Origin of the sequence: Undibacterium sp. Ji83W, assembly GCF_049340385.1 — a bacterium.
Lineage (GTDB): Bacteria > Pseudomonadota > Gammaproteobacteria > Burkholderiales > Burkholderiaceae_D > Undibacterium.
On record NZ_JBMPOZ010000010.1, the window covers coordinates 115,344 to 230,686 of the forward strand.

The 115,343-nt window shown below is 51.0% G+C and carries 102 protein-coding genes (2 of these 102 cut by a window edge); 41 read left to right on the forward strand and 61 right to left on the reverse strand.

Features of this window, described 5'->3' with window-relative positions; genetic code table 11:
- From ccmD to ccmA, 4 genes are all read right to left on the reverse strand, one after another.
- Positions 1-120: the 5' portion of a heme exporter protein CcmD gene (gene ccmD, locus ACO0LD_RS17430; protein ID WP_423009031.1), read on the reverse strand. The gene continues 72 nt to the left of window position 1, outside the view; only the first 120 of its 192 coding nucleotides appear in the window; the start codon lies at positions 118-120; its stop codon lies beyond the left edge, outside the window.
- Positions 117-896, reverse strand: a complete 780-nt coding sequence (ccmC, locus tag ACO0LD_RS17435) for a heme ABC transporter permease CcmC (RefSeq protein ID WP_423009033.1) — start codon at positions 894-896, stop codon at positions 117-119. The genes ccmD and ccmC overlap by 4 nt, the downstream gene beginning before the upstream one ends.
- A gap of 278 nt (positions 897-1,174) precedes the next feature.
- Complete coding sequence (gene ccmB / locus ACO0LD_RS17440; RefSeq protein ID WP_423009035.1) at positions 1,175-1,843, reverse strand: heme exporter protein CcmB; 669 nt, start codon at positions 1,841-1,843, stop codon at positions 1,175-1,177.
- Positions 1,837-2,532, reverse strand: a complete 696-nt coding sequence (ccmA, locus tag ACO0LD_RS17445; protein WP_423009037.1) for a cytochrome c biogenesis heme-transporting ATPase CcmA — start codon at positions 2,530-2,532, stop codon at positions 1,837-1,839. Before ccmA ends, ccmB begins: the two co-directional genes overlap by 7 nt.
- Before the next feature lie 316 nt (positions 2,533-2,848).
- Between ccmA and ACO0LD_RS17450 the strand changes: the two genes are divergently transcribed.
- Positions 2,849-3,661: a phosphate/phosphite/phosphonate ABC transporter substrate-binding protein gene (locus ACO0LD_RS17450; RefSeq protein WP_423009039.1), complete on the forward strand. Its 813-nt coding sequence runs from the start codon at positions 2,849-2,851 to the stop codon at positions 3,659-3,661.
- Between the two features lie 77 nt (positions 3,662-3,738).
- On the opposite strand, the gene ACO0LD_RS17455 is transcribed toward ACO0LD_RS17450, so the two are convergent.
- From ACO0LD_RS17455 to ACO0LD_RS17465, 3 genes are all read right to left on the reverse strand, one after another.
- A complete protein-coding gene (locus ACO0LD_RS17455; protein ID WP_423009041.1) occupies positions 3,739-5,265 on the reverse strand; it encodes an acyl--CoA ligase in 1,527 nt (508 codons plus the stop codon).
- An 82-nt stretch (positions 5,266-5,347) separates the two neighbouring features.
- Positions 5,348-6,349, reverse strand: a complete 1,002-nt coding sequence (locus ACO0LD_RS17460) for a 2-dehydropantoate 2-reductase (RefSeq protein ID WP_423009043.1) — start codon at positions 6,347-6,349, stop codon at positions 5,348-5,350.
- Positions 6,346-7,134: a fumarylacetoacetate hydrolase family protein gene (locus ACO0LD_RS17465; protein ID WP_423009045.1), complete on the reverse strand. Its 789-nt coding sequence runs from the start codon at positions 7,132-7,134 to the stop codon at positions 6,346-6,348. The genes ACO0LD_RS17460 and ACO0LD_RS17465 overlap by 4 nt, the downstream gene beginning before the upstream one ends.
- Before the next feature lie 228 nt (positions 7,135-7,362).
- Between ACO0LD_RS17465 and oxlT the strand changes: the two genes are divergently transcribed.
- Positions 7,363-8,643, forward strand: coding sequence for an oxalate/formate MFS antiporter (gene oxlT, locus ACO0LD_RS17470; protein ID WP_423009047.1), 1,281 nt, complete (start codon positions 7,363-7,365; stop codon positions 8,641-8,643).
- A 130-nt stretch (positions 8,644-8,773) separates the two neighbouring features.
- Here the strand turns inward: oxlT and ACO0LD_RS17475 are convergent, their stop codons facing one another.
- Positions 8,774-9,718, reverse strand: coding sequence for a sulfonate ABC transporter substrate-binding protein (locus tag ACO0LD_RS17475; protein WP_423009280.1), 945 nt, complete (start codon positions 9,716-9,718; stop codon positions 8,774-8,776).
- 59 nt (positions 9,719-9,777) lie between these two features.
- A complete protein-coding gene (locus ACO0LD_RS17480; protein ID WP_423009049.1) occupies positions 9,778-10,821 on the reverse strand; it encodes a LacI family DNA-binding transcriptional regulator in 1,044 nt (347 codons plus the stop codon).
- Positions 10,822-11,021: 200 nt separating this feature from the next.
- On the opposite strand from ACO0LD_RS17480, the gene ACO0LD_RS17485 reads away from it, so the two are divergent.
- The 3 genes from ACO0LD_RS17485 (at position 11,022) to ACO0LD_RS17495 (ending at position 15,992) form a co-directional block, all read left to right on the forward strand.
- Positions 11,022-13,277: a TonB-dependent receptor gene (locus ACO0LD_RS17485; RefSeq protein WP_423009051.1), complete on the forward strand. Its 2,256-nt coding sequence runs from the start codon at positions 11,022-11,024 to the stop codon at positions 13,275-13,277.
- Positions 13,278-13,281: 4 nt separating this feature from the next.
- Positions 13,282-14,571: an LLM class flavin-dependent oxidoreductase gene (locus tag ACO0LD_RS17490; protein ID WP_423009053.1), complete on the forward strand. Its 1,290-nt coding sequence runs from the start codon at positions 13,282-13,284 to the stop codon at positions 14,569-14,571.
- An 86-nt stretch (positions 14,572-14,657) separates the two neighbouring features.
- Positions 14,658-15,992 (forward strand): alpha/beta hydrolase family protein, encoded by a 1,335-nt coding sequence (locus tag ACO0LD_RS17495; protein ID WP_423009055.1) that lies wholly within the window; start codon positions 14,658-14,660, stop codon positions 15,990-15,992.
- Positions 15,993-16,257: 265 nt separating this feature from the next.
- Here the strand turns inward: ACO0LD_RS17495 and ACO0LD_RS17500 are convergent, their stop codons facing one another.
- Positions 16,258-17,334 (reverse strand): diguanylate cyclase domain-containing protein, encoded by a 1,077-nt coding sequence (locus ACO0LD_RS17500; protein ID WP_423009057.1) that lies wholly within the window; start codon positions 17,332-17,334, stop codon positions 16,258-16,260.
- 530 nt (positions 17,335-17,864) lie between these two features.
- Positions 17,865-18,797: a LysR family transcriptional regulator gene (locus tag ACO0LD_RS17505; protein ID WP_423009059.1), complete on the reverse strand. Its 933-nt coding sequence runs from the start codon at positions 18,795-18,797 to the stop codon at positions 17,865-17,867.
- A gap of 79 nt (positions 18,798-18,876) precedes the next feature.
- On the opposite strand from ACO0LD_RS17505, the gene ACO0LD_RS17510 reads away from it, so the two are divergent.
- Positions 18,877-19,650, forward strand: a complete 774-nt coding sequence (locus ACO0LD_RS17510; protein WP_423009061.1) for an SDR family oxidoreductase — start codon at positions 18,877-18,879, stop codon at positions 19,648-19,650.
- 174 nt (positions 19,651-19,824) lie between these two features.
- Here ACO0LD_RS17510 and ACO0LD_RS17515 read toward each other — a convergent pair whose 3' ends face one another.
- From ACO0LD_RS17515 to ACO0LD_RS17545, 7 genes are all read right to left on the reverse strand, one after another.
- Complete coding sequence (locus tag ACO0LD_RS17515) at positions 19,825-20,601, reverse strand: enoyl-CoA hydratase (protein WP_423009063.1); 777 nt, start codon at positions 20,599-20,601, stop codon at positions 19,825-19,827.
- Positions 20,602-20,642: 41 nt separating this feature from the next.
- The gene (locus ACO0LD_RS17520; RefSeq protein WP_423009065.1) at positions 20,643-21,518 is read right to left on the reverse strand and encodes an alpha/beta fold hydrolase; all 876 of its coding nucleotides are present in this window, start codon (positions 21,516-21,518) and stop codon (positions 20,643-20,645) included.
- Positions 21,519-21,598: 80 nt separating this feature from the next.
- Positions 21,599-22,795 carry an acetyl-CoA C-acyltransferase gene (locus ACO0LD_RS17525; protein WP_423009067.1) on the reverse strand — a complete coding sequence of 399 codons (1,197 nt, stop codon included), beginning with the start codon at positions 22,793-22,795 and terminating at the stop codon, positions 21,599-21,601.
- A 15-nt stretch (positions 22,796-22,810) separates the two neighbouring features.
- Entirely contained in the window at positions 22,811-25,210 is a 2,400-nt protein-coding gene (locus tag ACO0LD_RS17530; RefSeq protein ID WP_423009069.1) for a 3-hydroxyacyl-CoA dehydrogenase/enoyl-CoA hydratase family protein, read from the reverse strand.
- A 57-nt stretch (positions 25,211-25,267) separates the two neighbouring features.
- The gene (locus ACO0LD_RS17535) at positions 25,268-27,058 is read right to left on the reverse strand and encodes an acyl-CoA dehydrogenase C-terminal domain-containing protein (protein ID WP_423009070.1); all 1,791 of its coding nucleotides are present in this window, start codon (positions 27,056-27,058) and stop codon (positions 25,268-25,270) included.
- Between the two features lie 92 nt (positions 27,059-27,150).
- Positions 27,151-27,753, reverse strand: a complete 603-nt coding sequence (locus ACO0LD_RS17540) for a TetR/AcrR family transcriptional regulator (protein WP_422941168.1) — start codon at positions 27,751-27,753, stop codon at positions 27,151-27,153.
- Positions 27,754-28,053: 300 nt separating this feature from the next.
- A complete protein-coding gene (locus ACO0LD_RS17545) occupies positions 28,054-28,437 on the reverse strand; it encodes an RNA-binding S4 domain-containing protein (protein WP_423009072.1) in 384 nt (127 codons plus the stop codon).
- 275 nt (positions 28,438-28,712) lie between these two features.
- On the opposite strand from ACO0LD_RS17545, the gene ACO0LD_RS17550 reads away from it, so the two are divergent.
- Complete coding sequence (locus ACO0LD_RS17550; protein ID WP_423009074.1) at positions 28,713-29,351, forward strand: TetR/AcrR family transcriptional regulator; 639 nt, start codon at positions 28,713-28,715, stop codon at positions 29,349-29,351.
- 41 nt (positions 29,352-29,392) lie between these two features.
- Here the strand turns inward: ACO0LD_RS17550 and ACO0LD_RS17555 are convergent, their stop codons facing one another.
- Positions 29,393-29,773, reverse strand: coding sequence for a hypothetical protein (locus tag ACO0LD_RS17555; RefSeq protein WP_423009075.1), 381 nt, complete (start codon positions 29,771-29,773; stop codon positions 29,393-29,395).
- A gap of 43 nt (positions 29,774-29,816) precedes the next feature.
- A complete protein-coding gene (locus tag ACO0LD_RS17560; protein ID WP_423009077.1) occupies positions 29,817-30,833 on the reverse strand; it encodes a zinc-dependent alcohol dehydrogenase family protein in 1,017 nt (338 codons plus the stop codon).
- A 162-nt stretch (positions 30,834-30,995) separates the two neighbouring features.
- Between ACO0LD_RS17560 and ACO0LD_RS17565 the strand changes: the two genes are divergently transcribed.
- The 5 genes from ACO0LD_RS17565 to ACO0LD_RS17585 all read left to right on the forward strand — a co-directional run bounded on the left by ACO0LD_RS17565 (position 30,996) and on the right by ACO0LD_RS17585 (position 35,095).
- Entirely contained in the window at positions 30,996-31,913 is a 918-nt protein-coding gene (locus ACO0LD_RS17565; protein WP_423009079.1) for a cupin domain-containing protein, read from the forward strand.
- A 75-nt stretch (positions 31,914-31,988) separates the two neighbouring features.
- A complete protein-coding gene (locus ACO0LD_RS17570) occupies positions 31,989-32,423 on the forward strand; it encodes an AAA family ATPase (protein WP_423009081.1) in 435 nt (144 codons plus the stop codon).
- Positions 32,420-33,187 carry a tRNA(His) guanylyltransferase Thg1 family protein gene (locus tag ACO0LD_RS17575; protein ID WP_423009083.1) on the forward strand — a complete coding sequence of 256 codons (768 nt, stop codon included), beginning with the start codon at positions 32,420-32,422 and terminating at the stop codon, positions 33,185-33,187. The genes ACO0LD_RS17570 and ACO0LD_RS17575 overlap by 4 nt, the downstream gene beginning before the upstream one ends.
- 30 nt (positions 33,188-33,217) lie before the next feature.
- Positions 33,218-33,994 (forward strand): hypothetical protein, encoded by a 777-nt coding sequence (locus ACO0LD_RS17580; protein ID WP_423009085.1) that lies wholly within the window; start codon positions 33,218-33,220, stop codon positions 33,992-33,994.
- Positions 33,995-34,216: 222 nt separating this feature from the next.
- Positions 34,217-35,095 carry a hypothetical protein gene (locus ACO0LD_RS17585; RefSeq protein ID WP_423009087.1) on the forward strand — a complete coding sequence of 293 codons (879 nt, stop codon included), beginning with the start codon at positions 34,217-34,219 and terminating at the stop codon, positions 35,093-35,095.
- Between the two features lie 54 nt (positions 35,096-35,149).
- Here ACO0LD_RS17585 and ACO0LD_RS17590 read toward each other — a convergent pair whose 3' ends face one another.
- The 13 genes from ACO0LD_RS17590 to ACO0LD_RS17650 all read right to left on the reverse strand — a co-directional run bounded on the left by ACO0LD_RS17590 (position 35,150) and on the right by ACO0LD_RS17650 (position 49,718).
- Entirely contained in the window at positions 35,150-36,520 is a 1,371-nt protein-coding gene (locus ACO0LD_RS17590; RefSeq protein WP_423009089.1) for a hypothetical protein, read from the reverse strand.
- Positions 36,517-38,226 (reverse strand): Hsp70 family protein, encoded by a 1,710-nt coding sequence (locus ACO0LD_RS17595; protein ID WP_423009091.1) that lies wholly within the window; start codon positions 38,224-38,226, stop codon positions 36,517-36,519. The genes ACO0LD_RS17590 and ACO0LD_RS17595 overlap by 4 nt, the downstream gene beginning before the upstream one ends.
- Before the next feature lie 46 nt (positions 38,227-38,272).
- Positions 38,273-39,958 carry a hypothetical protein gene (locus ACO0LD_RS17600; RefSeq protein ID WP_423009093.1) on the reverse strand — a complete coding sequence of 562 codons (1,686 nt, stop codon included), beginning with the start codon at positions 39,956-39,958 and terminating at the stop codon, positions 38,273-38,275.
- Between the two features lie 297 nt (positions 39,959-40,255).
- A complete protein-coding gene (locus ACO0LD_RS17605; RefSeq protein ID WP_423009095.1) occupies positions 40,256-41,056 on the reverse strand; it encodes a DUF429 domain-containing protein in 801 nt (266 codons plus the stop codon).
- The gene (locus ACO0LD_RS17610) at positions 41,053-42,216 is read right to left on the reverse strand and encodes a phospholipase D-like domain-containing protein (protein ID WP_423009097.1); all 1,164 of its coding nucleotides are present in this window, start codon (positions 42,214-42,216) and stop codon (positions 41,053-41,055) included. The genes ACO0LD_RS17605 and ACO0LD_RS17610 overlap by 4 nt, the downstream gene beginning before the upstream one ends.
- A complete protein-coding gene (locus ACO0LD_RS17615; RefSeq protein WP_423009100.1) occupies positions 42,213-43,028 on the reverse strand; it encodes an endonuclease/exonuclease/phosphatase family protein in 816 nt (271 codons plus the stop codon). Before ACO0LD_RS17615 ends, ACO0LD_RS17610 begins: the two co-directional genes overlap by 4 nt.
- 19 nt (positions 43,029-43,047) lie before the next feature.
- Positions 43,048-43,497, reverse strand: a complete 450-nt coding sequence (gene nudB / locus ACO0LD_RS17620; RefSeq protein ID WP_423009102.1) for a dihydroneopterin triphosphate diphosphatase — start codon at positions 43,495-43,497, stop codon at positions 43,048-43,050.
- A 218-nt stretch (positions 43,498-43,715) separates the two neighbouring features.
- Positions 43,716-44,201, reverse strand: coding sequence for a cache domain-containing protein (locus ACO0LD_RS17625; protein WP_423009104.1), 486 nt, complete (start codon positions 44,199-44,201; stop codon positions 43,716-43,718).
- Positions 44,202-44,483: 282 nt separating this feature from the next.
- Entirely contained in the window at positions 44,484-45,278 is a 795-nt protein-coding gene (locus ACO0LD_RS17630; RefSeq protein ID WP_423009106.1) for a CsgG/HfaB family protein, read from the reverse strand.
- Positions 45,279-45,328: 50 nt separating this feature from the next.
- A complete protein-coding gene (aspS, locus tag ACO0LD_RS17635) occupies positions 45,329-47,131 on the reverse strand; it encodes an aspartate--tRNA ligase (RefSeq protein WP_423009108.1) in 1,803 nt (600 codons plus the stop codon).
- A 61-nt stretch (positions 47,132-47,192) separates the two neighbouring features.
- Entirely contained in the window at positions 47,193-47,795 is a 603-nt protein-coding gene (locus tag ACO0LD_RS17640; RefSeq protein WP_423009111.1) for a DUF502 domain-containing protein, read from the reverse strand.
- A gap of 73 nt (positions 47,796-47,868) precedes the next feature.
- Positions 47,869-48,201: an FmdB family zinc ribbon protein gene (locus ACO0LD_RS17645; protein WP_423009113.1), complete on the reverse strand. Its 333-nt coding sequence runs from the start codon at positions 48,199-48,201 to the stop codon at positions 47,869-47,871.
- 92 nt (positions 48,202-48,293) lie between these two features.
- The gene (locus tag ACO0LD_RS17650) at positions 48,294-49,718 is read right to left on the reverse strand and encodes a sodium:solute symporter family protein (RefSeq protein WP_423009115.1); all 1,425 of its coding nucleotides are present in this window, start codon (positions 49,716-49,718) and stop codon (positions 48,294-48,296) included.
- A 434-nt stretch (positions 49,719-50,152) separates the two neighbouring features.
- Here ACO0LD_RS17650 and ACO0LD_RS17655 point away from each other — a divergent pair, with 434 nt between their 5' ends.
- Entirely contained in the window at positions 50,153-50,833 is a 681-nt protein-coding gene (locus tag ACO0LD_RS17655; protein ID WP_423009117.1) for a Bax inhibitor-1/YccA family protein, read from the forward strand.
- 106 nt (positions 50,834-50,939) lie between these two features.
- Here the strand turns inward: ACO0LD_RS17655 and ACO0LD_RS17660 are convergent, their stop codons facing one another.
- Entirely contained in the window at positions 50,940-51,965 is a 1,026-nt protein-coding gene (locus tag ACO0LD_RS17660; protein ID WP_423009119.1) for a M20/M25/M40 family metallo-hydrolase, read from the reverse strand.
- Positions 51,966-52,244: 279 nt separating this feature from the next.
- Between ACO0LD_RS17660 and ACO0LD_RS17665 the strand changes: the two genes are divergently transcribed.
- The 5 genes from ACO0LD_RS17665 to ACO0LD_RS17685 all read left to right on the forward strand — a co-directional run bounded on the left by ACO0LD_RS17665 (position 52,245) and on the right by ACO0LD_RS17685 (position 60,426).
- A complete protein-coding gene (locus tag ACO0LD_RS17665; protein WP_423009121.1) occupies positions 52,245-53,375 on the forward strand; it encodes a GNAT family N-acetyltransferase in 1,131 nt (376 codons plus the stop codon).
- Positions 53,376-53,486: 111 nt separating this feature from the next.
- Positions 53,487-54,734: an exonuclease SbcCD subunit D C-terminal domain-containing protein gene (locus ACO0LD_RS17670; RefSeq protein WP_423009123.1), complete on the forward strand. Its 1,248-nt coding sequence runs from the start codon at positions 53,487-53,489 to the stop codon at positions 54,732-54,734.
- A complete protein-coding gene (locus ACO0LD_RS17675; protein WP_423009125.1) occupies positions 54,731-58,555 on the forward strand; it encodes an SbcC/MukB-like Walker B domain-containing protein in 3,825 nt (1,274 codons plus the stop codon). Before ACO0LD_RS17670 ends, ACO0LD_RS17675 begins: the two co-directional genes overlap by 4 nt.
- A 134-nt stretch (positions 58,556-58,689) precedes the next feature.
- Positions 58,690-59,979: a hypothetical protein gene (locus ACO0LD_RS17680; RefSeq protein ID WP_423009127.1), complete on the forward strand. Its 1,290-nt coding sequence runs from the start codon at positions 58,690-58,692 to the stop codon at positions 59,977-59,979.
- A 138-nt stretch (positions 59,980-60,117) separates the two neighbouring features.
- A complete protein-coding gene (locus ACO0LD_RS17685; RefSeq protein ID WP_422949661.1) occupies positions 60,118-60,426 on the forward strand; it encodes a single-stranded DNA-binding protein in 309 nt (102 codons plus the stop codon).
- Positions 60,427-60,546: 120 nt separating this feature from the next.
- Here the strand turns inward: ACO0LD_RS17685 and ACO0LD_RS17690 are convergent, their stop codons facing one another.
- On the reverse strand, positions 60,547-61,137 hold the full coding sequence (locus ACO0LD_RS17690) for a DUF938 domain-containing protein (RefSeq protein ID WP_423009129.1): 591 nt from the start codon (positions 61,135-61,137) through the stop codon (positions 60,547-60,549).
- A 161-nt stretch (positions 61,138-61,298) separates the two neighbouring features.
- Between ACO0LD_RS17690 and ACO0LD_RS17695 the strand changes: the two genes are divergently transcribed.
- On the forward strand, positions 61,299-62,879 hold the full coding sequence (locus ACO0LD_RS17695; RefSeq protein ID WP_423009131.1) for a DUF4139 domain-containing protein: 1,581 nt from the start codon (positions 61,299-61,301) through the stop codon (positions 62,877-62,879).
- A 60-nt stretch (positions 62,880-62,939) separates the two neighbouring features.
- Positions 62,940-64,430: a hypothetical protein gene (locus ACO0LD_RS17700; RefSeq protein WP_423009133.1), complete on the forward strand. Its 1,491-nt coding sequence runs from the start codon at positions 62,940-62,942 to the stop codon at positions 64,428-64,430.
- A gap of 101 nt (positions 64,431-64,531) precedes the next feature.
- On the opposite strand, the gene ACO0LD_RS17705 is transcribed toward ACO0LD_RS17700, so the two are convergent.
- The gene (locus tag ACO0LD_RS17705) at positions 64,532-65,155 is read right to left on the reverse strand and encodes a LysE family translocator (protein WP_423009135.1); all 624 of its coding nucleotides are present in this window, start codon (positions 65,153-65,155) and stop codon (positions 64,532-64,534) included.
- 132 nt (positions 65,156-65,287) lie between these two features.
- Between ACO0LD_RS17705 and ACO0LD_RS17710 the strand changes: the two genes are divergently transcribed.
- Entirely contained in the window at positions 65,288-65,737 is a 450-nt protein-coding gene (locus ACO0LD_RS17710) for an Lrp/AsnC family transcriptional regulator (RefSeq protein ID WP_423009137.1), read from the forward strand.
- 589 nt (positions 65,738-66,326) lie between these two features.
- Complete coding sequence (locus ACO0LD_RS17715; protein WP_423009139.1) at positions 66,327-67,022, forward strand: flavin reductase family protein; 696 nt, start codon at positions 66,327-66,329, stop codon at positions 67,020-67,022.
- On the opposite strand, the gene ACO0LD_RS17720 is transcribed toward ACO0LD_RS17715, so the two are convergent.
- The gene (locus ACO0LD_RS17720) at positions 67,019-68,230 is read right to left on the reverse strand and encodes a hypothetical protein (protein ID WP_423009141.1); all 1,212 of its coding nucleotides are present in this window, start codon (positions 68,228-68,230) and stop codon (positions 67,019-67,021) included. The genes ACO0LD_RS17715 and ACO0LD_RS17720 overlap by 4 nt on opposite strands.
- Before the next feature lie 318 nt (positions 68,231-68,548).
- On the opposite strand from ACO0LD_RS17720, the gene ACO0LD_RS17725 reads away from it, so the two are divergent.
- Positions 68,549-70,537, forward strand: a complete 1,989-nt coding sequence (locus tag ACO0LD_RS17725; RefSeq protein ID WP_423009143.1) for an OPT family oligopeptide transporter — start codon at positions 68,549-68,551, stop codon at positions 70,535-70,537.
- Positions 70,538-70,675: 138 nt separating this feature from the next.
- On the opposite strand, the gene ACO0LD_RS17730 is transcribed toward ACO0LD_RS17725, so the two are convergent.
- Positions 70,676-71,323: a TetR/AcrR family transcriptional regulator gene (locus ACO0LD_RS17730; protein WP_423009145.1), complete on the reverse strand. Its 648-nt coding sequence runs from the start codon at positions 71,321-71,323 to the stop codon at positions 70,676-70,678.
- 98 nt (positions 71,324-71,421) lie between these two features.
- On the opposite strand from ACO0LD_RS17730, the gene ACO0LD_RS17735 reads away from it, so the two are divergent.
- The 4 genes from ACO0LD_RS17735 (at position 71,422) to ACO0LD_RS17750 (ending at position 77,679) form a co-directional block, all read left to right on the forward strand.
- The gene (locus ACO0LD_RS17735; protein ID WP_423009147.1) at positions 71,422-72,402 is read left to right on the forward strand and encodes an alpha/beta fold hydrolase; all 981 of its coding nucleotides are present in this window, start codon (positions 71,422-71,424) and stop codon (positions 72,400-72,402) included.
- A 144-nt stretch (positions 72,403-72,546) separates the two neighbouring features.
- Positions 72,547-74,904: a DUF6600 domain-containing protein gene (locus ACO0LD_RS17740; protein WP_423009149.1), complete on the forward strand. Its 2,358-nt coding sequence runs from the start codon at positions 72,547-72,549 to the stop codon at positions 74,902-74,904.
- Positions 74,905-75,218: 314 nt separating this feature from the next.
- Complete coding sequence (locus ACO0LD_RS17745) at positions 75,219-76,628, forward strand: MBL fold metallo-hydrolase (RefSeq protein ID WP_423009151.1); 1,410 nt, start codon at positions 75,219-75,221, stop codon at positions 76,626-76,628.
- A 304-nt stretch (positions 76,629-76,932) separates the two neighbouring features.
- The gene (locus ACO0LD_RS17750; RefSeq protein ID WP_423009153.1) at positions 76,933-77,679 is read left to right on the forward strand and encodes a substrate-binding periplasmic protein; all 747 of its coding nucleotides are present in this window, start codon (positions 76,933-76,935) and stop codon (positions 77,677-77,679) included.
- 8 nt (positions 77,680-77,687) lie between these two features.
- Here the strand turns inward: ACO0LD_RS17750 and ACO0LD_RS17755 are convergent, their stop codons facing one another.
- The 5 genes from ACO0LD_RS17755 to ACO0LD_RS17775 all read right to left on the reverse strand — a co-directional run bounded on the left by ACO0LD_RS17755 (position 77,688) and on the right by ACO0LD_RS17775 (position 81,160).
- Positions 77,688-78,305, reverse strand: coding sequence for a hypothetical protein (locus tag ACO0LD_RS17755; RefSeq protein ID WP_423009155.1), 618 nt, complete (start codon positions 78,303-78,305; stop codon positions 77,688-77,690).
- A gap of 72 nt (positions 78,306-78,377) precedes the next feature.
- Positions 78,378-78,995: a hypothetical protein gene (locus ACO0LD_RS17760; protein ID WP_423009156.1), complete on the reverse strand. Its 618-nt coding sequence runs from the start codon at positions 78,993-78,995 to the stop codon at positions 78,378-78,380.
- 181 nt (positions 78,996-79,176) lie between these two features.
- The gene (locus ACO0LD_RS17765; RefSeq protein WP_423009158.1) at positions 79,177-79,791 is read right to left on the reverse strand and encodes a DUF4337 domain-containing protein; all 615 of its coding nucleotides are present in this window, start codon (positions 79,789-79,791) and stop codon (positions 79,177-79,179) included.
- A gap of 62 nt (positions 79,792-79,853) precedes the next feature.
- Positions 79,854-80,828: a hypothetical protein gene (locus tag ACO0LD_RS17770; RefSeq protein ID WP_423009160.1), complete on the reverse strand. Its 975-nt coding sequence runs from the start codon at positions 80,826-80,828 to the stop codon at positions 79,854-79,856.
- Entirely contained in the window at positions 80,825-81,160 is a 336-nt protein-coding gene (locus tag ACO0LD_RS17775; RefSeq protein WP_423009162.1) for a PadR family transcriptional regulator, read from the reverse strand. The genes ACO0LD_RS17770 and ACO0LD_RS17775 overlap by 4 nt, the downstream gene beginning before the upstream one ends.
- A 241-nt stretch (positions 81,161-81,401) precedes the next feature.
- Here ACO0LD_RS17775 and ACO0LD_RS17780 point away from each other — a divergent pair, with 241 nt between their 5' ends.
- The 7 genes from ACO0LD_RS17780 (at position 81,402) to ACO0LD_RS17810 (ending at position 87,594) form a co-directional block, all read left to right on the forward strand.
- On the forward strand, positions 81,402-82,655 hold the full coding sequence (locus tag ACO0LD_RS17780) for a sensor histidine kinase (RefSeq protein ID WP_423009164.1): 1,254 nt from the start codon (positions 81,402-81,404) through the stop codon (positions 82,653-82,655).
- Complete coding sequence (locus ACO0LD_RS17785) at positions 82,648-83,418, forward strand: LytR/AlgR family response regulator transcription factor (RefSeq protein WP_423009166.1); 771 nt, start codon at positions 82,648-82,650, stop codon at positions 83,416-83,418. Before ACO0LD_RS17780 ends, ACO0LD_RS17785 begins: the two co-directional genes overlap by 8 nt.
- Positions 83,419-83,421: 3 nt before the next feature.
- Positions 83,422-84,840, forward strand: a complete 1,419-nt coding sequence (locus tag ACO0LD_RS17790) for a DUF4407 domain-containing protein (protein ID WP_423009168.1) — start codon at positions 83,422-83,424, stop codon at positions 84,838-84,840.
- Between the two features lie 50 nt (positions 84,841-84,890).
- Complete coding sequence (locus tag ACO0LD_RS17795) at positions 84,891-85,934, forward strand: hypothetical protein (RefSeq protein WP_423009170.1); 1,044 nt, start codon at positions 84,891-84,893, stop codon at positions 85,932-85,934.
- A gap of 206 nt (positions 85,935-86,140) precedes the next feature.
- Positions 86,141-86,464: a hypothetical protein gene (locus tag ACO0LD_RS17800; protein ID WP_423009172.1), complete on the forward strand. Its 324-nt coding sequence runs from the start codon at positions 86,141-86,143 to the stop codon at positions 86,462-86,464.
- A 189-nt stretch (positions 86,465-86,653) separates the two neighbouring features.
- Entirely contained in the window at positions 86,654-87,085 is a 432-nt protein-coding gene (locus ACO0LD_RS17805; protein ID WP_423009174.1) for a hypothetical protein, read from the forward strand.
- Between the two features lie 17 nt (positions 87,086-87,102).
- Positions 87,103-87,594 (forward strand): DUF2947 family protein, encoded by a 492-nt coding sequence (locus ACO0LD_RS17810; protein WP_423009176.1) that lies wholly within the window; start codon positions 87,103-87,105, stop codon positions 87,592-87,594.
- A gap of 16 nt (positions 87,595-87,610) precedes the next feature.
- On the opposite strand, the gene pcp is transcribed toward ACO0LD_RS17810, so the two are convergent.
- The 11 genes from pcp to ACO0LD_RS17865 all read right to left on the reverse strand — a co-directional run bounded on the left by pcp (position 87,611) and on the right by ACO0LD_RS17865 (position 98,827).
- Entirely contained in the window at positions 87,611-88,264 is a 654-nt protein-coding gene (gene pcp, locus ACO0LD_RS17815) for a pyroglutamyl-peptidase I (protein ID WP_423009178.1), read from the reverse strand.
- Between the two features lie 17 nt (positions 88,265-88,281).
- Positions 88,282-89,268 carry a DUF979 domain-containing protein gene (locus ACO0LD_RS17820; protein WP_423009180.1) on the reverse strand — a complete coding sequence of 329 codons (987 nt, stop codon included), beginning with the start codon at positions 89,266-89,268 and terminating at the stop codon, positions 88,282-88,284.
- Positions 89,265-90,008, reverse strand: coding sequence for a DUF969 domain-containing protein (locus ACO0LD_RS17825; protein ID WP_423009182.1), 744 nt, complete (start codon positions 90,006-90,008; stop codon positions 89,265-89,267). Before ACO0LD_RS17825 ends, ACO0LD_RS17820 begins: the two co-directional genes overlap by 4 nt.
- A gap of 160 nt (positions 90,009-90,168) precedes the next feature.
- On the reverse strand, positions 90,169-91,518 hold the full coding sequence (pssA, locus tag ACO0LD_RS17830) for a CDP-diacylglycerol--serine O-phosphatidyltransferase (protein WP_423009184.1): 1,350 nt from the start codon (positions 91,516-91,518) through the stop codon (positions 90,169-90,171).
- Positions 91,519-91,597: 79 nt separating this feature from the next.
- Positions 91,598-92,620 (reverse strand): patatin-like phospholipase family protein, encoded by a 1,023-nt coding sequence (locus tag ACO0LD_RS17835; protein ID WP_423009186.1) that lies wholly within the window; start codon positions 92,618-92,620, stop codon positions 91,598-91,600.
- A 324-nt stretch (positions 92,621-92,944) separates the two neighbouring features.
- The gene (locus tag ACO0LD_RS17840) at positions 92,945-93,577 is read right to left on the reverse strand and encodes a methyltransferase domain-containing protein (protein WP_423009188.1); all 633 of its coding nucleotides are present in this window, start codon (positions 93,575-93,577) and stop codon (positions 92,945-92,947) included.
- Between the two features lie 13 nt (positions 93,578-93,590).
- Positions 93,591-95,156, reverse strand: a complete 1,566-nt coding sequence (gene ubiB / locus ACO0LD_RS17845; RefSeq protein ID WP_423009190.1) for a ubiquinone biosynthesis regulatory protein kinase UbiB — start codon at positions 95,154-95,156, stop codon at positions 93,591-93,593.
- Positions 95,153-95,734: a ubiquinone biosynthesis accessory factor UbiJ gene (locus tag ACO0LD_RS17850; RefSeq protein ID WP_423009192.1), complete on the reverse strand. Its 582-nt coding sequence runs from the start codon at positions 95,732-95,734 to the stop codon at positions 95,153-95,155. The genes ubiB and ACO0LD_RS17850 overlap by 4 nt, the downstream gene beginning before the upstream one ends.
- 253 nt (positions 95,735-95,987) lie before the next feature.
- The gene (locus ACO0LD_RS17855) at positions 95,988-96,911 is read right to left on the reverse strand and encodes a Tim44 domain-containing protein (protein WP_423009194.1); all 924 of its coding nucleotides are present in this window, start codon (positions 96,909-96,911) and stop codon (positions 95,988-95,990) included.
- Between the two features lie 58 nt (positions 96,912-96,969).
- The gene (gene ubiE, locus ACO0LD_RS17860) at positions 96,970-97,704 is read right to left on the reverse strand and encodes a bifunctional demethylmenaquinone methyltransferase/2-methoxy-6-polyprenyl-1,4-benzoquinol methylase UbiE (RefSeq protein ID WP_423009196.1); all 735 of its coding nucleotides are present in this window, start codon (positions 97,702-97,704) and stop codon (positions 96,970-96,972) included.
- A 190-nt stretch (positions 97,705-97,894) separates the two neighbouring features.
- On the reverse strand, positions 97,895-98,827 hold the full coding sequence (locus tag ACO0LD_RS17865; protein ID WP_423009199.1) for a LysR family transcriptional regulator: 933 nt from the start codon (positions 98,825-98,827) through the stop codon (positions 97,895-97,897).
- 142 nt (positions 98,828-98,969) lie between these two features.
- Between ACO0LD_RS17865 and ACO0LD_RS17870 the strand changes: the two genes are divergently transcribed.
- A complete protein-coding gene (locus tag ACO0LD_RS17870; RefSeq protein ID WP_423009201.1) occupies positions 98,970-100,004 on the forward strand; it encodes an NADP-dependent oxidoreductase in 1,035 nt (344 codons plus the stop codon).
- A gap of 4 nt (positions 100,005-100,008) precedes the next feature.
- A complete protein-coding gene (locus ACO0LD_RS17875; RefSeq protein ID WP_423009203.1) occupies positions 100,009-100,704 on the forward strand; it encodes a hypothetical protein in 696 nt (231 codons plus the stop codon).
- Between the two features lie 715 nt (positions 100,705-101,419).
- On the opposite strand, the gene ACO0LD_RS17880 is transcribed toward ACO0LD_RS17875, so the two are convergent.
- From ACO0LD_RS17880 to ACO0LD_RS17895, 4 genes are all read right to left on the reverse strand, one after another.
- On the reverse strand, positions 101,420-101,839 hold the full coding sequence (locus ACO0LD_RS17880; protein ID WP_423009205.1) for a gamma-butyrobetaine hydroxylase-like domain-containing protein: 420 nt from the start codon (positions 101,837-101,839) through the stop codon (positions 101,420-101,422).
- Positions 101,836-102,264 (reverse strand): HIT family protein, encoded by a 429-nt coding sequence (locus tag ACO0LD_RS17885; protein WP_423009207.1) that lies wholly within the window; start codon positions 102,262-102,264, stop codon positions 101,836-101,838. The genes ACO0LD_RS17880 and ACO0LD_RS17885 overlap by 4 nt, the downstream gene beginning before the upstream one ends.
- Positions 102,264-106,238, reverse strand: coding sequence for a DUF3683 domain-containing protein (locus ACO0LD_RS17890; RefSeq protein ID WP_423009209.1), 3,975 nt, complete (start codon positions 106,236-106,238; stop codon positions 102,264-102,266). Before ACO0LD_RS17890 ends, ACO0LD_RS17885 begins: the two co-directional genes overlap by 1 nt.
- Before the next feature lie 291 nt (positions 106,239-106,529).
- A complete protein-coding gene (locus ACO0LD_RS17895) occupies positions 106,530-106,841 on the reverse strand; it encodes a helix-turn-helix domain-containing protein (protein ID WP_423009211.1) in 312 nt (103 codons plus the stop codon).
- A gap of 318 nt (positions 106,842-107,159) precedes the next feature.
- On the opposite strand from ACO0LD_RS17895, the gene ACO0LD_RS17900 reads away from it, so the two are divergent.
- On the forward strand, positions 107,160-108,332 hold the full coding sequence (locus ACO0LD_RS17900; protein WP_423009214.1) for a hypothetical protein: 1,173 nt from the start codon (positions 107,160-107,162) through the stop codon (positions 108,330-108,332).
- Positions 108,333-108,469: 137 nt separating this feature from the next.
- Here the strand turns inward: ACO0LD_RS17900 and ACO0LD_RS17905 are convergent, their stop codons facing one another.
- The 3 genes from ACO0LD_RS17905 to ACO0LD_RS17915 form a co-directional block, all read right to left on the reverse strand.
- Positions 108,470-109,771: an HAD family hydrolase gene (locus ACO0LD_RS17905; protein WP_423009216.1), complete on the reverse strand. Its 1,302-nt coding sequence runs from the start codon at positions 109,769-109,771 to the stop codon at positions 108,470-108,472.
- A gap of 237 nt (positions 109,772-110,008) precedes the next feature.
- Positions 110,009-110,872 (reverse strand): metallophosphoesterase, encoded by an 864-nt coding sequence (locus ACO0LD_RS17910; RefSeq protein WP_423009218.1) that lies wholly within the window; start codon positions 110,870-110,872, stop codon positions 110,009-110,011.
- A gap of 6 nt (positions 110,873-110,878) precedes the next feature.
- Complete coding sequence (locus tag ACO0LD_RS17915) at positions 110,879-111,370, reverse strand: YqaA family protein (protein ID WP_423009220.1); 492 nt, start codon at positions 111,368-111,370, stop codon at positions 110,879-110,881.
- Between the two features lie 129 nt (positions 111,371-111,499).
- On the opposite strand from ACO0LD_RS17915, the gene ilvA reads away from it, so the two are divergent.
- The 4 genes from ilvA to ACO0LD_RS17935 all read left to right on the forward strand — a co-directional run.
- Positions 111,500-113,050 (forward strand): threonine ammonia-lyase, biosynthetic, encoded by a 1,551-nt coding sequence (gene ilvA, locus ACO0LD_RS17920; protein WP_423009282.1) that lies wholly within the window; start codon positions 111,500-111,502, stop codon positions 113,048-113,050.
- A 29-nt stretch (positions 113,051-113,079) separates the two neighbouring features.
- Positions 113,080-113,925, forward strand: a complete 846-nt coding sequence (gene queF / locus ACO0LD_RS17925) for an NADPH-dependent 7-cyano-7-deazaguanine reductase QueF (protein ID WP_423009222.1) — start codon at positions 113,080-113,082, stop codon at positions 113,923-113,925.
- 53 nt (positions 113,926-113,978) lie between these two features.
- Positions 113,979-114,572 (forward strand): hypothetical protein, encoded by a 594-nt coding sequence (locus ACO0LD_RS17930; protein WP_423009224.1) that lies wholly within the window; start codon positions 113,979-113,981, stop codon positions 114,570-114,572.
- A gap of 175 nt (positions 114,573-114,747) precedes the next feature.
- Positions 114,748-115,343 carry the 5' end (the start) of a sensor domain-containing phosphodiesterase gene (locus ACO0LD_RS17935; RefSeq protein WP_423009226.1) on the forward strand. 2,083 nt of this gene lie beyond the right edge of the window, so 596 of the gene's 2,679 nt are visible here — the first part of the coding sequence; the start codon lies at positions 114,748-114,750; its stop codon lies beyond the right edge, outside the window.

Genomic DNA, 115,343 nt, shown 5'->3' on the forward strand with positions numbered 1-115,343 from the left:
CGCTTGATTTACACTGAACAATTCAAGCGTCAGGGCAGCAAAAAATACCAGCACTGCTCCCCATACATACAAGGCATAACCACCCATGGCAATGAAGACTGACCAGTTTTGCCAGATCATGATGTTGCTCCCACTGCAGCCTGCACCCAGGCGCTATGCCTTTCCCTGTCCAGTATCAGCAGGCGCACGCGCCACAACACGATGGCGATGACATAAGCCCACAATGCCAGGGTCATGACCAGCATGCCACTGAGCATGATGCTGGCCATCTTGGGTGCGGCTGTCAGGCTGACCGATGCGCCCTGATGCAGGGTATTCCACCATTTAACAGAGAAGTAGATGATGGGAATATTCACTACGCCTACCAATGCCAGCACAGCGCCCGCACGGTCAGCACGGCGGCTATCGTCAATCGCGGCTTGCAAGGCGATCAGGCCAAGATACAGGAAAAGTAAAATCAATTCAGAAGTCAGACGGGCATCCCAGACCCACCAGGCACCCCAGGTAGGTCTGCCCCAGAATGCCCCGGTCCATAAGGCCAGGAAGGTAAATAAAGCGCCCGTAGGTGCCAGCGCACGCGCCAGCAATGCAGCGAGGCGGGTATTGAAGACCAGGCTGATCGCAGACCAAAAACTCAAAGCCAGATAAATCAGCATGGACAACCAGGCGGCAGGTACATGGATAAAGATGATGCGGTAAGCATCGCCCTGTTGCTGATCAGTCGGCGCTATCAGGAAGCCCAGCACCAGGCCAACGACAGTCAACACGCCGGCAAGCGCAAACAGCCAGGGTATGCATTTTCCTGCCGCCCGGTAAAAAACCGGCGGCGAAGCCAGCGCAAACCAGTTGCTGCTTTTGGCCGTACTCGAAAATTCATCCAGACTCAGAGTGTTCATGCGCTTGTTTGATGCCTTGAAAGGATAATCAAATTAAAAATGGAGACAGAAAAAATCTGAAAAAAATGCTCGCCGTAAAGCGAGCATAAGTGAACCCCTAGAGATGTACGACGTGATCAATATACCGCGCAGCTTTTGAAAAGTATGCGAATTAATTCAGATATGAATATGTAGCTGCATGCTGCGAATACAGCAATCAGAAAGCAGAGATGTTGAGAATTGAACTACCTGTTTCAATCCGGCATTAATCAATGAATTAATCCGGCATCAATCAAGCATTAATCAAGCATAATGCGCAAGCTATAACTGCTTGCAACTGGAGAAAGAACAGCCAAAGCAGTCAACATGCCAGCCAGCACATACCAGTAAGCAGCGGTATCCAGACCTGCGTTGTATGCAACAAATACTCCGCTACCAAAGATCAGTACGGGTATGGTTAAAGGCAAGACCAGTAAAGATAACAAGACTGCACTGCCGCGCACGCCCAGCGTCAATGCGGCACCCATGGCACCAATCAGGCTAAGCACCGGAGTACCAAGCACCAGGCTGAGTACAAGTACACCTATCGCATCAGGTGGCAAATCAAATTGCAATGCCAGCAAAGGCAGCATGAAGAGCAGAGGTAAGCCAGAGACCAGAAAATGTGCAAGAATTTTTCCGCTGACGATAACAACCAGTGGTTCTGAAGACAAAAGCATTTGCTCCAGCGTGCCATCGGCATAATCACTGGCAAACAAACGCGGTGCAGCCAGCATGGATGACAGCAATGCCGCCACCCAGATGATGCCTGGCGCTATCGTTTGCAACAAAACCTTATCAGCCCCTATACCCAAAGGAAACAGGCTCACAATCAGCATAAAGAAAACCATGGTGTTCAATACATCTGAACGGCGACGCCAGGCCAGTTTTAAATCGCGCCCCACCACTGCCAGGAACAGTGTCAACATGGGCGCTCACCCAGCCATAATTCGTGGTGACCAGGTACCCGTAATTCGATATCCTGATGCGTTGTGTAAATCAGCATGCCACCTTGCTGCAAGTGTGTATTCAATATCAATGTCAACGCTGCGGTAGCTTTCTGATCCAGTGCACTGAAAGCTTCATCGAGTATCAATAGCCGGGGCAAATCTGGCAAATATAATCTTGCCAGTGCCAGGCGTTTGCGCTGCCCCTGCGATAACTGCCCTGCTGGTAATAGCGCGGTTTGCAGCAAACCCATGGTTTTCAATGCTGTGCATGCTTCTGCATAAGAACAATGCTGGCCAGCCAGCCTGGTGTTGAATGCGATATTTTCCCAGGCCAGCAAATCATCCTTGATGCCATTTGCATGACCAAGAAAGAGCATGTGTTGATGAAATTCCTCTTTTAGTTTTTGTATGGACTTTCCTCGCCACAAGACAGAACCGGCTGCCGGACTGGCCAAGCCGCAGAGTATGCGCAACAAACTGGATTTACCGCTGCCATTACTGCCTCTGACATGCAACGCATGACCTGCGTGCAATTGAATATGAATATTCGAGAACAGATAACTACGTCCTTTGAGACAGGCCAGTTGGCTGGCTTCAAACTCAACCGGCATGTCTTGAGCCATAGCTAACTGAGGCTGTGGGCTGTCAATCCCGGTTTGCTGATACATGCGTTTTTACCTGCTTAGATGAATTGAGCCGAAGGGTGAGTTGAGACTGGACGCCTCCACCTGGATCATGCATTCTAACTGTCCAGCAAGAGCCAGCGAAGTTGCATTTCCTTCGATGCTTATTACAAGTCCTTCTAAACGCCAGGTCTTTCATGAATTAAAATAATACCAACAAAAGTCCGACCATTTTTATCCACATGACGACGCTACTGTTATCTTCATTTTTTGGGAAATCCTGAAAAAGTTGCGAGTTTAGTAAATTCCATTACAATACTTGCAATTACTTACTGCTAATCATCATTTTTGGATGCCATCCATGTCTCCCCTACGTACTTTTATCTTTGTTTCTCTTACACTCGCGGCACAGGCAAGCAGCGCACAGGAGTGGATATTTGCGGTCAATGAAGGTGTAACCTATCAAGACGGCAGTCCTATCACTGAGCGTTATAAGCCATTGGTGGATTTGCTGGAGAAAGAACTCAAGCATCCTGTCAAAGTGCAGGCTGTGGACAGGTACAGCAATTTCGAAGCTGGTCTGGATGCTGAACGTTATGACCTGGTATTCATCCATCCAGCGCACATAGGTTTGCGCGCAGCCAAGAGTGGCAAATATGTCGGCCTGGCCAGTGCCAAGGACTTTACTGACTACCGTGCCCGCGTGTTCGTCAAGAAGGATTCTGCAGTAAAGACCATCGCTGACCTGCGCGACAAAAAAGTGGGGGTGCCGTCGCTGGAATCCATCACTACCGTCATGTTCACGGCCAACCTGACTGAGCTGGGCTTTCGCGATCCGGCTTCGCGCTTTAGCGCTACCCGCTACCAGGATGCGGTACCCTTCATGGTAGAAAATGGCTTCGTTGAAGCCGGTGTTACAGGTTCGGGTGCTGTCGCCAAGGACTGGGTGGCCAAAGGTGGGCGTGTGATAGGGGAAACCAAGCCTGTCCCTATCAAGCAATTCCTGGCTTCACGAAGACTGAGTGCAGACCAACGTGACAAGCTGCAAAATATCTTGCTTAAACTTAGCGAAAACGATGCCGGAAAAGTGGCATTAAAAGGTATCAATATGAAGGGCTTTGTACCGTGGGATAATGGAGTCATGGCAGACGCTACCAAGCGACTTGGCTTGTAAAATAATCCGCCATGGCAAAAGGGGCACAGATTGCATCTGTGCCCCTTTTGCTTTCGCAGCCTGATTTATATTTGCACTTACAAACCCAGCTTGGCAGCCAGACCTATGCGCTGCAATTTTCCGGTAGCGCCTTTTGGTATTTCTTCCAGAAACAAGATCTTGCGCGGTATCTTGAAATCGGCCAGGCGTATGGCGGCAAATTCGCGTAACTCTTTTTCTGTTGCTGTTTTTCCTTCGCGCAACACTACGGCTGCACCGACCTCTTCCCCCAGCTTGTCATGGGGTATACCAAAGGTGACGACCTGCTCCACTGCAGGATGGTCCATCAGAATTTCATCGACTTCACGTGGGGAAATTTTCTCGCCACCACGGCTGATAATTTCCTTGAGACGGCCAGTGATACTCAGATAACCATCTGCATCCATGATGCCCTGGTCACCGGTACGGAACCAGCCATTGGTATAAGCCTCTGCATTGGCTTTGGGATTATTTTCATAGCCGGCAGTCACATTCGGGCCACGGATGACGATTTCACCTGTCAGGCCACGCTCCAACAAATTGCCTTCGGTATCCATGATCGCGACTTCTGGGCCAGCGGCAATGCCGACTGAACCGGGTATGCGTCTGGCGGGTGGCAAAGGGTTACAGGCCATCTGGTGCGCTGCCTCTGTCATGCCATAGGCTTCTATCAAAGGAGTCTTGAAAGCGGCTTCAAGCTCACCGATGACTTGCGGCGGCATCGAAGATGAAGATGAGCGTATGAAGCGCAAGGGATTGGCCGCAATCACGTCATGATTTTGCGCAGCCCGCGCAACGATGGTCTGGTGCATGGTCGGCACGGCGGTGTACCAGGTAGGCTTGGCCTCAGTCATCCAGCCAAAGAATTTCAGGGCATTAAAACCTGGTGTGCAAAAGATGCTGCTGCCAGCCGACAGCGGTGCCAGCAAACCCGCGATCAGGCCATGGATATGAAACAGCGGCATGATATTGAGACCACGGTCAGCCGCAGTCAATTGCAGGTTGTCGCGCACATTGCAGCCAGAGGCACAGATGTTGATATTCGACAGTGGCACGATCTTGGGACGTGATGTGGTGCCTGAGGTATGCAGGATCAAGCCTATGTCTTCAGGCGCAGCAGGGCCAGGGGTAAAAGATGCACCGGTGGCAGCTTGCGGATTGACCTGCGTCAGCGTAAATGCACCTATACCCTCTTCACCGGGCGTGAGTTCCAGTACCTGTATCTTGAGCTTGTCGGCGATGGCCAGCGCAGGTGAGGTACTGCCTTTCTCCACCACCAGCGCTTTGGCATGCAGGTCAGACAGATAGAATTCAAATTCATCAGCACGGTAAACAGGGTTCAGCGGAGCGGCAGTAGCAGCAGCAGCGATGCTGACAAAGGCGCTGGCCATTTCCGGGCCATTTGGCAGGACAATGGCAACCCTGTCCTGGCGACCTATGCCAAAGCCGTTCAGGGCAGCCAGGGTCTTTTGCTGGTTGGCGCGCAGGTCGCGATAAGTCAGGGGCTTGGCACCGGGTGCCTGCAATGCGATAGCATCGTCAGCACCGACGGCAAGTAATTCGACGAGTGTGGAAAATCTTTGCATGATTACTTTCTATGATAAAAATAAAGCACGAAACCTGGCAGACACTTAGTTCAGACAGCCATGTTAAATCAGTCGATTTTATTTATTGCTGTATGCGCAGTTTGCCATTTTGTTCTTGCACCGTGCGCGCCAGCAGCGCAGTCAATGCATACACCGCTTCTATATTCGGGGTAGGCGTGTCAGTGATCCTGCCCATTTCTATGACGGTGCCCACCAGCGCCTCAAGTTCTATGGGGCGGCCAGCTTCAATATCCTGCAACATGGAAGTCTTGTGCTTGCCAACAGCGGCAGCACCAGCAATCCGTTTGTCTATGCTGACCTTGAAATTCACGCCCAGCTTTTCTCCTATCACCTGCCCTTCACGCATCATGCGCGCGACCAGTTCGCGTACGGGGGGAAATTCACAGATATCTACCAGCGTCGCATGCGTCAGTGCACTGATGGGATTGAAGCTCAGGTTACCCCAGAGCTTGAGCCAGATTTCTGAACGGATGTCAGACGAGATCGGAACCTTGAAACCAGCCTGGCGCAAGGCATCAGCCAGCTCACGTATGCGTGGCGTATCGCTGCCATCAATCTCGCCCAGTGAAAAGCGGTTGCCTTCTATATGCTTGATGACGCCAGGCGCAATGATTTCACAGGCAGGGTAGATGATGCAGCCTATGACTTTGTTGACGTCTATGTGGGCAGTAACCACACCACCAGGATCAACCGCTTCTACCCTGCGCCCTTCATAATCACCACCATGTTTTTGGAAATACCACCAGGGCACACCGTTCTGCGCTGTCACCACGATAGATTCCGGCCCCAGCAAGGCAGGTATGTCGGCAGCCACTGCAGCAACCTGATGCGCCTTCATGCCAAGGATGACGACATCTTGCACAGGCAAATCGGCAATACGATCAGTAGCGAAGATGTTTGCCACATGTTCGCTGCCATCATCCATGATCAGTTTCATGCCATTTTCACGCACGGCCTGCAAATTGGCTCCGCGTATCACGACGCTGACTTCATGCCCAGCCTGAGCAAGTTTTACTGCCAGGTAGCCGCCAATTGCACCTGCACCCACTACCGCTATCTTCATATATTTTTATCCTCAAGACTGTCAAAACCATTCCGCAAACTGCCTATGCCATCTATCACAATTTCTACTACCTGGCCGCTACGCATGGGGCCAGCGCCGGTTGATGTACCGCAGGCAATGACATCGCCCGCAAACAATGTCATCTCGCGTGAAATCATGCTGACGATCTGTGCCGGGTTAAAGATCATATCGCGGCAGGGATAATTTTGCCGCTCCTTGCCATTTAAAAATGTTTTGACCGTCAGCGTTTGCGGGTCCAGCCCGGTAGCGATCACAGGCCCGAACACACCAAAACTGTCGCAGCTCTTGGCCCGGCACCATTGAGCGAAGCTGGTATCACGTTGCAATAATTCCAGTGCTGTCACATCGTTGACACAGGTGTAGCCGAAAATACTGGCAGAGGCCACCTCCTCATCCACATTGCTGCAGGTCTTGCCTATGACGATGCCCAGCTCACCTTCGTACAGTATTTTTCCATCATAAGCATGTGGGCGTTTGATGATGCCATCGTGCGGCAGGTAGGAATTGGAAGTCTTGATGAAGTACAAAGGTTCGACAGGAATCGCTTGCCCCAGTTTCTCGGCCAGCTCGTGGTAATTATTCCACAAACCTATCATTTTTGAAGCCTGGCTGGGCGTGAGCAAGCGCACTTCACTCAGTGCCAGCGTCTTGCCTGTGGGTATGGGATTTGTGAATAAATCACCATCAAAGACGGTGATGATGCCAGCGTCAAGACTACCAAAGCCGGGTTGATTTGCATGTTCAAAGCGTAACCAATGTGTCATATCGATAAAAATAGCGCGGATACAAAGGGGTTGTGGAGCAGGTTTAAATTATTAACAAATAAGCATATGCTAAAGGTATTTTTGTTAAATAGCTTTAAATGACTTATGATAGTCTAGTCGAATCGGCTAGCAAATTCGACAAAATTTTTTGCATATGATTGTGTATCTCCAGTATGGCCCAGCATTGCTTCTATTCACCTCTCAGATTTTGATTAAAAGGACAGGCGCATGACTCCGGAAATATCCCTCAAGCCAGAACTTCCTCTGGTAGCAACCGCCTCGCAGTACCGCTGGCTGCAATTATTGCTAGGCATCATCTGCATGGCGATGATCGCCAATCTGCAATACGGCTGGACCCTGTTTGTTGATCCCCTTGATCAAAAATACCACTGGGGCCGGAAAGCGATACAAGTTGCATTTTTCATCTTTGTGCTGACCGAAACCTGGCTCGTGCCAGTCGAGGGTTACCTGGTTGATAAATTCGGCCCTCGCCCTGTCGTAATGGTAGGCGGTTTGCTGATAGGCCTGGCCTGGTTCATGAATGCCCATGCTGACTCATTGACGATGCTGTATATCGCCGCAGCAATCGGCGGCATTGGCGCTGGCGCAGTGTATGGCACCTGTGTGGGTAATGCACTCAAATGGTTCCCCGACCGCCGCGGGCTGGCAGCAGGCCTGACCGCCGCCGGATTTGGCATGGGATCTGCACTGACCATCATCCCTATTTCAGCCATGATCAAGAACAGCGGCTATGAATCAGCTTTCCTGTATTTTGGTCTGGGTCAGGGCCTGGTGGTATTCTTGCTGTCCTTCTTGCTAAGCACACCAAAGACTGCCCCGACTACAGCAGCACCAGCGGCACGCGTCAGCCAGACCAAGGTAGATTTCACCTGGAAGCAAATGATCAAGACACCGGTGTTCTGGGTCATGTACCTGATGTTCGTCATGATGGCTGCTGGTGGCCTGGTCGCCACGGCACAACTGGCCCCTATCGCCAAGGATTTCAAAATTGCTGAAATTCCGGTATCGCTGATAGGCTTCACCTTGCCTGCACTGACATTTGCCCTGTCCCTGGACCGTATTTTCAACGGCATCACCCGCCCTTTCTTTGGCTGGGTATCTGACAATATTGGTCGTGAAAACACCATGTTTATCGCTTTTGCGATGGAAGCAGTAGGTATCTTCGCACTGAGCATCTTTGGTAAAGACCCTGTCCTTTTCGTCTTGCTGACTGGCCTGGTATTTTTTGGTTGGGGAGAAATCTACAGCCTCTTCCCGTCCACTTGCGGCGATACCTTTGGCAGTAAATTTGCCGCAACAAATGCCGGCCTGCTGTACACCGCCAAGGGTACTGCATCCTTGCTGGTGCCACTGTCGGTGTATGTAGTGGAAGCCTATAAAGGCTGGCACGAAGTGTTCTACATAGCCGCTGGCTTGAATGCCGTGGCCGCCATCATGGCGCTGGCCGTACTCAAACCTATGCGTGCACGCATGCGCAATTTGCAATAAAGCATTGCTGGATTAAGCAGCACCTGAAAAAACCGCAGTAAATAGTGGGGAAATCAAATCCACTTTTACTGCGTTTTTTTATATGGCAAACCTGCTCATCTATGCTTCCATAAAAACCTGGCACCCCTCCCTATTTCTCATTCTTTACAGTCCAGAGCCAGGTCTTTTCACTGATCTTGATCGCCTTGGGTATCAGTTTATTTTGATAAAACAGATCGGCAATTTCCTGTTGCCGGCTGACCACAGTAGCACTCACCGGCATCACGCCATAGCGGCTACGCTGCTGCCAGGTAGTGATCACTTCCAGCGGCATGCCTAGCTGGCCAGCGATCGTGCTGGCCAATTGTTGTGGATGCTGGTTGGCCCACACGGCAGTAGCGGCGAGTTCTGCCAGGATGGCATTCAAGGCCAGTGGATTTTTCTCCACCAGGCGACGTGATGCCTCATAAAAACTATTGGCAGGCAGCAGCCCCTGATGATCTGCCAGCACCCTGACTGGCAGACTATGCTGTACCGACGCCAGATAAGGGTCCCAGACTATCCATGCATCAATATTGCCACTGACAAAAGCAGCGCGTGCATCTGCTGGTGATAAATAGATTGGCTGTATGTCTTGCATGCCCAGGCCAGCCTTGCGCAAGGCTGCCAGTATCAATAAATTGGAACTGGAACCTTTTTGAAAAGCCACCTTCTTGCCCTTGAGTTCAGCAACCGTCTTGATCGGTGATTCTTTAGGCACCAGTATCGCCTCACACGCTGGCGAAGACGGTTCTGCACCTACATACAACAAATCCACCCCGGCAGCCTGGGCAAATATCGGTGGTGGCGCACCGGTCAAACCAAAATCGACATTCCCTGCATTCAAGGCTTCCAGCAATTGCGGGCCTGCCGGAAACTCTATCCACTTTACCTGCAACTTCTGCGCAGCAAATGTCTTTTCCAGCGTACCCTGGGCTTTCAAGATGGATAGCAAGCCGCTGCCTTTTTGAAAGCCGATGGAGATCAGCTTGTCGTCTGCTGCCAGTGCGGGCAGGCTGATCAGTAAAATAATTTTGAACAGAATAAAAAGGGAGATTTTTTTTCATGCGTCACTTTCGTGGTCGTGGATGGACGTAGTTGATCAGGAATCAGGGACTAAGCGCTTTCGCGTTCCAGCATTTCACATTGCAATAGATTCAGTCTTTGTACCTTGTCACCGGCCTCTACTTCACCCAGGCTTTGCAAGATGCGCAGGGCAGCAATTTCACCTATCTCTTTTGCAGGAGGGCGTATGGTAGTCAGACTGGGCAAGAGCATGGACGACATCGCATAGTCACCAAAACCCACAATGGCGCATTGTTCAGGCATACGTATGCCCGCTCTTTGTCCTGCCAGTATGGCCGAGGCTGCCAGGTTGTCATTGGCAAAAATGATGGCTTCGGCAGCATTGTGTTTGCGCGTGGCCAATGCTTCCATCGCTTGCTTGCCTGCGTCAAAAGGTGTGGCAGCCGTCGGTAAAAAGAACCATGGCTCCAGCCCTGCTTCGCGCATGATGCTGGCATAGCCATCGCGTCTGTCTATCGCGCTCTCATCACCGGCAACGCTGTTTTGTACAAAAGCGATGCGCTTGTAGCCCTTCTTGAGCAGATAACGTGCGGCCTGCTTGCCTACTTCTTCATGTGAAAAACCCACCTGCATGTATTTGCGGCGCGGCTGGTAATCCCAGGTTTCTACTACAGGGATATTTGCGGCATTGAGTAACTGCATAGTGCCCTTGGTATGGTATTGCCCAGTCACTACCAGTGCAGCGGGTGACCAGCCCAGGAAAGTCCGCACAGCAGCCTCTTCCTGCTCGATAGAAAAATAACTGGATGCCAGCAACAACTGATAGCCATGCGCAGTCAGCACATCGCTAAAGCTTTGTATGGTGTGCGCAAAAATTGGTCCCGAGATATTAGGAATGACCATGCCTACGATACGCGCATGCGCAGACTTGAGCCCGCCTGCGGCCAGGTTAGGCAGGTAGTTCAGGCTTTTCACTGCGACGGCTATGCGCTGGCTGAGCGCAGCCGACACTAGCGCAGGCTGTTTGAAATAGCGCGACACCGTAATGGAACCCACCCCGGCAGCCCGCGCCACATCATGAATAGTCGCCCGGCCAGAGCCGCGACCCTGGCGTACTTTATTTTCTTTATTCATCTCTGCATATTTCCAAAAGACATATCGATGATTGTTTTAATTCTTTGACGAGATGCACAGGCATCACAGAAACTAAATAAGTGGTATCGATACCATCGAATTCTAACAGCGACTGTTACATGAACAAAGTTGCATTTAATTCGATGCTTATTACCAATTCAACTAAGCACCTAAAAATAGTTTTGTTCAAAAGGAAGCGTATGAAAGTCAATGCAAAAAACAAATTGTCGCAACAGCGACGCTATCAACAATTGGGCATAGTGCTGGCGGGTGCTACTCTGAGCATGAGCACGGTTGCTGCGGAAGAAAGCAGCCTGCGTCCTTCGGCCGATGAACAGGCGACGCTGCCATCAGTCACCGTCACGGCAACCAGGCGCGAAGCTTCTTTACGTTCAGTGCCAGTAGCTATTTCTGTCTTGAATGGTGACTTGCTGGAACAGGCAAACCGCAACAGCATAGACAGCATCGTCGCTGAATTGCCGAGTGTGAATTTTCGCCAGCAAGGTGGCAATAAAGACTCGACGATTTTTGTGCGCGGCATAGGCACCATCTCCACTTCTCCGGGTGTTGAACCTACGGTTTCTACCGTGGTGGATGGCGTGGTATATGCCCGCCCTGGCCAGGCGACGCTGGACCTCCTTGATATTGACCGCATAGAAGTATTGCGCGGCCCACAAGGCACGCTGTTTGGTAAAAATGCGTCTTCAGGTGTGTTCAATATACTCAGCCGCAAACCTTCTAAAGAAACCTCAGGTTTCATTGACGCCTCTTATTTTGAAGGCAATGAAAAACGCCTGCGTGCAGGCATCTCCGGCACACTGGCCCCCAATTTATTGAGTGCATCATTCACTGCGCTGGACAGCTCCTATGAAGGCAATGTCGATAACCTGAGTACGCAAAAGAAGGTGAATGGCTATGACCGCAAGGGTGCGCGCGCCAAGTTTCTGCTGACGCCAAACAATGACCTGGACATCAGCGTGATTGCCGACTATTTACGTTCGACCAGTTCACCCACCTATGTCGTGCTGCAATCCACCAATGCCCCGCTGCTACAGGCAATTTCACCGGTCAGGCCGGGACTGGATAATCGCCAGGTTGTCTATGATTTGCCGAATGCGATCACTGATTTCAATAAAGGTTTATCAGCACAGGTGGATTGGCGCAATCAGGGCTATACCTGGACATCGATTACAGCGGCAAGACAGTGGGACAATGAACAACGCACCACGACCTCTGCGATAGGCAATAGTGCAGATGTCACACGTATCAATGCGGCCTTCCCGGCTACGCGCGATATAGGTACTTTGCACTACAGCCAGTTCTCACAGGAATTGCGGCTGGCCTCACCTAAAGATGCCGCCTTTGAATATGTGGCTGGTGCCTACTACCTGCATGGCAAGGATGAAGAAACTTATCAGCGCATCGTGACTACCCCACCAAGCGCCATCAATTACGGCTATGCGCCCTACAGCGTAAAGACGGATAGTTATTCCCTGTTTGGCGAAAGTAATTATAAATTCAGCCCGGATTGGAAACTCCTGGCTGGCCTGCGCTGGACGCGGGATGAAGTGGCCTATGAACATGCGCGCATATCTACCCAGACTGTTGCCTTCCCGGGTGTGCAACCCGCAACCGCAAATGCTGGTTCCACCACAGAAAGCGCGTTCTCAGGCCGCATAGGCGTGCAATTTGATATCAGCAAAAGCATCAGCAGTTATGCGACCTTGTCACGCGGCTACAAAGGGCCGGCGTATAACGTATTTTTCAATATGCTCAGCCGCGACACACTGGCCTTGAAGCCAGAGCTGTCAGATTCATTTGAAGTAGGCATCAAGGCCTTGCTGCTGGACCGCAAACTCAGCTTTAATGTTGCGGCTTTCCAGACTAACTATTCCAATTACCAGGCCAATTTCTATGACACCGTCGCAGGTGCCGTTGTCACGCGTCTTATTAATGCTGGTGACGTATCTACCCGTGGTGTGGAACTGGAAGTGGAAGCCAGGCCAATACCGCGCCTGAACCTGAGCGCATCACTGGCCTATATTGATGCACGCATAGACCAGTTCAATTGCCCTGCCGCTGCCGCAGCTTCCTGCAACCTGAATGGCCAGACCTTGCCGTTTTCGCCTAAGTGGAAATCTTTTGCCCGCGCCAGTTACGCCATACCGCTTAACAATGGTTTGCAGGTGGATGTAGCAAGCGACTTTAGCTGGCAAAGCAAGGTGCAGTATGATTTGTTCCAATCCACGACCACCATACAGGACAGCGTAGGTTTATGGAATGCCAGCGTGGCATTGTCGGCACCAGACAATGGATGGCGGCTGGCCCTGATCGCCAAAAACCTGGGTGACAAATCTTATGCGACCAATCTGGTGAATGGCACCAACACAGTGACGCGCTCAGTACCGCGTGATGACCAGCGCTATTTTGGCGTCAATCTCAGGAAGGACTTCTGAGCTCATGGCGACACGTCAATTAAAACTGGGCGCATTCCTGCTGCATAACGGCCATCATGTGGCGGCCTGGCGGCATCCACAAGCTGACAATGGCAGCAATCCATTTGCGCTGTACAAAAAACTGGCGCAGACTGCCGAGCGTGCCTGCTTCGACGCAGTATTTTTTGCCGACAGTGTTGCCCTGAGTAGTGGAGTCGGTGGCCTGGAACCATTGACGCTGCTGTCAGCACTTGCCGCTGCGACTGAACATATCGGCCTCATAGGCACGGCCACCACTACCTATAACGAGCCATATCACGTTGCCCGCAAATTTGCCTCGCTGGACCGCATCTCTGGAGGTCGTGCAGGCTGGAATCTGGTGACCTCGGACAATGCCAGCGAAGCCGCCAATTTTGGTCGCAGTGAGCATGTTGCACATGGTGAGCGCTATGCCAGGGCCAGAGAATTTCATCAGGTAGTGCAAGGCTTGTGGAATAGCTGGGAAGACGACGCCATTCTGAGTGATAAAGAAAATGGCATACAGTTCAACAAGGAAAAACTGCATGCACTGAATCACCGGGGCGATTATTTCTCGGTGGCTGGCCCCTTGAATGTCAGCCGCAGCCCGCAAGGCCACCCCATCGTCGTGCAGGCAGGTGGCTCGGAAGCGGGTAAAAACCTGGCGGCAGAAACTGCGGATGTGGTGTTTACCGCCCACCCCAATCTGGCATCTGCCCAGGCCTTTTACCGTGACTTGAAAAGCCGGGTAGTCCAGGCAGGCCGCCAGGCCTATAGTCTGAAAATCATGCCTGGCCTGTTCCCCGTCGTTGGAAAAACCCTGGAAGAGGCACAGGAAAAATTCCAGGCATTGCAAGACCTGGTAGTACCCAAGGATGGCCTGGCGTTATTGGGCCGCATGATAGGCAATTTTGATTTGTCGCCCTATCCGCTGGATGAACCATTGCCAGAATTACCCTTGACGGACAATGGCCAGCAAAGCAGGCAAAAATTACTGACCCAGTTGGCACAAGGCGAAAACCTCAGCATACGTGAACTGTATCTGCGCATCGCAGGTGGTCGTGGTCACTTTACGCTGATAGGCACACCCGAGACGATTGCCGACCAGATCCAGCTATGGTTTGAAAATGAAGCTGCTGACGGCTTCAATATCATGCCGCCGTATTTGCCAGGTGGCTTCGATGATTTTGCTGAACTGGTGGTACCTGAATTGCAAAAGCGCGGTTTATTCAGAAGCAGCTATGAGGGCAATACCTTGCGAGAAAACCTGGGCCTGGCTTTCCCAAAGAACAGATAATGACATCATCCCTCATTATCATCTGGAGTATGCTGACCACTTCGTCAGCATCTTTCTTTATCAAAAAATCCTTGTGAAAGCCGGTGATGCCATCAAAAAAACTGTACATACTCTTCGCTGCCTGTACGCTGCTCTCACCATTATGGGTAAGCGCGCAAGACAATCGTATTGACCAGATACGGCCAGATGCGCCTGAGCTGGCTGCCTATGGTCAGTACAAAGTCGGTATCACCAGCCTGAACCTGAGCAACCCCAGGCAGCTGGATATCATCAATAGCAAGGCTGGCGCTGAGCCTGTGTATTACGACAGGCCATTGACGGTAGAGGTCTGGTATCCGGCCACATTAAAGGCGCAACAAGCGGCAGGCGGCAAATACCAGACTTACCTGCGCGATGGCAAGACCGAGATCAACCTCAGTGGCCAGGCAGTGCGCGATGCAGTACCGGATGCGCAGCACGGCCCCTACCCTCTGCTGATCGTCTCGCATGGTTACCCCGGCAACCGCTTCCTGCTCAGTCATCTGACAGAAAACCTGGCCAGCAAAGGCTATGTTGTGGTGGCGATTGATCATACTGACAGCACTTACAGTGACCTCAAGGCTTTTTCCAGCACCTTGCTGAACCGCTCACTAGATCAGTTGTTTGTACTGAACCAGATGGCAGCCCTGAATAAGTATGATGCCACAGGCAGGTTTACTGGTCTCGTCAATGCTGACAATACCGGCCTGATCGGTTATTCCATGGGTGGCTATGGCGTCGTCAATACCATAGGCGGCGGGCTCACTGAAGCCAGTGTCAACGCCGCCTTCGTGCCAGACAAGGCGCTGGCGATACGCCAGGCAGGCAATGCCAGCTATCTTGCGTCACAGGACAAACGCATCAAGGCAGCAGTTGCATTTGCCCCCTGGGGCTGGAATGCGGGCTTGTGGGATGCCGCAGGTTTATCCTCCATACGCACGCCCATCTTCTTTATCGCGGGCAGTGCTGACGATGTATCAGGCTATGCTCCAGGCGTGCGTAATATCTATGAAAACAGCATCAATACCCAACGCTATTTACTAACCTATGAAAACGCCAACCACAACGCAGGTGCCCCCATACCAGCACCAAAAGAATCATGGTCAGCCATCGCTGGGCTAAAGAAAATACCTGCAGAAAGCTATATAGATGCTGTCTGGGACAACACCAGGATGAACAATATCTCACAACACTTTGTGACTGCCTTCCTCGCCAGATATCTTAAAAACGACAGCAGCATGGATGCCTACCTGAACCTGACAGAAAATGCCCGCGACGGTAAATGGAGTGCGCAAGAAAGTGGTGAGCCAAAACTAGATCACACTTACTGGAAGGGCTTTCCTGCGCGCAGTGCGGTAGGCTTGAGGCTGGAAAATAAGCCTGCAGCGCCAGCAGTTAAATGAAACTTATTTCATGCACGGACTTAATACATGGTAATGGGTACAGACAAGCAAGAATTTATCTCCCTAAATGCCATCGACAAATATGCATTGCAGCTGTCGGGCAGTCTAAAAACCACAACTGTCAAAAAAACGATGATGCAGCTTAAAACAATCACCAGGATCTCAAGAACTGGACTTTGAAAGACCTGTGACCAGATGACGATCTTCATCATGAAATGGGAGATGGATCAATTCACAGAGTCAATTCGATGAACAATCGCATAGTTCAGAATACATGAATGTGAGAACTGAACTCATGCCTGGCAGGCCTCGCGGTATTTGTCTTAATGCGTTTGGCTTCATACATGGCTTCGTCTGCCAATTTAAGCAGGGTATTTGCGTCACTGGTATTTTCTTCTGCCAAGGCGATACCAATACTGACGTCAACAATCACGTCTGCGTCGCCAATACTGATAGGGCGGATGATTTCCTTACGCATACGTTCTGCGATCATGCCAGCTTCGGTGATATCGGCGTCTGGTGCAAGCAGGGCAAATTCATCGCCACCAAGACGGCACAAAACATCCGTTTCTCTTTTAATGGCATTCAGGCGCTCCCCAATCGCACGCAAGACAATGTCACCAGCCTGATGACCATAAGTATCATTGATAGGTTTGAACTGATCCAGATCAAGCACCAGCACGGCGAATTGTCTATTCGGATGACGTTTTAACCTGGCGAAACTGGCTTTCAGTTCTTCGTTAAAACGCCATCGATTTGCCAGCCCGGTTAAATCATCGTGCGAAGCCAGATACAGGGTACGTTCATCACGTTGACGCTGTTCGGTAACATCACGCGCAACGGCATACAGAAAATTTGAACCAGGTATGGGCGCTGGCGTAGTCCAGTTCAACCAGCGATAACCACCATCTTTGTGCTGGTAACGATTATCAAAACTGATGGTGTCTATGCCCATGCGCAGTTTTTCTACTTCTTGCTGGGTCTTTTCAAGATCTTCCGGATGCACCAGTTCAAGAAAGCTACGCGATAATAATTCTTCTTGCGTATACCCCAGGGTACGTTCAAACGCCCGGTTAACTTTATGAAAGTATCCGCTGGTGGTAGCAATGCACAGCATATCAAGTGACAGACTGAAGAAGGCTTCGCGCTCTTCAACTATTTGCTGTACCAGCTCCAAACCATGCTTCAAAGAGTCTGTCAGGCGGTGATGGTGCTCGGCTTCCTTTTTAAGTGAAGACACCAGCTTATCCATTGATTCCAGACTTTCAGCGCGTGTTCGCAAGGTTTCCACCAGTTCGCGCAGAGAGGTTTCGTCTATTTGATGACGTTCAACTTGAACCATGGGCACGCTCTCTTTTTAAAGTCTCAACAGTTTATATTTAGCCATTTTTTGCTCGTGCTGATACTTTCACATAAGCTTTTTTAAGGTCTTTCCAGATTTATAGCGTAGTGTGCTTATGACCGCAATAGCAAGTTCGCCATAGCGGATGCAGTTACAGACAAGGAAAGAGCCGATTGGCCTGGCCAACCGCCTATGTTATAAAAATTCTGTTGCTCATTTTTATAAGATTACTGCGGCCTGACAGACAGCGCGCTATTTATGAACGTGAATTTTGATGGCTTATTGATCATCAAAGCGGCTTCTCAATAAAATCCCAGTTTGAGCTGCAGATCAACATATCAAGTGTTAGCCATTGTTAATTTAATGGATGTACATGTGGAATTTACCTCGAAGAGAGATTCCTGATGCCACCATTTGCAGCTTACTTCCCGTATTTACCCCAGCCATCGGCATTCTTCACCAGTATTTTCTTAGGTGCTGGGTGCACTGCGCGTGGCTGGCGCGGACGTATCAAGGCGATGTTGAGTGGATCACACCCGGTCGAGCATGTGTGGCCGGGTGACTTGAGTAACCCAGTTAAGTACTGCCTCCACGCGCGGGGCTATGTGCCTGCGATGAGGCAGGAGTAAGGAAACCTGTAGTGGCGGTGGTCTGAATTCGGGCAGCACCTCAATCAACTCACCACTGTCGATCAGGCGCTGGCATGTCGGGGCGGACATCTGCATGATTCCCAGTCCCTTAAGGCAGGCCATCTGCAAGATAGTGCCACCGTTGACAACGAGTGCACTCTGCATTGGCACCATGCGGACCGCATTGTCGTGCGCGTATCGAAAAACAGCATCTTCATTGCGTAAGTTGTTTGCATAATGAATGATGCGGTGGTGGGCAAGATCCCCTGGCAAAAGCGGCACACCGTACTGCCGAAGATATGCCGGGCTGGCCAGATTGCACATCTTCATCATTCCAATTGTCCGTGCCACCAAATCTGAATCCGGCAGTGGGCCTATCCTGACCAGGCAGTCCACACCCTCCCGCACTATGTCGACCCAGCGATCGTTAATACTGATCCCAAGCTCAAGCTGTGGATGTGTGACGAGTAGTTCTGGCAACTTTGGCAGCACCAGTTCCTGAGCGAACAAGCCGGGCATGTCGATGCGTACATTGCCGCGCAAATCTCCGGCAATGGGGCGGAACATGCCGTGCAACTGGTCGGCGTCCACCAGCAGTTCCTTACAACGCTCAAGAAAGATTTCGCCGTCGGGTGTGAGCCGGACAGTACGCGTGGTGCGTTGGAGTAACCGGCTACCAACTTCTGATTCCAGTAGCTGAATGATAGTTGATACCCGGCCTTTCGCCATGTTGAGATGTTCCGCTGCCTTGGTAAAGCTGGCTAATTCGGCGACGCGGCAAAAAATCCTCAAATCATTCAAATCCATGGGCAATTGTTCTTCCAGGAGAAACATTAAGTTAATTTCAGACTACTTTATCTGCTGTTCGTGGAACTGTAAAGTCTTCATACCCAATCAACGTTAGGAGAACTTTATGAATATGGCTACAAAACCAAACCGTATCGCCCTTATCACCGGTGGCAGCCGCGGACTTGGACGCAGCAGTGCCTTGAGTCTGGCTGCACGTGGCGTCGATGTCATCATCACCTACCTCAGCAGCCCGGACGAAGCGGCGGCCGTGGTCAAGCAGATTGAAAGCATGGGGCGTCGCGCCGCGGCCTTACGCCTTGATGTTGGCACTGCCAGCACATTTGCCGATTTTGCCAGTGATGTGAAGAAAACTCTACAAAACACATGGCAGCGCGAACGTCTTGACTACCTCGTCAACAATGCGGGTTCTGGTGTGTATGCGCCCATTGCCGACACGACCGAACAAGAGTTCGACCTGATGATCAACATTCACCTGAAGGGAACATTCTTTCTGACACAAAAGATGCTCCCACTGATTGAGGATGGCGGACGTATCCTCAATACTTCATCTGGCTTGACTCGTTTTACGTTCAGCGGCTACGCTGCCTATGCTGCAGCAAAAGGTGGTATAGAAGTGTTGACACGCTTTATGGCCAAGGAATTGGGTGCACGCAACATCAGCGTTAATGCGATCGCGCCTGGGGGAACAGAAACAGACTTTGGTGGTGGTGCGCTACGCGACAACGCTGAGCTCAATAAGCAATTCGCTGGCATGACAGCTTTGGGCCGCAATGGGCTTCCTGATGACATTGGTGGTGTAGTCGCCGCACTACTTTCCGAAGGCACTGGCTGGATCAATGGGCAGCGCATAGAAGCTTCCGGCGGCGCGTTGCTCTGACAAACCGACCCGAATACTTTCGATTCGTTGACCTACTCCCTGAACCAGAACAAGGTGTTGCAGCTCGCAACACCTCACCTCAATCTCAGGAAGACCTCCGTAAAGACCCAGGCGGCTGGCGACTACCGAATGATGTTGGGCGCTTTTGAGCTTTACAAAAAGTCCCGACGAAGCTTAATTGAACTGACTGAAGTCTGGCTTCCTCTTCTGGAAGAAAGCCATGAACGCCTCCTTAGCTTCTGGCGCGTTCAGCATCGCTGAGAAGTACTTGTTTTCTTCTGTCATCTTGGCACTGATGGCGGCGGGTTGGTTGCCTTTCATCAGGCGCTTGGTGGCACGTATGGAGGCGGCTGGCAGTGCTGCCAGTTTGGCTGCCTGTTGCTGCGCGTAGGGCAGTAAAGCTTCCAGTGGCAAGACTTTATTGACGAAGCCTATTTCAAATGCTTCAGCGGCAGTGAAAGCTTCGCCCAGCATGAGTTTTTCTGCGGCGCGTTGATAGCCAACGATTTGCTGGAATATCATGCTGGAGGCAAACTCTGGGCACAGGCCAAGCTGGGTGAAAGGCATCGACAATTTGGCATTCTCGGCCAGATAAATCATGTCGCAATGCATGAGCAGCGTGGTGCCTATGCCGACTGCTGCACCTGAGACGGCGGCAATCACAGGTTTGCCAGACTCGTTCAGAGCCTGCATGAATTGATAGACGGGTGGTACAGCGTCTGGCTCGGCCAGACTGCGGGCGTTTTTCATGAAGTCTTCAAGATCATTACCGGCGGTAAAAATTTCTGGCTTGCCGGTGATGAGGATGGCGCGTACTGTCACATCTGTTTCTGCATCGCGCAGTGCATCTGCCATGGCCTGATACATGGCCTGGGTGATGGCGTTTTTCTTTTCTGGACGATTGAAGTTGATCGTCAAAATTCCGTCTTCTTTGTGGGTCAGGATATCCATTGTTGTCGTCTCTTAATTGTCAGGTATTAATCAGGTATTGATCAGGTAGATTGTGGTGCAGTGTTCAGCCATTGTAAGGCTTGCTGCCAAAGTGTGTTGCGGAACTGTGGGCGGAAAAAGCCGAAATGGCCTATACGCCTGGCATCGACGTCTTTGGGATTGATGTAACGGCGTTCAACCCTGGCATTGCTGTAGTAATCGTGCATGCTGTCTATGCTGCGGCGGCTCATCATTTCATCGTCGGTAAAGCTCATGCAGAGTATGGGCTTGTGGATTTTATGGTGGCCGGTTTGCATGGGGCTGCCGTCCTTCTCCACAAAATATTCAGGGCTGCGGCACCAGCGTGACCATTGATAAATCACACCCTTGGGCAGGTCACCGACCTTGCGCATTTTTTTACCGGGGAAGTAACCCCAGATGCGGGTGTACAAAGGCACGAGGAAATACCACATGAGCCAGACAAAGCGTTTCAGTTGAGGTGAATTATCGCGCCAGTAGCCGCTACCGCAGCCTACGGTCAGCATGCCATCAATGAGATGGTTGTCAGGTACCAGGCCAGGCAATTGCCCGCCTAGCGAGTGGCCGACGATGAGCAGGGGTACAGCGGGTTGCCATTCTTTTGCTGTCTTGAGAGCGGCATTGTAGTCACGCTCTGCCCAGACCAGGATGTCGGCATCGAAGCCGCGTAATGAATTGCGGTATTGCTCGGGTATCGATTCACCCATGCCGCGGTAATCAAAACTCAGTACGGCAATACCATTCTCTGCCAAAAATTCGGCAAAGGGTTCGTAGAAATTCTGCTTCACGCCCATGGCCGCTGGCATGACGACGACTGATTTTATTGTGCTTGCGGGTGTGAATTTTTTTGCTGTCAGCGCCGTGCCGTCAGCAGTGATAATTTGTACCGTCTCCATCATGACTCCTTCAAACTCAGCTCATTAAAAAAAACCGCGCAGAAAATACAGTCTGCGCGGTTGTTTTTGTTCAGGCAAGCAGCTTACATGCGTTCAAAAATACCTGCTGCGCCCATACCTGTACCTACGCACATAGTGACCATGCCGTATTTGAGGTTGTTGCGATGCAGGGCATGGATAGTCGTTGCAGAACGGATCGCGCCAGTTGCACCCAGTGGGTGGCCCAGGGCAATCGCGCCGCCCATAGGGTTGACCTTGGATGGGTCCAGGCCCAGGTCTTGTACTACGGCCAGGGATTGTGCTGCAAAGGCTTCATTCAATTCAAACCAGTCGATCTGGTCTTGCGTGATGCCAGCGGCACGGCATGCTGCCGGGATAGCTTCTTTAGGACCGATACCCATGATTTCTGGTGGTACGCCACGTACTGCGAAGGAAGCGAAACGTGCCAGTGGTGTCAGGTTGAATTCTCTCAGGATTTTTTCGCTGACGAGGATCAGCGCGCCAGCACCGTCAGAAGTTTGCGAACTGTTACCTGCAGTAACGCTGCCTTTGGCGGCGAATACAGGTTTCAGTTTTGCCAGGCCTTCGATGGAGGTATCTGGACGTGCGCCTTCGTCACGGCTGACGGTGCGGGTTTTCAGTTCGATTTCGCCGGTTGCCAGGTTAGGCACGCGGTCGATGATATCGACAGAAGTTGTCTCAGCATCAAAGTAGCCAGCGTTTTGCGCAGCAATGGCACGTTGGTGCGATTGCAGGGCAAATGCATCTTGCGCTTCACGTGATACTTTCCATTGCTGGGCCACTTTTTCTGCTGTCAGACCCATGCCGTAGGCCATGCCGACATTTTCGTCTTTCAGGATATCCATGTTCATCGATGGATTATTACCCATCATAGGCACCATGGACATGGATTCGACACCACCAGCGATCATCACGTCAGCCTGACCAACGCGGATGCGGTCTGCCGCCATCGCAACGGCAGTAATACCGGATGCGCAATAACGGTTGATGGTGACGCCACCGATGCTGTTAGGCAAACCTGCCAGCAAGATGCCCATGCGCGCCAGGTTCAGGCCTTGCGGGCCTTCAGGGAAAGAGCAACCAATGATCGCATCTTCAGCCAGCTTAGGGTCAAGATTAGGTACTTGCGCAAAAGCAGATTGCAGTACACGCACCAGCAAGTCATCAGGGCGGGTGTTACGGAACATGCCACGACCAGATTTGCCGATCGGGGTACGGGTAGCAGAGACGATGTAGGCGTCTTGGAGTTGTTTAGTCATGTTAATGTACCTCGATTAGTTACGGACTGGCTTGCCAGTTTGCATCATGCCCATAATGCGCTCTTGTGTTTTTGGATGATTCAGCAATTCCATAAACGCTTTGCGCTCCATGTCGAGCAACCATTGTTCGCTGACCAGGCTGCCATTATCGATGTCACCACCGCTGACCACTTCAGCAATCATTTTGCCCAGTTTGAAATCATGTGCAGAAATGAAACCGCCATCACGCATATTGATCAGTTGTGCAGCGATCGTGGCGATGCCATGACGGCCAGTAACTGGTACCAGTTTGCGCATAGGTGCGCGGTAACCGGCATCAAACATGGCGCGTGCTTCAACTTTCGCAACGTGCAGCAATTCGTAAGGGTTGAAAACGATGACGTCATCCGCAGACAAATAGCCCATCTTCTGTGCTTCCAGCGCAGATTTGGAGACGGCGGCTGTCGCTGCATTGGTGAAGTAGTTTTTCAGGAATTGCAGCAAATCAGTGCCTTTCGCATCTGCCGCTGCACGTACTGCTGCTTCTTTCAAACCACCACCGCCAGGTACCAGGCCTACACCCACTTCAACCAGGCCGATGTAAGACTCGATGGATGCCACGCGCTTGGCTGTGTGCATCATCAATTCGCAACCACCACCCAGTGCCAGGCCAGAAACGGCAGCCACTACAGGGATGTTTGCATACTTCAAGGCCTGATGCGCATTTTGCAAGCGGGAGATTGCTGGCTCAATGGCTTTCACACCACCGGACATGAACAAAGGCAGCATGGCTTGCAAGTCAGCGCCAGCAGAGAAGGCACCGCCGTCAGCTGCATCTGCACTCCAGATCACCAGACCCTTGAAGTTTTTCTCGGCTTCAGCAATGGCTTTTTCCATGCCTTCGATGACGCCTGGGCCAATCACGTGCATCTTGGTTTTCAATGACAGAACCAGAACGTCGTCATTCTGATGCCAGATACGGACGGAATCATCTTCAAAGAAAGTCGTACCAGCAGTTGCGCCAGTTGCCGCGCCTGTGCCCAGTACCGGCGCACGGAATGCCTGACGGTCATATACAGCCAATGTGGAACGTGGCACGAATTTGCCACTTGCTGGTGACCAGGAGCCTTCGACTGTGTGGACGCCCGCATTTTCTGCAACCTGGCCATCAAATACCCAGGCTGGCAGCGGTGCATTGCACAATGCCTTACCTGCATCGATATCTTCTTTGACCCAGCCAGCGACTTCTTGCCAGCCAGATGCCTGCCATGTTTCGAACGGACCCACATTCCAGCCAAAGCCCCAGCGCATCGCGAAGTCGATGTCGCGTGCATTGTCAGCAATCGTTGCGCCATGCACAGCGATGTAATGGAAGGCATCACGGAAAATCGCCCACAGGAACTGTGCCTGTACATTGGTCGATTCACGCAGGGTCTTCATTTTCTTGACCGGGTCTTTTTCTTTGAGCATGCGGGCGACAACGTCGTCAGCCTTGGCACCGCCAGTCACATATTGTGCGGTAGCGAAGTCCAGACGCTGGATGTCCTTGCCGACTTTTTTGTAGAAACCGGCACCGGATTTTTGACCCAGGGCACCTGCAGCGACCAGTTTGGCCAGCACTTCAGGTGTTTTGTAGGCAGCGAAGAAAGGATCATCAGACAGATTGTCTTGCATGGTCTTGATGACATGGCCCATGGTATCGAGACCAACCACGTCAGCTGTACGGAAAGTGCCGGAAGAAGCACGGCCCAGTTTTTTGCCTGTCAGGTCATCGACGACATCGACAGTCAGGCCAAATTTTTCTGCTTCATAAATCGTTGCCAGCATGCCGAAGATACCGACGCGGTTGGCGATGAAGTTAGGCGTATCTTTAGCGCGGACTACGCCTTTACCCAGTGTCGTTGTCAGGAAGCCTTCGAGCTGGTCGATGATTTCTGGACGAGTCGCAACGGTAGGTATCAATTCCACCAGGTGCATATAGCGTGGTGGGTTGAAAAAGTGCACGCCACAAAAACGGGCTTTCAGTTCTGCATCAAAACCGTCGGACAAGGCAGTGATGGACAGGCCGGAAGTGTTGGAGGCGAAAATCGCATTTGGTGCAATATGCGGGGATACTTTTTTGTACAGATCATGTTTCCAGTCCATGCGTTCTGCAATGGCTTCAATGATCAGGTCGCAACCGGCCAGCACATCGAGGTTGTCTTCGTAGTTAGCGACTTCGATCAGGGCTGCGTCATCCTTGTTGCCCAGTGGCGCAGGATTGAGCTTTTTCAGGTTCTCGATAGCGCGCAGGACGATGCCGTTTTTCGGGCCTTCCTTGGCTGGCAGATCAAACAGGACGACAGGCACTTTTGCATTGATGCAGTGGGCAGCAATTTGCGCACCCATTACGCCAGCGCCCAGAACGGCGACTTTTTTAACGATGAAATTGGTCATTTTTAACCTCAAGAGTTTCGCGCCAGCCCATCCACATGGGATGGCGCGAATGTTTGATTAGAACAAGTCAGCTTCGAGTGACAACAGGTTGGCAGATCCAGAACGTGCCTGGCGAATCAGCATCGCTGTTTCCGGGTACAGGCGGGCAAAGTAGAAACGTGCTGTTGCCAGTTTGGAGACATAGAATTTGTCACCGGAATCTTGTTTTTCAAGAGCGATCTTTGCCATTTGTGCAAAGAAATAGCTGTAGACCAGATGACCAACTACGCGCAGGTAAGGTACGGCAGCAGCGCCAACTTCGTCCGGGTTCTGGAAGGCTTTCATGCCGATTTCCATCGTCAGCTTGGTGACTTTGTCGCCCAGATCAGCCAGTGGCGTGATGAATTCTGCCAGTGCTTCGTTAGTGCCATTGGCTTCAACAAAAGCCTGTACCTTGGCACCAAACTTGCGCAGTTTTGCACCGTTGTCCATCAGGATTTTACGACCCAGCAAATCCAGGGACTGGATCGTGTTCGTGCCTTCGTAGATCATGTTGATGCGGGCATCACGTACATACTGCTCCATACCCCATTCAGCGATGAAGCCATGGCCACCGTAGACTTGCAGGCATTCAGAAGTTGCAGTCCATGCATTGTCGGTAATGAAGGCTTTGATGACTGGTGTCAGCAAGGCGACTTCGTCAGCACAATCTTTGCGGACTTGTTCATCAGGGTGATTGAATTCTTTATCCAGTTGCAGGGCAACGTAAGAACAGAATGCACGCGCACCTTCAGCATAGGCTTTTGCTGTGAACAACATGCGGCGTACGTCAGCGTGAACGATGATAGGGTCAGCCGGCTTGTCCGGTGCCTTGGGGCCAGACAGGCTGCGCATCTGGATACGGTCTTTAGCGTAGACCAGGGCATTTTGGTAGGCGACTTCTGTCAAACCTAGACCTTGCATGCCCACGCCCAGGCGTGCAGCATTCATGAACACGAACATCGCATTCAAACCCTTGTTAGGGCCACCGATGAGCCAGCCAGTTGCGCCGTCCAGGTTCATCTGGCAAGTGGAATTGCCATGGATGCCCATTTTTTCTTCGATCGCGCCGCAGAAAATAGGATTGCGTTCACCGATACTGCCATCTGCATTCGACAGGAATTTAGGAACGATGAAGAGGGAAATACCTTTCGATCCTTCTGGTGCACCTGGCAAACGTGCCAGTACCAGATGAATGATATTCTCAGCCATATCATGTTCACCGGCGGAGATGAAAATCTTTGCGCCTGTGATTTTGTAGCTGCCGTCAGCCTGAGGTTCTGCTTTGGAACGCAGCATGCCCAGATCAGTACCGCAATGTGGCTCGGTCAGGCACATGGTGCCAGTCCAGTCGCCAGAAATCAGCTTGGGCAGGTACAGGGATTTTTGTTCTGGTGTGCCATGCTCATGGATACATTCATAGGCACCATGGGACAAACCTGGGTACATGGACCAGGCCTGGTTCGATGAATTCAACATTTCATAGAAAGAATTGTTGACTACCAGTGGCAAGCCCTGGCCGCCGAATTCAGGGTCGCATGACAATGCAGGCCAGCCAGCTTCCACATATTGTTTGTAGGCTTCTTTAAAGCCTTTTGGTGTCGTGACAGTATGGTTGGTCTTGTCGTGGTGGCAGCCTTCGCGGTCACCGGAGTGGTTCAGTGGGAACAATACATTGGCAGTGAACTTGCCGCCTTCTTCCAAAATCTGGTTGATGATGTCGCCATCAACATCAGCGTGCTTGGGCAGCTGTTTCAATTCTTCTTCTACATTCAACAGCTCATGCAACACGAACTGCATATCACGCAATGGAGCGATATATTGACCCATGATTTTCTCCTGACGGCAAAGTTAAAACGGTAAATGTGGATGCTAAATTTTTTGCGGCGGTGTCTGTAAAAGCCTGTCAAAGCCTGTCAAAATCAGGCAGTGATATGCACCGGCGCGTAATACTCGATCATTCGTTCAAATCCAATCTCGGCACGGCCTACGCTGCCCGGCTTGCGCAAGAAACGCGCATCATGGTGCAAGGCTAATATCAGGCCATACATCTCATACACAATCTGTTCAGGTTCGACATCATCACGCAAATGGCCCAGTTGTATCGCCTGTGCTGCAGCGCGGTGCAAAGCACCCTGCCACGCGTGGACCATACCAACCAGTTCATCCCTGATAGGTCCTGCCCGGTCATCGTATTCGGCCGCACCGCTGATATAGATACAGCCAGACGCAATCTCTACCGTGACGCGCTTGACCCATAAGGCAAACATGGACTGCAAACGCGGCAGACCACGTTCTTCTTTCATGCTTGGATAAAACACCTCTTGCTCGAAATGATGGTGGTACAGCTTAAGCACTTCGATCTGTAAATCTTCACGCGAACCGAAATGGGCAAACACGCCAGACTTGCTCATGTTCATCTTGTCGGCCAGCAAACCTATGGTCAGCCCCTCAATGCCATCACGGCTGGCAGCGTCCAGGGCTACGTCCAGAATGGCGGCGCGGGTCAGTTCTCCCTTGCGCATGAATTTTGATGTCATATTCATATTACATTGATTGTGTTGAAAAGATTCATGTCTACAGTAGCGATGCCAAAAAGTGATGCAAACAAATGAATTTATCGAACGCTCGTACTATTATGCACAGCGCCTTAAAAGTCAAACCAGATTGCGTCTTTAGAGGAGAGTATCTATATCAGGACTTACGCAAAATTACCCCAGCTGCGTTACAGCGCCTCGCTGGGACAATTTTGCGTAAGTCCTGATTGCTCTGCCTCCTGTCTTTTCGTTTTTTTGTTTTCTGCTTAGTCTTGGCTCATTCCTGGCTTATTCCTGATTATGGGTCTGGTCCAGCTGTCTTCTGTCACGCTTGGTTGGTCTGGTTGTCAGCTTCGCTGTTGGTTCACGGAAATACTTCCTGTCTTCTGCCACTTTGGCGCGTTTTGCTGCGCTCTCTGCAGTTTCTTCATACATGGTCTGGGCGATGGTGGCCGAGCCACGGGTTTCCAGTATGCGCAATATCCTGACTTGCCACACCTGTTCAGCCTGCTGCACCTCGATCAGGTCGCCGACTTTGACATTATGCGCAGGCTTGACGCGCTGCTCGTTTTGCAAGGCGCGGCCCAATTCTATGGCATTGGTTGCCAGGCTGCGGGTTTTAAAGAATCTGGCTGCCCATAGCCATTTATCGATACGGGTGGTGTCACTCATGAAGGATGTCGCTTTTCTTTACCAAGTGTACGGACCAATTACTATCCAGTATGGCCCTAAAAAATACGTCCATTCTATTTTGATGCAATTTATGGCGGCTGTCAGTCAAATCCTAGGCATTTTCGCCCAATGTTTGTGCATACAACAAAGCGCGTCACGAAATTGGACTATGTTGCAGTGCGCATAGACAATAAACTGAACGACCGTACAATTCGGCAAAGTTTTGCATTAATTTATATACTTTCGCATGCTTGCCAATTTGGTCGGATCAGCTCATGAGCTCTGTTGAAGAACTAAGTGGAAAAAAGCGCGCAATCCTCATTGCCGCAGAGAAATGCTTTGCAGCGCAAAGCTACGAAGGCGTGTCCATACGCGACATCGCCCACGAAGCTGGCGTACCCATCGCTCTGATAGGTTATTACTTTGGCGCAAAAAATGAGTTGTATCACGCCATCTATGAACATCACAGCGGCTACATAGCCGAACGCCTGAATGGCTTGCGCCACGCACGCACACATAGTGCACCGGGTGTAGCACTGGATGCCATCATCGCTGCCTTTGTGATGCCGGTATTGAAACTCAATGAAAAAGCCGAAGGCGCTAACTTTTCACGCATGGTCATGCGTGGCGTGATTGACCAGCACGAAGCCAGCGATCGCATCACCCGTGAATTTTACGACCCCATGGCACGCGAATTCATCGCAGCACTGCACGATGCCCTACCCCATGCCACCGCAGACAGCGTCTACTGGAGTTATCAGTTCGCCCTTGGGGCATTGCTGCATCATGTGGTGGACACAAGGATAGAGCGCTTGTCTGATGGTCTGTGCCCTGCCCGCCAGGCTGACCTGGCCGCACCACATTTGCTGAAGTTCATTACGGAAGGTATACGCTCGACGACCAGCATCAATTAGGCGGCATCATTTCAGCAGGCGCGATTCAGAATACGCTCACCTCAAGCTGGATTCTTGCCCAGGAACTGGTGATCGGAAATGATGGCACCAGCTTCATCCAGCTGCAAAAAATCGAAACCGACAGAAACCGTCCTGCCATCGGCGTCCTGCATTTCCCACTGAAAGTACACACCACGATGATGGTTTTGTACTGCACCACAATGATGGAAACGATAGCCCGCCTGTTGCACCCATTTATGATAGGCGATGCTAACCCGCGCATCCAATTCTTCATAGCCTTGCACAGCCATTGATGGCGTGAAATGCCAGCCATTTTTTGCCCACAGGCGGCGGATACGGGCTTTGCGTTGCTCCTCATCCGGTTCATTCCAGACAGCGATATAATCTTCTGTCAGTGCGTTGATATTGAATTCGGTGTTCATATTTTTCCTTGGTTTTCATGTTGAGATGCAAAGCGTCTGCTTGCTAACCGACGATGACGACTTTACCTATATGCTGGCGTGACTCAAAGTGCTGATAGGCGAGCCTGGCCTCTTCCCATGCAAACACCTTGTCTATCCTGGGTCGCAATTGATGCAGCTCCAAGGCGCGATTCATTTCTTCAAAATCATTGCGACTACCGACAAAAACACGGCGGATATTGAGCAGCCCGGCAAAAATACGTGGATCGAGAGCATCACCCGCCTCGGCAGAAGAAGCCAGCGCAGCGATCAGGGTCAATTGGCAATCAAGCGCTGCGGAATTGATGGACTTGGGTAAAGTAGCAATACTGCCGGTTTCAACGATATGGTCCATGCCGCGTCCGGCAGTCAGTGCCCGGACTTGCTTGTCCCAATCGGGATGTTCCACATAGTTGACAACCTCGTGCGCGCCATGTTCTTTCAGCACAGCAGCTTTGCCTGCACTGGAGGTAATGGCGATCACGCGGGCACCGGCCATTCTGGCAAACTGTGTTGCGAACAGGGCTACTCCACCTGCTCCTATGGTGAGTACGGTTTCACCGGGAATAATGCGACGTGACCCATTCAGTGCTGACCAGGCAGTCAACGCGGCGCAGGGCAGGCAGGCGGCTTCTGCATAAGACAGGTGTTGCGGTGTCCGGACCAGACCTTGCTCATTGGCCAGCACATACTCTGCCAGCATGCCATCACGGGTGCAGCCATATTGTTCGGCGGCCTGCTCCATCGTCAGGCGGCCCGATTGCCATTGCGGAAAATAGCTGCCGGCAACCTTGTCGCCAATGGCAAACCGCTTCACCTTGCTCCCCACCGCAACAACTTCGCCAGCGCCATCACTGAGTGGCACGACGCCGGATACAGCGGGAAGCGGGTAACGCCCCTGCATGATCAGGGTATCGCGGAAATTCAAAGACCTCGCATGGACGCGAACCAATACCTCATAGTCGCCAGGCTCGGGGGTAGGCGTGTCGCGCAATACCAGACCGTCCATATTGCCAACGCTGCCCAGATGATAGGCTTGCATAACTCTCTCCAATACATAGTTTGATAAGGAAATTTGTGACATCGCGATAAGTGATATTCTAGTGAGCCTTAACTGCGCAAACTACGCAGGCAGTCCATGCTTAGTAGCAGATCGTCCAATTCATGGAAGCTGTTTTGCACATTCGTACAAACCGGGGGTGAGATGGATCCACTAGACGACGTATTTGCCGCCATGCGCGTGCAAAGCGCCATTTATGCCAAGCTGGAAACCATAGCGCCCTGGGGCCTGAGCCTGGCAGGCGGCAAAAGTGCCAGGTTTGGCCTGGTCGTCAAAGGCAGTTGCCTGTTCCAGATGGAAGATATGTCCGAGCCCATCATCATGCAGACAGGTGATTGCTATGTCATGGCTGGCGGTTTACCTTATGTCCTGTGCAGTAGCCTGGACAGCGCCAGGGTGAGCTGCACCCAGGCAGTGCGCGACAAGATAGGTGGTCTGGTGGAATTGGGCTCGGGTCAGGGTGAACGTGCCACCATCATCTGCGGCTGGTTTTCTTACGACCAGAGTTCTGCCCTGTCGTTGACCAGCCTGATACCTGGTGTATTGCATGTGCGTACAGACAGCCAGCGCAATGAGGCTTTACAAGCCAGCCTGCAAATCCTGGCGCTGGAGGCCACCAGCACTGATCTGGGTTCCAGCCTGGTAGTAAGCCGCCTGGCAGACATCATCTTTGTACAGGCCATACGCGCCCACATTGCTCATGCAGGCGCTGACGAGCTGGGCTGGTTTGCAGCATTGGCAGATAAAAAACTCGGTGCAGCCCTGCGCGCCATGCATCAGAATATGGCGCAGGCCTGGACAGTGGAAGCATTGGCACAAATAGCCCTGATGTCACGCTCTGCCTTTGCCCTGCGCTTTAAAGAAAAGGTCGGTGAAACGCCGCTGGAATACCTGACCAGATGGCGCATGTTCAAAGCCAGTTGCCTGTTGCGGCAAAACGATAAGTCCCTGGGTGAGATTGCCGACATGATAGGTTATGAATCCGACGAGGCGTTTAAACGTGCGTTCAAACGTGTCCATGGCATGCCCCCTGGGGAGTTTCGCCGTGCTGTTGCGCATTAGTTCCTCATGAAATACCAATGAGGGAAAATATACAAACGGCGAAATGAAGCTCAGACGCTGGTTATAATGGCGACTATGGAAGCTATCATTTTTATCGGACTACAAGCCAGCGGGAAATCCTCTTTTTACAAAGAGCATTTCTTCAACTCCCATCTGCGCATCAGCAATGACCTGCTCAAGACCAAATCAAGGGAAACGAAACTGCTGGAGTTGTGCTTTGAATCCAGTATGCCACTGCTCATAGACAACACCAATGTTACGAAAGCTGTGCGCCAACACTACATAGAAAAAATCAAGGCCAGGCATTATCGTCTGACTGCCTATTATTTCAAGACTGACCTGGAGCGCTCGCTCGCCTGGAATCAACAGCGCAAGGAAGTTGTTCCTCCCATCGGCATCTTCGCCACGCATAAAAAACTGGAACTACCCAGCTACGATGAAGGCTTTGATCAACTCTATTACGTCGATTTTATAGATGGCAAATTGACTGTCACTGATTGGAAAAAATGAAGTTTGATGAACTGGAAAAAATCATGCGCGGCTATGAAACAGCGCATGATGATTACGTCCCCACCGGAACGTATATGATTGCCCGCATCGATGGCCGCGGCTTTACCCGCCTGACCAAAGAAACCTGCACATTTGAAGCACCGTTTGACATCAGGTTCCGCGACCTGATGGTGGAAACCTGCAAGCATCTGATGAATTGCGGCTTCAAGGTCATCTATGCCTATAACCAGAGCGATGAGATTTCCTTATTGTTTGACTTGCATATCAATGCCTTTGGCCGCAAATTAAGAAAATACAATTCCCTGCTGGCGGGTGAAGCCTCAGCCAAATTCAGCTTGATGCTGGGCCAGGTTGCCGCTTTTGATTGCCGTATTTGCCAGTTGCCGACTCAAAACCTGGTCGTCGATTATTTTCGCTGGCGCAATGAAGATGCCAATAGAAATGCCTTGAACGCACATTGCTACTGGCAGCTCAGAAAAGAGGGCAAGTCACAAAATGAAACCACCAGCTGCATAGAAGGCAAGTCACTGGCGGAGAAAGAAGCTTTACTGCACAGCAGGGATATCAATTTCAAGACCCTGCCTCTATGGCAAAAACGCGGTACTGGCCTGTACATGGTCGAAGAACAGAAAGTCGGTTTTAATCCAAAAGAAAATAAAGAAGTTGTCAGTACAAGAAAAATCTTGAAGACAGACTATGAATTGCCGCAGGGGGACACATATAGTGAATTCTTGTGGCATCTTATAAGCAGCCAAAGTACTTGATCTTGCATCATCAAATTTATCAGGAAAAAAATGACTCAAGAATCCTATCAAGAGCAGATGAACTACTGGCTAGATTTGTGGAAAAAAGGGGAGCCTGTATTACCCCTTTTGATATCAGTATGTGAAGAAGGTATTGCAAAAACAGGTGAAACAAGTTTTTTCTCGAATGCTCCAATTGAGGTACAGGAGCGCATACTCGAAGATATCCAGCTCTTTCGACAACATGGGTCCAGGGTGTTTTTTATAGTGGGAGGAAACTTCTATCATGACAAAACCAAGGAAATGGAGAAAGTGATAGAGATACTTGAAACGGGCAACTTGATAGATAAAGAAGCCATTCAGGTATTGCCATTACCAAATGCCATAGAGGGCGTTACGTTCATTCATGGTGGAGAACTTTTGCAAGAAATACTGAACTATGATCCCAAACTAAGCGATTGCAGTTTTACAGAATTCTCAATACGACGAACTATCCCTCATTATTCTGCAAAGTACATAGCAGAATTTTCTATACTGTTCGAACACTTCGTGCGCAATTACCTAGACGAGGAAAAATTTGAACGGACATTGGTTTCACGATGGGCAGCGAGTTTTGCACTCACAGATGCAATTCAACAAGCAGCACAGCTGGAAAAAATATTTTTCCCTACAATGTCTATCGAGAAACAGAAAATTGGTAGCCGGAATTACTATGAAGTCAGGCTAAATGATTTCTTTGGTCATTCAACGGTTTTTCTTTGCAAGGAAATTGAACTTGTAAAATTAGAACGACTGGAAATCTCTGATGAGAACTGCTCAAGCGAATAAACAAACTGAGCTTCGGCTGTTACATTCAAGCACATCGAGTTCTGGTAAGCCGTAGTTCTGCTGCCTATGCCGAGCTCAAGTGAATATGTATCTAAATTAGAAGCCTCACTAAGAGCCATACTCCACAAAACAACACTCAAGACATCAGTGTATGCCTTGTGCACTACAAATTGTAGCAAGTGGACATATATAATAAGTCTCTATTGCAATTGCTAAGAACCGATGCCGACTGATCACAACGACAGCAATGCACAGCACATCCCCTTTCAGGCGTATGTGCTGGCACCCATGTTTGCGCCACTTACCTGGTTGCTTGCGGCTGTGGCGACAAATCTTTATGGCCGGGGACTGAGTCTGGCTGCATTTGGCATGAAGTTCTTGTTCATGCTGCTATTGCTGTCAGGTTCTTATGCATTGTGTACACCCTTGCTGCATATCTTGGCGGGGCTGGTGCGCAAGCCACAAAAAAGCAAATACGCAGGATTTATAGTTGCCGCAATCGCGGCACTGACACTGGGCGTGCTGTATGCGCAGCCCTGGTTTCAGGATGCTCGGCATTCAACGCAAAACCTCGTATATCTGGTATTCATACTGCTCACCAGCCTGGGCATGTTTGTGAGCCTGAAAAACCTGTTCTCGCCAGCAGATAGTAACAACTACCCCGTTAGTCTCGCATGGATGAGCAGGCAGCCCAGCGCTTGGGGTTTATTTTCACTATCCAAAGGAATTTTAGCCCTGCTCATCATTTGTTCGGCAAGTTATTTGAATTCACTGCCGCCCCTGAGTTTTAATTTCTCCAGTGTGTTTAACTTTTTATATAAACAGGGAAATTTTGCCGAAGAAGCTTTTACAGCATCTGTCTTTGACATCAATCCAGGACATTTTCTGGACTGGTGTTTTTACAGCGCTATCATACTGGCTGTAGCAGCGATGGCATCTGCGCTGCAGGCAAAAATACGCGGAGAGGATTCCTTGTATCATGCAACTGGCTGTATCTGTGGTGTGCTTGCTTTGGCTGTTTTTGACCCCAAGCTGGGCTTTATCGCAGGCCTTGCTTACAGTCTGGCTTCTTATAGTTTGGCATTAACAAAGAGGGAATAGAAGTTTATTCAAGCACAGCCATCCCCCTTCCCGGCTCATATAATCAAGCCAGGCTCAAAGGCCAAGAAAATCAAGCAGCTTGTCCAAGGTGTCGGAAAAGAGCCCGGTCATGATGCAGGTCAGTAAATACATGCCAACTACGGACCTGAGTGCATATTTCTGCAGCCGCGCCGGGGTCCATTTTTCCTCTGCTTTTTGGGGCGTTTTTTTTGCGACTTTCTTTTGCGGTGGCTTTTTTGAATTCTGGTCCGGCTGCAAGGTAAGACGCATATCTACATAGTTCTGCCACCAACTGACCGATTCACGATTAACTTCATATTGCAAGGCATCTTTCTTGTCTGAACCTAACTTCTGTAACAACTTGTGCATAGCCAGGAGCTGTTCATGAATTTCTGCAAAGGCCTTGAACTTTTCTTCGTTTGGAATAGCCATCAATAATTGAAAAGCGGCAGCTGTCGGTGTGCCATAGGGCAGGCTCTCCATGTCACGACGCCACTCGCGCGCGTTAGCACGCCTGACCAGGTTGATGACTGCTGCCGAATGCTGGCGGCGCTTGGGCAATAAGTTTTTCCAGTCGTAATACGCAGTCAAAAATTTGACCAGTGGGTAGCGCTCGTCGAAGGATTCATTGATTACCTGCACAAAAGCCTGTTCCAGCCTGACCTTGAAATCCAGATTTCCCCAGGCTGGCTGCTCCAGTAATTGCCTGAGCTTTGCTTCTTGCTGACGGACATCAGTCCTCAGCAATATGTTACAAACTTGCAGGGCCGCAGTTGCTGCATCAGGTGGGTGATTACCAGTGGCAGCATTGCTGCTGCCTTGCCCGGGCATTTCAGAATCTGACTGCGCAATATTTTTAAGATTTGCCTTGTTCGAGAAATAAGCAATTTGAGGACGTGGGCCCGGTTTCCATTTTTGTCTCAGTTGCTGTTCCAGGGTATTGTCAGATTCCAGATTTAAATCCAGATTGACGGACCAGTCCAAAGGCTGGTCCAGCACATGTCCAGGAAAACCGCCAGGTACCTCTGTCTTTTGCTGAGTTTGTTCAACAGCTTGAGGCACAGGGCGCGGCCCTGGCGGTACCGTTTGGGTTTGGGACTGAGTTTGACCACCCCAGGATAAAATTTGTGCATCCAGGTCCGTCGTACTGGGCAGGGATGGGTCTTCCTCCGGCCTGGTGTCTGGCTGGAGTATCGCTGCCATGTCCAGCTCAGGCAGGTCTGGCTGCTCTTCAGTGAAATTGGGGCCCGGCGCCTTGTCAGTATCGCTTGCTGTGGAAAGCGCCAATTCATAGGCCTGCCGCAAGGCCTTGAAACCTTCAGGATCATCTTCAGGGTTGACCTGCTTCAGACGCGCGGCATAGGCAAGTTTGATTTGCCGCTTGTCATCTGTGGCGGCAATACCAAGGTGGACGAAGGGTTTCATAACAAGGGCGCGCCCTCGAATCGGGTCAGCACTTCCGTGAACGCCTCATTGGCCTTGGCAATTTCTCTTGGGTTTTGTCGTGCCAGTATTTGCTCATACTGGCTGAGGCGTGCAGCAACCCATTCACGGCGGTTACCAAGATTTTGTTCATACAGCCGTTTCAGGCGTTCCAGCATGGCCTGATTTTCAAGTTGATCACGCGGATGTATTTTCAATGCACGCATCGCCACCAGGCTGCGTTCAAGTTGCTCTGCCGACATCGCGCCGGGATTTTGTTCTATGACCAGGTTTTGCTTTGCCCCTGTGGCTTTAATGGTAGCTTCCACTTCCAGCAAGCCATTGATGTCATAGGTGAAACGAATGTCTACACTGCGGTCCGTATTCGGCGTAAAAGGCAGGGGAAGAGTGAAGGCTCCCAGCGCAATATTGTCTTTGGTTTCGCGACTTTCCCCCTGGTAGACCCTGATATCGATCTGTTCCTGCTTGTCACTGATGGGTTGAAATTCCTTGGAGCGGCTGACTGGTACTACCGTGTTACGTTCAATCAGAGGACTGAACAAACCAGTGCGATACTCGCCGTCACCGTACTCTTCTGATACTGCGATACCGAGCGAATAAGGGCAGACATCCGTCATGACAACTTCATTAAGTGCCTCGTCCCTGGCTTTTAGGCCAGCCTGGACGGCAGCGCCGATGACGATGGCCTCATCCGGATTGATATCACGGCTGGGGAAGCGGCCAAACAAACGGGTCAACAGACGATGGACGATAGTCATGCGGGTAGAGCCGCCTACCATTACAACGCGGTCAAGCTCATTCGGCCTGATATTGGAATCACGCAGTGCGCGCTCTATAGGCTGGCTCAGGCGTTGCAGCAAGTCTGCGCACAGTTTCTCATAAGCAGTGAGACTGACCTCCCAGAGCAGCTCAGATTCATTGTGACGGTAAGAAAAGGTGGCATGATCCCCACCTGACAGGGCGCGCTTGACCCGCTCTGCTTCTGTGCGCAAATGGGTACGCTGGGCGGCGCTCAAATCGGTCTCAATAATACCGGCAGTCTTGCCGGCATGTTCAATGAAGCCCTTGACCAGCACCCCGGTAAAATCTTCACCACCAAGGAAATTGTCACCTGCAGTTGCACGGACTTCCATGATGCCTGCAAACAATTCCAGAATGGACACATCAAAGGTGCCGCCACCAAGATCAAACACCAGGAATTGTGATTCTTTAGGCGCCAGGTGCAGACCATAGGCCAGTGCGGCAGCCGTTGGTTCGTTCAACAAACGTTCTACCTTCAGGCCTGCCAATTCACCGGCAATGCGGGTGGCCTTGCGCTGGGTGTCGTTAAAATAGGCTGGTACGGTAATGACGGCTTCAGTCACTTTTTCACCAAGAAAAGCCTCGGCATCGGCAACCAGTGACTTCAGCACCAGCGCAGATAACTCTTCTGGCCGGTAGTTTTTACCCGCAAGCCGCATGCTCTTTTCCGTACCCATGTAGCGTTTGAAAAGAGCAGCAGAACGGTCAGGATTGGTCAGCAAGCGGTCACGTGCAGGCAAGCCTACCAGCACTTCGCCGTTGTCGTTGATACTGACACAGGAAGGTGTCAGCACATGACCCAGCGCGTTGGCAATCAATTGCGCCTGACCATCTTTCCAGACAGCGATCAAGCTATTGGTTGTACCCAGATCTATACCGACTATCATTTCAAAAGCCTTTATTATAAATTCCGACTAAAATTGTTTAGTACCACTAGTGGACCGGCCAGCCATAGGCCGCACATTGACGGGCAATCGCAGGTGTCCAGAATTTACTTGGTAAGAACAAGGCGACACCTGGAAATGCATCATGTATCAACACCGGCAAATAATTGGAGAGCAGGCGATTAACCGGCAAATGCTTGCGTATCAACAAAATTGCGGAAGTACACACATCGTCACTCGATATTCTATAGGGCAGCTCTGCGCCTAGCGTCATCGGTATTTCGTCTGTCATGAAGTCCGCCATGAAACCCAGGCGCGCATCAAACGGCCTGCATCCTTTGTAGGAGTTCAGTTTTTTGGCGATAACTTCAAGCTGAGGCGGTGTCAGCAAACCCTGGGGATCAAAAACGATTTGCGCGAAGCGATCTACATTCTCATCTGTATAGGCTTGATTATGTGCCTGTACTATGCAAGCCCAGACTACCCTTCCTCCTCGATAAAGGGAGAAGTAAGTCTGAAACCACAGATTGAAATACTTGTCCTTGAACCAGTCAATTCTCTTGGTCGTCAGGTACTCACGCTGATGCATGGGCCAGTTGTCTATCAATTGCTGTACGGCGGGCATTTCATCATTGATGCTGGCAGCCCGCTGCGTAAAGGCAGCCTTTCCCCATTGCTTGAAGGCAGAACGCAGTTGTTGCGAGGTTTCTTTAGCAAACAGTCGTCGTAATATAGCCTGTAAAGGGAAAAAAGGCATCCCCATCTCGCCACCTGTTGCATTGAAGACCGCAACCAAAGACCTGGCCGGGCTGGCAGTGATGCTTTTTTTCTCAGGAAAACGCTGCCCGAATTGCGCAGTGCTGTACCAGTCAACATGGCAGCCGGCTGCTTTGGCGATGACCTTGCTGCAATAAAACGCAACACAATACAAAAAATTCATATTCGCAGTGCGGGCTGTGAACTCATCTTCAGTCATGCTCAGGCTGTTTTGCAATTCGCCCAGCAGATAATCTACCCTTAACAGGCTGGGCAAGGAAAAATCCAGCTTTAGCTGATACAAGGCTCTTTGAAAGCAAATGCCATCATCAAACGGGTAGCGTGCAATCAGTGCATCGAGGTAGCGTGAGCCTATTTCATTACTATTCCAGCCCGGCTCAGGCAAGGATAAAAATGAAGGGCAGCGTGCCGCAATGACTGGCGACTCTGACTCATAACTGGCTTGCGAAGGCTTGAGCTTGCGATCATATTCCATAGGTTTGCGCCAATGGGTATCACAACGACTGGACAACAAAGCGGTAAACTCAGGCAATATTTCATCAAGCATGGGGAAGATTGCCTCGGGATAGCGATACACTTGCACCATGCCGGCAAGCAGACCCGGGCCTTGTTCTGAGCGTGAATATGGCAGGGCCAGTACCAGACCATGCAAAACCTCGGGCACAACCGAAAATTCGATCAACAGGGTAAGAGCGCAGGCAGAATCGGGCATGAACGTTGCGCGGCTCTCAGCCATCAGCTTGACGACAGTGCCCGCCATATTGGTTTGCAACCACACCTGTTTTCTTTGCTCGAAATCATCTGCACCGCTATCCAGTTTTTCTTCCCAGCGCCTGCCACTTTCATGCAATTCATAAAGCGTCGGTGGCCAATCACTTTTAGGCAACACCTGAAACGCTGCTGCGGCGACATCTGCTGCCATGGCAATGGCAGTACGCAGAGATGATGTAAGCAGCATGAGACGGTATCCTAAAAACTGGTATGAATAATGATGGCTGCCTGATGTTGCACAATTGCAATTTTACCTCTTGAACTCATCTGATCTGGCCTGATTATCCCTGGCGAAATGTCTAAGAAAAAAGTTCTTAGTGCAAAATAAAAAACCCCATAGTTTAACATCCTGCATATGATCAGGAGTGAATTCTGCGCGCCAGACAATTAAATTCAGAGCTAAAAGCGGGACAGCACTACGAGCCAAAAATTGGCAATGAAAATCTGCTATCCAAAGCTGGAGCTCAAGATAAAACCGAAAATTTCAAGAACCCACTATCCAGCCTTCAAGCGGATCAAATTCCGGCAAACCAAAATTCTGACCGCGTCTGTCATGAGCCCAGGCGGCCAAAACCATGCATAGCACGGCATCCAGCAAATCGGCGCTACCATCGCTCAATAATGCATCGCCAAAATTACCTGCATGGAGTTTGATTTTCCATGGTGTAGCGCCGGCTTTCAGCGCCTGCAGGATGTGCTCGCGGGCCTGCCTGCGCTCTGGAGTTTGCTTGCTCTTGTCATCGCTTTTATACGAAGCTTTGGTGATGCTGCGTGCCACCATGCCGGGATAAGCTTCGAGGGCGATGCGTTGCGGGTCGCCTTCAACCATGCCAGGGATGCTGACACGGGCATCCAGCAAGCGTGGGGCACCTGCGTGCAGCATATAGGCCACCGGGGGATTCACCCATTTCATCGACGGTGAAGAGCCAGCGGGGATGTCGGTTGCTCTGTGGGCAAATTTATTACCAACGGCACGGGCATCACAAAATGCCTTGAATTGCAGGCGTAGTTCTGCGCGCGTTTGTGTTTGCAGATGGCGCATCAAATCTGGCCAATTGGCTGGCCAGTGCAGATGTTCCACCAGTTCGCGTGGCAAGGAAAATGGCAAGTCGAAACCCGCCAGCCAGGGGCCAGGTTGCATGAGCCAGTTGTCAAAAGCAGCAAAATCGCTGAGTGTTTGCAGGGACTCCAGGTACAGCACACCAGCTTGCATCTGGCCGCTGGCGATCGTGATGCCTTTGCGGCGTGATGGTGCCGAGGTGAAATCCACACCGTGCAATTTCATCCGTAATGCCCAAAGGTGACGACGCGCATGAGGCCACGGTAAATCAGATAAGCCGTGCCATGCCAGGCGCGTTTGTACCAGGCCTTCTTTTGTACATCTTCTGCAAAGATTTCTGTACCATCAGCTATGCCTAATTCCAGCTCATGCGCCAGGCTTGCTGTAAATGTCTTGTCGCGGATGACAACATTGGCTTCGTGGTTGACGAACAGGCTGAGTCCGTCAAAGTTACTGGAGCCAACAGTGGCCCAGTCTTCATCGATAACGGCGACTTTGGCATGCAATTGCGTCTTGCCATATTCGACTATGCGCACGCCCGCTGTCAGTAATTTGGGGTAAAAAGACTGTGAGACTGCATCCTGCAAGGCGAACTGGCCAACACCTAGCAAGAGCACCACATCTACACCGCGAGTGGCAGCAGACACGAGGGCACGGCGGAATTTTCTGCCGGGGGCAAAGTAAGGCGTGACCAAAATGGCGCGTGATCTTGCCATGCCCAGCGCCTGCAGGTAGGCGCGTTGTATGGTGGCGCGGTTACGCAAGTTGTCGCGTACCACCAGCGCCGCCGAAGTGACTTGCTTACCTGCGACCTTGGCATCGGCATGCAAATGCTTCATCAACGCAAAGCGGGTACGCAAACCCAGCTTGCCCAGCTTGCGCCATTGTGATTCGACTTCCAGGTGGATATTAGCAACGAGGGGGCCAGTGACGGTAACAGCAAAGTCCCAGCGAGGAAAAGGCAAAGCCAGGCCAGAACCATCGTCAGCAATACAGTCGTCAATGATATTCAAGCCACCGACGATGGCGACTTGCCTGTCAACCACACAGATTTTTCTATGGGTACGGGCCAGGCCGCGCTTGAACCATGGGTTAAAGCAGCGGCAAACTACGCCCTGCTCATTAAAACGCCTTGTCAAATCAATCGCATGGCTTCTGTCACTGCCTATCCAGTCTATGACCACCCTGACCTGCACACCACGCGCTGCTGCCTGCACCAGTGCAGCCTGCACAGACTGCGCAGTCTGGTCCGCCGCAAAGATATAGGACTCCAGATACACTTCATGCTGTGCCTGGTCGATGGATGCAATCAAGGCGGGGAAAAACTGGGCACCGCTGTGCAAAAGCTCTACATCATTGCCTTCAATGAAATGCAGTTTACTCATGAGCTTTTTGTTGTGTCCAGTAATTCAAGGCTGACGGTGATAGGTACATGATCGGACAATGTAGTCCAGGGTGCGCCTTTCATGACATGCGCCTCTTCCACCTTGAAGCCACGCAGATACACACGGTCCAGGCATAACCAGGGCAAGCCAGCGGGGAAGGTGCGGGCATGGCCGCCGGAGTTTTTACTCAATATCTTGCGCATGCCCTTCAGCGAAAAGCGTGATGCCGCAGGCTGCGCCTCAACATCAAAGGCTTCGATGACAGCCAGTTCCTGGTAAAGGGTCTGGCTCAGGCGCTGGCTCCAGTCATTGAAGTCACCGGCAATTATCAGTGGCGCATCGGCAGGTAAATCTTGTTTGATGGTTTTTATCAGTGCCTGTATTTGTCGACGCCTGCTGCCAGCAAACAAACCAAGATGAATCACAAAACAATGCACCTGGATTTTGTCGATCTGCACGATGGCATGCAAGATGCCACGCTGCTCATAAGCATGGTCTGATACATCATGATTGGTGAAAGAGGCGATTGGAAAGCGGCTCAGCAAGGCGTTGCCATGGTGGCCATGCTCATACACGGCATTCATGCCATACACTGCCTGATGGGATTGTCCTGCCAGGAAATCATGTTGACTCTCTTGCGGCCAGAGTGTGTGATTTTCTGCATGCAGGTCATGTTGCCCCTGTACTTCCTGTAAAAATACCAGGTCAGCATCGAGCAAATCTATCGCTTCCTTGATACCGTGGATGCGGGCCTTGCGGCCAAATGCACTGACGCCCTTGTGGATATTGTAGGTGGCAATGCGAAGCTTCATGGTGGTTCCCTTTAGCTTGTTAAACCTCGATCAGCTTTGGCAGTTGCAGTATGGCTTCAGCATTTGATGCGGAGAAGCACTTGTCTGCGGCATCCTGCCATGGCAACCACAGGTATTGCAGATGTTCACGCGGTGCCAGCCTGATTGTTACATCGGGGCTGACACGCAGGCCAAACACATGCTCGGTATTTTGCGTCACACCCGGCGCATAGCGATGACGCCACACCGGGTAGATTTCATATATATTGGTCAGCCCCCAATCTTGCAAGTCGAATTGCAGGGCATCAATACCGGTTTCTTCAGCCACTTCACGGATGGCGGTGGTCTGCCAGGCCTCGTCCACGGTATCTTTCGACCCTGTGACAGATTGCCAGAATCCCGCCTTGTCAGCGCGTTCCAGCAATAGAACATCAAGTGCAGCGGTGTAAATAACTACCAGGACAGATTCAGGGATTTTATGCGTTGACATGCCAGGCCGAAATGATGATCCGGTGTTTTCAAAACCACCATTCTAACGCCTTTGGCTCATCCATATTTGATACCGCAAAGTAAAACGGCACTCCCTGAGCAAGATGCTCAATAGAATGCCGCTAAAACCAGAGCAACGTAGACCAATGTACCTTAACAGGTACCTTAATACGGACCAACGCTGCCTTGAAATATTTTCGCCTGCCTGGTCAGTGATATTTATTTCTTCTCGAAGTAAGTACCCACGCAAACCATGCTGTCACCAGCGCCGCGCTCGCAATATGAACGTTTCAGGTCATAACTCTGCGTCGCAGGATTATTGAACTTATAAGGGCCATACCAGCCTTTGGACGAGGTCTTCACCAAGTCTATCATGCCCTTGATGAAGGCGTTACCATCTACATCCTTCATGGTCATCAGGTTTTTACCTACCATTTTTGCATTCGCACCCTGCGCCAGACAATTTCCTTCAAAGTCATACACAAAGACATATAAGTCTTTTTCCTTGAATGCGCCATCAGGATGATCAGTGAACACTTTGTAGGCTTTTTCTGCGCCAGCTGACTTGACGAGGGCAACGGCTTTTTTGACCATGTCCTGCGCTTCAGCCTCTGAACCATGTTCGCCTGCGGCAAGAACCGGTGCCGCGCATGCAGCAATTATAAAACCCAGCGGCAATATTTTTTTAAACTGATGCATCATCATTCCCCCTCAAAAAGTGAACACTTACACATACGGAAAGTAGCCCGGCACTAGCAATTTGTTTCTTTATAGCAGTTTTTTGGCGCAGGTTCATTCTTGCAACAAGAGTTGACATTGAGGGATACTTGCTGCGTTGCCATAGATATAGAACAAACTAATCTGAGATAGACGACTGTCAGCAAGCAAAGCTGTGCAGTCTGCATCTTTTATGCAACGCAGCAAATATAAAAAAAGGCCTGCAGAGCAGGCCTTTCGGGTCCAACAAATAACAACGCAAATGAAGACTTACTTCTTCACCGGCACAGCAGGCGGCATTTCTTTTTCCTGCAATTGCCTGACTTGCGGCACCAGCTTATTGTGGGCATCCAGGAAGGCAGCAACAATGACCTTGGCTTCATTAGTATTGCTCCAGCCTGCACCAAAGCCACCGCCAGCGGCACCAAAGCTGAGACCACCCATGCCCAGATCTGTGGTCTTGGCAGAACCGGTTGCGGCTGCCAGTTGCTCGGTGGTTTCATTATCAGTCAATAATAAAACCACTTGTGCTTCCTTGAAGCTGACCTTCTCTGCGTATCCTGTGAAATTTTTCAGGAAAGGGATCATGCCCATGATGGCACCAATGCCGCCACCGGCCTTGCTTTCAGAAAAAGTCAGGCTGGGGGTAATCGTGTATTGCGCTTCATAGCCTTTGCCCTTGGACACCGTAGAATTTTTACGGATAATGCCCTGGTCCTTGAGTTCCTGTTCCTGTATCACGGCCTTCAAACCAGATGAACGGTCCACCACGCGGAAGCAACCACTTTGCTGTGCCAGCAAACGTATCAAAGGCACAGGTGAAGACGGCAGATTGTACTGGCTGCTCATGGTGTAGCCGTTCGGGTTCTCGACCAGAGACAAGGTCGCCACAGGCGCATCACACTTGACCAGGGTCTTGCTGGCACCCTTGGCACCAGCAGGGCCGGCAGCGCCTGTCACTTCAGAAGAACCTTCACCAAGCTCGGTTTTCTTTTCTCCGCAAGCGGCGAGAAACAAACTGCTGCTCAACAATAAAAATAAGGCTGTCTTGTTATTCACTTGCATACTCTTTTCATTGTTGTCAGTTTCATTAATACGTCCTTGCGGATGAAGAATTACGCGAGTTTTGGTTCTGCTGCACGCAAACGGATATGCAGTTCACGCAATTGTTTTTCATCAACTTCAGACGGTGCTTGTGTCAACAGACATTGGGCACGCTGGGTTTTCGGGAAAGCGATGACGTCACGGATGGATTCTGCACCTGTCATCATGGTGACGATACGGTCCAGTCCAAAAGCCAGGCCACCATGTGGAGGTGCGCCGTATTGCAATGCATCCAGCAAGAAGCCGAACTTCAATTGTGCTTCTGCATCATCGATCTTCAATGCGCGGAACACTTTGCTTTGTACCTCAGCACGGTGGATACGGACAGAGCCGCCGCCCAGTTCCCAACCATTGAGGACCATGTCGTAAGCCTTGGCGATACATTTGCCTGGATCTGTTTCCATCAAGTCTTCATGGCCATCTTTTGGTGCCGTGAATGGATGATGCGTCGCTGTCCAGCGATCGTTTTCTTCATCATGTTCAAACATAGGGAAGTCAACTACCCACAATGGTTTCCATACGTCTTCAAACAAGCCATTGGCTTTGCCGAATTCACTGTGGCCGATTTTCACGCGCAATGCGCCGATGGCGTCGTTCACCACTTTAGCCCTGTCAGCGCCGAAGAAAATCAGATCGCCATCTTGCGCGCCCGTCAGTTCCAGGATTTGTGTCAAAGCTGCGTCATGAATGTTCTTGACGATAGGAGACTGCAAGCCATCACGGCCTTGTGCCTTGTCATTGACCTTGATGTAAGCCAGACCCTTGGCGCCATAGATGGCAACAAATTGGGTGTAAGCATCAATCTCGGAACGTGGCATGTTGGAGCCGCCAGGTACACGCAAGCCAACTACGCGGCCATTGACCATGTTAGCTGCACCGGAGAATACTTTGAAATCAACATCCTTCATCACGTCAGTCAAATCTGTGAATTGCAGTTTGACGCGCATGTCTGGCTTGTCGGAACCATACAAGCCCATGGCTTCCGCAAAGTCCATGACAGGGAAAGGATTTGGCAGGTCGATGTCCAGCGTGTTTTTGAAGACCAGACGTATCATGCCTTCAAACATGTCGCGAATCTCTTGCTCATTCATGAAAGAAGTTTCGCAATCGATCTGGGTGAATTCTGGCTGGCGGTCAGCACGCAAATCTTCATCGCGGAAGCATTTGGTGATCTGGTAGTAACGGTCAAAGTTAGCCACCATCAGCAATTGTTTGAACAATTGTGGGGATTGTGGCAGCGCAAAGAAGTTACCAGCGTTGACGCGGGAAGGCACCAGATAGTCACGTGCACCTTCAGGCGTGGACTTGGTCAGCATCGGTGTTTCAATGTCGATAAAGCCGTTCGCGTCAAGGAACTTGCGCACTTCCATCGTTACCTTGTAACGCAGGCGCAGGTTGTTTTGCATTTGCGGACGGCGCAAATCCAGCACACGGTGAGTCAGGCGTGTAGTTTCAGACAGGTTGTCATCATCCAGCTGGAATGGAGGCGTGACGGAAGGATTCAATACTTCCACTTCATGCGCCAGCACTTCGATCTTGCCGGATTTCAGGTTGCTGTTGCCAGTACCATCTGGACGGCTGCGTACCAGGCCAGTAATGCGCAGGCAGAATTCATTACGAACGGATTCAGCAGCTTTAAATACATCAACGCGATCAGGATCGCAAACAACCTGCACCAGACCTTCGCGGTCGCGCAAATCAATAAAGATCACGCCGCCGTGATCGCGACGACGATGCACCCAGCCACACAGGCTGACGGTTTGGCCGAGTAATTCCTCAGTAGTGAGGCCGCAGTATTGGGTACGCATGGACATATTTCTTACCTGTCTGTATTCAAAATTAAAAATGATTTGATGCAGTGGATAACCACATCATTTATTTGGTGGGGAGATGCTCGGGAGCCACCACGCCCATGGAAACAATATACTTGAGTGCGGCATCGACACTCATGTCCAGTTCTATGGCTTGATCCCTGGGTAACATCAGGAAAAAGCCGGAAGTCGGATTCGGCGTTGTCGGTACATACACGCTGACAAAATCACCCTTGAGATGATTGACGACATCACCACCCGGTACACCAGTCAGAAAACCTATGGTCCAGCAATCACGGCGTGGATATTCAATCAGCACGGCTTTGCGGAAGGCATTGCCGGACGATGAAAACAGCGTATCCGATACCTGCTTTACGCTGGAATAAATGGAGCTGACGATAGGAATGCGCTGCAACAGACTTTCCCAGGCTTTGATGACGTAATTACCAATAAAGTTCTGTGCCAGCAAACCAGTCACAAAGACGATCAGCAAGGTCAAAATCGTCCCTATGCCCAGCACCTTGAAACCCACCAGTTTTTCTGGACGCCATTCAACTGGCAACAGTAACAGGGACTGGTCCATGGTACTGATAATGGCATGCAGCACCCACAGCGTGATTGCCAGGGGTACTAAAATCAGCAAGCCAGTAATAAAGTATTTACGCATGGTAATCGCAAGTTTTCTGAGTGAAACGACAATAATAATGGATTAAGGGCTATCAAGGGCAATCAAGAACAGCTCAGGCAGCTTTGCCTGAGTCGCTTGCCGGAGCCGCCGCTGGGGCAGATGCGGCAGTTGTACTGGAGTCGGCAGCCGATGTTGTTGTCCCTGTTGCCGTTGTTGATGCAGCAGAGCCACCTTCAGCCGCCGGGGCAGCAGCACCGCCTGAACCACCACGGAAGTCAGTCACATACCAGCCCGAGCCCTTGAGCTGGAAGCCGGCAGCAGTCACTTGTTTGCGGAAAGAAGACTTGCCGCAAGTCGGACAAACACTGAGCGGCTCTTCAGACATCTTTTGCAAAACATCCTTGGCAAAGCCGCATTCTTCACAGCGGTAAGCATAAATCGGCATGGCGTAGCCCTAAAAAAACTGATAAAACCCTGAATTATAAAGGTTTTTGATCAGAATTTGCGCATTGCGTCATGCCGGAACCAAAGCCGGTATCAAACTGCCAGCTTCTTGTGGACAAATTGCGGCAGCAAAGACCCGGCTATCATGCCTGTCACACTCATGAGTACGCCCACCAGTTGTGGCGGCCACAAGCCCTCAGGGGCAAACACTTCCATACTGACCCAGCTGACGATGCCAAGAATGATGGATGCCAGGCCACCCTGGGTGGTAGCAGGCTTCCAGTACAGGCCAAAAGACAGCGGTACAAAAGCAGCAACCAGAGTCACTTTATAGGCATTCTCCACCATTTTATAAATGCTGGATTCAGTATTCATGGCAAAAACAGTAATAATTGCTGTAAATACCAGCACTACCACGCGCATCATGAACAGGAATTGCTTGTCACTTTGCTTAGGAAAGAATGGCTTGAGGATGTTTTCCGAGAAAGTCACTGACGGTGCCAATAAAGTTGCGCTGGCACAACTCTTGATCGCCGACAGCAAGGCACCAAAGAACATCACCTGCGCCAGCATAGGCACCTTGGTCATGATCAGGGTAGGCAAAATCAGTTGCGGGTCTTTGTCGATCAGGCCTTCGACCATCTTGGGGTCAATCAGCGTCGCTGAATAAGCCAGGAACATGGGGATAAAGGCGAAGCAGAAATACAATACGCCGCCCAGCACCGAAGCATTACCGGCAATTTTTTCATTCTTGGATGAAGCTACGCGCTGGAATACGTCTTGCTGCGGTATCGACCCCAGCATCATGGTAATCCAGGCAGCAAAGAACCAGAGTGACTCCTTGGCCGTAGGCTTGGGCCAGAATTCCAGCTTGCCTGCATTTGCAGCATGTTCAATGACCACTTTGGCACCGCCCACCATGCCCGACACTTCCCAGCCTATATACAACATACCGACGACGATAATGATCATTTGCAAAAAGTCAGTAATCGCTACCGACCACATGCCGCCCATCAGTGTATAGATCAGCACGCTGCCAGCACCGATGATCATGCCAGCATCGTTGGAAATATAACCACCGGACACCACACTAAACACCAACCCCAGCGCCTTGATTTGCGCAGCCACCCAACCAAGGTACGAGACCACGATACACAGGGTCACCAATACTTCGGCAGTACGGCCAAATTTATTGCGGTAATAATCACCGATAGTCAGCAAGTTCATGCGGTACAAAGGCCGCGCAAAGAACAGACCAACAAAGATCAGGCACAGAGAAGAGCCAAATGGGTCAGCCACTACGCCTTTCAATCCATCCTTGACGAAGGTAGATGAAATACCGAGCACCGTTTCCGAGCCAAACCAGGTGGCGAATACGGTTGCGGTAACCACATACATGGGCAGGGAACGACCCGCGACTGCATAGTCCTTGGAGTTATTGACATAACGGGCGGCATACAAACCTATGCCAACAGAGATGACCCAATACAGGATGACGAACCAGATGAGTGTATTCATGGGAGAAACGTACAAAGATGTCAATAAAAAACCCGCTTTTTTGCTGCGGGCATTATAGACGTAAGTTACACGAAGTTTGACCAGGGAACAGCCAATTTTATGCGATGTATAGCGCTTATTTGTGCAAAAAACACGCTAAATCGCTTTATGTATCAAAATGTACCGATAAATCAAGTTATGGTCTGAACAAACGGGGAAATCTTGCTCCCATAAGCAACCCAAAAAGTAACCCAAAAGCAACTCCAAAGGAAATCAAATACTTATCATATAAGCAATTATTTGAAACACTTTGAAACATGGATGCCTTCATTCCAGTTTATTCAGATAGAATCTTTCACGACTTGCAAACTTTGCAGGTTTATTAACAAACTACTCATAATCTAAGTTGCAAAGCTGCTTCAAGCTTATGCAACACATCTACGATAGGAACATCCATGGAACTGGCAAGCACCCAACAAGGTTACGGACCAGCGCGTGAGCGTTTTATCAGCAAGACTTTTAATCACCTCGGTGGCGCAATTTTGGCGTTCACTGCCGTTGAAGTCATTTTATTCAAATCCGGCATCGCCGATGTCATGGCACAAGCCATGCGCCATCTGCCATGGTTTCTCATCCTTGGCGCATTCATGCTGATAGGCTGGCTGGCGTCACGTGCAGCACACACGGTAGAAAGCCTGCCTCTGCAATATGCTGCACTGGGTGCGTATGTGCTGGCAGAAGCAATTATCTTTATCCCGATTTTGTCGATTGCCAATAAAGTCGCACCTGGTGCCATCGCCAATGCTGGCCTGGTCACCATCCTGGCCACCGTAGGCCTGGTCGGCATTGCTTATGTGTCACGCAAAGACTTTTCTTTCCTTGGCAGTGTCTTGAAATGGGGCGGCCTGGTGGCGCTGATCCTGATCGCCTGCGGGATGATTTTTGGCTTCCAGCTTGGCTTGTTCTTTTGCGTAGGCATGGTGGCCTTTGCTGGCGCTGCCATCCTGTATGACGCTTCCAACGTCATCCATCACTACCCTGAAGACCGTTATGTCGGTGCAGCACTGGAATTGTTTGCTTCAGTCGCCCTGATGTTTTGGTATGTACTGCGTATCGTCATGAGTCTGCGTGACTAAGCTATGTGACTAAGTTACTTAACTAAGTAGCGTAACTAAGTAGCTTCATCATCTCCAGCCTGCCTCTGCGCAGGCTGGAATGTAATTACCCCCAAGTTTTGCTCCTTTATTTACTCCCCTTCCCACCCTTGCTACCTTCTGTCGATACAGCTGCCTGCCCGTCTTTACTCTTGTTCCTGAAGTTAGTCGTCAGCATTGCCTGATCAAGCATATAACTGGCCTTGGTCAACAAATCCACCGCACCCAGATAAAACTGAGGGTTGATCTTGTCTGCCGTATCTGTAGGCTGGTGATAGTCGACATGGTCTTCGACACCAAAATAGATATGCGGCACCCCCGCCATAAAGAAAGGTAAATGATCTGACTGTTTAGTCCAGTCATCCTGACCCTGTTCTGGCCTGTCATGGCCGAATTTGAGCTTGACACCTTGCGTACCATCCAGGCCAGCCAGCAAATCCCTGAGAGCAGGTGTATGGTAGGTACCACTGGCATACAGCTCGCCCTTGTCGCCCCGGGCGATCATGTCGAAATTCATATTCATGCCTATGCGCGCCATATCCATTACTGGCTTGGCCGCAAAAGCGCGGGAACCACTGAGCCCCATTTCTTCTGCATCAAACAGGATATACATGACATCATGTTGCGTTGGATTCTCTTTCATGGCAGCAGCTATGGCCAGCACGGCAGCCACTCCAGAAGCATTGTCATCAGCACCGTAGTAAATTTTGCCCGCCTTTTCTCCCAGATGATCATAATGCGCGCTGATCGCCAGCACAGGCGCGCTCGCATGCTCGCTCATGCTGCCAGGGCGACAGGCGATGATATTTTTACCTTTGCGCGTAGCGCCCTGGCGGCTCTGGAATTCAAACTCGTGCACAAAATCATCCTTGCAAGGCATCAGACCCAGTTGCTGCAAGCGGCTGATAATGTAATCACGCGCCAGCGCACTGCCCTTGCTGTCAGTCGCACGGCCAGCCATTTCTTCACTGGCAAGCTTGCTGACATCTATCATGGCCTGCGCTGGTGCAGATGCTGGTCCGGCTACCGATTCAGCTGCCTGCATGGGTAAATGACTGAGGCCAAGTGCTAATACTGGCAATAAGCTGAAAATCGATTTACTAAGTTTTGACATGGATCATTACCGTGGCTGAAGATAAAAGTGACATTGAAGTGACATTGGATATTAGCTAAGACAAACGGATACCAATATAAGTTCTCCTTGCAAAAAATGCCATGACTTGCCTGTATTAATGCTCTAATACAAGTAAATAGGTTGATGCAAGCTTGCAATTGCCGCCTTAACATGGCATAAAAGCCAGCTTGGCTTTCGCAGCATTCGATACGGCATGCATGGCATGTCCATCATTTAATTTTTAACATTACGAATGTGCACCAGTAGATTTATCCATAGATGTCGAATTTAACAAAACTTGTTGTGACCACTGAAGCAGAGTTTGAAGCCCTGGCGGCTTCGTGGCGTCTGCTGGAAACACAAGTGCCGCAACTCCTGCCTTTCCAGACTTATGACTGGAACCGCGCCTGGTGGCAAATTTTTTCGGATTCATCCTGGTACCACAAAGACGAACTGGCCATCTGCACCCAGCATGAACAAGGACAACTGGTTGCGGTCATGCCACTGACGAATACCCATGTCGGCATGCATAAACTATTCATATACCGTTATGTCCGACCTTTCGGTGCCGACCCCAATCTGACCGAGATACGCATACCGCTGACCCTGCCTGACTACACGGAGACCATACTACAGCAATGGGAAGACCTGTCGCGCCAGGAAACCTTTGGCCTGACCGAGTTCCAGGTTATCCATACCAAACAACACGCGGCACATTTTTTAGCCTGCAATACAGCGGTTCATTCGCTCGAAACCAGGGACATACCCAATTACATCCTGCATCTGGGTGAAAGCTGGTCATGTTTTAAATCTGGATTGAAACGCAATATCAAGGAATCACTGCGTCGCTGCTATAACTCACTGGCGCGCGACAATTTGCAATTGCGCCTGCAGGTCTGGCAAGGTGCTACCGAGATCAAGCCAAGGCTCAATGAATTCTATGCCCTGCACGCTGCCCGCGCCGGTGCCACCAATACGGTAGATCATCCCGACTACTTTGCCGACGCCAAACACCGCGCCTTCATGACAGCACTGCTGGAGAATGATTTTGGTCAACGCATGCGCCTGTTCAGTCTGGAGCTGGATGGCCGTGTCGTTGCCATGCGACTGGGCTTTGCCATGGGTGAAGAACTGTATCTCTACTATTCAGGCTACGACTTGAAGTTTGCCAGTTACAGCGTCATGACCACCCTGCTGGCAGAAATCATGCAATGGTCTTATACCCAAAATTTCAAGCGCATCAATTTATCAGTAGGCGAAGATGTTTCCAAAACCCGCTGGGGGCCAACCGTCACAGGCTATGTTGAACACCAGTGCGTCAAGAACAATACCTGGCGCAGGAACCTGGGCAGCGGTATTTTAAAGATGCGCAAATTACGCAGGAACTGGTCCGGACAAAAGTCTGATTAGGCTGTCAGCAACTCAGCCCTTCTTGAAGTTTCATCGCGATATAAAAACGGTTACACTTGCCTGTGTCAGCAGACTCTGAACACTTGTATTTGCATAGGCTAAGGAAAACTCTTGCGCTTTATCCACACTTCCGACTGGCACCTTGGCCAAACCCTGCATAGCGCCGAGCGTGGCCTCGAACATCAGCATTTTCTTGACTGGCTCATCGCTACGCTGGAACAGCAACAGGCAGATGCTCTATTGATCGCGGGCGATGTGTTCGACAATGCCAATCCTTCAGCGACTTCACAAAAGCAGTTTTACCGCTTCTTGCGGCAAGCCAAGACGCGTTTACCCCAACTGGATATCGTCATCATTGCAGGCAACCACGACTCCCCCGGCAGGCTGGAAGCACCCGGCCCGCTCTTGGATGGCATGGACATCAGCGTCACAGGCATGGTGCCTCGTCTGGTAGATGGCAGCATAGATGTAGCCGCCATGGTCTTGCCCTTGCGGCAAAATGATGAAATTGTCGCCTGGTGCCTGGCGGTGCCTTTTCTGCGTCCTGGCGACGTGCCACGAGTAGAAAATGCCAGTGATCCCTATATGGCAGGCATCGCCCAGCTATACAGGGATGTGGCAGAGCATGCACTCGGCCTGCGCCAGCCTGGCCAGGCCATAATCGCCATGGGGCATTGCCATATGGTAGGTGGTGAAATATCAGAAGACTCTGAGCGCCGCATCGTTATCGGCGGCACCGAGGCTTTGTCTGCCAGCATGTTTGGCAATGAAATTACTTATGCAGCACTGGGCCATTTGCACCTGGCGCAAAGAGTTGGCAAACAAGAACACCTGCGCTATTGCGGCAGCCCCCTGCCCCTGTCTTTTTCTGAAGTCGATTACCAGCATCAGGTCTTGTGTGTGGATATTGAGGGCGAAAAGCTCACTCAGGTAACACCACTGCATGTACCAAGGACTGTTCAACTCTTGCGCATCCCCAAACAGGCCGCAGCTCTTCCCACAGTTCTGGATGCGCTCGATGGTCTTGATCTGGCCAGTATTAATGATGCGAGCAAAGGCAGGCACTATGATCCCTATCTTGAAGTCAGGGTCAAGCTGGATGTACCAGAGCCCGGCCTGCGTGCGCGCGTAGAAAGCTATATCGCAGGCAAGCCCCTGCGCTTGCTGAAGATAGATACGCATTACCCAGGCAAGGCACAGGATGATAATAGCGATGAACAGGCAACGCAGGATACCCTGGACCGCTTGCAGCCAGAAGATATCTTCCGCCGCCTGTATCAAGGCAAATACCAGCAAGATGCACCGGGCGACATGCTGCAGGCTTTTGGCGAACTCCTGCACGGCGAGGATGTGCAATGAAGATACTCGCCATACGCGGTAAAAACCTGGCGTCGCTGGCAGGTGAGTTTGCTGTCGACTTCACGCAAGAGCCCTTGCAGTCTGCTGGCTTGTTTGCCATCAGCGGCCCCACCGGTGCTGGCAAAAGTACCTTGCTGGATGCGCTGTGCATGGCCTTGTATGAAAACACGCCAAGACTGATCAAGGCAGGCACGACAAAATTACCGGATGGTGCAGATGCGGTGACCCAGCAGGATACCGGTAACCTGCTCAGGCGCGGTACTGGAGAAGGCTATGCCGAAGTGGATTTCGTCGGCACCGATGGCAATGCTTATCGCTCACGCTGGAGCGTGCGCCGCTCTCGCAATAAAGCCACTGGCATCTTGCAGCCGACCACCATGTCGCTGCATCAGTTACCGCAACTGCAGCCCATAGGCGGCAAGAAAACCGAGGTCAAGGAAGAAATCATCAAACGCCTTGGCCTTAAATTTGAACAATTCACCCGCGCCGTTTTGCTGGCACAAAACGAGTTTTCCAGTTTTTTAAAAGCCGACGACAATGACCGTGGCGAATTGCTGGAAACCCTGACCGGCAGCGATATCTACGGCCAGATTTCACAACGCGCCTTTACCCGCGCCAAGCTGGAACGTGAAGCACTGGAACGCTTTCATGTTCGCCTGGCAGACAACAAACCTCTGAGCGCAGAAGAACGCACGCAACTGGATACAGACCTGAGCCTCAGTAAAACCCAGTTGGAACAACTGGACGCCCAACTCGCAGAGCTACAAACACATTTGCGCTGGCATGCCGATGACGGCAAGTTGCTACAGGGCGAACAGCAAGCACAGCAGCAATTGCAAATTCATGAACAGGAAAAGACAGCCGCAGCAACAAGAGCCGCTTATCTGCAACAAGTAGAAAGCATACAAACTGCCCGCCCATTGCTGACAGAACTCGAACGCCTGCAACAGGCTATCAACCTGGGGCAGGCAGAAATCGCTACAGCGCATAACAACATACAGACAAGCACACTTAGCGCACAAGAAAAACATCTGGCCCTGACACAAGCACAGCAAGTATTGCAGCAAGCAGAACATGCGCTGCAAGAGGCAGCGCCTTTGCTGGATGCAGCCAAAGCCCTCGACAGTAGCCTGAACATCTTGCGCAGTAACTGGCTGGCGGCACAACAAACACAAGTGCAGGTAGAACAGGCGCTGACAACTGCGCGGCAACAACTTAAGAGCAAACAGGCTGACCTGGCACAACTGCACAAGAAACAGCAAGACCTGCAAATATGGCTGACCCGGCACGCGGGCTTGCAAGGCCTGGCCGACAACTGGACAGCATGGGAATTATTACTGAAGCAGGCAGCAACAGCAAAAAAAGATGCCAGCTATCAGCAGCAAAACATATTGGATCTACAAAAGCAAAAAAACAAACAAGAACAATTGCTGGCAGAACGTGCACTGCAACTCCAGGCAAGCGAACAAAGCTGGATAGTTACAGAAAAATTACGCGAACAAGCAGCAGACAAGCTGGCAAAGTTTGACTTGCCTGCTTTGCAAACGCAAAGACTGGCGCTTGATCAAAGGCGTGAACTATTAAGCAGTGCCGCAGACTTGCACAAGCAAATGCATGAGCAGGCACAACGCAAGCAGGCTTTGGATACCCAACAGCAAGCCAGTCATTTGAACATGCTTGCTACTGATAAAACCATTGCCCAGGTCAATACTCAATTACCCAGCCTGATTGCTGCAAAAGAGCAGGCAAATAAAGGCCTGCAATTGACCCAGGCAGCCTGCAACGCCAATGTAGAAAGCCTGCGTGATGCCCTGCAAGATGAGCAAGCCTGCCCGGTCTGCGGGGCGACTGAACATCCCTACAAAACCGGCAACCCACAATTGCATGCCTTGCTGGTGCAACTGGAAAATGAACTCAAACAATGTCAGCAAGTCGAGCAAGACCAGCGCCAGTTACTGGCAACCGCAACGGCTGAACACAAGCAATATCAACAGCAGCAAAAACAATTACAGCAAGAACTGACGGTATTGCAGCAACAGGAACAAGTCTTGGCAAGTACATGGCAAGCGCACAGCATCGCCACTGAATTGCGGACAGCGAAAATTGATAATGAACAAACCAGCACCTGGTTAAGCCAGCAACAAACTGGCTTGCAAGAACAACTGCAAAAATTGCACAAGACCGAGCAAGCCTATCAGCAGGCAACAAAGGCCAGGGACGAGGCATTTTCCAATGCAGAAAAAGTACGCCGTACACTGCAAGAACATAAAGACAGCCATACTGCGCTTGTCCATGCCCTTGAAAAATTCACTACGGCCCTGACACAGGCAACAGAAAAAGAGCAGGATGCCAGTCAAAAACTGGATGACGCCCTGGCCCAGTTAGCGCCCGCATTTACCGCGCAATCAGATGATGGCAACAATTGGCAAGACAACTGGCATGCATCGCCTGTGGAGTTCCAGAACCAGTGCGCAATCCACGTACAGCAATGGCAGAGCCAGCAAATCGCCTCCAGCCAGAGTACTGAACAACTGGCAAAGCTACAGCTGGAAATCGACAAACTGCAAACACAGTCCCAACAATTGGAAGAGCAATTTTCCGGCGACAACAAACGTTATCTGAATGCAGATACTGCATTAAAACAACAACAAGCCAAACGACAGGAATTATTCCAGGGGCGCGCTGTCAGTGAGGTAGAAGCGCAATTCACACTGACCATCAATCAGGCAAAAACTGCACTGCAAACCCAACTGCAAGCGCATGATGAGATACGCCAGCAACTGGCACGCCTGCATGAAGCACAAGAACAAATCAATAAGCGCATCGCCCAGCAAAGCCATGAACTGCACGTCGCAACTGAAAAATTGCAGGAGTGGATAACTCAGCAGCAAGCCATTATGGAAAACCTGGACGAAACACACTTGCGTGAATTGCTGACACATCCACATACGTGGATCAATGCAGAACGCCAGGCCGTGCAAGCCATCAATAATGCAGTCCAGCAAGCGACAACCATATTGCGTGAACGCAGCGAGCAAAGGCAGCAGCATTTGCTACAACGTCCCGCTCCACTTAGTTTTGCTGAAGCAGAACCCATGCAGAATGAGACTGAACAAGAGCAAGATGAACAAGAGCGAGAGACTGCAGCAACTGAAATAAACGAGAGCGAGCATCTACAATCCCTGCTCAACAATGTCAGTGAGAAACGCCAACACGCACAGCAAGAATACAGCCGCCATCAACTCACGATGGCGCAGGACGAAGCACGCCACCAGCAAGCCAAGAGCCTGATTGCCACGATGCAGGAACAAGAAAGCCAGACCCGCCTATGGGCACAGATGAATGAATTGATAGGCGCAGCAGACGGCAAGAAATTCCGTAACTATGCCCAGCAAATCACGCTGGACGTCTTGCTCGCCTATGCCAACCAGCACCTGTACCAGCTCTCACGCCGCTACCGCCTGCAACGTGTGACAGACACGTTGGCACTGATGGTCATAGACCAGGACATGGGCGATGAGCAACGCTCTGTGCATTCACTGTCTGGTGGTGAATCCTTCCTGGTATCGCTGGCCCTGGCGCTGGGCCTGGCATCGCTGTCGAGCAACCGCATCAAGGTTGAATCCCTGTTCATCGACGAAGGCTTCGGCAGCCTCGATGCAGACACCCTGCGCATCGCCATGGATGCCCTCGACAGCCTGCAAGCACAAGGCCGCAAAGTGGGTGTGATTTCGCATGTGCAGGAAATGACGGAGAGAATTGCGACCAGGGTGGTCGTGCAGCGAGTGTCTGGGGGGAGTAGTTTGGTGGGTATTACGTGAATAAGGTTTCTATTTTAAAACTTTTCAAAAACACACACTCTCCTTTCAAAACTTCAATTATTGTTGATGGATTGTAAATTTTATAATATAACATTACTGACAAATTTAAAGCTTCTGATAAAGAGGGATCGTATATGTCACTTAAAAGAGTTGATGAAGTTTTCGGCATGTCACCTGATGTTCTTCTCGATTCATATGTAGATAGAGGAGCTTTAGACAGTGAACTAGCTAAATTACTTGGAAGAAGAAATCATATTGCTATTAGAGGCCCTTCAAAATGCGGGAAATCGTGGCTCAGACAAAGAGCGGTAAAGAACTCCCTAACAGTTCAATGCCGACTTGGTTTTACTAACATTGATATTTATACGAACGCCCTCTCTGATTTAGGCATTAAATTAACTGTTGAAGAGTCAAACAAACATAGTTTTAAGGGACGTATCGAAAGTCAAGTTGCGATCGGGAGTGACCTAATTGGCAAAGTATCTGCAAAACTAGGACTTGATAGCGGCACTGAAACAACGACAAAAACGGCACAATTCGGAAGAAACATTACTGATCTGAAATTTATCGCTGGTTTAATTTCCGAATCTGGAAGACGGCTTGTCATTGAAGATATTCACTATCTTTCAGCTGAACAACGGGAGTTTTTGTCTTTTGAGTTAAAGACCTTATGGGACTATGGCTGCTTTGTTGTCGTCGTCGGCGTATGGGGAGAGGCGAATATGCTGGTTCATCTTAATTCCGACTTGAGCGGTCGAATTGAAGAAGTAACCATCGAATGGATGCCAGATGATTTACGTAAGATCATTGAAAATGGGTCAAAAGCACTGAATCTTAAAATTGCACGAGATATTCAAAATAAAGTAATAATTGACTGCTTTGGAAATGCTGGATTACTACAAAGACTCATACTAAAAACTATTGATGAAGCGAAAATAGAAGTTAAACAAGAACAAGAATTAGAAATTAGTAATGAATCGTTCTATGAAACAGCAGCTATGGCTGTTGCAGATCAGTTAAATGGCGTATATCAGAAATTTGCAGAACGAGTTGCATCAGGGATACGGACGCGAAATGACTCCACTGGAATTTACGCGCACGCCATGGCTGCAATTATTAATGCAGACGACACAAAACATTTAAAGGGTATCAAAGTTGACGAAATATTTGAAATCACTCATAAGCGCCAACCAAGAATACAAAAACAAAACCTAAAAACAATTTTGGGAAAAATCGATGGCCTACAAGTTGATAAAGATGGTAGAGGTTTAGTGGTGACCTATGTTAGTGATGATGAAAAAGTATTAAACGTTGATCGGCAACTTCTTTTTTACAGAAAATATGTGACCGTAAATTGGCCTTGGGATGAATTAATTGCAGAGGCAGAAAAAGAAACTAATAGTATTCAGCAGTCTCTTTTCTAGTCACCATCATCTTTTTAGCAACCACCTTTTAAACTCTACAGTAGATATTTGGGCATTTAAGCGACAAATAGATTTCGAATAGCGATTATTCAAAACTACAAGTCAAGTAATTACCCAACATTTAATTTTAAGAAAATTATGATAGACGCACTCATCGCCGGACGCATTTACGGCCAGGTTGAAGAACGCTCAGGACAAAACGGTTCTGTCTATGTCACCTGCAAGGTGCGCGCCGCAACGGATGACGGTGAATTCATCATCTGCAATGTGATTGCCTTTAATGATGCGACACGCAATACCTTGCTGGGTTTGGGTGACGGTGACAGCCTGTCACTGTCGGGGGCGCTGACACCTAAGGTCTGGACGGACAAACAAGGCAAGGCCAGACCGGCACTGGATTTGATTGCCCATACCGTGATCACGGCGCATTTGAATACATCCGAATAATCGTTACCACGTAGTAGGGTGCGCCGTGCGCACCAATTCAGCAGAGTTTGATTCGCGAAGATGGTGCGCACGGCGCACCCTACTGTAATTTCAGCACGCGATATTTATGAAAATCTTCGCTTATTTGACCAACACCAGTAAACGATTATTGGCTGGCATCGCAACATCATCCGACAGTCGCATCCCGTGTTGCGCTGCCAGTTCAACGACCTTTTCTATGTCGCGTATCCCCATGTGCGCAGCTTGATGCTTGAGTGAGGCATCAAACTGCTGGTTGCTGGCGCTGGTGAACTGACCTGCGTAATTGAAGGGGCCATAGATGCAAAAACGCCCGTCGTTCGCAAGCAAGGACGCCACACCGGCAAACATCAATTCCACTTCTTCCCAGGCCATGATGTGGCAGGTGTTGGCCGTGAAGACGGCATCAAACTGCCTTTCTGGCCAGGAGCTTTTTCCTATATTCAATTCCAGCGGTGGCAGCACATTTGGCAATGCTGCCTCCTCCAACCAGGCCAGTATGCCGGGGTGATATTCTGGCCTGTCACTGGTTTGCCATTGCAGATGCGGTAGCTGCCGTGCAAACGTCACGGCATGCTGGCCTGTGCCGCTACCAATTTCCAGCAGGCTTTTACAGTCAGCCAATGCGGGTGTGATGACTTGCAGGATGGGCGCGCTGTTTCTTTCGCAGGCGAGGGAATACGGTTTATTCATGTCGATACTTTCCTTGTTTTACTTTATTCGATTGCCTTGATCGTGGCGCTACTCTACGTTGTAACGGGCTAAGCCACAATCAGCTAATTTTGCCAATCGCATAATTAATGCGATACTTGCAAGACCATCAAGCAGCGCAAATCATCTCATCTGGAATATCCATGCAAAAGAAAATGATCATCCTTGCCGTCTTGTTACCCCAACTTGCACTGGCACAACCCTCCGCGAATTCAAAGATCAGCAATGTCCTGGTCTATCCCGGTGGTGCCAGCGTTGAAAGGTTGGCCAGGGTTGCCGCTGGTGCCAGGGAGTTAAAGATCAATTGCCTGTCTGCACGTTTTGATGTGGATTCCTTGAAAGTACAGGCGGACGCAGGCATACAGGTCGGTGACGTAAGCGTGCAAACCCTGGACAGGGCACGCGCGCCAGAATGTGCCAACACCAGCCTGGATTTGCGCATACGCGAACTGCAGGAACAAAAAGCCAGCGTCAGCGCAGATAGTGATGCGCAAGACCTGGTCATTGGCTATTTGAAGGGCTTTGCCAATGAAAGGCAGAACAACAATGCAACGCTTGTCACTACCGCGGAACAATTGCGCCGCACCGGGCAGGATGCCTTGCAACGTCGCCTGACTGCACAAAAGCGCCTGAATGAACTGGACCAGCAACTGACGCCCCTGCTGGCGGAACAAAGCCGCCAATTCCAGGCTAACCCGCAAGTACGCAGTGTGCAAATCCGTCTGGCAGCACAAAGTGAGGGTGAGGTGAAATTGTCTTATCGTTTGAGCCAGGCTGGCTGGACGCCGGTTTATCGCGCCTATCTGGACACAGCCAAATCACAGGTCAGGCTGGAGCGTCATGCCCAGGTTGCCCAGAATAGTGGTGAAGACTGGAATGGTATCAGCCTGAAGCTATCGACCTCACAGCCTAACCAATCCAGCCAGTTATATCAACCATCACCGTGGACATTGACCATCATCCCACCTTTGCCGAAAGAGACGCAACAGGTATACCCCGCGATGATGGTACAACCAGCGCCTCCAATTTCAGCCAGGATGGCCGCCGCCCCTGGTTACAACAATGTCGCAGAGATGCCCAATTTTGATGTCAGCGTATTCCAAAGCGAATATGCGGCAGAATTCCAAGTGCCGGGCAAAATCAGCCTGAATAGTGATGGCCAGAAAACCGGTTTTGTGTTGGGCAGCCAGATCATTGATGCACAGGTATTGGTGCGCGTGCAACCTAAGCAGGAAGCCCAGGCTTACCTGCTGGCCAATGCCGCCCGCCCTGCCGGTTCATGGCCGAGCGGCAACCTGCAGTTATACCGTGACAATGATTTTATCGGCCAGAGCCAGCTGGCTTTTGCTAGCCAGGAAAAACTGGAACTCTTCTTTGGCCGCGACAATATGGTCAGGGTAGAAGTCGAACCAGAACAGCGCGATGATGCCAGCAAGGGTTTCATCAACAGCCGCATAGTGAAAAAATTCACCAATTCCTATGTCATAGAAAACAATCACAAAACCACGGTCACACTGCAAGTGCTGGAAGCCTCACCAGTGGCACGCCATGAAGACATCAAGGTCGAGACGAAGTTTACGCCTGAGGCAACACAAAGCAGTTGGAACAAACAACCCGGCATCATCGCCTGGCAATTGCCGCTCGAAGCTGGAAAAAAATTAAAACTCCAGGCCGACTATACGATCAGTTATCCCAAGGATGCGATGGTGAATGGCTTGCGTTGATGTCTCATGAAATCGACACTGAATTAATCCAGCTATCTTTCAAGTAATTTGTATATTCGCATGACTATATTAAATCGTATCAGCCAGCTCTTCACATCGAAGAGTCCTTTAGTATTGACGCCCACGCTTCGATCAAGCATCGCCGCAGGCACAGATTATTACTCTCTGGAAGACCCGGAATTTTATGAAATTTTTCTCGACTGGCGCACTGGTGTATCTGTTAACGACGAAAAAATATCAAGCCTTTCTGTTCTGACTGCCGAGCATCATCTGCGTCACAGAAATGGTTTTGTGCGTGAATTCTGCTTGCGTGTACTGATCGTGCATGAACGACTTTCTGCCTTCAGGATCATTATTGCCAGGCTAAATGACTATGCTACGGCGGTACGCGAACTTGCAGAAAGCACCGTACGCGACTGGATACACATTTTGCCTGCAGAAGACATTATTGCAGCCTTGCCGGATATCTATGCACTACAAAAGCAAAGCAGAAGCAATGCTCAGCAAGTGATGGGGCAGGTATTGGTACGATTGGCGGCACCACAATGTCATGCAGTCATTCTGGAGGGAATCAGTTCACGGGATCACAAAATTCGCGCTCTGTGCTGGCAATTGGCACTGAATGTATTTCAATGGAACCCGATGGAAAAAATCATACGGGCAATCGACAGCATGGATACCTTGCTGGGACAATTTGTAAGTGCCGATGTAATAAATCTGACGGATTCCGAAGTTTTAGAGTTGTATGCGCGCTGGCCAAAGATTAAGGTCATGCAATTACGGCGTGCAATCTTGCTAGCACTTAAACAGCGTCAACTACGCCCCGCAGATGAATTGTTTTTTCTGGCGCTATGGGATAATAGCTATACCATACGTAATCTGGCACGCGAGTGGGCTGGTGCACAAACAAAAAAACTGACTGCTGAATATCAGCACATGCTGGCCAATACAAGGTCCATACGCAAGAAATTGTTCGCTATAGAAGGTATACGCCTGCAAAAATCTAGTGAAATGCTGGATGTTTGTCTGGGTCTTTTACGTGATGAACATGCGGGGATACGCAAATCTGCCTTGCTCACACTTTGTAAAATAGATCCAGAAAAACTGCCTGAGTATGTACACGATTGTATTTATGATCCATCAATAATCGTGGTCAAGCAATGCATGAAAATATGCATAACTACGGGAGACTTGCTTCAGTTTTCTGCCTTGGAACAAGTTGCAAAAAACAGGAAAACTGAACTGGATTTTTTTAGGCAGATAATTGAATATGCCACGCACACCACACCGTGGCATGGTTTACATATTGTTTCATTGAGCGAACTGGCAGACCAAGAGGTGCGGTCAGCTATTCAGCAAAGCCTGCGTTCATTCTTGGCACATTGGTCCAGACGTGTTATCTATGGAAATCCTACGTCCTTGCAATTTGACGCAATTTCGTCCTGGCTCAGCAAAGAAAAACTTGATGCCATGGGTCATTCAGGCAAAGAATTACGCTTCATTTTTGATGTCGAAGCAAGTAAACAGGCAAAACTCGCCAAGGACATTTGAAACATAGTATCTGTAGAAAAAATTCCCGTGCAAGAGTTTGAGCAGCCATTTTCATTTAGGCAGACACCAGTTTGAACTGAAACTTGGCCGCCAAAAACATGTCATACTCCGGCACGCAAACCCCAAATTTGCCAGCTCGCAAAACCCAGCAACAAACAAGCTCCTGCACGATTAATCAGTGTCATTACAGAGACGCTGATTTTCTTGCGTATCAATGCCACTCCACCACTCAAGATCAGCCACCACAAGGCCGATCCTAAAAACACGCCTGTGACCATGAAAGCAGCGGCAGATGGGTGCACCGCAACCGGGCCAGCGATGCTGGCGAACACCGCAATGAAAGAGACTATGGTCATGGGGTTGGTGATGGTCAGCATGAATATGGATAAAAATGTTTTGATCACTGGCTGCTTGTTTGCCACATGCTGATCCACAACTTGCGCTTTGCTCAACAGCAGCTTGCCACCCATCCATGCCAGGAACACGGCACCCGCTATCGCCAGCGGTGTACTCAGCGATACAAAATAATCAGTAATGGCCACCATACCGAATGCCCCTATTGCACCATACACCGCATCAGCACAGGCTGCCCCCATGCCACTGACAAAGCCAGTACGCATGCCGTGGGCAAGAGTACGTTGTATGCATAGCAGACCTATAGGGCCGACTGGTGCGGCAATCGACAAACCAATTAACATGGCTTTGAAAAATAAGTCCCATTCCATGCTTACACCCAAATCAAAAAGAAGATAACTCCAGTATGAAGATTTAAGACCGGGATTAACATGGAAAAATTCAGGTAAAACTGCTACATTGCCTTCACTATTCTCGTGTATTTGCATCTGGACTTAAATATCATGGATATCGACACCAAAGCCTGGAAAATCCTGGCAGCCCTGCAACGCGACGCCCGCATCTCCTTGAAGGCACTCGCCGACGAAACCGGTTTGTCCCTGCCCGCCACGTCAGAGAGGGTCAAACGCCTGGAAGAAGCTGGCGTCATCAAGGGATACCGTGCGGAAGTAAATGCCGAAGCCATTGGCCTGCAAGTGCAGGCCGTTATTGGCATCACCGTCCCCCAACCACAAAAAGCCAGCCTCATCGCTCATCTTAAATCTTTACCAGAAGTGCTGGAATGCCTGCATGTGACAGGGCAGGATTCTTTTTTGTTGCGCGTTGCCACCAGGGACTTGCGGCATCTGGAAAGCTTTGTCGGGAATATCAATCATTATGGTGAGACGCGCACGTCCATCATCATGTCGGTGCCTATACCTTTGCGGGCTTTGATGCCGGTGGATGGTAAGTGAATGATGTGAACTGATAGCAAGACCGTTACTGGTCGTGTTGACGTTGCTGTTGGGTTTGACTCCGGGGTTGCCGTTTTTTTGACGTTCGAAGTTCCCATGTGTAGCCGCCTTTTGTGCTGTACAGAAAATGGATCAAGAAGAGCCGCTGTCTGAGCGTAGCGAGTTTCGGATCTTCCCATTTTTTGTACTGCACAAACGGGAACCCCGTAGGGGCGGCTATGCCTGGGTCGCCTTTTTGGCCCACCTTTTTTGGCGAGACAAAAAGGTGGGTAGCTGCCGGTCTACCACCGGCCGGCAATCTTAAATTACGTGCGAAGGTATTTGAAAATGAAGACATTCAAAGCACCATGATTCAGATGCTAATGCACTTCACGACATGCTACGAACGCCGCTGGATTCCAGCTAACCCCATGCTGGAATGACGTCTTTGGTATTGCAGTTTATTGAAGAATAGTCAGCTTGGTTAATGTCTTCAAATCTGCAAACCTTTAAATCACGCCTACCAAAATCCCCCGTCCGTTTCCAGCCAGCCCAAACGAAAAACACCCCGCATACTTCCTCCATCAAAAAATCAACATGCGAGGACACCATGCACATCAGCAGCGAATCCGCCATACTCTATTTCGGCACCCCTGTCATCCTGGTCAGCACAGTCAATGAAGATGGCAGTTTTAATCTGGCTCCTATCTCATCCATTTTCTGGCTGGGCTGGCGTGCCGTCATCGGCGTGGGCTCAAGCTCACAAACTGCCCGCAACCTGAAAAGAAACGGCCAGTGCGTACTCAACCTCGCATCTGTCAATGAAGTGGCCGCAGTCAACAAACTGGCGCTGACGACAGGCTCGGATGCGATGTCGCCGTGGAAGGCAGCGCGTGGTTACCGGCTGGAGAGAAATAAATTTGAACTGGCGGGCCTGACGCCGCAAACATCAGAAACCGTGAAAGCGGCGCGGGTACAGGAATGCCTGGTGCAGCAGGAATGCACAGTCGCCGCCATGCATGGCATTGCGGAAGATGAAGCCATGCTGAAAGGCGGCATACTGACATTCGAACTGAGAGTGCAGCGCCTGCATGTGGATGCATCCTTGCTGCAAGATGGCAATCCTGACCGCATAGACCCGGACAAATGGCAGCCGCTGATCATGAGCTTCCAGAAATTCTATGGTCTCGACAATCAGCAGGTGCATGCATCGACCCTGGCCACGATACCGGAAAAAGCTTATCGCAGTCCGGATGTCGATAAGGCCCGTCAGATAAGCAAGATAACTACGCTGTCAGAGACTTAAACCTTCATCATCGACGCTGTGCGGGGCCTGGACAACAACTCGGCAAACACTTGCCAGCGGCTTTGTTCATCGCCCGGCCTGGCAAGTTTTTCTACATAAGCCTTGGTCATATCCTGACCAAGGTTGTAGTTGATGACGTAAGACCTGTGCTTTTCCATGAAGCGCAGGCGTTGCCGTGATCTGGCTTCGTCAGACAAGGCGTATTTCATCAGCATGGCGACGGCGGCTTCAGTGTCTATATCGCCATCAAGATACAGCTTGGCGACCATGTTGCCAGCGTAAGTCAGCTTTTGCAGGACAGCCTGTACTTGATAGTAATGTTCAACTTTGGCCGGGTCTATGCCTGCCAGCGGGAACAGGATTTCTTTTTCAAAGGCCAGGCGCTCTGCATGAGGGAAGGCGACTTCTATGCCGTAGTTGGCACTACCCTCGGCCAGGAAGGACATCGGTGAATACAGGGGATAGACGCTGTATTCTACCCAGGCATTTTCATTGACCAGGTGTTTTTCTATGAGCAGGTTGAAGACGTGGTGGCCGGGGTAACCCTCATGGCTGGCCAGGTCGATGGCGCGGCTGATGAACATGGGGAAGTCGGTATTCACCTGTATCAGGCTATAGCTATTGCCCTTGTACCAGTTGTAGGCACTCCAGACCTGGTCTTTGACATATTCAATCTCAAAATTTTCTTCTTCCGGCAGGCTGATGTATTTCCGGGTACGAGCGCGGGATTCATTGATGGCGGCCTTGAACACTACATCAAGCTTGTCTTGCGGGATTTCAAATTGCTTGGCGTACGCAGAGAGGCGCGTATTCAAATCACCTGCGCCGGGCAGGAGCTCGCTCAGTTCTGCCAGGATGGGGTCAAAGTCTGCCGGACTTAAATCGGGTGAGCGGGCATCGTACAATGCCACTGACTCATCATCGAAAGACAGTTTATTGCCTGCCAAATGGGCAATGTAAGTGCGCACTGCGGCGACATGCAGGCGCAAAAAATCCTGACGCAGCTCTTGCCCTGCCTCTGCAGGTGGCAAGGCTTGTGCCTGTGCTGTCAGTTCATCTGCCTGCTGCAGCAAGTCTGCCAGGGGCAGTTTTTGCGATGCTGCCTGCCATTCTGCCGGGCCGTAATAGGCATCGACATAGCCGGGATCATGCTGACCAACTGCCAGGACGAGTTTGACATAGGCTTCTGCCACCTGATTGAGTTCCATGAAATGTTCTCCGCATGTATTTATTACAAACTTTGTTGCCAGCATTTTACTGCGGTTGGACTCCTGTGGCTTGTTCAAGTTCAGGCTGATGTCATCAGCGCAGTGCACAAAAATTGACATGATCTTCAGCTAACACTATATTGCGCTACCGCCTGAGCTCATCCTTACAAAAATTGAGCCATGGCGTGACACTGAGGATAGATATGCGGCCCACAAGGCAGCAGATCACAATCAGGGCTTACGCAAAATTGTTATTGCCAGTCTTTGCTGTGCAGTCGGGGTGGTTTTGCGTAAGTCCTCAATAAAAATGGAGGATACATGGCTCTGCAACAGCTGGATGATGAACAGATACGCACCTGGACACGACGACAGAAGGATCAGTGGTGGTTTGATAATATCTACCGCAAGGACATGGCGCAGCTCACCCTGCGCTCTGCCCTGACAGGTTTCTTGCTGGGTGGCATATTGGCCGCCACCGCGCTGTATATCGGTGCCAAGACAGGCATAGGTATTGGTGTAGGCCTGACTTCAGTGATTTTGTCGTTTGCGATTTTCAAGATCTTGCATAGCATGGGCGTGACTGCCGACTACAGCATTCTGGAAAACAACCTCACGCAATCGGTCGCCACTGCTGCTGGCTACATGGTCAACCCCATGATTTCCAGCCTGGCTGCGTATATGCTGATCACCGGCAAGATCATCCCCTGGTGGCAGATGCTGATCTGGGTCACGGTAGTGGCCTTGATAGGTGTGCTGGTCGCCTTCCCGTTGAAGCGCCGTTTTGTCAATGAAGACCAATTGCCCTTCCCTGAAGGCCGCGCCTGTGGCGTGGTACTTGATTCGCTCTACACCGACGGTGCAGGTGGTGGCATCTACAAGGCCAAGCTGCTCGGTTATACCAGTTTGTTTGCCGGTTTGTACCAGATCATCGTCAGCGATGGCTGGATGCGCCTGATACAGTTCAAGATTTTGCGCATGGACAAATGGGCAGGCATGACAGAAGCCTGGAACCTGCCTGAGCGCCTGGATACTTATTACTACACGGCAGCCATGAAGTTCCAGTGGTGGATACCCAAGATCATGGGCACGGACATACGCCAACTGGGCCTGCGGCTGAACCTGGACGTTGCGATGTTCGGCGTCGGCGGCCTCATGGGCATACGGGTTGCCAGCAGCGTCATGCTGGGTGCCTTCATCAACTTCGTCATCCTGGCTCCATGGATGATACAAAACGGCGATATCGCTGCGCGCACTTTGCCAAATGGCACGGTAGTCGCCATTTCCCGTACCGAAATCGTCAACCAATGGGGTTTGTGGTGGGCCGTGACGATGATGGTGGTGGGTTCCATGGTGGGCTTGCTGGCCAAACCTGAGCTGTTCAAGGCGGCCTTTAAATCCATGACGGGCGGCGGCAAGAAAGAAAAAGACACTGGCCCCGATCCTTTGAAGGATATAGAAGTACCGCTGTGGATTTCTTATGTAGGCGTACCGATCTTGTGTGCATTGGCTGCCTGGCTGGTGAATACTCTGTTTGGCGTGCCTTACATCATGGCGCTGATTGCCTTTCCGCTGATTTTTGTGCTGACCATCATCTGTATCAACGCGATGGCGCTGACATCCTGGGCACCTATCGGTGCGCTGGCCAAGATCACGCAATTCAGCATGGGCGCGATAGACCGCAGTAATCCGGCCAATAACCTGCTGCCAGCCGGTATGACTGCAGACATTGCTTTCAATGCGTCGTCACTGCTGTCTGATATCAAGCCTGGTTATATGCTGGGTGGCAAGCCGCGCCATCAGGTCATCGGCCATATCATTGGTATTGTCTCTGGCGCACTGGCTTGCGTGCCGCTGTTCTTCCTGTTGTTCCTGCCGCCAGATGCAAATGGCCTGCGCAGCACGGCGACTATAGTCAGCGAGCAATTCGCCTTCCCGTCTGCCTTGCAATGGAAGGGCGTTGCCGAGATCATTGCCAAGGGCGTGAGTGGCTTGCCAACCTCTGCCATCATCGCCATGGCGGTAGCTGGCCTGTGCGCAGTGTTCATCGAGGTAACCAACGTCATCACCCGTGGCCGCTTGCCACTGTCTTCAGTGTCCATCGGGCTGGGTGTGGTCTTGCCACCAGAATCCTGCTTCGCCATGTGGCTGGGTGCCTTGATATTCTGGTATATGGGCAAGCGGAATACAGAAAAAGGCACGAAAGGCCATACTTTCTGGGTAGAAGGCTGTGAGGCTATCAGTGCAGGGTTGATCTCCGGTGCTGCTATCCTGGGTATAGGTAATGCGATCATTAATGTGATGATGTAGGTACACATTTGTAGTTTTGTAGGTTGGGCTACGCTTTACCAGCCCAACACTCGGCGTTTAAATAACGTATACGTTTGCAGAGGCCCAGTGTTGGGCTGATGAAACGTAGCCTAGCGAGGCCCGGCCCAACCTACAGCTTTATGCCTGCAAATACCTCTGCAACATACTCACCAGCTCCTTCTTCCCTCGCAATTGAAACTCCACTGGTGCCCGGTCTATCACCAGCCTGTGGGTGAAATGCTCTATCGCATGCACGACAAAATAAGCCTGCATCTGGCGGTCTGCAACAGCGGCAACGTCAGGTCGCATGCTCAGGCAGCGCGCCACCTCCTCTATCAAAAACTGCTCAGCCTGCCTGGCGGTCTGCCGCAACTGCGCAGGCAGCAAGCCTTCTTCATATAACAATCTGTGCAAGCCAGGATTGTTCTCATGCAGGGCAATCATGTGGCCAACGATGTCATCCAATACAGGTTCAAGCGCTTGTGTGCTCGTGCGCAGGGTTTCCAGCAGGCGCACGCTGAGTGCCAGACCCTCGGCCATATGCTGTTCTGCCAGAGCCATCAATATTGAATCCTTGTTGGGGAAGTATTGATAGAGCGAACCTATCGATACCCCGGCCCGGCTGGCGATACGTGAAGTCGTGCCTGCGGCATAGCCAAACTCATCGAAAATATGAATAGCTGCTTCCAGAATTGCTTGCACCGTGACCTTCGAGCGTTGCTGAGAGGGCTGTTTTAAAGGCTGGGTGTTAGGCCGGGTGAGAGGCTGACCACGTGATTTACTCATGACAGTAAGCAGCCTCCGAATGCGAATAGACAATATGAATGATTGTTCATATTATAGATCACCTCCAAAGACTCTCGCTCATCCAAATCTTCAATCTCATGAAAATCAATCAAGCCCGCTCACACCAGACTTACTGGCACTGCTACCACGACCCTGCTCTGCTGGCACGCGTGCTGGCTGCGGTGCAAACCCGTCACTTGCAATCCACAGGGGTGGAGTTGCACATAGACCTGTACCAGCAACAGGACAAAGCCGCCCCAGTGCTGATACTGAATCACGGTGGCGGTGGCTATGGTGGCTTGTTTGTTGGCCTGGCGCTCGCTTTTTATGAACAGGGCTATACGGTCATCGTGCCCGACCAGAAAGGACAGGGCCGTTCTGGCGGTGCCATGGGGGACTTTACGGTGGCTGAGGCAGTGCAAAACATCGTCGATGTGGCAGCCTGGGCCAGGCAAGAATTCGGTGGTTCACTTTATCTGTGCGGTGGCAGCATAGGCGGTGGCCTGGCTTATGCTGCAGCAGTTGCAATGGCGACGCAGGGAAAGCCGCCGGTTGCCGCAGTCTGCCTGAACCTGTTTGACTTTGGCGACCCCGTCACTGGCCTGGCATTTACCCGCTTTGCGATCCTGGCAAAAATCCCCGGCCTGGCCAAAATATGCAGAGCGACGAGTGGCCTGCTGGCTAAACTGGCACCACGCATGCGCCTGCCCTACCGCCCACTGGCGCGTTTTGAAAACATGATGGACGAACGCGACCTGGCAACGGGTTTTTATGCAAAATGGCAAGCCGACCCACTGACCCTGCGCAGCGTCACGGCACGCTACTTTGCCAGCATGCTCGATACTGCTTTCGCGATACCGCTGGAAGAAAATAAGCAGATACCAGTACTGGTCATCAACCAGAAGCGTGACAAGATGGTCAACCCGCAACTGACACGGGATTGTTACCAGCGCCTGTCAGGTCAAAAAGCATATGCAGAAATTGACTGGGGACATTTTTCTTTGCAGCCAGAATTTAATGCGGAATTGATTGCGCTGGGTCAGCAATGGCTGGGCATGATGACTAATATGGGAATTTAGTCGAACAAAATCAATAACTTGTGCAATGCACAGCAGAAATTTCAAATAATGTGAAATGCCTGACATCCAAAACGCCTGCTCGTGCGTTAAGGGATATATGGAGCAGATTTGCTCATTCAACATTACCCGCGCCGGAAGAAATTCATGTCAGCACATACTCAATCGCGTAGCAAACCCTTATTGAAAATTGCCGCTTTGGCCGTGGCCAGCCTGTTTTACATAGGCGCGGCCCATGCTCAGGATGAGCCGCCAGGGCGTGTTGCCAGGGTCAGTTACTCCTATGGCAATGTCAGTTTTGCGGATGCCGGTAGCAATAACTGGAGTTCGCTGGTGCAAAATCGCCCCATCTCTACTGGCGACAGTCTGCAAGTCCCTTATGCCGGCAAGGCGGAATTGCACGTGGGGCCGAATGCCTTGCGCATGGCAGAAAATACACGCATGAGCTTCAGCCTGCTGGATGACGACAACACGCAAATTGACCTGAACCAGGGCAGCATGGTGATACGTGTGCGTGAGCTCAGCAATAAAGAAAACTTTGACATACGCACACCTAACCTTGTGTTCTCATTGCAAGAACCTGGCGAATACAGGATCAATGTCAACGATGACAACACCACCACCGTGCTGGTGCGGCGTGGTACAGCCATAGCCCGTGGCGAACGCGACACCGTCACCATCAGGCAGGGCGAACAATCACGTTTCTCTGGCAGTAACCTGCAACACACCATGATAGGCTACGTACCGCCGCCCGATACTTTTGACATGTGGGCTGCTGACCGTGACCGTGCTGAAGAAAATCTGGAAACCGTGCGCTATGTCTCGCGTGAAGTCATAGGCTATGAACAGCTTGACCAATATGGCGCATGGGAAACCTCTGCCGACTATGGTGCAGTCTGGTACCCGCGCCAGGTCAGCGCTACCTGGGCACCTTACCGCGATGGCAGCTGGGTCTGGGTTGCGCCGTGGGGCTGGACCTGGGTTGACCGCGCGCCCTGGGGATTTGCGCCTTACCACTATGGCCGCTGGGCATATGTAGGCACACGCTGGGCCTGGGTACCGGGCCCACGACAACATCATGTGCGCCCGGTATATGCGCCAGCTTTGGTGGCCTTTGTCGGCGGCAACACTTACGTCAATAATTATTATGGCTCCAAACCAGGCTCCCATCCTTCTGTCGCCTGGTTCCCGCTGGGTCCTGGCGAAGTTTACAGGCCTGGCTACTCCCACAATAATCAGTACATACAGCGCCTGAATCAAAACATGGTGGTGAACAGCAGCATCACCAATGCCCGCTTTGTGAACCAGAACGTGCGCAATGCCGTCACCATCGTGCCAACCAATACATTTGTACGTGGCGAACATGTGCTGCCGGTCTCCAGGAATCCTGTCGCAGCAGTACAAAACCGCCAGGCCCCGGTGGTAGTCACTGAGGCACCGAATATCACACCAGTCAATAATAATCGCTTTGGTGAAGCACGCCAGGGTAACTTGCGTAACGGCGAACAATTCAGGCAAAGAAATCTGGACATGCCAGCGGCACGCACTGCAGGCACGATCACCAATCTGAACCCGAATGAAGCCAGGCCAGTGAACCGCCTGGCAGAAGTGAATGGCAGCCCACGCGGTCAAAATAGTCTGGTGACACCGGCTGCTCCGGCGAATACCGTGTCAGGCATTATTTCAAATGCGGTCAACACACCGCCTGCCAACAGCAATAGTATTGCCCCGGCAAACAATCCAGCCAGCCAGGGCATGGGTAATATGAACCGCAGCCCTGAAATACAGGGCAATGCGCCACGCCAATACGGCAATGGAACGCGCGATAATAGTAATCAAGGCATTAACCAGGGCGGCAGCAATTACAACCAGAGGCCACAAGTCAATATTGCACCTGCCACACCTGCGGTTCCAGCAACAGTAAATGTCCAGCCCAACAATAATGTCGCGCCACCGGTCAATGTCATCAGCAATACGCCGCCTGTGCGTACGCCAAATGCCAATACGCCTGTCAATAATGCCATCATGAATTCACCTAATACCGTGAACCAGGTCAGGCCTGAAGTCAGGTCTGAAAGCAACGACAGGTCGTCCCGCTATGGCAACGGCTTCAACAATAATCCGCAACAGGAGAACCGCGTTGAACGCCAGCCAGAACGCATAGACCGTGGCAATGAAAGAGCGGTTGAACGTGCAAGAGAAAGGCCTGTGCAAGTCGCGCCCGTGGAAAGGCCAGCGGAAAGGCAAGTAGAAAGAGCGCCAGTACAGGCACCCATGATACAGCCAGCACCTCAGCAGGCACCACGCATGGAGCAGAGAATGGAACAGAGACAGGCTCCGGCGCCAGCGATAGTGCATACGCCAGCCCCAGCACCGATGCCAGCACCTGCACCACGGGCAATGCCAACACCTGCCCCTGCACCAGCGCCTGCTCCAAGAGCTGAACCAGCGAAGGAAAAAGATGATCCACGCAATGCAAAAATACGTGGTTTGAGCGAACGTTAATTCCTAAATCCTTAAGTTTAAAAAGCCAGCCTGTCCGGTCACACTGGACGAAAGGCTGGCTTTTTCTTTTCTGCTCTTTTCTACTTTATCCTGCGTACTGCCAAGCTGATGCTCTTGCCTGACTATTATTTTTCTCAGATCGTCTCCCCAATTAAATACTCCAGAATCTCCTGTTAGTCCTGCTATCAAGATGTGACGAAAGCATGCTGCAGAGGTTTGGTTTTATTGAACCAGTCCTCCAGTCTTTTGCCCAAACTTGTATGCCATTCGCTGGCATGCAAGTTCACTTCGTTCACACATAATCAGAGGCTACGATGCTTACATCACCTACGTTACGACTATTACGGCTGTTGCCGCTGTTACCACCCCTCACCGGCATCTGCATTTTATTTTCTGCCAACAGTGCTGTTGCCCAGACAATTTCCCCTGCCTTTGCTGTCGTCCTAGATATGCAGGGCGTACGCTATGCGTCCCACCAGGCTGCAACGCCAAAGAATGCCGTACAAGAAATCAAACTCAAACAGCAATTGATACTGCAAAACGATGGGCAATTCCGCAACATCAGTGAATCGCTCTGGCCAGGTAATATCAGGTTTCAATTCCTGACTACCGGTAACAAAGATGGTGTGGCGGAGGTCGACTTGCTGCAATGGCGACAGGGTATTGAGATAGACAGGGACAATGCAAGCGCGGCAGACAAGGAATACGCCGACTTGCTCTTCCTGAGCCCGGCATTGTTACTAGACCATGCCAGCATGCGCATGTCTGCAAAGCTGCCCGTCGCAGAGGATGAAAAATACGAGCAAATAAATTTCAATGATGCGGCTGGACGGCCTGCCAGCATGATCATTGAGCGCAGTAGCGGCCAAGCTTTGAGCGCTAAAACCGCAAGCTCCACTTATGAATATGCAGACTACAGCATAGTACAAAATTTTAAACAGCCCAGGCAGATCACAGTCAAAAATGGCGACAAGCTGATACTGCAATGGAGTATCACGGCTCAAGTGCCTGAGCATCTTGATGCCCACACTTTTGACTTACCAGCAGGCTATGTAGAAAAGCAAGGCAAGGGGTCATTCCGCGCCATCATGATAGCCCCCGGCACTTACCGGGTCGATGGTAGCGAATCCGGCTATCACACAGGTTTTTCAGTCGGTACACATAGTGTGGCAATCTATGATGCGCCCATCAGTACTGCCGAAGCCGCCAAGGTCAGGGCATTGATAGAGCAGACCGCACCTGGCCGCAAGCTTGCCTATATCGTACTGTCACATACCCATCGCGACCATATCGCCGGTACGCCATCGTACATGAATGAAGGCGTACAGATTTTGACAGGCAAGGATGGCAAACTGGCGGTGGAACGGCAACTGGGCTTGGAAGTTGCCAGCAAGGTGCTGGAAGTCAGCACCCCACGAGATCTGGATCTGGGTGGCCGCAGTATCCGGATTTATCCCATGGCAAGCAGCCATGCATCAGACATGCTGGTGGCTTATGACAAAAGCAGTCAGGCTCTGTTTCAGGGCGACCTGTTTTATCTGCCAGAAATTGGCCCCATCCCGCCAGTGTTTGATGTCGGCCTGGAACTGGATAGCTTAATCAAACAACATCAGCTTCAAGTGCAACAACTGGTCGGCGTGCATGGTCGTAGCGGAACGCTCATGGACTTTCAAAAGGCACTGGAGTTGAGGATGACAGCAAAACCAGGCACAGAAAAAAACTAATGCGTCTTTGAAAATCAAATCCCATTTGTAGAAAACTGTGTCGGCATGCGGTTTAACCAACACAGTTTTCGCATACCGCTATCATCAGGGCGGCAATTGTTGTAAATTCCGGTAATACAATTCGCTTGCATTGCACTCACAATACAGTCTCTTAAATACAGTCTCAATACCCTATCATTACAGTCCGCAAATGCTTCTTGCACTTTGTACAATAAGATAATGGTTCAAGATGCGCCCGGAAAATTTCTCTTCGTTCAACAGCTATTCTGCACTGCTTAAAACCTTGCTGGTTTGCATATTGGCTTTGCCCAATTTCATAATGCAGGCACAAGCGCAGGAACTGCAAATTTTTACCGAAGACTGGCCGCCCATCAGCTTTGGCAGCGGGAATAAAGCAGAAGGCATGGCAGTCGAAGTCGTGCAAGCCATGCAGGCACATATAGGCAGCAGCCAGCCCATACAAGTCGTACCCTGGGCACGCGGCTACAAGGCCTTGCTGGAAGAACCCAATACCTTGTTGTTCACCGTCGGCAGATCAGAAGAGCGCGAAAAACTCATGGTCTTGCTAGGCCCGATCGCCATCTCGACGACGTCTTTATATACGCGTAAAGGCAATGCCGCGCGCCTGCACAGCATGGGTGACGAGATACAAAAACTCAAGGTCGGCGCCTACCGTTCCAGCATCTTTGCAGACACTGCACGCAAGAAGGGTTTTCAAAATATAGAGCAGGCACCGACACCACAAATCATCGCCAATATGTTGCTGGCCAAACGTTTTGATTTATGGGTGGAAGGCAGCCTGGTGGTGTCATCGGTGCTGAAAGAAATAGGCCACTCTGCGGATGATGTAGAAAAAGTCAAAGTCCTCGACAGCCTGGAACTGTACCTGGCTTTTTCCACATCCACTCCAGCAAGCACCATCAAGGTCTGGGAAGATGCCTTGCGCTGGCTAAAGAAAGAAGGTCACTTCACCCGCATCCATCAGAAGTGGCTGCCGAATGAACCACCACCGATGGCGGTGATACGGCTTGACCCGCCTGGCAAACCCTGAGCATGGCCTCAGGCCGTGACGATATTTTCCAGTTTAAAAGAAAAAGGCGGGGGATTGCGGCCTGGACCTCCGCCTGTCATGACGATATCTGCGCTCGCAATACCTAGCAGTGACAATTCGGTGTTGATGTCGTACATAATGGCCGAGTTCATGACCTGACCTTGTACGATCTGAGAAGCTACGCCTATCCAGATTGTTGGCTCGAATTCGAAGACTGCTTTTCGCTGCGGAGCGATGGAAGTTTTAGTCGCCAGCAATTTTCCGCTTTTATAAATGGATGCATTGATAGCACCTTTCGGCAAATTATTAAGGACTTGTACTTCCCTTGGACTGGTACCACTGCCATAAGGAATCAGCCTGTCACCGGAAGTCGTCAGTTGCATGCAAAGTAGCTCGCCATTCTTCGCGGCCAACTGCGGCGTATGGTTGCCATAGGAATCAGTCGCTCCGACAGTCATGCTCATGGGAAAAGTAAAGGGGTGGTTGTCTCCCACACCGCTGTATTTGATGACCATCCATGCAACGGACAATTCATCAAAATCTGTTGCAACATTTTTTTGGAAAATGACGATGTCTGAATTAGTTTCGTCATTCGAATTATTGATGAAGTTCAATTGAACATCCATATCAAGTCCTTTGGTGTGAATGTGATTTTCGTGCAAATCGCAGCATTAGCGTGGCAGGCAGTCTGCGTGACATCAGGCAAAGACTATATTTTCAAGATGAAAAACAAAGGGTATGGAATTGGCCCCCGGGCCACCGCCTGTCATGACGATATCGGCCTCGGCTATTCCAAGCAAAGACAGTTCGGTATTGACATTGGAGATGATCGCAGAGTTCATGACCTGACCCTGAACCACCTGGGAGGCAACACCTATCCAGATGGTAGGCTTGAATTCGAACGCGGCTTTTTGTCCTGGTGCGACGGATGTGTGAGTCGCCAGCAAAGTGCCATCCTTGTAGATCGACGCATTGACAGCTCCTTTGGGCAATTCGTTCGCTACATGTATCTGCGCCTGATTGCTCGCATCGCCAGCCAGCGATAATTGTGTACCAGAACTGCTCAATGCCACATGGAACAAATTCCCATTTTGCGCAGCAAGCTTGGGTGTGTAATTGCCCCATGAATCACTGGCACTCACATGAGAACTCAATGGATAGGTGAAAGGGTGAGTATCACCAACGCCGCAATTTTCTATGACCTTCCACGCCACTGCAGTCTCATCAAAATTGGTCGCAACATTTTTTTGAAAAATCACGACACTGGAATTATTCGTGTCATTCGAATTGTTGATGAAATTCAGTTTGATATCCATATAAAGCCTTTGTGCTCAAGTCAGGTTTGACGGCGAATTTGACGACGAATATGCTGGATATTTCACGCAAAAAAATCTGCGTCCAACCCGGCAATCGTCAAATAAGATAGCATAAATTTAATTATCCATACACGGGATTCATGTCTTCATTGCTATCATGTTTTTTCACTCACTTGTTCCCTCAGGACAACAAAGCTACCAGCGCCGTTGGATGAATATGCCAGCCCATCAAGCCTGCCAGGCCCATGAGTACACCAAAGCTGGTAGGTACCAGGGTCACAAAATACAGCCAGCGCTGCCGGGTCAGGGCCGTCACTGCCAGCAAGGAAATAGCGATCGCCAGCAAGGCATCTGACAAGTCGAACTGGTCATCCTTGTAATTCGCATTGTCATAATCGATCTGGTCTTGCTCAGCCTGCTTTTTCAGCTCTTCTTTTTTTTCGTGCTGCTCTTTGCCCAACTTCGCATAACTGTCTATGGCTGCCTGATACTCTGCCTTCTGGTCGGCAGGCACATTTTTGGAGGCCAGGCGCAATTGCAATTCCGTTGATTTGGCGAGTTCTTCCCGCATATTCCTGGCCTGGTAAAACGCCCAGTGATCTATCTTGTTGGCTTGTGATTGCTGCATGGCCTGGACGATATTGTCATCCTTGACCTTGCAGATGCCCATGAAGGTCGCCAGCAAAGCCACGGTAATGGCAACCCAGATATTCAACTGACGAGTGGCCTTGTCTTGCCTGGCTTCTTCCTGCTGTTCTGTTAATTGCTCTACGGTTTCAATTGGATCAATATCCATATCTGACTTTCTAAAAAATATTAAAAATCGAGGCAGGTCACCATGCAAGTCAATTAAATAACTTAGCCGGGCAACTTCGAATCAGTTGCAGCGCTACTCAACTGTAAAAAACGACGACCATCCCTGACGCATTCATATAACAAATATGCAGCATAGGCAAAACAAGCCAGACGTATGCCGCGGTCCAGTCTTTGCAGGTCCAGTATAGTTGACGTAGCTGTATTTTGTATCAGCGCATCAAGTTGACTGAATATGAGGAACAGTCCTGCATACAAGGCATTTTGCAGCATATTCAATTGCAATTTCAACTTACTCCAGACTGGCTGGCTTGCGCACCAGATACCAAATACGACAGAGCAAACCAGCAGCAAAGCCATCCATGGCAGATAGTGTGCGATAGCTGGCGAAAAATCCACGCGCAATTGCTGCAGACTGGCTTCTGACATCCAGAGTTTATGCCCGATCAGCAGCAGGATAAAAGCACAGCCAGATAAATCAGTGATGATGTCACTGCCGCGTATTTTTTGCCAGTCATATTCTTGTTCGGGTAAATCTTGCGCCCGCCATTTCTTGTTGCTGACCCAGTTTGGCAACATTCCGCTTCGGGAAAAAAAGTAAAACAGCAGTGTCGTTATCGTAAAGTCCAAAGTCGCTTGCTCCACAAAGCCTGCCAGCAACTGCATCAATGCCTGCCATATCTTGTAATGCTCTGCCTGCAAAAATACTGTTGCACTTTTCAGCGTTTGCATGAGGAGCACAAAACCGAGAACATAACTCATGACCAGCTTATAGGCTGGCATCAACTCACTACTGACCAAGGGTGCGACGGGCATATAACGCGCTGCAACCCGTGCCGGATGACCGAGTTTTTCCAGTGCAACTGCGACATCGTCCTCCGTCGCCTCCCTGCCTGTTTGCTCGCGGATGGCATCCAACTGATCCAGGATGTTGGACTGCAATTCACGCCCTATGTCGTCTCTTTGCGCCAGCGGCAATTCCTGTTTCACCGCATGTATGTATTTTTGCAGCAGAGTCATCGTCCAGTCTCCAAAATAGTCGTCAGCGTGCCATTCAAGGCCTGCCATTCCTGAGTGAGTTTTTCCAGTAATTCCACCCCTGCCGGCGACAGGATGTAATAACGTCTCTCGCGGCCCTCACCCTGCTGCCATTCACTGTCCAGCAAACCCTGGTCAGCCAGTCGCCTGACCAGAGGATATAAAGTGCCCTCATCTATATCCAGCCCATGATCGAGCAAGGCTTTACGCAGGGAATAACCATACTGCGCCTTTCTCAATGAACCCAGCACGGCCAGCACCAGCGCACCGCGCCGCAATTCCAGACGCATTTTGTCCAGCCTGTCTTCTGACATGTCTCTTATTCCTTTTTTTTGCCAATACTGTGTCGCACACAGCATAATACTATGCGCCACACAGTAAAGATGCAAGTTATTTTTTTATAGGGCTCACGCAAAACCGGCTCATGACAAGACAGGCTTTGATCCCTTGTTTCCTGTATTCATCAGATTTTTTTTGCTTTCGTCGGAAAATGCGAGACGAAAGCCGCGCAGGCAATTATTCTTGGCAGCAATCGCAAATAAGAAGGAAATAACAATGTTCACGACTATCTGGTTTATCTTACGTGCCAGTTTTGGCTGGAGTGCACTGATCATGTTCACGACGATATTCATTGTGAATGGCATTTTCAGAAACCGCATGCCGGGTGAGTTTATCCTCATCCCTCTCAGCCTCGTCGTGCTGGTCATGGGAGTCAGCTTTTCGCATGTGCGCCGGGTACGCCTGATTGCCAGCAAGGTCGATACCAGTACGCTGGCCAACCGCCAGCGCCGCCAAATCGAAATCCCGCTGGAAGCCAGTGAAGCTTTTGAACTCGTCGATGCCGCCATCCGCGAATTACCGGGTGCAGAAGATACCGAGAGCGCCAGGGACAGCCTGCAGATACGCGCCAAGATCAAGCGCATAGACCCTTACCAGGCTAACTTCATTGATGAGTTGAAAGTACTGGATTTTTTGACGACCAAGCGCAACCAGATTCTCGCTACCATCACGCCCGGCGATGGCATAGGCAGCCTGACCCTGATTTGTGAACCTGAACGCCCGGCATGGACGGATTTCTTCCTCGTCGATAATGGAACCAATCTGGAAAATGCCGAAGCCATCACCCGCGCCATTACCCGCCGCATTGCAGAACGCAGGCGCAAGGAAAAAGCCAGTGCGGCACAGTCTGTGACGGAAAAAGAATTGACGGTAGCAAAACTCAACTTGCTGCATGCCCAGGTAGAGCCGCACTTCCTGTACAACACCCTGGCCAGCGCGCAATTATTGACGCGCGCTGACCCCGCAGCGGCTGACCAGATGCTGGGCAACCTGATCACTTACTTGCGCCATTCCTTACCACGCACTGAAGATACTGCCTCGACCATAGGTGAAGAACTGGAACGCTCCATCGCCTATCTCGACATCATGAAGATACGCATGGGCACACGCCTGAATATACAAATCCAGGTACCAGCAGAATTGAAAGCCCTGCCCTTCCCCATGATGATGTTACAAACCCTGGTGGAAAACGCCATCAAGCATGGCCTGGAACCCAAGACTGGCGGCGGCACGATATGGATCATCGCCAGGCAGCACGAGGGCAATGTCGCCGTTACTGTGGCTGATGACGGTAATGGCCTGGGAGCAGAAATTGGCGGTACCGGCATAGGCTTGAAGAATGTGCGTGAACGCCTGCGCCTGGCGCATGGCAATGCGGCGAGTTTTGTGCTGGTGGGTAATTTCCCCAGCGGGGTGGCTGCGACTATCACGGTGCCCGTCGTCATAAGCAAAGGAGAACAACATGCCTAAGTGTGTCGTTGCCGAAGATGAGAGTCTGCTGCGCGAAGCCTTGTTGCAGCAACTGAGCCTGGCCTGGCCGGACCTGGAGATTGCCGCTGCCTGTGATGATGGCGGCAGCGCGCTGGAAGCCATTGCCATGCATCAGCCAGATGTGGTGTTTCTTGATATACGCATGCCGGGTTTGAGCGGACTGGAAGTGGCCGCCGCCATGACCGAGGTCAGCCCGCAAAGTCAGATCGTGTTCGTCACAGCCTATAACCAGTATGCGATTGATGCCTTTGAAAAAGGTGCGGTCGATTATTTGTTGAAACCAATTACCCAGGACAGATTGCTGGCCACCGTCAAACGTCTGCAAATGCGTGCGCTGACTGGCACGGCTGATTTGCAAGCCATCAGCACACTGGTACGCCAGCTCAGCGGCGGCCCGGCGGACATGCCCAAACCTGCGCCGCTGGTGTGGATCACCGCCAGCGTGGGCAATGAAACCCGGCTCATCATGGTCGATGATATTGCCTACTTCCAGGCTGACAGCAAATACACCGTGGTCATGACGGCAGAGGGTGAATCACTGCTGCGCAAACCCATACGCGATTTACTGCAGGTGCTGGACAACAGCATGTTCAAACAGATACACCGCTCCACCATAGTCAACCTGCGTGCGATTGCCTCCATCAGCCGCGACGACAGTGGCAAGGGCCTGGTCAAACTCAAGACGCGGCCAGAAACGCTGAGCGTCAGCCAGCCCTTCATGGTCTTGTTCAGGAATATGTAAAGTATGCGTTACTTCAATCATCAGATTTTTTTGCAGGCATTGGTGCACACATTGATACACGCCAGCAAGTCCCTGCTGGCCCTGTCTGCAGCAGTCAGCCTCAAGGTGCTGGATGCGCAGGACAGCAATGGCAATTACCTGTATGCACGTGGCCGCCACAAGTATTTTGGCATAGGTGCGCTGGTGATTTTCTTTGCCCTGTTTGCCGGTTATGGCATGGCGCATATGCTGGCCAGCATGGTGAATGTCAGCAACACAGGTGCCATCATCGCTGGTTGCCTGTGGGCGGTATTCCAGTGGTGCCTGGAGCGGCAGATGATCATGTCGATACAATCAGATGCCAAATGGCGGGCCAAGAGCATGGGCCTGTTCTGGCGCAGCCTGCTGGCCTTGCTGTCTGCGATTACCATGGTCTATCCCTTTTTTGTTGACAGCAACCGTGCCGAAATCACGGTAAAAACCGGCGAACTGGAGCGCACACGCCTGATACAAAACCTGCAAAGTGCGCAACTGGCAACTGGTTTGCCCACGCTTCAACAGGATGTCGCAGCGCTGGATGACAAGCTGCAAAAAGCAGAAGATAAACTGCACAGCGAACCACCGCAAATCGGCGAGATGCGCCAGCAATTACTGACCATGCGTGAGCAGGCAAAAACCGAGGAGCGACGCGCCAACGGACAAATCGCCAACTGGCGCAAAGCCCTGACTGTCGCTTTGCCTGAGCAGGTTGTCTTGCTCGAACAAAAGATCAGCGCTGCACAAAACCGCATCAACGCTGCCAAAGCCAAGTGCCTGCGACAAGAGCAAGACATCAACATGACCCTGATCGCCTGGCGCAAAGAAAAACTGGCAGAGAAAGCACAAGTCGCAGAAGAACGCCATGAGGCCAATGCCATCGCCAGCAAAGCCAGGGCCGATGCGCAAGTACTGGAAAAAACCCAGACTGAACATATACAGGCAGCATCCCATGCAGGTTTTGCAGCCGACTTTGCGGCAACCTGGGATATGTTGAAAAACGACATGCACAGGCGTTTGCAATTCATCTGGTGGCTGCTGTGGTTTTTGACGATAGAGCTGGTCGCCATCATCGTCAAGTTCACCAGCCATACCGATGTCGATGCACGGCTGAATGCCGATGAACATTTGCTCAAGTTCGAGATCGGCAGCAACTTCACTTTGCGCCAGGCACAAATTGAAGTTGGGCAATTGCGCGAGATGACGGCACTCAAGGGTGAACGTGCCGCCCTGCAAGCGGACGACGGTATCAGTGCGGCTGCACTGGCGACCATCCGGCAAATGCGACAACTGGAGCAACAGGCCGAGCTAAGCTCAGCTAATGTCCCGTCAGGCTTGCGGTCTTTGTTGCAAGAAACCCTGAACACCATGAACGCAAATTTTTTACGTCTGCTAACGAATAAATAAGGAATGCAAGGATTACAATAGCATCACGATTATTCTTGGTTCATATCCTCATGAAACTTGCTCGTGTTAGCTGCATAATCCTGTTCAGTATATTCAATGTCGCTAATGTTGCCTGTGCTGCCGATGCATGGGTAGCACAGACCAGTGGTACTGAAGTCGAATTGCGTGGCCTGTCTGTCGTCAGCCCCAAGATTGCCTGGGCCAGCGGTGCCAAGGCCACGGTGTTGCGTACTGTCGATGGTGAACACTGGCAAGTCATAGAGGTGGCAGGCGCGGAAGGCCTGGACTTCCGTGACATCCACGCCTTTGATGCCAGGCATGCGATTATCATGAGCGCCGGGCCTGGTGCCCTCTCGCGCCTGTATGAAACCCGGGACGGCGGTGCCAGTTGGCAATTGCTGAAAACCAATGAAGCCAAGACCGGTTTTTGGGATGCGATCTCTTTTTCTGACGCCAAACAGGGCATATTGTTGGGCGACCCTGTCGATGGCCAATTCCAGACCCTGGTGACGACAGACGGTGGCCTGAACTGGCAAGAAAACAAACACCCCGGTTTGACTGCACTCCCCAATGAAGGCGCATTTGCCGCCAGCGGCACCTGTGTTGCTACTTATGGCAACCAGCATGCATGGATAGTCACCGGCGGTGCCAGCCAGGCACGTGCCTTCGCCAGTGCAGATGGTGGCATTAGCTGGTCGGCTGCCACCCTGCCCCTGCCTGCCGCAGCCGCCAGCAAAGGTGCGTTCTCGGTCGCTTTTCTGGATGAAAAAAATGGCATGGCAGTAGGTGGTGATTACAAACTCCCGCAACTCAATAGCCTGAATGGCACGAGGACGGAAGACGGCGGCCAGACCTGGCAGCCAGCCCAGGTATTGCCGCAAGGTTTTATGTCTGTCATCGCCACTGTGCCAGGTGCCGCAAAAACCTATGTCGCAGCAGGCCTGGCGGGTTCAGGTATCTCACATGACGCTGGCAAGACCTGGAAAGTACTGGATAAAACCCCGGTCAATACCGTGGCCTTTGCCAATGCCAAAAGCGGCTGGGCAGTCGGTCCTAAAGGCCTGCTCATGAAATTTAATTATGTATCAAAATAACACCAATCAATCAACATCAAAGTGTCCGGGGTGTCCGATGTGTCCGCTCAGCTGTGCAATATCGGACAGTCTGCCGCTGAATTTGCAGCACATGCCGCACTGAAATTGGTATTCATACTGGCTTTATGCGCTGGCATGTTCTTTGCAGATAGTCTTGCCAGACTGTCACTCTGAAACAGCTGCGCCGACGTAAAAAGGGATAAAAAATGAAAACGAGACTGAACTTGCTGGTCAAACTGGGACTTGCCAGCTGCGCCCTGGGCACCATGCTGGTCGCCAGTGCTGCACCCTTGGCAGTATCCAATCTGGATGCCCAATTGATTTCCTATTTCCGCCCCTACGCACCTGCGGCTGAAGTACTGGTCAAAAAATTGGATAAAAACTTGCCTGCAGACAAGGCTGATGCAACTGCCAAATCTAAAAATAAATCTGTGAACGATACCCAGATCTGCGTTGACACTGAGGCAGACAAGAATCTGGAAGCAGAAGGTTTGCAGGGAAAACAGTCCGACACGCCGAAACTCCGTTAAGGCGAATGTGATTTCAATTAGCGGCTCATCGCGAGCCGTTGGGTTAGTCTTGCGCCATCCATTGCCAGCATAATATCCATCTGCTACATTGCCTTTTTATTTCACAAGGCTAGTCACGCGCCATCAGTTGCGAAGCGGGAAGAATCAAGTCCCCGACTTTAGCAAATTGAACGCCTCAGCATCCAATAAATGTCTATCATCATTCTGAATCTTGGCAAGGAGCAGGGAGACTGTTGCCATGCCCGCGTGCGCCACGACGATCATGAGTTTGATGCACTCGTTTTTGGAAGCAGAACCTCTCTTCAACCATTGCTCAACAAAAGTCGTTGCACCGAAATGTCCTTTGAGCGCGTGCTCAGTTGGCGTGAGCTTGAGGATTTCAGCAATGAACAATCAAGCATTCATGCAGCGCCAGGTATAGATGCTGCCATTGTCCTGAAAGGCAAAGTAATCAGCATCATCCCGGTTGATAGTGATACACAAATCATTGATATCTACTTGCGAGCCGGTCCAGAATTTTTGGCACTGTCATCGGATGAGATTGATGGCAAGTTTGCTGCAATTGGCAAGGGTGTGGAAGTCATCGTTTCTGGCTTGTGCTTTTACCCAAGCAATCTCTGAAAAGGGTTTTACAGGATATGAACTCTGCACTTTATCGCCAGGTCACCGCAAAAAAAGATTGGCCCTTTTTCGATGAAGATTGCACGATGTCAGCCAGTGACAAAGAGCAGATCCTCGTACTTGGCAAAGAAGTCGCCCGGGCTTTTTGGGAAAAACATGTATCGCCACAGGCTAACGAGCGTCATCCCATGTTATTGCCAACAGACCATTGGCTAAGGCCGGACATTCCTGGACCAGATTGGCTGAATGATTCCAAACCCGCCATCGCTACAAAAACTGCAGAAGTCGCTACATTTCTGAATCAGCATTTCAAGCTGGATGCAGATCGGAGAATTTATTTTGTGCTCGCGAAGGACAGCATCTATATGACCAGTATGGGCATATTCACGCGTCACTGGGCAGACTTCCTTTTGCTTGATGATGAGTGTCCTTTCCTGTTTCATCCTGGCACGAAAGCCTTTGCCTGCTTTGGCCCGCACGGTCAACCAGGCTTTGGGGCAGGCAAGTAAAGAACTATATATCCGCTCAATGAGTCGCCCCGCCGGCAATGCGTAAATCCTTGTCGGTCTTCAATACACTTTCCAGCACTTTCAAGATCGCTGTCTTCAACATCTCCAGCGGCATGCTGGCGGCACCTGTATGTGCCACTGCCTGTTCCGGCAAATAGGGGATATGGATGAAGCCTGCTCTTTGTATGCCACTGTCTGCCCTGCTTGCCAGATGCATGAGACCGTAAAACACATGGTTGCAGACAAAGGTGCCAGCGGTTTGTGATACCGATGCGGGTATGCCACTCTGGTGTAATTCCTGGGCTATTGCCTTGATAGGCAGGCTGGTGAAATAGGCCGCAGGGCCACCCTCTATAACAGGCACGTCCACAGGTTGCACGCCGACATTGTCGGGTATGCGGGCATCATCGACATTGATGGCAATGCGTTCCAGGCTGATGTCGGCACGGCCACCGGCCTGGCCCAGGCAAATCACGATAGCGGGATGATGTTGCCTTAGCGCAGCTTCCAGTATATGCAGTGAATTCGTAAATTCGCAGGGCAAGCGGGCGCTGACGATCTGGTGATTGTCACCGATGAGCAAGCCATCGAGCCTGCGTACCACTTCCCAGGAGGGATTGCTTTGCTCGCCGCCAAAGGGATCAAATCCCGTCAGTAAAATGCGTTTCATGCCAGCCTCCGGGCAACTCAGGGAAAGACAAAGAAGTGTATCAACAGGATATTGCAGGCCAGCACCAGCAGCGCTGTCGGTATCTGCACTTTAATCACTTGATACTTATCTTGCAACTCCAATAAGGCTGCGGGCACGATATTGAAGTTGGCGGCCATCGGTGTCATCAGGGTGCCGCAATAGCCAGAGAACATGCCTATCGCCACCAGCGCGGCAGGGTTGGCATGATGCTGGTTGATCAGGAATGGCAAGGCAATACCGGCAGTCATGACAGGGAAAGCCGCAAAAGCATTGCCCATGATCATGGTGAACAAGGCCATGCCTGTGCAATACATGATGATCAGGGTCAGGCGACTGTCGGGGTTGATGAAGAGTTTGACGATATCCTGTATAGCTTGCCCGGTCTTGGCGGCAACAAACACGCCACCCAGCATGGCCAGCATTTGCGGCAGGATAAGTGCCCAGCCTATAGCGTCCACCAGGCGTCGCGACTCACGTACGGCTTGCATAGGCGTGCCACGGGTGTACAGGCAAGCCATGCCCAGCGCGCAGATACAGGCTATGCATAGCGCGGTCAGGGTCAGGTTCTTTTGGTCCAGCAAAAACCAGCTACCAATCTGAAAGTCTTTCACCACCACCGTCAACATGACAGTAACGATGGGGATAGTCAGCGCCGGGATAAAGATACGGTTGCCGAGCTTGCTGGCGATTTGCAAACGCGCTGGCCTGTCATGATCCACGTGCTTGCCCATACCCAGTAAATTCGCTCCTGCCAGCACGGCCATCAACAAAACTGTAATGCCAACAATACGATAAGCCAGCGGCTTTCCCAGTGTGGCCAGCATGAGGTCACCAAACAAAAAGCTGAAGCCAAACAGAAACCAGAACAAGGCAGTGGTGATGCGGCGCGGGTTGCTGGTATCGCGCAAGGTCATGAAAGCCAGCAGCATGACGATGGTGCCGATGAGATAAAGCACCAGATTAAGGCTGACCAGGCTGTTCATGCGTTCACCACCGCATTTGTCTGGTCTGCCTGATTAGGCTGATTGGTCTTCTGCCAGGCTGCAATGTCTTTGGCAATACTGGCATCCAGCCGCGACAGGCGGAACAGGTGTATCAGCAAGGCGCACAGCGCCGTTGGGATACCCCAGATACCTATCGCCAGTGGTTCAACACCATGGATACCATTTTCCTTGAGAAAAGCAGTCATCAGCAGCACAGCACCAAAGGCAATGAAAATATCTTCCCCAAAGAATAGTGCGACATTGTCGCAGGCTGCGGCATGGGCAGCAATGCGGTCGCGTATGGCAGGTGGCAAGTCGCCATGTAAATTACTGGCGGCACCTTCTGCCATCGGTGACAGCAAAGGTCGCACAGTTTGCGCCTGCCCGCCCAGGCTCAGCAAACCCATGGCGGCACTGGCTTCACGTACAACAAAATACAGCATCAGGATACGGCCCGTAGTTGCACTGCGTATGCTCGCCACCCACTGCTGGGCACGCTCACGCAAGCCATAGTGTTCAAGCAAGCCTATGATGGGCAAGATCAATAATGAACTGGTGAGTTGCCTGCTGTTCAGGAATTTTTCACCAAATGTTTCCAGCAGGCTCATGAAATCCATGCCGACGGCGAAGCCTGTACCGAGACCGGCAACGGTGACGACCAGCAAGGGGTTGAAACGCAGGGCAAAGCCGATGACGACCAGGGGTATGCCTATCAGTGGCAGTAGTAGTGCCGTGTTCATGCGGTCTCCTGTTTTGTTTTTTCTATAGTATCTGGCCGAACATATTTCCTCGATAAAAACAGCTAAGACCTCTCAACACAGAGACACGGAGACACAGAGATGTCACAGAGGAGAACAAAGAGAATAAAAGAACCCGGCGCGTATCTTGAAATAAATTTTTCTACAAAACCCTGTACGCCAGCCTGTCCAGCCGCGTACCACTAAGCCGTCCCAGCAACTTGCGCACAGGATCAGGATAATCCGTATTCTTTTCCAGCTCACGGTAATGTGAAATGACCGTCGTCTTCTCCATGATGCTATCCAACTCATCCTGTCTTTGCTGCTGCAATTCATGTTGCGGATCATGGATCAGCAAAGCGTTTTCCAGATCCAAGCGGAAGGCACGCGGGTTCAGGTTATTGCCTGTCATGAGCGCATAATCCTGGTCTATCCACATGCCTTTCAAGTGATAGGTATTGTCGTCGTCCTTCCACAGGCGCAATTGCAATTGCCCGCTGCTGATATCTGCCTGATGGGATTTGGCAAAGCGGCGCAAGTTAACCTCGTACAGATAAGGCAGGGCTGCAATGACTTTGAAAGGCTCCTCTGGCGGGATGAAGAAGTCATTGGCAGTCTTGTCGCCAACGATGATGCAGATACGCACGCCGCGCTTCAGCGCGCGATTGATTTCACGCGTGACAGCGAGCGGGAAATTAAAATAAGGCGTGCAGATAGTGATCTGCGTCTTGCTCGCAGCCAGCAGCTGGCAGATGACTTTATTCAAAGGATTGTTTTTGCCCACGCCCACCAGCGGTGTCACGCTCAGGCCATGCCTGTCATGTTCTTGCTCGACCACATTGCAGTCATAGCGGGCACTTTTCAGGCGGCTTCTGAATTGCTTGATTTCGCGGCGTATACTGCGGGTTGCGGGTATCTGAGGCATGTCCAGCCTGTGCACGGCGGCGGCTGATAACAAGTGCTCACGGATGAATTGCACCATGCTGTTGGCCAGCACTTTATTGTGTATCAGCAGGTAGCGGTCATGGCGGTATTTATCCTGCTTGTGCAAATAAACATTGTTCAGGCTGGCACCGCTGTAGATGACTTCATCATCGATAACAAAGCCTTTCAGATGGAGGACACCAAACAATTCACGCGTCTGCACTGGTATGCCATACAGGGGCACGGTATAGGCGTTGGCTTTGCTGATCTCTTGATACCAGGCCGCATTGCCACCGCTTTTTGCGGCACCAATCAAACCCCGTTGTGCCCGATGCCAATCGACCATGACGGCGATGTCGAGTTCAGGACGGGCGGCTTTGGCGGCATACAAGGCCTGCAGGATTTCTACCCCTGCTTCATCATTTTGCAGATACAGGCTGCACAAATAAATCCTGTGCCTGGCAGCGGCAATTTTTGCCAGCAAAGTCGTGCGATAGTCTGCTGCGCTAAGCAGCGTCTGGACGGCATCTGCCTGTAGCGGAATGCCGTTTAAATGCGTAAGGTCGGAAGCGGACTTGAAGAGGCGCATGTCTGTTTATATATGTCTGTGAATGCCAGTGAAAACCTGATGATGGTAACACTAGTCCATACCGATATACAAAAACCTGCTAGCGAAACAGATGCGCCATCCTGAAACTGGATGCGTGACCCAGTTGCTCAAAATGCTGGTCCAGCCATACTTGCGCCCGGGCACGTCCCTCTGCATGCAGACTATGTAAAAATGTTGCCTGCGCATTCATCTTGCTGTGACTACTCAACTGGCTCATAAGTTCAGGCGCGGCAATCACATGCAGGTTCAATTTGCGCAAGCGGCGTTCCAGCCTGCCCCAGGTCAACCAGCCCCGGTCAGCTTCGCGCTTGGCCAGCAGCAAACCCTGCAATTCAGTATGGAAGGTGGAGCTGAAACCCATCTCGGTCAGGCGCTGCCAGATTTCACTGGCAGATGAGGGGACTTGTGCCCTGGGCTGGGCATGCAACAGGATGGCGATAATGTCGTGCGCATTGCATTTATGCACCAATGGGAATAAAGGTGGGTTGGCTGTCAGGCCGCCATCCCAATACGCCTCACCATCTATCTCGACTGCCCTGTGCACCATAGGCAGACAGGCTGAAGCCAGCAAGACATCCAGGCTCATCTGGCGGTTGCGAAACAATTTTAGCGTGCCAGTACTGACCTGGGTAGTGGCGATGAAGAGTTCTATGCCCGGTTGCTGGCGCAAGCGCTCAAAGTCTATCTGTGCCGCCAAAATATCGCGCAAGGGATTGATGTCGAAGGGATTGAGCTGGCTCGGTGAAAAAAAACGCGTCCAGGAAAACAAATGCTTCATGGCAGCAGGTAATTCAGATTGCGCGGCAATATCAGCCGTCGGCGCATGTTCATCCAAAGGCTGGCTAAACGGAGAATTACTGGCGACGCTATCCCAGAAATTTTTCAGCGCCTGCCTGGCACCATCTGCCCCACCCTGCAGATAGCCATGCGCCAATGCCACGGCATTCATGGCACCTGCACTGGAACCGCTGATCGCTTCTATACTGACGCGCCCATCTTCAAGCAGGCGATCCAGTACGCCCCAAGTCAGTGCGCCATGCGAACCACCACCTTGTAATGCCAATGTGACTGTTTTGTTCATCCTGTTCCCTTTCAAGAGGCGTAAGCCATGAGGGAGAGTGAAGCACGGAGGTGACCGGCTTATGACGTGGTCAGTGTGAGGGAATGGCAAGCAAGGGGTGTGCCTGTGGGGATCGTAGACTGGGCGGGACCCTATTAACTTCGTAGGTTGGGCTACGCTTCACCAGCCCAACACTGGGCTTATGATAAACATACGCGTTATTTCAACATCGGGCGTTGCGTTGGCGAAGGGCTTATCATAAACGCATACGTGCTTTAAACGCCCAGTGTTGGGCTGGTAAACCGTAGCCCAACCTACACCGCGAGCCCAACCATCGTAACGAAGTTACAATCGCCGCCAAACCTGCCACCATTCCTTACCCGCAAACACGGGTATGGAATCACTGACAGCCCATTCTTCAAGCAAGTCAAAATACGGCACCATCAATTCACGAAATGCGGCGCTGTGTATGGTAAACGGAGGCCCTTTGAGCGAGGCATCTGGCGCATCATCAAAGAAAAAATAACCGGCCAGCAAAGCATCTGCTGGCAACAATGCCGCCCAGCGTTTGACAATATCTGCCCGCATCGCAGGAGGCAGGGCGCAAAAGAAGGCGCGTTCATAAATCAGGCCCAGCGGTTGTGCAGGAGTGTAGGCAAAAAAATCCGCCTCGATGACATGCTTGCCCCACTCACCTATCGCCGCCTGCGCGCTGCGCACGGCAGCAGGGGAAAAATCGATAGCTACAACTGGCCAGCCTGCCTGTGCCAGGAATGCTGCTTCATAACCGTTGCCGCAACCGGGGATGAGGGTATTCAGTGTTTGCTGTGTGGCTTGCGATGTTGTCTGCAATCTTGCTTGCATGAAGGTTTGCAAGTCTGCCGGGACATTACCCTTATCCCAGGGAATGAAGTTTTTTTCAAAACGTTCATCCCAGAATTGCGGATTGCGTGGATCACGATTCAGGAAATCAGCCATGCTGATACGTCCGTCACACTTTGAAATGAAAATGCAGCAGCAATTGGGCCACTACGATACCAGAGAACAAGCCCGCGCCAAAATACACGATAGTGCGTAACAGGCGGTTGGTGCGTCTTTGCTCTGACAACAGCGCCATCAACATGTCATCGCTATGCCGGGGCTCGGCTGCGCGTGTCAGCGCCTGGTGCGCAAGGCGTGGCAATTGCGGGAAGATGTGACTATAGCGCGGTGCCTCGGCCTTGAGTTTTTCTATCAAACCGCGCCAGCCTACCTGCTCGCTCATCCAGCGTTCCAGATACGGTTTGGCGGTTTTCCATAAATCGAGATCAGGGTCCAGCTGACGACCCAGGCCTTCGATATTCAACAAAGTCTTTTGCAGCAGCACCAGTTGCGGTTGCACTTCCACATTGAAACGACGTGAAGTCTGGAACAGACGCAGCAAGACCTGGCCAAAAGAAATGTCTTTCAAAGGGCGGTCAAAGATGGGTTCACAACAGGCGCGCACTGCTGCCTCAAGTTCATCCACGCGCGTCTCTTTGGGTGCCCAGCCGGATTCTATATGCGCCTCTGCCACGCGCTTGTAGTCACGCTGGAAGAAAGCCAGAAAGTTTTGCGACAGATAATCCTTGTCGAAATCATTGAGCGTACCGACGATACCAAAGTCCAGCGCGATATAACGGCCCAGTGTCGCTGGCGCGGTCGATACCAGGATATTACCGGGGTGCATGTCGGCATGGAAAAAGCCATCGCGAAACACCTGGGTAAAGAAGATGGTCACGCCATCGCGCGACAGCTTTTGCAAATCAACACCGGCTTCACGCAATTTATCCAGCTGCGAAATCGGTATGCCCTGCATGCGTTCCATGACGATGACTGAGGACGAGCAATAATCCCAATACATCTCTGGCACCAGCAGCAGATCCGAATCAGCAAAATTGCGGCGCAACTGGCTGCCATTGGCAGCTTCGCGCATGAGGTCAAGTTCATCGTGCAAATATTTGTCAAACTCGGCCACTACTTCCTTGGCCTTCAAACGCTTGCCATCTGCCCACAGTGCCTCCAGCCAGCCTGCGGCAATCTGCATGAGGGCGACGTCATCATCAATGGCTTCTTTCATGCCAGGACGCAGCACCTTGACGGCAACTTCGCGGCCATCCTTCAATGTGGCGAAATGCACCTGGGCGATGGAGGCTGAAGCGACGGGCACACGCTCAAAACTGGCAAACAACTGGTCAGGATGTGAGCCCAGGGATTTCTTGATCTGTGCTATCGCCAGATCAGGGTCGAATGAGGGTACGCGGTCTTGCAGGTGTGCCAGCTCATCGGCAATGTCTGGCGGCATGAGGTCTCGCCGGGTTGATAATACCTGGCCGAACTTGACGAAGATGGGGCCCAGTTCTTCCAGCGCCTTGCGCAGGCGCTCACCACGTGGTGCCGAGATATCACGCCAGAATATGACGGTATCAATCAGGCGCGCAGTGCGTGGCACGGACAGACCAGAAATCGCGATTTCATCAATGCCATATTTGATGGCGATACGTATGATTTTCGCCAGCCTGAGAAACTTCAATATCATCCGCGCATCCTTTCCAGTTTTTCGATGCGCTTGATAAGACGCTCGACATCATCCCGCGTCTTATTGACTTCGGTACTAAAGCCCTGCACGGCCTGGGGTCTGACCAGCATGGGGTTTTCTTCTAAAAAATATTCAGCCAGGTTTTCCTGGATTTTTTGATGGGTTTCCAGCGCCGTCTTATGCAAGCCTTTGGCAAAGCCCACCATGCGCACCGCCGCAACGTCACCAAACAGCTTGCTCAAATCTTCTTCCGCTTCCCAGCGCAGGTTCTGGCTAAGGTTGGAGATGGTATTGGCAAAATCTGCATCCCCTTCTATTTTGACATAGGAAAAGGCACGATCACGGTTTTGTGCGATCAGCGGTAAATCGCTGAGTTTGACGTAGATGGCGACTTGTGCCAGCTCGTCGGCAGCGGCGCTTTCCAGCAAGCCATCTGGCGCAACTTTGAGGCGCAACTGCATGGTTTGCAAGTCTATACAGGCAATTTTACCGGCATGCGGCAAGAGCTTGTTTTTAGCCCAGCTTTCTTGTGCCAGCAGATGATTGATAAAAGTTACAAAAGGTGCGGAGGGGATCATGTTCAAATCAGGGCTGTTGCAAAATACCTGGGCATCTCAACACGCATGCCAAAATAGTCCTGCAAAATAAAAAACCGCCCAGCAATTGCAGGGCGGTTCCAGTTTAACAGCTTATCGCAATGGACATACCTGCGACGTATCAAACTTTAAGGACTCTCGCAAAATTATTCCAGCAATGTTACAGCGACGACGACAGTACTTCGTACGGCTAGGCGCTGTAAGGCCGCTGGAGCGGTTTTGCGTGAGTCCGTCATTACATTTGTTGGATACCGGCCAATACCCAACCACCCTGACCATTGACTGGCTTGGACAAATTCCAAACTTCATTGAAAGCTTCTGCAGGCGCATTGGCAGCTTCCTTGATCATGCCTGTGAACTTGATACTGGCCAGATAATCAGCACCCACGGTTTCTACACCCAGCATATCTGCATTCAAGGTTACGACATCGGTGACATTGGAAGATGCACCACGTTCCTGGATTTGCAGTTTCAGTTCAGCATACATTTCTGCTGTCGTGAATTCACGCAAATCATTGATGTCAGCCTTGTCCCATGCCGCTTGCAGGCGGATGAAATAGCTTTTTGCATTACGCAGGAAGCCTGGCACATCAAAGTCAGCCGGAATAGTCCAGTTGGCATTGGTGTCAGCATTGCCGCCTGAAGAAGCCGGGGCATTGTTTTGGAAAGCCATAGGTTGCGGTGTTAAAGGCGAAAGTGTTGCTGCGCCGGCAAACGCTGGCTGATTAAAACTGTTACCTAAGCTACTACCAGCACTCTGACCATTCTTGTTACGGAACAAGCGGATCACGAAGAAAATCGCAAAGCCTATCAAGACAAAGGTCAGCAAACTACCCAGCATGCTGGCAGCTGCGCCACCCAGGCCAAAATGCGACAAGGCTGCACCCAGCAAGGCACCACCGATCAAACCACCGGCAATACCCTTCCAGGGGATACCTGGTTTAGGTGGGGCTACTGCAGGCGCACCGGCAGCAGGCGCAGGCGCCGCTGCTGGTTTGGCCGCATTGGCTGGTGACGGCGGCGTAGCCTGGCGCGTCACATTGTTAGACTGACGACCTATAGAGCCGCCACCACCAAGACGCTTGGCTTCTGCGTCAGACACTGTCATTGCCATCGTACTTGCTACGACCAGCATGGCGATCAGAAACTTTTTCATCATTCGACTCCTGTTTGTTTCAAGGTTTACTTCAAGCTTATTTACTTCAGTACTTAAGTTGTCAGTACTTGATACCGGTGTGTAAAGCGGCCACACCTGCCGTCAAATTAAAATATTGCACACTGTCCAGCCCTGCTGTTTCCATCATCGTTTTCAGGGTTTCCTGATCAGGATGCATACGTATGGATTCAGCCAGATACTTATAACTGTCAGCATCGCCAGCTATCTTTTGCCCCATCCAGGGCAAGACCTTGAAAGAATACAGGTCATAAGGTTTTTGCAGGATTTCCGGTACTTTGGAAAATTCCAGCACCAGCAATTTGCCACCCGGCTTCAGTACACGTTGCATTTCTGCCAGTGCCTGATCCTTGTGCGTCATATTGCGCAAACCAAACGCCACGGTCACTCTGTCAAAGTAATTATCCTGGAAAGGTAATTTTTCTGCGTCACATAGTAAAGTGGGGGTGATCAAGCCCTTATTCAAGAGGCGGTCACGCCCTACCCTGAGCATGGACTCGTTAATATCGGTATGCCAGACTTCACCGGTCTTGCCCGCCTGACGCGTGAATTCCTTGGTCAAATCACCCGTACCACCAGCAATATCGAGCACCTTGAAGCCAGGGCGCACACCAGCCTGGGCAACAGTGAAGATCTTCCAGACCCTGTGCAAGCCAGCCGACATCATGTCATTCATGACATCATATTTGGCGGCGACAGAATGAAAAACCTCGGCGACCTTATGGACTTTCTGGTCTTCTTCTACGGTTTCATAACCAAAATGGGTGGTATTACTCATTTTCTTAGCCTTATCTTTACCAAAAGGGCAGGTTCGTCAATTCACCCTCACTGTACGGTCATATTGCCCCGCCCCTGCCAAATTCGCTATGTAACGGATTGTAGCCTATTCGCAGCTACAGTCTCTGCCTAATTCTTTGCTTCACTTATTTGCTTCATTTCTTTGCTTCACTCAGTGCCACCTGACAAAATCAAATTGCGCCAGCATGTACCGCCAGCTTACTGGCCAGTTCAGTTTGCCATCGTGCAGCGTTTTTTTCGTTCCAGACCAGATGGACTTCTTCACTGCATTGAAAACCGCAGTCAATCACCTCCAGTCTGCGCAATTCTGTATCTGTCAGGGCAAAATCTGGCAAATAAGCCAGTGCCTGCCCCGATTTGACCATGGACAGCAATAATTGCAAATCGTCTATCCAGTAGCGTATTTTGCGCGGTAACTGATCATCGCGCCAGCCATCTGACAAATTGCCACGCTGTTTGCCGCAAAATAATGAGCGCGAAGGGCTGACAAAATCATATTCCAGCGCCTGCTGGCTACTGATCTGCAGGGGCTGATTGCCATCACTGGCATCGGGTCTTTCAGTTACCAGTGGATGCTGCAAGCCAGCCAGTAGTTGCAGATGCAATGCCCCCAAAGGCGTACTGACCCAGTTTGCCGACCAATGGCCGCCGCGCCCATGCAAGACCTCACTGGTCACCAGCGCATTATTGACCTCACCGCGCTCCAGTGCGGCCAGGGCTTCGTCTTCATACATGCTGGTCAGGTGTATTTCTGCTTCAGGATAGTTTGCCATAGCTTGCCTGAACTGTTCTGCATGCCGCCACAGCAAAATAGCTGGCCCGGCAACGCGACAACCGACGCTGGCTTGCTCACCACTGACATCTGCCTTGGCCTGATCTGCCATGGCCAGCATATTGCGGGCAAATTCCAGCATGCGCTGGCCACTGGCATTCAGGCTGAGTTGCTTCGCAGAACGATCAAACAAGACCGTATCCAGATCGCCCTCCAGCCTGCGCAAGGCTTTCGACACTGCCGATGGTGTCAGATGCAATTCCTGCGCTGCCATTCCTAGTGAAGGTTGCCTTGCTACACAGGCAAAGATTTTCAGGTCTATCAGATTCATATTACTTAAGTTTTTTAATTAAATTTCCAATTTGGACATTAAAAGTGAATTTATATTGCTTTACGAGACATTTTATCAGTTCTAAGATGTAAGCATCTCCTTTTCTCATCTACTTTCATCTACTTCTATCTCTGAACTCACCATGACCAACACTGAAAATGTCGTACACCAGCAATGGATATACAGCCGCCATCCAACTGGCATAGTCAGCGATGAACACTATGAATTGCGCAGCCAGCCCCTGGATACCTCGCTGGACCGTGATGAGGTATTGATAGCCGCCAGCTATATCAGCGTTGACCCCTACATGCGCATCAACCAGTCATCCAAACCCACCTATAACCCGGAACCGCATCCGCTCAATACCGTGCAGGTCGCTGGGGTAGTCGGCCAGGTGCTGGCATCGAATGCCGCCAGCCTCAAAGCTGGTGACTGGGTATTTGGCATGACAGGCTGGCAAAGCCATGCGCGCGTGCATGTCAGCGCGCTGACCAAAATCGACCCGACCATTGCCCCAGTCTCCACAGCGCTGGGCGTACTCGGCATGCCGGGTCGCACCGCCTGGTTTGGCCTGACCGAGGCAGGCAAACCACATGCCGGTGAAGTAGTCGTGGTATCCGGTGCAGCCGGTGCAGTTGGTTCATTGGTCGTACAATTCGCCAAACGCCATGGCGCAAAAGTATTGGGTATCGCCGGTGGCGCAGAAAAATGTGCGTGGCTGACAGACAAGCTCGGAGCAGATTGGGCAATTGATTACAAAGCGTTTAACAATGACGAGACATTGGGCCAGGAAATATTCAAGCTAACAGGCGGTGTCGATGTGTATTTCGATAATGTAGGCGGCATGGTCACCGATGCCATCCTCCCCATCATCAAACGCCGCGCCCGCATTATCGTCTGCGGCCAGATCAGCCAGTACAACGGCGGCCTCGACGTGCCAGAAATGGGCCCGCGCCTGTTGCAACACATGCTCTACCAGCGCGCCACCATACAAGGCATACTGGCGCGCGATTACCTGCACCGCATGGATGAAATGCTGGCCATCGTCTCACCCTGGGTCAAGGCAGGTGAGCTGGTGTTTGAAGAAACCATCATCGACGGCTTTGAACAATTGCCAAGCGCCTTGAATTCTTTATTCACCGGCGAACATCGCGGTAAATTGCTGGTGAAGGTGTGAAGCAATGAGACGTTTATTATCTTTATTCCTGTTCAGCTTTTGCTTCATCTTCAACGCCCACGCCGAAAACAAACACGGCCCTACCTGGGGCGTACACGGCATGCTTTTATTCGGCAACAGCGAAGGCATGTATGTCTCGCACCTGCCCATGTTCCATACGCCGCATGATTATCAGGTCGTCTTGCAGATACGCTGTCTTGATCAAAAGCTGGATGCTGCAATCAAAGCCAGGCTGGAACAAAAACTGGTCTTGTGGAGCATGGAACCAGAACAATTCGAAATTGCCAGACTGGCTGCAGACAGCAAAACACCACTGAAACAGTTCAAGGCCAATATCGTACTTGGTCATTTTGAACAGGGTGGCAAGGTCGAGTACAAGGATGTGGCTGTCGTCGTGGAAAAGACCCTGATCTTCCGCCAGTTATCGCCGCAAATGCGTAACAACAATCAGGCTGTTTATCATCAGATAGGTAATGGCTCGCAACGCTTTCTGTTGAAGGAAATTGATAGCCGCCCTGACTTTGATCATGTGCTGGCGATCAGTGTGCCTGCGGCTACGGCGAGGGCTGATGTGGTGGTGAAGAAGACGGGATTGCAGGCTGTGAGTGATGGGGAGTTTTTGCAGGTCTTGCAGGGTAAGGTGGATAAACGGGCTGGTGTGAAGGGGACGATTTATCTTGATAGAGCGGATTTGGAGTAGGCGACCAAGCTGGGCACACGCTACTCAGCAGCACACATATTAGCGTCGGTTTTGAAGTTGGTGTTGATGTGGATTTTGAAGCTGATGTTGCTTTTGACTTTCCGCAGTTCCCATGTGTCGACGCCGTTTGTGCGGTACAGAAAATGGATTAAGAAGGACCGCTGTTTGACGTGTAGCAGGGGCTTCGAAGTGCATGCACTTCGCCTGCGTAACGGCAATCGCTTGCAAGCGATTGTGCGCCCTGCAAGGGAAGCGAGTTTCGGGCATTTCCCATTTTTTGTACCGCACAAACGGGAACCCCGAAGGGGCGACGACGCCTGGGTCGCCTTTTTGGCATACCTTTTTGGCGAACAAAAAGGTATGTAGCCGCCGGTCTACCACCGGCCTGCGATCTTAAATAACATATACAGGGAGCTAAAAAGCGAATTCAGAAATATCGTTTCATTTTTTTAACTGTGCGTTAATCGAAGGCTGAGTGTTGGGCTGATGAGGCGTAGCCCAACCTACGTTCTACCAACCTGCAATCGTAAATTAACGAATGCAATCATCGATAAAATCGACTCGTAAAATCGCACGATTCTGAGATTAATAAACTACACGGCATACTACGAACGCCACTAGATTCCTGCCTGCGCAGGAATGACGTTAATATGAGTATGGTTTATCAAAAGGTGGTAGTGCCGGTCTAAATCTGAGACATGAGATCGACGTGCCCTCAATGCTTAGTCCCACAACTCCCCCCACCTTTCACCGGCATAGGCGCATCCCGCCCCGTCTCTCCCGCAAACCCCGCCGCCTGCAATTTCTCCAGATATTCCTGCCAGACCTGAGCCTGGTTTTCACCCAGCCAATGCAGATAATCCCAGGTAAAAATCCCTGAGGTATGCTGGTCAGAAAAGATGGGCTTGATCGCATAATTACCGACTGGTTCTATGCCAACAATGCCGACATCGCGCTTGCCGGTTTGCAGCGTCTCCTGCCCCGGCCCATGGCCACGCACTTCGGCAGATGGCGAAGACACCCGCAGTAATTCAAACGGCAAGGAAAACTCCTTGCCATCATCAAAAGCGACTTCAAGCACCCGCGATTGGGTGCGGGCATTCAGGGACGTTGGTTGTGGGTTACCTATGCTCATGATGCGAAATTCGAAATAATGGTTTGCCTTAATTGCGGCAACAAGTTGCGACGCGCATCCAGTGCAGGTTGCTCAACCGCATCGCTGCGCGCAGCCGCCCAGATCGGGTTAGGGAAATGCGCATCATCGGTGTAGCGCGGGATCAGATGCCAGTGCAGATGCGGCACCATATTACCCAGGCTGGCGACATTCATCTTGTGCGGCTGCATGACTGCACGTATAGCCGCTTCGACCTTCCAGACTGCCTGCATGAAAGTATTCCTGTCTGCCTCGGACAGATCAGTCATTTCCTTCACATGCGCATTCCAGATGACGCGGCAAAAACCGGGGTAGTTGGCATCATCAACCAGGATGATGCGTAACTGATCTGTGCTGACGAGGATATCGCCAGCACTGGCATTACATAATTCACACGCAATGCTCATTACACCAGCACCCTTTCTATACCACCGTTATTGGCTTTGGCGACATATTCCGGCATCCAGTTTGGTCCCAGGATATGCTTGGCCATTTCGACGACGATATAGTCTGCGGTCGTGCCAGAATCTTCATCGTAGCGCGTCAAGCCTTGCAAACAGGCCGGGCAGGATGTCAGGATTTTGACGTCGCCGGTAAAGCCGTCAGCCCGCAGTTTGTCCGCCCCCTTGTTCATTTCTTCTTCCTTGCGGAAGCGTATCTGGGTAGAGATATCAGGACGCGATACGGCCAGCGTACCCGCTTCACCGCAGCAGCGATCATTCTTTTCTATCTTGACTGCATCAACCGTGGTGATCAGCGCATTCACCGTTTTCAAGGGGTCCTGCAATTTCATCGGTGTATGGCAAGGGTCATGATACATATAACGCGTCCCGTTCACTGCCGCCAGCTTGACGTCTTTTTCCAGCAGGAATTCATGGATGTCGATAATGCGGCAGCCGGGGAATATCTTATCGAATTCATAGCCCTGTATCTGGTCATAACAGGTGCCGCAAGAAACCACGACGGTCTTGATATCCAGATAGTTCAGGGTGTTGGCCATGCGATGGAACAGCACGCGGTTATCGGTGATCATCTTCTCGGCCTTGTCGAACTGGCCGGCACTGCGTTGCGGGTAACCGCAGCACAGGTAACCTGGTGGCAGCACGGTTTGTACACCGACATTCCACAGCATTGCCTGGGTTGCCAGACCAACTTGCGAGAACAGTCTTTCTGAACCGCAGCCAGGGAAGTAAAACACGGCTTCAGTATCTGCTGTCGTCGTTTGCGGATTGCGGATGATGGGAACCATCTTGTCATCTTCAATATCCAGCAAGGCACGCGCAGTTTTCTTGGGCAGATTGCCCGGCATTTTCTTGTTGATGAAGTGGATCACCTGCTCGCGTATGACAGGCTTGCCCAGGCTGGCAGGCGGAGCCTTGGTTTGCTTCTTGGCGAGCTTTTTCAACACCGTATTACCGAGGCGCTGTGCCGCCACACCCCAGCCAAAAATCACCTGACGTGCTGCCTTGATGGTGGCCGGGTCTTTGGCATTTAAAAAGAACATGGCTGATGCGGTGCCAGGGTTGAATGACTTCTTGTCCATCTTGCGCAAGAGATTGCGCATGTTCATCGACACATCACCAAAGTCGATATCGACCGGACAGGGCGTCACGCATTTATGGCAGACCGTACAGTGGTCAGCCACATCTTCAAATTCTTCCCAATGCTTGATGGAGATGCCACGGCGGGTCTGCTCTTCATACAGGAAGGCTTCTACCAATAATGAAGTGGCCAAAATCTTGTTACGTGGCGAATACAGCAAATTGGCGCGTGGCACATGGGTGGCGCAAACAGGTTTGCATTTGCCGCAACGCAGGCAGTCCTTGACGCTATTGGCGATCGCACCGATATCGCTTTGCTGCATGATCAGCGACTCATGCCCCATCAGGCCAAATGAAGGCGTGTAGGCATTGCGCAAGTCGGCAGCAAAGTCAGGCAGATTCAGCAGCTTGCCCTTGTTGAAACGGCCTTCTGGATCGATGCGTAATTTATACGAACGGAAATCCTTGATCTCGTCTTCAGTCAAGAATTCCAGCTTGGTGATGCCTATGCCATGCTCGCCTGAGATAACACCATTCAGCGAACGGGCCAGTACCATGATGCGAGCAACAGCATGGTGCGCCACTTGCAGCATTTCATAATCGTCAGAATTGACTGGCAAGTTGGTATGCACATTGCCGTCACCGGCATGCATGTGCAGAGCCACGAAGACACGGCTGCGCAAGACTTTCTTGTGCACGGCCACGCATTCATCAAGTATCAGCTTGAAGGCAGAACCACTGAAAATCTGACGCAGTTGTGCACGGATTTCTGTCTTCCACGATACGCGCACTGTCCTGTCTTGGACGATGGAAAATACAGTCACATCCGGCTGCTGTTGCATTCTTTCATCGAAGACGAATTCCAGCTTGTCCAGACCCAGCTCCAGCAATTCTGCCTTGGCTGCGCTCAGTGGCTTGTCGAGATTATTCAGCAAATAAGTCCAGCGTGCTTCTGCTGCCTGCAGCAAGACATTGGCTTCGTTGACGCGGTCTTCCAGCAATTCAGACGCGGGGATATCATCGCCTGCAGCATCTTCACTCTTGCCCAGCGGCAGATTGCGCTTCGCGAAGAAAGCTTTCAAGGCATCGAGCAAGGCCAGCTTGTTTTGTATCGACAATTCTATGTTGATGCGCTCTATGCCATCGGTGTATTCACCCATGCGGTTAAGCGGAATTACCACGTCTTCATTGATCTTGAAGGCATTGGTGTGTTTGGAAATCGCAGCCGTCTTGGCACGGTCCAACCAGAATTTCTTGCGTGCCTCAGGGCTGACGGCCACAAAGCCTTCACCGACGCGGGTATTGGCAATGCGTATGACTTCAGACGCGGCCTGGGCCACGGCGTTTTCATCATCGCCGACGATATCACCGAACAGTGCCATCTTGGGCAAGACGCCGCGCTTGGATTTGGTCGTATAGCCGACAGCACGCAGATAGCGTTCATCCAGATGTTCGAGACCTGCCAAAATAGCGCCGCCCTTGCGGGTTTCGTTATCGAGGTAATCCTTGATTTCTACTATGCTTGGTATCGCATCACGTGCCTGGCCAAAAAATTCCAGGCAGACGGTGCGGGCAAACTTGGGCATCTTGTGCAAGATCCAGCGGGCCGATGTAATCAAACCATCGCAACCTTCTTTTTGCACACCTGGCAAACCCGCGAGGAACTTGTCGGTCACATCCTTGCCCAGGCCTTCTTTGCGGAAGACGCGACCCTTGATATCGAGTTGCTCGGTCTTGAACGGCTGCTTCTCGCCAGGGTGTGTCCATTCGAGTTTGAACTTCGCCAATTCCACATCATGGATTTTGCCGAGGTTATGCTCCAGCCTTGTTACTTCCAGCCAGTCACCGTTAGGATCAACCATGCGCCATGAGGCCAGGTTGTCGAGCGCGGTGCCCCACAATACCGCCTTCTTGCCACCTGCATTCATGGCGACGTTACCGCCTATGCATGAGGCTTCGGCAGAGGTTGGGTCAACGGCAAATACAAAACCGGCTTTTTCAGCTGCGTCCGACACGCGCTTGGTGACCACACCCGCACCTGAATAGATAACCGCATAATCACGGTCAACGCCAGGCAGGCGCGTCATTTCGACTGCGCCCAGTTGTTCCAGTTTTTCTGTATTGATGACAGCCGACAAAGGCGTCAGCGGTATCGCACCGCCGGTATAACCTGTGCCACCGCCACGCGGGATAATGGTCAGGCCCAATTCTATACAGCTCTTGACGAGGCCAGCCATTTCATCTTCAGTGTCGGGCGTCAGCACGACGAAGGGGTATTCAACGCGCCAGTCGGTTGCATCAGTCACATGCGATACACGGCTCAGGCCATCGAACTTGATATTGTCTTTTGCGGTGAAACGCGCCAGCAGCTTGCTGGCCTTCTTGCGCAAATCATAGGTGTCGCGGAAATCCTTGGAAAACGCTGCCACCGCCTTGCGGGCAGCCTGCACCAGGGTTTCCACGCTATTGCTGCGCTCGGTATCTTCATCATTGGCGGTACTCAGGCGGCGCTTTTCTACCTCGGCCAGCCTGTGGTTCAGCGCGTCGATCAAATCCTGCCTGCGCTTGGGATTATCCAGCATATCGTCTTGCAGATAGGGATTGCGCTGCACGACCCAGATATCACCCAGCACTTCATACAGCATGCGCGCAGATCGCCCGGTCTGGCGTTTGCCGCGCAATTGATCGAGCAATTGCCATGCATCTTCACCTAACAGGCGGATGACGATTTCGCGGTCGGAAAACGAGGTGTAGTTATAGGGAATTTCCCGCACGCGGGTCGGTGTTGCGCCTTGGGGTGCATCTGCGAGCAAGGCCTGTATCTGGGCTGGAGCATTCATCAGTGACGTGGTTGGACGGATTTTTAAAAGTCCATTCTAACTTATTGCGATGCACCACGCGCCAACAGCCTTGAAGTTTATACGGTAATGAATGGTGATTGTGGCAATTTTCCGAATGGAATTTGGCAAAAACCTATAGAAATGTCGTAAAAGTGGATAAATTACAAAATCATCACAATTAGAACTGTACAAAAGTTGGGCAGGAGAATTTGATTTACATCGTTTGTCGTATTTTACACCTGCCCGCAGACCAGACAGTGATCGTTTGAGACAAAATAGAAAAAATGGAATTTAAGCCAACACTTCCAATCCCTTGCGGTCCACCAAATTCAGCAGCTTTAGTGAAGGGCCGTTAGGATGTTTTTGACCCTGCTCCCACTTTTGCACTGTCGAAGGGCTGGTGTTGAGGTAGGCAGCAAACACAGCCTGGCTAGCCTTTACGCGCAAGCGCAGATGTTTGATCTGTTCGGCCGTGTACTCTTGCACTGGTGGCAGGCATAGAGCATCAAACTCGCGCATAGTAGTAGCATCCATTACTCCAGCGGCATGCAAACCTTGTGCGGTACCGTGCAGCACGTCGAGTAACTTGCCACGTTTGCTCACGGCTTCTCTCTTTCAGTTCTATAAGCTCTTGTGCCAGCATCGCTTTAGACACACTTTTTGACCACATACCCCCTAGGTAAGCATCAATTAAACCCAGCCTCCAGCCCTGATGATGCGAATTATTTGATCACACATTTGAGTGCCCGCGATCATTCAAAACATCAGCGCAATTTGCCAAGTCTGACAAAAAATCCCGCGCAACAGACAAATCCCAGATTTTTGCATATGAAATATTTTGTTACAATGCTGCCGCTATCTGCGATTGAAATAACAAATCGTCACCATGCTTAAGTCAAGCAATCACCGATCACGAACAATATGAAACTAACGCACGCAACAACTCTCTCTCTGACTCTTCTTTTATCTGCCTGTGGTGGTGGCAGTGGCGGTAACAGTCCTATAAACAATACCGCCGTTGTTAACACTGGGACTAGTACCGGAACTAGCACGAGCACGGGTACTAATACGGGTACTAATACGGGTACTAATACGGGTACTAATACGGGTACTGGTACTAATACGGGTATTACCACTGGTACGGTGACGGCCTATGGCTGCACAAACAAGTTTGGAACCACCTGGACAGAAATTGATGCAGCAAAGAACGTACCCTATTTCAGTATCGTTGTGTATGGCAATGGCTTGTTTTTAGGCATGGGTTATGGAGATACCCTGGCAAGCACAGATGGTGAAAATTGGAGCAAGGTAAGCAATGCCTCCACCAACAGTCCAAACATCGCCTATGGTGGTGGAAAGTTTGTAAAAGTTGGCAAGGCAGGACTCAATTTCACTCAGTTGATTGCCTCCGTCACCAGCGATGGCGTGAAATGGGAAGACATATTAATCTCAGATGGCATCAACAAGTCTGCGCAGGCCGTACCAGTTTTTGCCCCTGTAGATATTACTTACGGTAATGGCAGGTTCGTAGTAGTCGGCGAAAACGGTAATATCATCTGGAGTGTCGATGGCAGGAACTGGAATATAGCAGCCAGTCTGGCTAACACAAAAGTAATGGGATTAGCATGGGTCGCCTTTGCCAATGGCAAATTCTTTACTTACGGCACTGGAAGTAAAAATCAGCTCAGTGTCAGCAGCGACGGCAATACCTGGCAAACACAAGGAATCACCAGTGATGAAGGGTTTCCTACCGATAGCATCACTGGGATGCAATATGTCAACGGCAAGTATGTAGCGATAGACACCAAAGGTGTGATTGCTTACAGCACTGATAGCATTAGCTGGAAAATCGGATACAGGGGCCGAGGTAGTACTCCTGTGCATGGCAACCAGATGGTCGCAGGTGGCGGGCAAGTCATGGCCGTTGATTATGCAAGCGTTTTTGTAGCCGATGACCACGCAGTCGTCTACAGTTGCGATGGTGTGCATTGGGACAAAACCGCAGCACCGCATGCCAACGTCACCTACATGATTGCTATTGGGGACAATGTAGCGGTGCGGTCTTCAGGCAAGATGGCATTTTCCAGACGCTGATCAGAACAGCCTGAAAGAAAATAAGAGACTGTAAGAGACTGACTAAAATTACTCTGGATTTCCGCAATTAGGAAAGCTGCTTGTTATCAAGGATATCTGCGGAAAGCAGTATGCAACCTTCCGCAGTTTCAATACAGTTAACCCAGCAATGCAGGCGCAGTCTTGCCGTATTTCAGGGTAGTCTCTACCGGCAACCAGTTACCCGTAGATTCCTGGCGGCCTTGCAGCAGGAAGCGTGGATTGGCTTCTTTGGCAGCATCAGCAGCAGCCTTGGACAATTCACCGATCTTGCCTTTTTTGAGGCGGTTCACGACCAGGCCGATTTCTGTTTCTTTGAAATCGCGCAGCATGTCGTAGTCACCATCACTGTCGCCAGCAACAAATACCGGGCCGTAGCCTTTTTTGGCAACCAGTTCACGTTTGATGACGACGGTCTTGCCCGGGCCCCAGTTCAAAGGCCAGTCTTTACGGTAGGCATTTTTGTAGACATCACCGTTTTGTTCCAGACGCAGGCCCAGGACGTTTTCACGTTGTACGTGGTAGCCATATTTTGGATTGGTCGCGAATACGGCAACCACATCTTCCAGTGATGCTGTGCTGACATAGACGTCAAAACCGTTTTGACGGAAAGTGTTCATCAATGTCGCCACTTCTGTACACAGGCGTATGCCGTGGAAGTGGGCAGTCGTGATGACACCAGCCACACCAGGCAGGGATGCCGGGCTGCTGTATTTGACTTTGCTCAGACCCATGCCCAGATTGGCGTCATTGGATGCTTCTGCCAGTGCGCTGACTTCGGCAACTGTCATGTTGGCAAAGAAGTAGATCACCCATGGGTAACCAACGTTCACGCCATGCGTGTCATTAACGGCTTCATACAGGAAGTAGAGCTTGGCGCGGAAATCCTGGAATTGTGCAGTTTCGACGATTTCTTCGAGGCTGCGGCTACCGGCCATGCCTTTGTAGTTGGTATGCAGATAAGCGTAGTCACTGTCGAGGTCAGTACATACGCTTTCCAGATCCAGTTGCTTGCCAGCGGCATTTTTATAGTCGGCAGTGAAATTACCAACCGGTACATTTTGACGTATGGTGGCAGAGAATTCTGGCGGGCTCAGCTTGAATGCCAGGTGATTGATCTGGTACATCAGCAAGGCTTCTTCGCAGTCATTCATGATGCTGGTGTTGTCCCAGTCGAACACGGCGTAAGGTTTGCGCTTGGCAGAGTAGGTCTTGCTGCTATTGCCATGCTTGGCAATCAGGGCGGCAACCAGGTCACGGTTGCGTGGTGACCATTTGGCGCTGTCCAGAAACACTGCTGGTGCTGCAGCGGCCGGTTTTGCCAGAGCGGGGACTGCCAGGGTTGCGCCTGCAGCTGTTGCGACCAGTCCTTGCAAAAATCCACGGCGTGGTTGTTTATTTGTGAGCTTATTATCTTGCATTTAATTTCCTTAATTTCCTAGTATTGCGCATGCTTTGCCGCATGCAAGAGCGGGTATTTTTATCAAAAAGCCATCTTGAAAATACAAAACTTGAGTCGTGAAGCTTCGTGCCTATGCGTTCTTTCCGGCAAGCATTATAGTCAAACATTGTGACATCCCTGCATGCGATATAAAAATTTTCAGCAAACTTGTCTATACATTATTTTCTAAATGCATTTGCACACGCATTCCTCGCAATTAGTGTTCTACTCCATCAAGCGCAGAATGCAAATGGCATAAATGCACTTCCGATGGTGCGAATAGGCGTATAGGCAAATCACTCATGCCTATGCCCTGGGTAGTCAACAGTTGACGCCCGTCTGGCAAGGCAAACAAGCCCCGTGCAAAACGACGCTCACCCGAGCCTGGCGGCAAGACCAGCGGCTTGCCACCAGGCGTGGCGATTTGCCCGCCATGGGTATGGCCGCAAAAAGCAATTTGAAAATCATGCCCAGCCACATGCTTGAGGCCCAGCGGCGAATGCATGAGCAACAAACGCACATCACTTGCCTCGGCAAAAGTCTGTTCTGCATCAGGCATGCCGACACCTGGTTCATCCAAACAGCAAATCGAAATTGCATCAAAAGGGGCAGGCAAGCGTGTGTTTTGATTGACCAGGACCCGGACACCTGCATCCTTGAGGCAATTGCTGATATACACATCATCCAGCCACAAGTCGTGATTACCCATGACGGCAAACTTGGGGGTAGCAGGATTGAGCAAACCCAGTGGCTTGCGCAGATGCCGCATATGTCTGGCATGCAACGAGACGAAGTCGCCGCCAAACAGGATGACATCCGGTGCAAAATCAGCAATGGTGGCAAATGCCTGCTCCAGCAAACGCGCATCCGTCAGCGGGCCTGCATGCAAGTCTGAAATGAAAGCCAGCTTGCAGTGAAAGCCTTCCGGCAGGGGCAGGTAAAAATCACGCCTGTCGATGTGCAAACCACCTTGCAGCTTCAGCGCATAGGCAATGCGCGCTGCCCAGTTTTCTTGATAGAAAGCGGCTTCCAGCCCTTCACCTGCACGCCGCCACCAGCCATAGTATTTACCTCTGCCCATGTCTGATCAGAAGATGAAGTTGGCGATCTTGGACCAGACGCCTTCTGGCACTTTCAATAACAGCCAGGTGATGACGATATAACGCAGGCACTTTCCCACTGCCATGTAAAACACACTGGGCCAGAATGGCATGCGCAACCAGCCCGCCAGGGTACAGATAGGGTCGCCGATGCCGGGCAGCCAGGCCAGCAGCATGGTCTTGGGGCCAAAATGCTGTAGCCAGCGGTACCAGTAGCTTTCACGCTCACGGTCAAAGGCCTGTTTGGCGGCATACCCCATGCCATAGTCGACCATGCCACCCAGGGTATTGCCTATGGTGGCGACGATGATGACTTGCCAAAAAATTGCCGGGTTGGCCTTGATGACGGCAAATACGGCAGGTTCTGAGCCTAATGGCAACAAAGTGGCCGAGATAAAGCTGATGAGGAATACCGAACTCAAACCAATTTCAGGCAGTGCCAGAACGCTTAATAACCAATGGACTGCGGCTTCTATCATCGTGGTTTGATATGGCTGTAAAAGGCATACATTATAATGGCGCCGGTAATTTGAAATCAGTAAGCACGAATTTAGTTATAAGTTAGCCCTAAATTAGCCTGAAATCAGGCTTAGATCAGCAATTCAACTATAAATAAGACATCCATGAGCACCGATTATCTGAAGAAGATCCTGACAGCGCGCGTCTATGACGTCGCATTTGAAACCCCGCTGGAATACGCTACCAGCCTGTCGGCTCGCATGGATAACCGAATTTATTTCAAACGCGAAGACATGCAAAGCGTGTTCAGCTTCAAGCTGCGCGGTGCTTATAACAAGATTGCCCATCTCACGCCAGCGCAACTCAAGCGCGGCGTCATCTGTGCCTCGGCAGGTAACCATGCCCAGGGCGTGGCCCTGAGTGCCAGCAAAAAGGGTTGCAAGGCTGTTATTGTCATGCCGACCACCACGCCGCCTGTCAAGATTGATGCCGTGCGCACTCATGGTGGTGATCTGGTTGAAATCGTCCTGTTCGGTGATTCCTACACCGATGCTTACGGCCATGCGCTGGAACTGGAAAAGAAACGCAAACTGACCTTTGTCCACCCTTTCGATGACCCGGACGTTATCGCTGGCCAGGGCACGGTTGGTATGGAAATCTTGCGTCAGCATGCTGAACCCATTCATGCGATCTTTGTCGCCATCGGCGGTGGCGGCCTGATCTCTGGCGTGGCTGCTTACGTCAAGGCGGTGCGCCCGGATATCAAGATCATCGGTGTGCAGACGACTGATTCAGATGCCATGGCGCGCAGCCTGAAGGCTGGCAAACGCGTGACCCTGACAGATGTTGGCTTGTTCTCAGATGGCACAGCCGTCAAGCTGGTGGGCGAAGAAACCTTCCGTCTGGCCAAGCTGTATGTAGATGAAGTGATTACGGTTGACACAGATGCCGTCTGCGCCGCCATCAAGGACGTGTTCCAGGACACCCGCAGCATACTGGAGCCTGCTGGTGCATTGGCCGTAGCTGGTTGCAAAGCCTATATAGAACGCGCCAAGGCCAGCAAGAAGCCGCTGAAGAATGAAACGCTGGTCACCATCGCCTGCGGTGCCAACATGAACTTTGACCGCTTGCGCTTTGTGGCCGAGCGTGCCGAAGTAGGTGAAGCGCGTGAAGCCGTATTTGCCGTGACCATACCGGAAGAGCGCGGCAGCTTCCGCCGTTTCTGTGAATTGATAGGCGCGCGTAACGTCACAGAATTCAATTACCGCATCAGTGATGAAAAAGCCGCACATATTTTTGTCGGCATACAAGTACACGATAAGCTGGAATCTGGCAAAATTGCCAAGAATTTTGAAAAGCACGGCTTTGCCACCCTGGACCTGACGCATGATGAGTTGGCTAAATTGCATATCCGCCATCTGGTTGGCGGCAAGAGCAGCCTGGCCAAGGATGAATTGCTGTACCGCTTTGAATTCCCTGAACGCCCGGGTGCTTTGGGGCGTTTCTTGAACAGCATGGCACCGAACTGGAACATCAGCCTGTTCCACTATCGTAACCATGGTGCAGATTACGGCAGAACTTTAGTTGGTTTACAGGTTCCAAAGAAAGAAATGAAGGCTTTCCGCGAATTTTTGGCGACCCTGGGTTACCGCTATTGGGATGAAAGCAAGAATCCCGTTTATCAATTATTTTTGGGCTGATCCAGCCTACCCAAGTTATCACAGACAACATGACAGATTCCGCACCAAGTACGCCCGAACATTCATTATTAGGCAAACCCGCGACCTACAAGTCCGAATACGATGCCAGCCTGCTGTTCCCTATCTCCCGCGCCGGAAAAAGGGAAGAGATAGGGCTGACCAACAGCCTGCCTTTCTTTGGTGTGGATATCTGGAATGCCTATGAAGTGTCCTGGCTGAACATGCGCGGCAAACCGCAGGTGGCGATTGCCGCCATCACGGTACCGGCAGATTCACCGAATATCATAGAATCGAAGTCATTCAAGCTTTACCTGAACTCTTACAACCAGACCCGTCTGGCAGGCACTGATGCTCTGGTCAGCTTGTTGCAGGCTGATTTGTCTGCCGGTTTTGGGGCGGCGGTACAGGTCAAGCTGACGACGCCAGACCAGTTCGGCAAGCTCGCCATGTATGAGCTGCAAGGGCAGCTGCTCGACAGACTCGATATTGAAGTCGACAGCTATACCCCTAATCCTTCAGTGCTGAGCGCAAGCTTTGATGAGTCGCCGGTAGAAGAAACCCTGATCTCGCATTTGCTGAAGTCCAACTGCCTGGTCACTGGTCAGCCAGACTGGGGCAGTGTACAAATCCATTATGTAGGCCCGCAAATCAACCAGGAAGGCCTGTTGCAGTATTTGATAGGCTTCCGTGACCATAATGAATTCCACGAGCAATGTGTGGAACGCATTTTTGTCGATATCATGCGCCACTGCAAACCGCAGAAATTGTCAGTCTATGCACGGTATACCCGTCGCGGGGGGCTGGACATCAATCCATGGCGCAGCAATTTCAGTACGGGCCAGGGTCCGGACAACCGCCGGAACGCTCGCCAATAAACTTGGCCGTTCCTCCTTGCTTCTATTTTTTGTATCCATTTGTAACCATCATTATGCTGAAGTTTAAAAATTTCTCTTCATGTGCCGCCTTGTGCGCATCCAGTCTCGTGCTGAGCATGTCTGCCCAGGCACAAATTACGACCGAATCCCCCCCTGAAGAAATGGGCTGGTGGGATAGCGCCAAAACCAAGGTCAATAAAATTCTTGATGACGGCGACTTGTCCTTGATGGTGGCTGGCCACACCCACCATGGCCGTGGCACTTACACTAAGGAAAGAATTGCAGAGTTGAATGAAAATACCTGGGGCCTGGGCTTTAGCAAAGCCATACGTAACCAGAAAGACAATGAAGAATCAGTCTATGCCATGATGATTTCTGATTCACACTTCAAGCCGCAACCTATGGCAGGCTATGCCTATCAATGGATGCAGCCACTGGGTGACAAGGTCGAAGTTGGTGGCGGCCTGACCGGCGTGCTGATCAGCCGTACTGATTATTTTGGTGGCTTCCCCTTCCCTGCCATCCTGCCTATTGCCTCCATAGGCACACGTAGCACCAAGCTGATGGCAACCTATGTACCGCGTTTTTCCAAAAACAAGGGTAATGGCGACGTACTATTCCTGTTTGTCCGGTTTGACTTGAAGTAAAAGTCTGACGACATTCAGGCTCAATAATTACCGCTTCCCAGGGTTGATGCAGTTGAGGCATTTTTTCGTCAGCCCTGGGTCATATGTTTTTAATATGCTAGCGAATTACCATCATTGTCCTAAGAACTTGCTTGATGTAAAGTAGCCAGACTTATTCGCTTTATAGATTGTCGTCGTGATAATTCCGGTCCCGTTTTCAAACACTAGCACACGCGAGCCTGTCGCCAGTCAAGACTGGCATATGGCCTTGCTGGAACATAATCCGGACGCGATGTATGTATTGATCGACGACAACCTGGTGTACGCCAATCCTGCAGGTGCAGAACTCATGCATGCCGGTGACCCGCAACAATTGATTGGCCTGAAGCCTGAAGCCTTCTTGCATGGACGGCATCATGAAGGTGCCAGGACCATACTGCAGAAATTGCGGCAGGATGGTGCACAAAGCAAGCACACCTGCCAGTGCATACGCCTTGATGGCCAATTGCTTGATATAGAAGTCCGGGCTACGCAATTCAGTTTCAATGAACAAACCGCCATCTTGCTGACGGCGCGTGAAATCTCTCCCCGCAGCAGTTCCCGTTCCAGCGCCACCGTCACCGCATTACCTCTCATCGATCAAGTCCGTTACAAATCCAGCCGCGTCCATGAAGCCCTGCATCACGAGAAAGAAATTCTCGAGATGATCGCGCTCGACAAACCGCTGACCGACATCCTGGAAGACGTTTGTGATCGTATGGAAAGGTTGCTCGACAATGGTGCCCTGTGTGC

Bases quoted from the DNA above. Each gene is read 5' to 3' on its own strand.
- ccmC (WP_423009033.1), bottom strand. From the start codon at position 896: ATGAACACTCTGAGTCTGGATGAATTTTCGAGTACGGCCAAAAGCAGC.
- ccmB (WP_423009035.1), bottom strand. From the start codon at position 1,843: ATGTTGACACTGTTCCTGGCAGTGGTGGGGCGCGATTTAAAACTGGCC.
- ccmA (WP_423009037.1), bottom strand. From the start codon at position 2,532: ATGTATCAGCAAACCGGGATTGACAGCCCACAGCCTCAGTTAGCTATG.
- ACO0LD_RS17450 (WP_423009039.1), top strand. From the start codon at position 2,849: ATGTCTCCCCTACGTACTTTTATCTTTGTTTCTCTTACACTCGCGGCA.
- ACO0LD_RS17455 (WP_423009041.1), bottom strand. From the start codon at position 5,265: ATGCAAAGATTTTCCACACTCGTCGAATTACTTGCCGTCGGTGCTGAC.
- ACO0LD_RS17460 (WP_423009043.1), bottom strand. From the start codon at position 6,349: ATGAAGATAGCGGTAGTGGGTGCAGGTGCAATTGGCGGCTACCTGGCA.
- ACO0LD_RS17465 (WP_423009045.1), bottom strand. From the start codon at position 7,134: ATGACACATTGGTTACGCTTTGAACATGCAAATCAACCCGGCTTTGGT.
- oxlT (WP_423009047.1), top strand. From the start codon at position 7,363: ATGACTCCGGAAATATCCCTCAAGCCAGAACTTCCTCTGGTAGCAACC.
- ACO0LD_RS17480 (WP_423009049.1), bottom strand. From the start codon at position 10,821: ATGAATAAAGAAAATAAAGTACGCCAGGGTCGCGGCTCTGGCCGGGCG.
- ACO0LD_RS17485 (WP_423009051.1), top strand. From the start codon at position 11,022: ATGAAAGTCAATGCAAAAAACAAATTGTCGCAACAGCGACGCTATCAA.
- ACO0LD_RS17490 (WP_423009053.1), top strand. From the start codon at position 13,282: ATGGCGACACGTCAATTAAAACTGGGCGCATTCCTGCTGCATAACGGC.
- ACO0LD_RS17495 (WP_423009055.1), top strand. From the start codon at position 14,658: ATGCCATCAAAAAAACTGTACATACTCTTCGCTGCCTGTACGCTGCTC.
- ACO0LD_RS17500 (WP_423009057.1), bottom strand. From the start codon at position 17,334: ATGGTTCAAGTTGAACGTCATCAAATAGACGAAACCTCTCTGCGCGAA.
- ACO0LD_RS17505 (WP_423009059.1), bottom strand. From the start codon at position 18,797: ATGTTTCTCCTGGAAGAACAATTGCCCATGGATTTGAATGATTTGAGG.
- ACO0LD_RS17510 (WP_423009061.1), top strand. From the start codon at position 18,877: ATGAATATGGCTACAAAACCAAACCGTATCGCCCTTATCACCGGTGGC.
- ACO0LD_RS17515 (WP_423009063.1), bottom strand. From the start codon at position 20,601: ATGGATATCCTGACCCACAAAGAAGACGGAATTTTGACGATCAACTTC.
- ACO0LD_RS17520 (WP_423009065.1), bottom strand. From the start codon at position 21,518: ATGATGGAGACGGTACAAATTATCACTGCTGACGGCACGGCGCTGACA.
- ACO0LD_RS17525 (WP_423009067.1), bottom strand. From the start codon at position 22,795: ATGACTAAACAACTCCAAGACGCCTACATCGTCTCTGCTACCCGTACC.
- ACO0LD_RS17530 (WP_423009069.1), bottom strand. From the start codon at position 25,210: ATGACCAATTTCATCGTTAAAAAAGTCGCCGTTCTGGGCGCTGGCGTA.
- ACO0LD_RS17535 (WP_423009070.1), bottom strand. From the start codon at position 27,058: ATGGGTCAATATATCGCTCCATTGCGTGATATGCAGTTCGTGTTGCAT.
- ACO0LD_RS17540 (WP_422941168.1), bottom strand. From the start codon at position 27,753: ATGCGCAAGGGAGAACTGACCCGCGCCGCCATTCTGGACGTAGCCCTG.
- ACO0LD_RS17545 (WP_423009072.1), bottom strand. From the start codon at position 28,437: ATGAGTGACACCACCCGTATCGATAAATGGCTATGGGCAGCCAGATTC.
- ACO0LD_RS17550 (WP_423009074.1), top strand. From the start codon at position 28,713: ATGAGCTCTGTTGAAGAACTAAGTGGAAAAAAGCGCGCAATCCTCATT.
- ACO0LD_RS17555 (WP_423009075.1), bottom strand. From the start codon at position 29,773: ATGAACACCGAATTCAATATCAACGCACTGACAGAAGATTATATCGCT.
- ACO0LD_RS17560 (WP_423009077.1), bottom strand. From the start codon at position 30,833: ATGCAAGCCTATCATCTGGGCAGCGTTGGCAATATGGACGGTCTGGTA.
- ACO0LD_RS17565 (WP_423009079.1), top strand. From the start codon at position 30,996: ATGGATCCACTAGACGACGTATTTGCCGCCATGCGCGTGCAAAGCGCC.
- ACO0LD_RS17570 (WP_423009081.1), top strand. From the start codon at position 31,989: ATGGAAGCTATCATTTTTATCGGACTACAAGCCAGCGGGAAATCCTCT.
- ACO0LD_RS17575 (WP_423009083.1), top strand. From the start codon at position 32,420: ATGAAGTTTGATGAACTGGAAAAAATCATGCGCGGCTATGAAACAGCG.
- ACO0LD_RS17580 (WP_423009085.1), top strand. From the start codon at position 33,218: ATGACTCAAGAATCCTATCAAGAGCAGATGAACTACTGGCTAGATTTG.
- ACO0LD_RS17585 (WP_423009087.1), top strand. From the start codon at position 34,217: ATGCCGACTGATCACAACGACAGCAATGCACAGCACATCCCCTTTCAG.
- ACO0LD_RS17590 (WP_423009089.1), bottom strand. From the start codon at position 36,520: ATGAAACCCTTCGTCCACCTTGGTATTGCCGCCACAGATGACAAGCGG.
- ACO0LD_RS17595 (WP_423009091.1), bottom strand. From the start codon at position 38,226: ATGATAGTCGGTATAGATCTGGGTACAACCAATAGCTTGATCGCTGTC.
- ACO0LD_RS17600 (WP_423009093.1), bottom strand. From the start codon at position 39,958: ATGCTGCTTACATCATCTCTGCGTACTGCCATTGCCATGGCAGCAGAT.
- ACO0LD_RS17605 (WP_423009095.1), bottom strand. From the start codon at position 41,056: ATGAAATTGCACGGTGTGGATTTCACCTCGGCACCATCACGCCGCAAA.
- ACO0LD_RS17610 (WP_423009097.1), bottom strand. From the start codon at position 42,216: ATGAGTAAACTGCATTTCATTGAAGGCAATGATGTAGAGCTTTTGCAC.
- ACO0LD_RS17615 (WP_423009100.1), bottom strand. From the start codon at position 43,028: ATGAAGCTTCGCATTGCCACCTACAATATCCACAAGGGCGTCAGTGCA.
- nudB (WP_423009102.1), bottom strand. From the start codon at position 43,497: ATGTCAACGCATAAAATCCCTGAATCTGTCCTGGTAGTTATTTACACC.
- ACO0LD_RS17625 (WP_423009104.1), bottom strand. From the start codon at position 44,201: ATGATGATGCATCAGTTTAAAAAAATATTGCCGCTGGGTTTTATAATT.
- ACO0LD_RS17630 (WP_423009106.1), bottom strand. From the start codon at position 45,278: ATGCAAGTGAATAACAAGACAGCCTTATTTTTATTGTTGAGCAGCAGT.
- aspS (WP_423009108.1), bottom strand. From the start codon at position 47,131: ATGTCCATGCGTACCCAATACTGCGGCCTCACTACTGAGGAATTACTC.
- ACO0LD_RS17640 (WP_423009111.1), bottom strand. From the start codon at position 47,795: ATGCGTAAATACTTTATTACTGGCTTGCTGATTTTAGTACCCCTGGCA.
- ACO0LD_RS17645 (WP_423009113.1), bottom strand. From the start codon at position 48,201: ATGCCGATTTATGCTTACCGCTGTGAAGAATGCGGCTTTGCCAAGGAT.
- ACO0LD_RS17650 (WP_423009115.1), bottom strand. From the start codon at position 49,718: ATGAATACACTCATCTGGTTCGTCATCCTGTATTGGGTCATCTCTGTT.
- ACO0LD_RS17655 (WP_423009117.1), top strand. From the start codon at position 50,153: ATGGAACTGGCAAGCACCCAACAAGGTTACGGACCAGCGCGTGAGCGT.
- ACO0LD_RS17660 (WP_423009119.1), bottom strand. From the start codon at position 51,965: ATGTCAAAACTTAGTAAATCGATTTTCAGCTTATTGCCAGTATTAGCA.
- ACO0LD_RS17665 (WP_423009121.1), top strand. From the start codon at position 52,245: ATGTCGAATTTAACAAAACTTGTTGTGACCACTGAAGCAGAGTTTGAA.
- ACO0LD_RS17675 (WP_423009125.1), top strand. From the start codon at position 54,731: ATGAAGATACTCGCCATACGCGGTAAAAACCTGGCGTCGCTGGCAGGT.
- ACO0LD_RS17680 (WP_423009127.1), top strand. From the start codon at position 58,690: ATGTCACTTAAAAGAGTTGATGAAGTTTTCGGCATGTCACCTGATGTT.
- ACO0LD_RS17685 (WP_422949661.1), top strand. From the start codon at position 60,118: ATGATAGACGCACTCATCGCCGGACGCATTTACGGCCAGGTTGAAGAA.
- ACO0LD_RS17690 (WP_423009129.1), bottom strand. From the start codon at position 61,137: ATGAATAAACCGTATTCCCTCGCCTGCGAAAGAAACAGCGCGCCCATC.
- ACO0LD_RS17695 (WP_423009131.1), top strand. From the start codon at position 61,299: ATGCAAAAGAAAATGATCATCCTTGCCGTCTTGTTACCCCAACTTGCA.
- ACO0LD_RS17700 (WP_423009133.1), top strand. From the start codon at position 62,940: ATGACTATATTAAATCGTATCAGCCAGCTCTTCACATCGAAGAGTCCT.
- ACO0LD_RS17705 (WP_423009135.1), bottom strand. From the start codon at position 65,155: ATGGAATGGGACTTATTTTTCAAAGCCATGTTAATTGGTTTGTCGATT.
- ACO0LD_RS17710 (WP_423009137.1), top strand. From the start codon at position 65,288: ATGGATATCGACACCAAAGCCTGGAAAATCCTGGCAGCCCTGCAACGC.
- ACO0LD_RS17715 (WP_423009139.1), top strand. From the start codon at position 66,327: ATGCACATCAGCAGCGAATCCGCCATACTCTATTTCGGCACCCCTGTC.
- ACO0LD_RS17720 (WP_423009141.1), bottom strand. From the start codon at position 68,230: ATGGAACTCAATCAGGTGGCAGAAGCCTATGTCAAACTCGTCCTGGCA.
- ACO0LD_RS17725 (WP_423009143.1), top strand. From the start codon at position 68,549: ATGGCTCTGCAACAGCTGGATGATGAACAGATACGCACCTGGACACGA.
- ACO0LD_RS17730 (WP_423009145.1), bottom strand. From the start codon at position 71,323: ATGAGTAAATCACGTGGTCAGCCTCTCACCCGGCCTAACACCCAGCCT.
- ACO0LD_RS17735 (WP_423009147.1), top strand. From the start codon at position 71,422: ATGAAAATCAATCAAGCCCGCTCACACCAGACTTACTGGCACTGCTAC.
- ACO0LD_RS17740 (WP_423009149.1), top strand. From the start codon at position 72,547: ATGTCAGCACATACTCAATCGCGTAGCAAACCCTTATTGAAAATTGCC.
- ACO0LD_RS17745 (WP_423009151.1), top strand. From the start codon at position 75,219: ATGCTTACATCACCTACGTTACGACTATTACGGCTGTTGCCGCTGTTA.
- ACO0LD_RS17755 (WP_423009155.1), bottom strand. From the start codon at position 78,305: ATGGATGTTCAATTGAACTTCATCAATAATTCGAATGACGAAACTAAT.
- ACO0LD_RS17760 (WP_423009156.1), bottom strand. From the start codon at position 78,995: ATGGATATCAAACTGAATTTCATCAACAATTCGAATGACACGAATAAT.
- ACO0LD_RS17765 (WP_423009158.1), bottom strand. From the start codon at position 79,791: ATGGATATTGATCCAATTGAAACCGTAGAGCAATTAACAGAACAGCAG.
- ACO0LD_RS17770 (WP_423009160.1), bottom strand. From the start codon at position 80,828: ATGACTCTGCTGCAAAAATACATACATGCGGTGAAACAGGAATTGCCG.
- ACO0LD_RS17775 (WP_423009162.1), bottom strand. From the start codon at position 81,160: ATGTCAGAAGACAGGCTGGACAAAATGCGTCTGGAATTGCGGCGCGGT.
- ACO0LD_RS17780 (WP_423009164.1), top strand. From the start codon at position 81,402: ATGTTCACGACTATCTGGTTTATCTTACGTGCCAGTTTTGGCTGGAGT.
- ACO0LD_RS17785 (WP_423009166.1), top strand. From the start codon at position 82,648: ATGCCTAAGTGTGTCGTTGCCGAAGATGAGAGTCTGCTGCGCGAAGCC.
- ACO0LD_RS17790 (WP_423009168.1), top strand. From the start codon at position 83,422: ATGCGTTACTTCAATCATCAGATTTTTTTGCAGGCATTGGTGCACACA.
- ACO0LD_RS17795 (WP_423009170.1), top strand. From the start codon at position 84,891: ATGAAACTTGCTCGTGTTAGCTGCATAATCCTGTTCAGTATATTCAAT.
- ACO0LD_RS17800 (WP_423009172.1), top strand. From the start codon at position 86,141: ATGAAAACGAGACTGAACTTGCTGGTCAAACTGGGACTTGCCAGCTGC.
- ACO0LD_RS17805 (WP_423009174.1), top strand. From the start codon at position 86,654: ATGTCTATCATCATTCTGAATCTTGGCAAGGAGCAGGGAGACTGTTGC.
- ACO0LD_RS17810 (WP_423009176.1), top strand. From the start codon at position 87,103: ATGAACTCTGCACTTTATCGCCAGGTCACCGCAAAAAAAGATTGGCCC.
- pcp (WP_423009178.1), bottom strand. From the start codon at position 88,264: ATGAAACGCATTTTACTGACGGGATTTGATCCCTTTGGCGGCGAGCAA.
- ACO0LD_RS17820 (WP_423009180.1), bottom strand. From the start codon at position 89,268: ATGAACAGCCTGGTCAGCCTTAATCTGGTGCTTTATCTCATCGGCACC.
- ACO0LD_RS17825 (WP_423009182.1), bottom strand. From the start codon at position 90,008: ATGAACACGGCACTACTACTGCCACTGATAGGCATACCCCTGGTCGTC.
- pssA (WP_423009184.1), bottom strand. From the start codon at position 91,518: ATGCGCCTCTTCAAGTCCGCTTCCGACCTTACGCATTTAAACGGCATT.
- ACO0LD_RS17835 (WP_423009186.1), bottom strand. From the start codon at position 92,620: ATGAACAAAACAGTCACATTGGCATTACAAGGTGGTGGTTCGCATGGC.
- ACO0LD_RS17840 (WP_423009188.1), bottom strand. From the start codon at position 93,577: ATGGCTGATTTCCTGAATCGTGATCCACGCAATCCGCAATTCTGGGAT.
- ubiB (WP_423009190.1), bottom strand. From the start codon at position 95,156: ATGATATTGAAGTTTCTCAGGCTGGCGAAAATCATACGTATCGCCATC.
- ACO0LD_RS17850 (WP_423009192.1), bottom strand. From the start codon at position 95,734: ATGATCCCCTCCGCACCTTTTGTAACTTTTATCAATCATCTGCTGGCA.
- ACO0LD_RS17855 (WP_423009194.1), bottom strand. From the start codon at position 96,911: ATGATGAAAAAGTTTCTGATCGCCATGCTGGTCGTAGCAAGTACGATG.
- ubiE (WP_423009196.1), bottom strand. From the start codon at position 97,704: ATGAGTAATACCACCCATTTTGGTTATGAAACCGTAGAAGAAGACCAG.
- ACO0LD_RS17865 (WP_423009199.1), bottom strand. From the start codon at position 98,827: ATGAATCTGATAGACCTGAAAATCTTTGCCTGTGTAGCAAGGCAACCT.
- ACO0LD_RS17870 (WP_423009201.1), top strand. From the start codon at position 98,970: ATGACCAACACTGAAAATGTCGTACACCAGCAATGGATATACAGCCGC.
- ACO0LD_RS17875 (WP_423009203.1), top strand. From the start codon at position 100,009: ATGAGACGTTTATTATCTTTATTCCTGTTCAGCTTTTGCTTCATCTTC.
- ACO0LD_RS17880 (WP_423009205.1), bottom strand. From the start codon at position 101,839: ATGAGCATAGGTAACCCACAACCAACGTCCCTGAATGCCCGCACCCAA.
- ACO0LD_RS17885 (WP_423009207.1), bottom strand. From the start codon at position 102,264: ATGAGCATTGCGTGTGAATTATGTAATGCCAGTGCTGGCGATATCCTC.
- ACO0LD_RS17890 (WP_423009209.1), bottom strand. From the start codon at position 106,238: ATGAATGCTCCAGCCCAGATACAGGCCTTGCTCGCAGATGCACCCCAA.
- ACO0LD_RS17900 (WP_423009214.1), top strand. From the start codon at position 107,160: ATGAAACTAACGCACGCAACAACTCTCTCTCTGACTCTTCTTTTATCT.
- ACO0LD_RS17905 (WP_423009216.1), bottom strand. From the start codon at position 109,771: ATGCAAGATAATAAGCTCACAAATAAACAACCACGCCGTGGATTTTTG.
- ACO0LD_RS17910 (WP_423009218.1), bottom strand. From the start codon at position 110,872: ATGGGCAGAGGTAAATACTATGGCTGGTGGCGGCGTGCAGGTGAAGGG.
- ACO0LD_RS17915 (WP_423009220.1), bottom strand. From the start codon at position 111,370: ATGATAGAAGCCGCAGTCCATTGGTTATTAAGCGTTCTGGCACTGCCT.
- queF (WP_423009222.1), top strand. From the start codon at position 113,080: ATGACAGATTCCGCACCAAGTACGCCCGAACATTCATTATTAGGCAAA.
- ACO0LD_RS17930 (WP_423009224.1), top strand. From the start codon at position 113,979: ATGCTGAAGTTTAAAAATTTCTCTTCATGTGCCGCCTTGTGCGCATCC.